Origin of the sequence: Citrobacter sp. wls714, from assembly GCF_005281025.1 — a bacterium.
Classification (GTDB): Bacteria; Pseudomonadota; Gammaproteobacteria; order Enterobacterales; family Enterobacteriaceae; genus Citrobacter; species Citrobacter werkmanii.
On the sequence record NZ_SZWZ01000027.1, the window covers coordinates 1 to 88,601 of the forward strand.

Annotated in this window: 82 protein-coding genes and 6 tRNA genes; 67 read left to right on the top strand and 21 right to left on the bottom strand. The window is 53.3% G+C overall.

The genetic code is table 11. The features are described 5' to 3' along the window. The first annotated feature begins 75 nt into the window (after positions 1–75). Together FDX11_RS04495 and FDX11_RS04500 are read left to right on the top strand one after the other, a co-directional pair. A tRNA-Asp gene (locus FDX11_RS04495) sits at positions 76–152 on the top strand. A 52-nt stretch (positions 153–204) separates the two neighbouring features. After that, positions 205–280 (top strand) — tRNA-Trp (locus FDX11_RS04500). A gap of 97 nt (positions 281–377) precedes the next feature. Here the strand turns inward: FDX11_RS04500 and hdfR are convergent. Next, a complete protein-coding gene (gene hdfR, locus FDX11_RS04505) occupies positions 378–1,223 on the bottom strand; it encodes an HTH-type transcriptional regulator HdfR (protein WP_137365762.1) in 846 nt (281 codons plus the stop codon). Between the two features lie 106 nt (positions 1,224–1,329). Here hdfR and maoP point away from each other — a divergent pair, with 106 nt between their 5' ends. Beyond that, on the top strand, positions 1,330–1,668 hold the full coding sequence (gene maoP / locus FDX11_RS04510; protein WP_003018025.1) for a macrodomain Ori organization protein MaoP: 339 nt from the start codon (positions 1,330–1,332) through the stop codon (positions 1,666–1,668). A 25-nt stretch (positions 1,669–1,693) separates the two neighbouring features. On the opposite strand, the gene FDX11_RS04515 is transcribed toward maoP, so the two are convergent. Further along, positions 1,694–3,214, bottom strand: a complete 1,521-nt coding sequence (locus tag FDX11_RS04515; protein WP_137397560.1) for a YifB family Mg chelatase-like AAA ATPase — start codon at positions 3,212–3,214, stop codon at positions 1,694–1,696. 353 nt (positions 3,215–3,567) lie between these two features. On the opposite strand from FDX11_RS04515, the gene ilvL reads away from it, so the two are divergent. From ilvL to ilvA, 6 genes are all read left to right on the top strand, one after another. Then, positions 3,568–3,666 (top strand): ilv operon leader peptide, encoded by a 99-nt coding sequence (ilvL, locus tag FDX11_RS04520; protein ID WP_001311244.1) that lies wholly within the window; start codon positions 3,568–3,570, stop codon positions 3,664–3,666. A 139-nt stretch (positions 3,667–3,805) separates the two neighbouring features. Further along, positions 3,806–5,452, top strand: a complete 1,647-nt coding sequence (gene ilvG, locus FDX11_RS04525; protein WP_042314090.1) for an acetolactate synthase 2 catalytic subunit — start codon at positions 3,806–3,808, stop codon at positions 5,450–5,452. Further along, on the top strand, positions 5,449–5,712 hold the full coding sequence (gene ilvM, locus FDX11_RS04530) for an acetolactate synthase 2 small subunit (protein WP_006686038.1): 264 nt from the start codon (positions 5,449–5,451) through the stop codon (positions 5,710–5,712). Before ilvG ends, ilvM begins: the two co-directional genes overlap by 4 nt. A gap of 17 nt (positions 5,713–5,729) precedes the next feature. Further along, complete coding sequence (locus tag FDX11_RS04535) at positions 5,730–6,659, top strand: branched-chain amino acid transaminase (RefSeq protein WP_003829030.1); 930 nt, start codon at positions 5,730–5,732, stop codon at positions 6,657–6,659. 158 nt (positions 6,660–6,817) lie between these two features. Then, entirely contained in the window at positions 6,818–8,668 is a 1,851-nt protein-coding gene (ilvD, locus tag FDX11_RS04540) for a dihydroxy-acid dehydratase (protein ID WP_042314084.1), read from the top strand. Positions 8,669–8,673: 5 nt separating this feature from the next. Continuing rightward, on the top strand, positions 8,674–10,218 hold the full coding sequence (gene ilvA / locus FDX11_RS04545; RefSeq protein ID WP_137361413.1) for a threonine ammonia-lyase, biosynthetic: 1,545 nt from the start codon (positions 8,674–8,676) through the stop codon (positions 10,216–10,218). A gap of 62 nt (positions 10,219–10,280) precedes the next feature. On the opposite strand, the gene fabV is transcribed toward ilvA, so the two are convergent. Together fabV and ilvY are read right to left on the bottom strand one after the other, a co-directional pair. Then, positions 10,281–11,474, bottom strand: a complete 1,194-nt coding sequence (gene fabV, locus FDX11_RS04550; RefSeq protein WP_042314082.1) for an enoyl-ACP reductase FabV — start codon at positions 11,472–11,474, stop codon at positions 10,281–10,283. A 175-nt stretch (positions 11,475–11,649) separates the two neighbouring features. Continuing rightward, entirely contained in the window at positions 11,650–12,552 is a 903-nt protein-coding gene (gene ilvY, locus FDX11_RS04555) for an HTH-type transcriptional activator IlvY (RefSeq protein ID WP_038634600.1), read from the bottom strand. A gap of 165 nt (positions 12,553–12,717) precedes the next feature. Here ilvY and ilvC point away from each other — a divergent pair, with 165 nt between their 5' ends. Beyond that, positions 12,718–14,193 carry a ketol-acid reductoisomerase gene (gene ilvC, locus FDX11_RS04560; protein WP_001726996.1) on the top strand — a complete coding sequence of 492 codons (1,476 nt, stop codon included), beginning with the start codon at positions 12,718–12,720 and terminating at the stop codon, positions 14,191–14,193. 51 nt (positions 14,194–14,244) lie between these two features. Here ilvC and ppiC (FDX11_RS04565) read toward each other — a convergent pair whose 3' ends face one another. Both ppiC (FDX11_RS04565) and ppiC (FDX11_RS04570) read right to left on the bottom strand, forming a co-directional pair. After that, positions 14,245–14,526 carry a peptidylprolyl isomerase PpiC gene (gene ppiC, locus FDX11_RS04565; protein WP_003017999.1) on the bottom strand — a complete coding sequence of 94 codons (282 nt, stop codon included), beginning with the start codon at positions 14,524–14,526 and terminating at the stop codon, positions 14,245–14,247. A gap of 49 nt (positions 14,527–14,575) precedes the next feature. Beyond that, positions 14,576–14,857 carry a peptidylprolyl isomerase PpiC gene (gene ppiC / locus FDX11_RS04570; RefSeq protein ID WP_061381061.1) on the bottom strand — a complete coding sequence of 94 codons (282 nt, stop codon included), beginning with the start codon at positions 14,855–14,857 and terminating at the stop codon, positions 14,576–14,578. A gap of 194 nt (positions 14,858–15,051) precedes the next feature. Here ppiC (FDX11_RS04570) and FDX11_RS04575 point away from each other — a divergent pair, with 194 nt between their 5' ends. The 4 genes from FDX11_RS04575 to rep all read left to right on the top strand — a co-directional run bounded on the left by FDX11_RS04575 (position 15,052) and on the right by rep (position 19,387). After that, positions 15,052–15,756, top strand: a complete 705-nt coding sequence (locus tag FDX11_RS04575) for a Crp/Fnr family transcriptional regulator (RefSeq protein ID WP_137350204.1) — start codon at positions 15,052–15,054, stop codon at positions 15,754–15,756. Between the two features lie 25 nt (positions 15,757–15,781). After that, entirely contained in the window at positions 15,782–16,531 is a 750-nt protein-coding gene (locus tag FDX11_RS04580; protein ID WP_170975594.1) for a nucleoside phosphorylase, read from the top strand. Next, positions 16,531–17,259, top strand: coding sequence for a nicotinamide riboside transporter PnuC (gene pnuC / locus FDX11_RS04585; protein ID WP_042314067.1), 729 nt, complete (start codon positions 16,531–16,533; stop codon positions 17,257–17,259). The genes FDX11_RS04580 and pnuC overlap by 1 nt, the downstream gene beginning before the upstream one ends. Before the next feature lie 103 nt (positions 17,260–17,362). Continuing rightward, positions 17,363–19,387, top strand: coding sequence for a DNA helicase Rep (gene rep / locus FDX11_RS04590; protein ID WP_061381060.1), 2,025 nt, complete (start codon positions 17,363–17,365; stop codon positions 19,385–19,387). A 37-nt stretch (positions 19,388–19,424) separates the two neighbouring features. Here rep and gppA read toward each other — a convergent pair whose 3' ends face one another. Together gppA and rhlB are read right to left on the bottom strand one after the other, a co-directional pair. Continuing rightward, entirely contained in the window at positions 19,425–20,906 is a 1,482-nt protein-coding gene (gene gppA / locus FDX11_RS04595) for a guanosine-5'-triphosphate,3'-diphosphate diphosphatase (RefSeq protein WP_042314061.1), read from the bottom strand. Between the two features lie 136 nt (positions 20,907–21,042). Continuing rightward, a complete protein-coding gene (gene rhlB, locus FDX11_RS04600; RefSeq protein WP_003829013.1) occupies positions 21,043–22,311 on the bottom strand; it encodes an ATP-dependent RNA helicase RhlB in 1,269 nt (422 codons plus the stop codon). A 131-nt stretch (positions 22,312–22,442) separates the two neighbouring features. Between rhlB and trxA the strand changes: the two genes are divergently transcribed. The 20 genes from trxA to FDX11_RS04700 all read left to right on the top strand — a co-directional run bounded on the left by trxA (position 22,443) and on the right by FDX11_RS04700 (position 39,604). Beyond that, on the top strand, positions 22,443–22,772 hold the full coding sequence (trxA, locus tag FDX11_RS04605; RefSeq protein ID WP_001280776.1) for a thioredoxin TrxA: 330 nt from the start codon (positions 22,443–22,445) through the stop codon (positions 22,770–22,772). A 158-nt stretch (positions 22,773–22,930) separates the two neighbouring features. Continuing rightward, complete coding sequence (locus FDX11_RS04610; protein WP_110496374.1) at positions 22,931–23,032, top strand: rho operon leader peptide; 102 nt, start codon at positions 22,931–22,933, stop codon at positions 23,030–23,032. Between the two features lie 78 nt (positions 23,033–23,110). Continuing rightward, complete coding sequence (rho, locus tag FDX11_RS04615) at positions 23,111–24,370, top strand: transcription termination factor Rho (protein ID WP_002437993.1); 1,260 nt, start codon at positions 23,111–23,113, stop codon at positions 24,368–24,370. 238 nt (positions 24,371–24,608) lie between these two features. After that, positions 24,609–25,712 carry a UDP-N-acetylglucosamine--undecaprenyl-phosphate N-acetylglucosaminephosphotransferase gene (gene wecA / locus FDX11_RS04620; RefSeq protein WP_042314058.1) on the top strand — a complete coding sequence of 368 codons (1,104 nt, stop codon included), beginning with the start codon at positions 24,609–24,611 and terminating at the stop codon, positions 25,710–25,712. 12 nt (positions 25,713–25,724) lie between these two features. Continuing rightward, on the top strand, positions 25,725–26,771 hold the full coding sequence (wzzE, locus tag FDX11_RS04625; RefSeq protein ID WP_061381059.1) for an ECA polysaccharide chain length modulation protein: 1,047 nt from the start codon (positions 25,725–25,727) through the stop codon (positions 26,769–26,771). A 55-nt stretch (positions 26,772–26,826) separates the two neighbouring features. After that, a complete protein-coding gene (wecB, locus tag FDX11_RS04630) occupies positions 26,827–27,957 on the top strand; it encodes a non-hydrolyzing UDP-N-acetylglucosamine 2-epimerase (RefSeq protein WP_079225755.1) in 1,131 nt (376 codons plus the stop codon). After that, positions 27,954–29,216 (top strand): UDP-N-acetyl-D-mannosamine dehydrogenase, encoded by a 1,263-nt coding sequence (wecC, locus tag FDX11_RS04635; RefSeq protein WP_079225754.1) that lies wholly within the window; start codon positions 27,954–27,956, stop codon positions 29,214–29,216. Before wecB ends, wecC begins: the two co-directional genes overlap by 4 nt. After that, a complete protein-coding gene (rffG, locus tag FDX11_RS04640) occupies positions 29,216–30,283 on the top strand; it encodes a dTDP-glucose 4,6-dehydratase (RefSeq protein ID WP_079225753.1) in 1,068 nt (355 codons plus the stop codon). Before wecC ends, rffG begins: the two co-directional genes overlap by 1 nt. 33 nt (positions 30,284–30,316) lie before the next feature. Then, positions 30,317–31,198 (top strand): glucose-1-phosphate thymidylyltransferase RfbA, encoded by an 882-nt coding sequence (gene rfbA, locus FDX11_RS04645; protein WP_042314045.1) that lies wholly within the window; start codon positions 30,317–30,319, stop codon positions 31,196–31,198. After that, positions 31,176–31,853, top strand: a complete 678-nt coding sequence (gene rffC / locus FDX11_RS04650) for a dTDP-4-amino-4,6-dideoxy-D-galactose acyltransferase (RefSeq protein WP_079225752.1) — start codon at positions 31,176–31,178, stop codon at positions 31,851–31,853. Before rfbA ends, rffC begins: the two co-directional genes overlap by 23 nt. 4 nt (positions 31,854–31,857) lie before the next feature. After that, positions 31,858–32,988, top strand: coding sequence for a dTDP-4-amino-4,6-dideoxygalactose transaminase (gene rffA, locus FDX11_RS04655; protein WP_137397561.1), 1,131 nt, complete (start codon positions 31,858–31,860; stop codon positions 32,986–32,988). A gap of 1 nt (position 32,989) precedes the next feature. Then, entirely contained in the window at positions 32,990–34,240 is a 1,251-nt protein-coding gene (wzxE, locus tag FDX11_RS04660; protein WP_137397562.1) for a lipid III flippase WzxE, read from the top strand. Then, the gene (locus FDX11_RS04665; RefSeq protein WP_137397563.1) at positions 34,237–35,316 is read left to right on the top strand and encodes a TDP-N-acetylfucosamine:lipid II N-acetylfucosaminyltransferase; all 1,080 of its coding nucleotides are present in this window, start codon (positions 34,237–34,239) and stop codon (positions 35,314–35,316) included. The genes wzxE and FDX11_RS04665 overlap by 4 nt, the downstream gene beginning before the upstream one ends. Then, positions 35,313–36,668 carry an ECA oligosaccharide polymerase gene (gene wzyE, locus FDX11_RS04670; protein WP_137361405.1) on the top strand — a complete coding sequence of 452 codons (1,356 nt, stop codon included), beginning with the start codon at positions 35,313–35,315 and terminating at the stop codon, positions 36,666–36,668. Before FDX11_RS04665 ends, wzyE begins: the two co-directional genes overlap by 4 nt. Beyond that, entirely contained in the window at positions 36,668–37,408 is a 741-nt protein-coding gene (wecG, locus tag FDX11_RS04675; RefSeq protein WP_137348862.1) for a lipopolysaccharide N-acetylmannosaminouronosyltransferase, read from the top strand. The genes wzyE and wecG overlap by 1 nt, the downstream gene beginning before the upstream one ends. Positions 37,409–37,683: 275 nt before the next feature. Next, entirely contained in the window at positions 37,684–39,069 is a 1,386-nt protein-coding gene (locus FDX11_RS04680; RefSeq protein ID WP_061381052.1) for an amino acid permease, read from the top strand. A 102-nt stretch (positions 39,070–39,171) separates the two neighbouring features. Next, positions 39,172–39,248, top strand: a tRNA-Arg gene (locus FDX11_RS04685). Between the two features lie 56 nt (positions 39,249–39,304). After that, positions 39,305–39,380, top strand: a tRNA-His gene (locus FDX11_RS04690). Positions 39,381–39,400: 20 nt separating this feature from the next. Beyond that, positions 39,401–39,486 (top strand) — tRNA-Leu (locus FDX11_RS04695). Between the two features lie 41 nt (positions 39,487–39,527). Beyond that, positions 39,528–39,604: transfer RNA gene (locus FDX11_RS04700), tRNA-Pro, on the top strand. Positions 39,605–40,021: 417 nt separating this feature from the next. On the opposite strand, the gene hemY is transcribed toward FDX11_RS04700, so the two are convergent. Genes hemY through hemC form a run of 4 tightly spaced genes read right to left on the bottom strand, consistent with a single transcriptional unit; the run spans position 40,022 to position 44,099 of the window. Next, on the bottom strand, positions 40,022–41,221 hold the full coding sequence (gene hemY, locus FDX11_RS04705) for a protoheme IX biogenesis protein HemY (RefSeq protein ID WP_137348875.1): 1,200 nt from the start codon (positions 41,219–41,221) through the stop codon (positions 40,022–40,024). A gap of 2 nt (positions 41,222–41,223) precedes the next feature. Beyond that, positions 41,224–42,399, bottom strand: a complete 1,176-nt coding sequence (hemX, locus tag FDX11_RS04710; RefSeq protein WP_137397564.1) for a uroporphyrinogen-III C-methyltransferase — start codon at positions 42,397–42,399, stop codon at positions 41,224–41,226. A 21-nt stretch (positions 42,400–42,420) separates the two neighbouring features. Continuing rightward, positions 42,421–43,161 (bottom strand): uroporphyrinogen-III synthase, encoded by a 741-nt coding sequence (gene hemD / locus FDX11_RS04715; protein WP_042314019.1) that lies wholly within the window; start codon positions 43,159–43,161, stop codon positions 42,421–42,423. Then, complete coding sequence (hemC, locus tag FDX11_RS04720) at positions 43,158–44,099, bottom strand: hydroxymethylbilane synthase (RefSeq protein WP_042314016.1); 942 nt, start codon at positions 44,097–44,099, stop codon at positions 43,158–43,160. Before hemC ends, hemD begins: the two co-directional genes overlap by 4 nt. 395 nt (positions 44,100–44,494) lie before the next feature. Here hemC and cyaA point away from each other — a divergent pair, with 395 nt between their 5' ends. Then, a complete protein-coding gene (gene cyaA / locus FDX11_RS04725; RefSeq protein ID WP_079225747.1) occupies positions 44,495–47,041 on the top strand; it encodes a class I adenylate cyclase in 2,547 nt (848 codons plus the stop codon). 77 nt (positions 47,042–47,118) lie between these two features. On the opposite strand, the gene cyaY is transcribed toward cyaA, so the two are convergent. Further along, positions 47,119–47,439, bottom strand: a complete 321-nt coding sequence (cyaY, locus tag FDX11_RS04730) for an iron donor protein CyaY (protein WP_061381051.1) — start codon at positions 47,437–47,439, stop codon at positions 47,119–47,121. 138 nt (positions 47,440–47,577) lie between these two features. On the opposite strand from cyaY, the gene FDX11_RS04735 reads away from it, so the two are divergent. From FDX11_RS04735 to corA, 8 genes are all read left to right on the top strand, one after another. Continuing rightward, entirely contained in the window at positions 47,578–47,781 is a 204-nt protein-coding gene (locus tag FDX11_RS04735) for a lipoprotein (protein ID WP_032940199.1), read from the top strand. Positions 47,782–47,829: 48 nt separating this feature from the next. Continuing rightward, entirely contained in the window at positions 47,830–48,654 is an 825-nt protein-coding gene (gene dapF / locus FDX11_RS04740; protein ID WP_042314013.1) for a diaminopimelate epimerase, read from the top strand. Beyond that, positions 48,651–49,358, top strand: coding sequence for a DUF484 domain-containing protein (locus FDX11_RS04745; RefSeq protein WP_038634510.1), 708 nt, complete (start codon positions 48,651–48,653; stop codon positions 49,356–49,358). The genes dapF and FDX11_RS04745 overlap by 4 nt, the downstream gene beginning before the upstream one ends. Next, positions 49,355–50,257, top strand: a complete 903-nt coding sequence (gene xerC / locus FDX11_RS04750; protein WP_006686068.1) for a tyrosine recombinase XerC — start codon at positions 49,355–49,357, stop codon at positions 50,255–50,257. Before FDX11_RS04745 ends, xerC begins: the two co-directional genes overlap by 4 nt. After that, positions 50,257–50,973 (top strand): 5-amino-6-(5-phospho-D-ribitylamino)uracil phosphatase YigB, encoded by a 717-nt coding sequence (gene yigB, locus FDX11_RS04755; RefSeq protein WP_137361400.1) that lies wholly within the window; start codon positions 50,257–50,259, stop codon positions 50,971–50,973. The genes xerC and yigB overlap by 1 nt, the downstream gene beginning before the upstream one ends. 88 nt (positions 50,974–51,061) lie before the next feature. Then, positions 51,062–53,224: a DNA helicase II gene (gene uvrD, locus FDX11_RS04760; RefSeq protein ID WP_038634502.1), complete on the top strand. Its 2,163-nt coding sequence runs from the start codon at positions 51,062–51,064 to the stop codon at positions 53,222–53,224. 247 nt (positions 53,225–53,471) lie between these two features. Further along, entirely contained in the window at positions 53,472–53,528 is a 57-nt protein-coding gene (gene ysgD / locus FDX11_RS25225) for a YsgD/CorL family protein (RefSeq protein ID WP_212723238.1), read from the top strand. Positions 53,529–53,683: 155 nt separating this feature from the next. Next, positions 53,684–54,634, top strand: coding sequence for a magnesium/cobalt transporter CorA (gene corA / locus FDX11_RS04765; protein ID WP_038634499.1), 951 nt, complete (start codon positions 53,684–53,686; stop codon positions 54,632–54,634). Between the two features lie 69 nt (positions 54,635–54,703). Here corA and rarD read toward each other — a convergent pair whose 3' ends face one another. Continuing rightward, the gene (rarD, locus tag FDX11_RS04770) at positions 54,704–55,600 is read right to left on the bottom strand and encodes an EamA family transporter RarD (RefSeq protein ID WP_061381049.1); all 897 of its coding nucleotides are present in this window, start codon (positions 55,598–55,600) and stop codon (positions 54,704–54,706) included. Between the two features lie 51 nt (positions 55,601–55,651). Then, positions 55,652–56,119 carry an acyl-CoA thioesterase YigI gene (gene yigI / locus FDX11_RS04775; protein ID WP_042314003.1) on the bottom strand — a complete coding sequence of 156 codons (468 nt, stop codon included), beginning with the start codon at positions 56,117–56,119 and terminating at the stop codon, positions 55,652–55,654. A gap of 165 nt (positions 56,120–56,284) precedes the next feature. On the opposite strand from yigI, the gene pldA reads away from it, so the two are divergent. The 3 genes from pldA to rhtC all read left to right on the top strand — a co-directional run bounded on the left by pldA (position 56,285) and on the right by rhtC (position 59,756). Next, positions 56,285–57,154 carry a phospholipase A gene (gene pldA / locus FDX11_RS04780; RefSeq protein ID WP_042314001.1) on the top strand — a complete coding sequence of 290 codons (870 nt, stop codon included), beginning with the start codon at positions 56,285–56,287 and terminating at the stop codon, positions 57,152–57,154. A gap of 88 nt (positions 57,155–57,242) precedes the next feature. Further along, on the top strand, positions 57,243–59,072 hold the full coding sequence (gene recQ / locus FDX11_RS04785) for an ATP-dependent DNA helicase RecQ (RefSeq protein WP_038634489.1): 1,830 nt from the start codon (positions 57,243–57,245) through the stop codon (positions 59,070–59,072). A gap of 63 nt (positions 59,073–59,135) precedes the next feature. Next, entirely contained in the window at positions 59,136–59,756 is a 621-nt protein-coding gene (rhtC, locus tag FDX11_RS04790) for a threonine export protein RhtC (RefSeq protein ID WP_038634488.1), read from the top strand. A 45-nt stretch (positions 59,757–59,801) separates the two neighbouring features. Here the strand turns inward: rhtC and rhtB are convergent, their stop codons facing one another. Continuing rightward, a complete protein-coding gene (rhtB, locus tag FDX11_RS04795) occupies positions 59,802–60,422 on the bottom strand; it encodes a homoserine/homoserine lactone efflux protein (RefSeq protein WP_042313996.1) in 621 nt (206 codons plus the stop codon). Positions 60,423–60,532: 110 nt separating this feature from the next. Between rhtB and pldB the strand changes: the two genes are divergently transcribed. The 3 genes from pldB (at position 60,533) to FDX11_RS04810 (ending at position 63,345) form a co-directional block, all read left to right on the top strand. Then, entirely contained in the window at positions 60,533–61,549 is a 1,017-nt protein-coding gene (gene pldB, locus FDX11_RS04800) for a lysophospholipase L2 (RefSeq protein ID WP_137397565.1), read from the top strand. A gap of 15 nt (positions 61,550–61,564) precedes the next feature. After that, positions 61,565–62,365, top strand: coding sequence for a sugar/pyridoxal phosphate phosphatase YigL (yigL, locus tag FDX11_RS04805; protein WP_137397566.1), 801 nt, complete (start codon positions 61,565–61,567; stop codon positions 62,363–62,365). 80 nt (positions 62,366–62,445) lie between these two features. Beyond that, complete coding sequence (locus tag FDX11_RS04810) at positions 62,446–63,345, top strand: carboxylate/amino acid/amine transporter (RefSeq protein ID WP_042313989.1); 900 nt, start codon at positions 62,446–62,448, stop codon at positions 63,343–63,345. Here FDX11_RS04810 and metR read toward each other — a convergent pair. After that, a complete protein-coding gene (gene metR, locus FDX11_RS04815; protein ID WP_038634477.1) occupies positions 63,233–64,186 on the bottom strand; it encodes an HTH-type transcriptional regulator MetR in 954 nt (317 codons plus the stop codon). The genes FDX11_RS04810 and metR overlap by 113 nt on opposite strands. A gap of 235 nt (positions 64,187–64,421) precedes the next feature. Here metR and metE point away from each other — a divergent pair, with 235 nt between their 5' ends. Next, positions 64,422–66,683, top strand: coding sequence for a 5-methyltetrahydropteroyltriglutamate--homocysteine S-methyltransferase (gene metE / locus FDX11_RS04820; RefSeq protein ID WP_137397567.1), 2,262 nt, complete (start codon positions 64,422–64,424; stop codon positions 66,681–66,683). Positions 66,684–66,737: 54 nt separating this feature from the next. Here metE and FDX11_RS04825 read toward each other — a convergent pair whose 3' ends face one another. Further along, complete coding sequence (locus tag FDX11_RS04825; protein ID WP_137397568.1) at positions 66,738–67,544, bottom strand: dienelactone hydrolase family protein; 807 nt, start codon at positions 67,542–67,544, stop codon at positions 66,738–66,740. 265 nt (positions 67,545–67,809) lie between these two features. Here FDX11_RS04825 and udp point away from each other — a divergent pair, with 265 nt between their 5' ends. The 9 genes from udp to tatD all read left to right on the top strand — a co-directional run bounded on the left by udp (position 67,810) and on the right by tatD (position 75,751). Further along, positions 67,810–68,571, top strand: coding sequence for a uridine phosphorylase (gene udp / locus FDX11_RS04830; protein ID WP_003828923.1), 762 nt, complete (start codon positions 67,810–67,812; stop codon positions 68,569–68,571). Positions 68,572–68,711: 140 nt separating this feature from the next. Continuing rightward, positions 68,712–70,142 carry a DNA recombination protein RmuC gene (gene rmuC / locus FDX11_RS04835; protein WP_137365750.1) on the top strand — a complete coding sequence of 477 codons (1,431 nt, stop codon included), beginning with the start codon at positions 68,712–68,714 and terminating at the stop codon, positions 70,140–70,142. A gap of 94 nt (positions 70,143–70,236) precedes the next feature. Beyond that, positions 70,237–70,992, top strand: a complete 756-nt coding sequence (gene ubiE / locus FDX11_RS04840) for a bifunctional demethylmenaquinone methyltransferase/2-methoxy-6-polyprenyl-1,4-benzoquinol methylase UbiE (RefSeq protein ID WP_003017897.1) — start codon at positions 70,237–70,239, stop codon at positions 70,990–70,992. A 13-nt stretch (positions 70,993–71,005) separates the two neighbouring features. Next, the gene (ubiJ, locus tag FDX11_RS04845; protein ID WP_137397569.1) at positions 71,006–71,611 is read left to right on the top strand and encodes a ubiquinone biosynthesis protein UbiJ; all 606 of its coding nucleotides are present in this window, start codon (positions 71,006–71,008) and stop codon (positions 71,609–71,611) included. Further along, positions 71,608–73,248: a ubiquinone biosynthesis regulatory protein kinase UbiB gene (ubiB, locus tag FDX11_RS04850; RefSeq protein WP_006686088.1), complete on the top strand. Its 1,641-nt coding sequence runs from the start codon at positions 71,608–71,610 to the stop codon at positions 73,246–73,248. The genes ubiJ and ubiB overlap by 4 nt, the downstream gene beginning before the upstream one ends. 78 nt (positions 73,249–73,326) lie before the next feature. Further along, positions 73,327–73,581, top strand: a complete 255-nt coding sequence (gene tatA, locus FDX11_RS04855) for a Sec-independent protein translocase subunit TatA (protein WP_003017888.1) — start codon at positions 73,327–73,329, stop codon at positions 73,579–73,581. Between the two features lie 3 nt (positions 73,582–73,584). After that, positions 73,585–74,133, top strand: a complete 549-nt coding sequence (gene tatB, locus FDX11_RS04860; protein WP_042313975.1) for a Sec-independent protein translocase protein TatB — start codon at positions 73,585–73,587, stop codon at positions 74,131–74,133. A gap of 2 nt (positions 74,134–74,135) precedes the next feature. Continuing rightward, positions 74,136–74,927 carry a Sec-independent protein translocase subunit TatC gene (tatC, locus tag FDX11_RS04865; protein WP_042313973.1) on the top strand — a complete coding sequence of 264 codons (792 nt, stop codon included), beginning with the start codon at positions 74,136–74,138 and terminating at the stop codon, positions 74,925–74,927. A 41-nt stretch (positions 74,928–74,968) separates the two neighbouring features. Beyond that, positions 74,969–75,751 (top strand): 3'-5' ssDNA/RNA exonuclease TatD, encoded by a 783-nt coding sequence (gene tatD, locus FDX11_RS04870; RefSeq protein ID WP_137397570.1) that lies wholly within the window; start codon positions 74,969–74,971, stop codon positions 75,749–75,751. Positions 75,752–75,757: 6 nt separating this feature from the next. On the opposite strand, the gene rfaH is transcribed toward tatD, so the two are convergent. Then, positions 75,758–76,246 carry a transcription/translation regulatory transformer protein RfaH gene (rfaH, locus tag FDX11_RS04875; RefSeq protein ID WP_042313969.1) on the bottom strand — a complete coding sequence of 163 codons (489 nt, stop codon included), beginning with the start codon at positions 76,244–76,246 and terminating at the stop codon, positions 75,758–75,760. A 204-nt stretch (positions 76,247–76,450) separates the two neighbouring features. Here rfaH and ubiD point away from each other — a divergent pair, with 204 nt between their 5' ends. From ubiD to FDX11_RS04895, 4 genes are all read left to right on the top strand, one after another. Continuing rightward, on the top strand, positions 76,451–77,944 hold the full coding sequence (gene ubiD / locus FDX11_RS04880) for a 4-hydroxy-3-polyprenylbenzoate decarboxylase (RefSeq protein WP_042313967.1): 1,494 nt from the start codon (positions 76,451–76,453) through the stop codon (positions 77,942–77,944). Between the two features lie 40 nt (positions 77,945–77,984). Continuing rightward, positions 77,985–78,686: an NAD(P)H-flavin reductase gene (gene fre / locus FDX11_RS04885; RefSeq protein WP_042313965.1), complete on the top strand. Its 702-nt coding sequence runs from the start codon at positions 77,985–77,987 to the stop codon at positions 78,684–78,686. Between the two features lie 226 nt (positions 78,687–78,912). Continuing rightward, positions 78,913–79,839: an ROK family protein gene (locus FDX11_RS04890; RefSeq protein WP_079225738.1), complete on the top strand. Its 927-nt coding sequence runs from the start codon at positions 78,913–78,915 to the stop codon at positions 79,837–79,839. Further along, the gene (locus tag FDX11_RS04895; protein WP_137397571.1) at positions 79,836–80,816 is read left to right on the top strand and encodes a LacI family DNA-binding transcriptional regulator; all 981 of its coding nucleotides are present in this window, start codon (positions 79,836–79,838) and stop codon (positions 80,814–80,816) included. The genes FDX11_RS04890 and FDX11_RS04895 overlap by 4 nt, the downstream gene beginning before the upstream one ends. Positions 80,817–80,994: 178 nt before the next feature. Here the strand turns inward: FDX11_RS04895 and fadA are convergent, their stop codons facing one another. Together fadA and fadB are read right to left on the bottom strand one after the other, a co-directional pair. Continuing rightward, complete coding sequence (fadA, locus tag FDX11_RS04900) at positions 80,995–82,158, bottom strand: acetyl-CoA C-acyltransferase FadA (RefSeq protein WP_038634440.1); 1,164 nt, start codon at positions 82,156–82,158, stop codon at positions 80,995–80,997. A gap of 9 nt (positions 82,159–82,167) precedes the next feature. Next, positions 82,168–84,360 (bottom strand): fatty acid oxidation complex subunit alpha FadB, encoded by a 2,193-nt coding sequence (gene fadB / locus FDX11_RS04905; RefSeq protein ID WP_137397572.1) that lies wholly within the window; start codon positions 84,358–84,360, stop codon positions 82,168–82,170. A 187-nt stretch (positions 84,361–84,547) separates the two neighbouring features. Here fadB and pepQ point away from each other — a divergent pair, with 187 nt between their 5' ends. The 4 genes from pepQ to hemG are packed head-to-tail and all read left to right on the top strand — an operon-like array spanning position 84,548 to position 88,540. After that, entirely contained in the window at positions 84,548–85,879 is a 1,332-nt protein-coding gene (gene pepQ, locus FDX11_RS04910) for a Xaa-Pro dipeptidase (protein WP_042313952.1), read from the top strand. Next, complete coding sequence (locus FDX11_RS04915) at positions 85,879–86,493, top strand: IMPACT family protein (protein ID WP_137397573.1); 615 nt, start codon at positions 85,879–85,881, stop codon at positions 86,491–86,493. The genes pepQ and FDX11_RS04915 overlap by 1 nt, the downstream gene beginning before the upstream one ends. Before the next feature lie 38 nt (positions 86,494–86,531). Then, entirely contained in the window at positions 86,532–87,983 is a 1,452-nt protein-coding gene (gene trkH, locus FDX11_RS04920) for a Trk system potassium transporter TrkH (protein ID WP_137397574.1), read from the top strand. Between the two features lie 11 nt (positions 87,984–87,994). Continuing rightward, complete coding sequence (gene hemG / locus FDX11_RS04925) at positions 87,995–88,540, top strand: menaquinone-dependent protoporphyrinogen IX dehydrogenase (protein WP_079225735.1); 546 nt, start codon at positions 87,995–87,997, stop codon at positions 88,538–88,540. The last annotated feature ends 61 nt before the right edge of the window (positions 88,541–88,601 follow it).

The window sequence follows — 88,601 nt, forward strand, 5'->3', positions numbered from 1 at the left end:
GAGAGTAGGGAACTGCCAGGCATCAAATTGCAGTAAACCGGGATGAAGATCCGGGTGGTGACAAAGAAATTCGGTGGAGCGGTAGTTCAGTTGGTTAGAATACCTGCCTGTCACGCAGGGGGTCGCGGGTTCGAGTCCCGTCCGTTCCGCCACTTATTAGAAAATTAAGCCTGCTACTAAGCAGGCTTAATGATAAAAAAATTTAGGGGCGTAGCTCAGTTGGTAGAGCACCGGTCTCCAAAACCGGGTGTCGCGAGTTCGAGTCTCTCCGCCCCTGCCAGAAACAATCCTTAGCATTCTTGCTAAGGATTTTTTTTATCTGCAATTTGAGCTATTCCTTTCTGCTGTATTACTTCTGGCATCCTTGCCAGTGCTTTCTAATCTTCCAGAATACTTGTTCTTAGCAGATCGCAAATAAGTGCATGCTTGTCGCTGTTTTGCAGCCAGACTGCATATAAAGGGCGTGACAGTGTTGTGCTGTCGGTAACCGTGTGTAGATCGTTTTTTGTTTTAGCCCAGTTAACGGGCAACCAACTAAAGCCCTTAAGGACAGAAAGTTGCTGCCTGGCCAGTTCTGCTGAACTGGTGGTCAGAACCGGCACTTCATCTCCCGCGATCAGTCCCGCTTCGTGTTGTTGAAAATCGGGTCCCCATTCCAGGCGTAGGTAATTCAGTTCATCTTTGGTTTGCGAAGGTGAACTGCAATAGAGCGCCAGCGTGAAATATCCCAACAGTTGGCTGCTAAATTCGTCCATTTTGGGCGTTTCGGTGGTGATCAGTAGATCAAGCTGTCGTTCATGTAGCTGCTTTACTAACGACTGTCGTTGAGCGATTCTCGCTTCAAACTGCAGGCTGGTTTGTGGCTCCTGTGACTGATACAAACGCCTCAACCAGTCATTAAGCATACATTCCCAAAGGGATGCGCTGGCACCAATTGAAAACTCGTTATGTCGCGAGGTATTCGCGACCTCCTTGCGTGCTGCTTGCCACGTATTCATCAGCGTTTCAGCGTAAGGTAATAATTTCTCACCCGCCGCGGTTAAACGGATATTGTTTCTGTGTCGGGTGAACAGATTTACACCCAATTGATTTTCCAGTTGTCTGATCCGAAAACTAACCGCTGATTGGGTCAGATAGAGCGCTTCAGCAGCCCTGCCAAAGTGGCGTGTCCGGCTAACCTCCAGGAAAGTTTTTAACAATTCCGTATCCACAACTCGCTCCATAAAATTATTTGTCGTGATGATTTAAATCTTTTGTTTGACGCTCTGTCAAGCGTAACTAATACTCCGCGCCATAAATAGCTCGGCCAAAGAATTAGGAGCGTGCAGGATGGCGGAAAGCTTTACGACGACTAATCGATATTTCGACAATAAATATTATCCCCGTGGATTCTCCCGTCATGGTGATTTCACCATTAAAGAAGCACAACTGCTTGAGCGTCACGGTTATGCTTTCAACGAGCTGGATCTGGGCAAACGTGAGCCGGTAACGGAAGAAGAAAAACTGTTTGTTGCGGTATGCCGTGGTGAACGTGAACCGGTTACCGAAGCTGAACGCGTGTGGTCTAAGTATATGACGCGTATTAAGCGTCCAAAACGTTTCCACACGCTGTCTGGTGGGAAACCTCAGGTGGAAGGTGCAGAAGACTACACCGAATCTGATGATTAATAAAAAAGGGCGAAAGCCCTTTTTTTTATGTCAGTAGTTTCTGCAAATGAATGAGTAACCTGTCGATCGCCCTATACCCAATGGCCTCCTGCAAATGCTGACGGGTAATATGGTCACATTGCTCGAGATCCGCAATGGTTCGGGCGACCTTTATCAATCGCAGCCACGCGCGGATAGATAATCCGAGATGTGCCAATGCCTCTTCAAGCCACTGCGCATCATCACTGCGAAGTTGGCAATATTCATGTATATCCTGACTGCCCAGATGCGCGTTTAACTTATTTTGTCGCCGATACTGACGCTCTTGTGCGGCGATAACGCGTTGCTTCACCGTGGCGCTATCTTCCCCTTTCACTGCGCTCTGGCTGAGTATGCCGGGCGGAGGCAAAGGGATTTCGAGGGAGAGATCGAAACGGTCAAGAAACGGTCCTGATAATCGGTTGAGGTAACGCAGCGTTTGTTCTGGGGTGCAGCGGTTATGGTTCCCCTGATAATGACCCGTTGGGCTGGGATTCATTGCAGCAATGAGTTGAAAGCGCGCAGGGTAGGTTATTTTAGCCCGAGTGCGGGATAAATGGATTTGCCCGGACTCGATAGGTTCACGCAGGGCATCCAACGTGCGCCGCTCAAACTCAGGTAATTCGTCCAGAAATAGTATACCGTTATGCGCCAGAGAGATCTCTCCCGGCGCAGGAATAGACCCACCGCCTACCATAGCGGTTAACGAAGCACTGTGATGCGGTGAGCGAAAAGGGCGCTGCTTCCACTGTTTTTGTATCGTAGCGGAATTGACCAGGCTGAGTATCGCCGCACTTTCCAGTGCCTCATCGTTGCTAAGAGGCGGAAGCAGCCCTCTGAGGCGACTGGCCAGCATGGTCTTTCCCGTCCCCGGAGGGCCGATAAGCAGCAGGTTGTGACCGCCAGCCGCAGTGAGCTCCAGTCCGCGTTTGCCTTGTTCCTGACCGATGATATCGCTCAGATCATCAGCTAATGGCTCTGGCGTGAAGTCTGCAGATAACGGTCTGTCTAAATCATGCTTCCCTTCGAGAAATGCGCATACGGACTGTAGGTGATCGGCAATCAGACACCCTTCACCATGTATTAGTCCGACTTCAGCGGCATTCTCTTTTGCGACAATAATTCTCCTGCCTGCACGTATTGCTTCGGTTGCGCTTGAAATCGCTCCTGGAACGCCGCGTAGCGTGCCTGTAAGCGCTAATTCACCTACCAGCTCGTAGGTATCGAGATTATGGGCTGTAAGCTGCTCAGAAGCGGCCAGAAGCGCCACTGCGATAGGTAAATCATATCGTCCTCCTTCTTTGGGAAGATCGGCAGGAGCGAGGTTAATGGTTATCTTCTTGGCCGGGAATTCATAACCACTATTAATAATCGCACTACGAACCCGATCGCGGGCCTCTTTCACCGTAGTTTCTGGCAATCCCACCATGGTTAAACCAGGCAGACCATTGCTGATATGTACCTCAATGGTAATGGCTGGCGCATTCACGCCAAGCGCAGCGCGGGTGTGAACAATCGATAGTGACATAACCCCTCCTGATGAAGGCATTATGCGGCAATGTATCGCGGCAAGATTTAACTTGATTGCGGCTTTTAGATGCTGATTCACGTATTTTTTTGCAAATTAAATCTTTTGCATGAAACCAGGAATAACGCTCGCAAACGTATTTGTAAGGTGTCGCTGGGGGGGGAGTGTGTGCTCAAGAGTGACCTGAAACGTGAAATATTTTCATTTTTTAATTTTTTATATAGAAAACAAGGCGATTTATCAAAACCGTTACCGGAGTCAGAAAAACGAATAAAAAAAATTCTTGTGTTATTTGCAAATTCTATGGTAACTCTTTAGGTATTCCTTCGAACAAGATGCAAGAAAATATAAAAATGACAGCCCTTCTACGAGTGATTAGCCTGGTCGTGATTAGCGTGGTGGTGATTATTATCCCACCGTGCGGGGCTGCACTTGGACGAGGAAAGGCTTAGAAAACAAGCCTTAACGAACTAAGACCCCCGCACCGAAAGGTCCGGGGGTTTTTTTTGACCTTAAAAACATACACGAGGAGCAGAAAGTGAATATCAGCATAAAATTCTGTTTCTCAAGATTTACGGCGGGGATGTAACTATGAATGGGGCACAGTGGGTGGTACATGCGTTGCGTGCACAAGGGGTTCAAACCGTCTTTGGTTATCCCGGTGGCGCAATCATGCCGGTTTATGATGCGTTATATGACGGCGGCGTAGAACACCTGTTGTGCCGACACGAGCAGGGCGCAGCGATGGCGGCGATTGGCTATGCCCGTGCGACCGGTAAAACAGGCGTGTGTATCGCCACTTCAGGCCCTGGTGCTACCAACCTGATCACCGGCCTTGCCGATGCGTTGTTGGATTCTGTCCCCGTTGTGGCGATCACCGGCCAGGTTGCATCACCTTTCATCGGAACGGATGCGTTCCAGGAAGTGGACGTTCTCGGTATGTCTCTGTCTTGCACCAAACACAGTTTCCTGGTGCAGTCACTGGAGGAACTGCCGCGCATCATGGCAGAAGCTTTCGACGTGGCGAACTCTGGTCGTCCGGGCCCCGTTCTGGTCGATATCCCGAAAGACATCCAGTTAGCCAGCGGTACGCTGGAACCGTATTTCACGACCGTCGGAAACGTAGAGACTATCCCGCATGCTGACGTTGAGCAGGCGCGTAAAATGCTGGCTCAGGCGCAAAAACCAATCCTGTACGTAGGTGGTGGCGTGGGTATGGCGCAGGCGGTCTCTGCCCTGCGTGAGTTTATTGCGCTTACCCAAATGCCAGTTGCCTGCACGCTGAAAGGCCTGGGCGCAGTAAACGCTGACTATCCGTACTATTTGGGCATGCTGGGAATGCACGGTACTAAAGCGGCGAATTTCGCGGTGCAAGAAAGTGATTTACTGATCGCAGTGGGCGCACGTTTTGATGACCGGGTAACCGGTAAGCTGAATACTTTCGCTCCTAACGCCAGCGTTATCCATATGGATATCGACCCGGCGGAAATGAACAAACTACGTCAGGCACACGTCGCGTTGCAGGGCGATTTAAATTCGCTGTTGCCGGCATTACAACAACCGCTGAAGATTGACGCATGGCGTCAGTCCTGTGCAGAGCTGCGCGCAGAACATGCCTGGCGTTATGATCATCCGGGTGACGCTATCTACGCGCCGCTGTTGTTAAAACAGCTGTCAGAACGCAAACCTGCAGATAGCGTGGTGACGACGGATGTTGGTCAGCATCAGATGTGGTCAGCACAGCATATGACCTATACCCGCCCGGAAAATTTCATCACCTCCAGCGGTTTGGGTACGATGGGCTTTGGCCTGCCTGCCGCCGTGGGTGCCCAGGTCGCGCGCCCGAACGATACGGTTATCTGTATCTCCGGTGACGGCTCTTTCATGATGAATGTGCAAGAGCTGGGCACCGTGAAGCGTAAGCAGTTACCGCTGAAGATAGTCTTACTCGACAACCAGCGCTTAGGCATGGTGCGACAATGGCAGCAACTGTTTTTCCAGGAACGTTATAGCGAAACCACCCTTACCGATAACCCCGATTTCCTCATGTTGGCCAGCGCCTTCGGCATACCTGGCCAGCACATCACCCGTAAAGACCAGGTTGAAGCGGCACTCGACACCATGCTGAACAGCGAGGGGCCATACCTGCTTCATGTCTCAATCGACGAACTTGAGAATGTCTGGCCTCTGGTGCCGCCTGGCGCCAGCAACTCAGAAATGCTGGAGAAATTATCATGATGCATCATCAGGTCGCCGTTGAGGCTCGTTTCAATCCGGAAACCTTAGAACGTGTTTTACGCGTGGTACGCCATCGTGGTTTTCAGGTGTGCTCCATGAACATGGCAGCCGCCAGCGATGCGCAGAATATAAATATCGAATTGACCGTTGCCAGCCCCCGGTCGGTCGACTTACTGTTTAGTCAGTTAAGTAAGCTGGTAGACGTTGCACATGTTGCTATCTGCCAGAGCACAACCACATCACAACAAATCCGCGCCTGAGCGCAAAAGGAAGAAAAATGACGACGAAAAAAGCTGATTACATTTGGTCTAATGGCGAGATGATTCGTTGGGAAGACGCGAAGGTCCACGTGATGTCCCACGCTCTGCACTACGGTACTTCTGTATTTGAAGGTATCCGTTGCTACGATTCTCACAAAGGGCCGGTGGTGTTCCGTCATCGTGAACATATGCAGCGTCTGCGTGATTCAGCCAAGATCTACCGTTTTCCGGTCTCTCAGAGCGTTGATGAACTGATGGAAGCCTGCCGCGAAGTGATCCGCAAAAACAACCTGACCAGCGCCTATATTCGTCCGCTGGTATTTGTGGGCGATGTCGGGATGGGTGTTAACCCGCCAGCGGGCTACACCACTGATGTGATCATCGCCGCGTTCCCGTGGGGGGCATACCTCGGCGCAGAAGCGCTGGAACAAGGGATCGATGCGATGGTTTCTTCCTGGAACCGCGTGGCGCCGAACACCATCCCTACTGCTGCTAAAGCGGGCGGTAACTATCTGTCTTCGCTGCTGGTGGGTAGCGAAGCGCGTCGTCATGGTTATCAGGAAGGTATTGCGCTGGACGTGAATGGCTACATCTCCGAAGGTGCGGGTGAAAACCTGTTTGAAGTTAAAGATGGCATTCTGTTTACCCCGCCATTTACCTCTTCCGCGCTGCCGGGTATCACCCGTGATGCCATCATTAAACTGGCGAAAGATCTTGATATCGAAGTGCGTGAGCAGGTGCTGTCCCGTGAATCGCTGTACCTGGCCGACGAAGTGTTTATGTCCGGTACCGCGGCGGAAATCACGCCAGTACGCAGCGTCGATGGTATTCAGGTAGGCGAAGGCCGCTGCGGCCCGGTCACCAAACGCATCCAGCAGGCCTTCTTTGGCCTCTTCACCGGTGAAACGGAAGACAAATACGGCTGGTTGGATTCAGTAAACCAATAACAATATTAATATTTCCCTAAAATAATTCACGTTGCAGGAAGACGGCAACGCAGCAAGTCCCAGGAGCTTACTGTAGTAAGTGGCTGGGGTGAGCGAGGCAGCCAACGCACCTGCGGCGTGAAGTATGCAGGGGAAAGACAGACGGGAGTTAATCAAGCATGCCTAAGTATCGTTCAGCCACCACCACCCACGGCCGCAATATGGCGGGCGCCCGCGCACTGTGGCGCGCCACCGGGATGACCGACGCCGATTTCGGCAAGCCGATTATCGCTGTCGTGAACTCCTTTACCCAGTTCGTGCCGGGTCATGTCCACCTGCGCGATCTTGGTAAGCTGGTTGCCGAACAAATCGAAGCCTCAGGCGGCGTGGCGAAAGAGTTCAACACCATCGCGGTGGATGACGGTATCGCTATGGGCCACGGGGGCATGCTTTATTCACTGCCGTCCCGTGAGCTGATCGCCGACTCCGTTGAGTACATGGTTAACGCCCACTGTGCCGACGCGATGGTCTGCATCTCCAACTGTGACAAAATCACCCCCGGGATGTTAATGGCCTCGCTGCGCCTGAATATTCCGGTGATCTTCGTTTCCGGTGGCCCGATGGAAGCCGGGAAAACCAAACTCTCTGACAAAATCATCAAGCTCGACCTGGTTGACGCGATGATTCAGGGCGCGGACCCGAAAGTCTCCGACTCGCAGAGTGAGCAGGTTGAACGTTCCGCCTGCCCAACCTGCGGCTCCTGCTCCGGGATGTTCACCGCCAACTCGATGAACTGTCTGACCGAAGCGCTGGGCCTGTCGCAGCCGGGCAACGGCTCGCTGCTGGCGACCCACGCTGACCGTAAAGAGCTGTTCCTCACCGCTGGTCAACGCATCGTTGAGCTGACCAAACGTTATTACGAGCAGGATGATGCTTCCGCGCTGCCGCGTAACATTGCCAGTAAAGCGGCGTTTGAGAACGCCATGACGCTGGATATCGCCATGGGCGGTTCCACTAACACCGTTCTGCATCTGCTGGCGGCGGCGCAGGAAGCAGAAATCGACTTCACCATGAGTGATATCGACAAGTTGTCCCGCAAGGTGCCGCAGCTGTGTAAAGTGGCGCCAAGCACGCAGAAATACCATATGGAAGACGTTCACCGCGCCGGCGGCGTCTTGGGTATTTTAGGCGAGCTGGATCGTGCTGGGCTGCTGAACCGCAACGTGAAAAACGTCCTTGGTCTCTCTCTGCCGCAGACGCTGGAACAGTACGACATCGCTGTCACCCAGGATGAAGCGGTCAAAAAAATGTTCCGTGCTGGTCCGGCGGGCATCCGCACCACCCAGGCGTTCTCGCAGGATTGTCGTTGGGATACGCTGGATGACGATCGCGCCGAAGGCTGTATTCGCTCGCTGGAGCACGCTTACAGCAAGGATGGCGGTCTGGCGGTACTGTACGGCAACTTCGCGGAAAACGGCTGCATCGTGAAAACCGCCGGCGTTGACGACAGCATTCTCAAATTTACCGGCCCGGCGAAAGTCTACGAAAGCCAGGACGAAGCGGTTGAAGCGATCCTCGGCGGTAAAGTGGTCGAAGGCGACGTGGTGGTGATTCGCTACGAAGGGCCGAAAGGCGGGCCGGGCATGCAGGAAATGCTCTACCCAACCACCTTCCTGAAATCGATGGGGCTGGGTAAAGCCTGTGCGCTGATCACCGATGGTCGCTTCTCCGGCGGTACCTCCGGCCTGTCTATCGGCCACGTTTCCCCGGAAGCGGCGAGCGGCGGCAACATCGCGATCATCGAAGACGGCGACATGATCGCTATCGATATCCCGAATCGCGGTATTCAGCTTCAGCTGAGCGAGGCGGAAATCGCCGCCCGTCGTGAAGCCCAGGAAGCCCGCGGCGACCAGGCGTGGACGCCGAAGAACCGTGAGCGTCAGGTCTCCTTTGCCCTTCGCGCTTATGCCAGCCTGGCCACCAGCGCCGACAAAGGCGCGGTGCGCGATAAATCGAAACTGGGGGGTTAATGACCATGGCGGATTCACAACCCTTGTCCGGCGCCCCTGAGGGAGCCGAGTATCTCAGAGCGGTGCTGCGTGCGCCGGTTTACGAAGCGGCGCAGGTAACGCCGCTACAAAAAATGGAAAAACTCTCTTCGCGCCTCGACAACGTGATTCTGGTAAAGCGCGAAGACAGGCAACCTGTTCACAGCTTTAAGCTGCGCGGGGCCTACGCGATGATGGCGGGCCTGACCGAAGAGCAAAAAGCGCATGGCGTCATTACCGCATCTGCAGGTAATCACGCCCAGGGGGTCGCGTTCTCTTCTGCGCGATTAGGTGTGAAGGCACTGATTGTCATGCCAACGGCGACCGCTGATATCAAAGTCGACGCCGTTCGCGGTTTCGGCGGTGAAGTGCTGTTGCACGGCGCGAATTTTGATGAAGCCAAAGCCAAAGCGATTGAGCTTTCCCAGCAGCAGGGCTTTACCTGGGTACCGCCGTTTGATCATCCGATGGTGATTGCCGGGCAGGGCACGCTGGCGCTGGAGTTACTTCAGCAGGACGCCCACCTCGACCGCGTGTTTGTGCCGGTGGGTGGTGGCGGGTTAGCGGCGGGCGTGGCGGTGCTGATTAAACAGCTGATGCCGCAGATCAAAGTGATCGCCGTCGAAGCCGAAGATTCAGCCTGCCTGAAAGCGGCGCTGGATGCCGGTCATCCGGTGGATCTGCCACGCGTCGGTCTCTTTGCTGAAGGTGTCGCGGTAAAACGCATCGGCGATGAAACCTTCCGCCTGTGCCAGGAATATCTCGATGACATTATTACCGTCGATAGCGACGCTATCTGTGCGGCGATGAAAGACCTGTTTGAAGATGTACGCGCGGTGGCGGAGCCTTCCGGGGCGCTGGCGCTGGCGGGGATGAAAAAATATATCGCCCAGCACAACATTCGCGGCGAACGTCTGGCGCATGTGCTGTCCGGTGCTAACGTGAACTTCCACGGCCTGCGCTACGTTTCCGAACGCTGCGAGCTGGGCGAACAACGCGAAGCGTTGCTGGCGGTGACGATCCCGGAAGAGAAGGGCAGCTTCCTGAAGTTCTGCCAGCTGCTGGGCGGGCGTTCGGTGACAGAGTTCAACTATCGCTTTGCTGACGCCAAAGATGCCTGCATCTTCGTGGGCGTGCGGCTGAGCCGCGGCGTTGAGGAGCGTAAGGAAATCCTTAGCCTACTCAAAGACGGCGGTTACAGCGTGGTGGATCTGTCAGACGATGAAATGGCCAAGCTGCACGTGCGCTATATGGTCGGCGGCCGTCCGTCTAAGCCGTTGCAAGAGCGCCTCTACAGCTTTGAGTTCCCGGAATCGCCGGGTGCGCTGCTGAAGTTCCTCTACACCCTGGGTACGCACTGGAATATTTCCCTGTTCCACTACCGTAGCCACGGTACCGACTATGGCCGTGTACTGGCGGCGTTTGAGCTGGGCGATAACGAACCGGACTTCGAAACCCGGCTCAACGAATTGGGGTATGAGTGCCACGACGAGACCAATAACCCGGCGTTCAGGTTCTTCCTTGCGGGCTAACGGCGGCTATAAAAAAAGGGTTCATGGAAACATGAACCCTTTTTTACATCTGAATCAGAGAATTACAGCGTGATGACTTCGAATTCGACTTCGGTGTTCACGTCCGCGTCGTAATCCACACCGTCGAGGGCAAAACCGAACAGGTTCAGGAATTCCTGCTTGTAACCTGCATAGTCAGTTTCTTGCGCCAGGTTTTCGGTGGTGATCAGCGGCCACAGGTCACGGCACGCCTGCTGAATATCGTCACGCAGTTCCCAGTCATCCATACGGATACGCTGGTTGTCATCCAGCGCCACTTTATCGCCGTACAGGCTGGTGGTCATCAGACGGTTGATCTGCTCGATACAACCTTCGTGAATCCCCTGTTCTTTCATCAGCTTGAAGACCATGGAAATGTACAGCGGCATCACAGGAATAGCAGAAGAGGCCTGGGTGATAACGGATTTCAGGACGGCAACGTTCGCGGAACCGTTGAGCGGTGCCAGCTGCTTACGTAGTTCGCCCGCCGCGCGGTCGAGGTCTTCTTTCGCTTTGCCCAGCGCGCCGTGCCAGTAGATTGGCCAGGTCAGGTCGGTACCGATGTAGGAGTAAGCCACGGTTTTCACGCCGTCAGCCAGCACGCCCGCTTCGCTCAGCGCGCCCATCCACAGTTCCCAGTCTTCGCCGCCCATGACGGTAACGGTGTTCTGAACTTCTTCTTCGGTGGCCGGCTCAATGCTGGCGGTGATGATCTGATCTTTGTTGGTATCAATCGCTTTAGAGGTATAAACCTCGCCGATTGGCTTCAGCGCAGAACGGACGATTTCGCCGGTTTTCGGCATTTTACGCACCGGGGACGCCAGTGAGTAAACCACTAAATCAATCTGACCCAGGTCTTCTTTGATCAGTTTGATCACTTCGTCGCGGCACTCATCGGAGAACGCGTCGCCGTTGATGCTTTTGGAGTACAGGCCTTCACGCTTAGCAGCTTCATCGAAGGCGGCAGAGTTATACCAGCCCGCGGAACCAGGTTTGGTTTCCGTGCCCGGTTTTTCGAAAAATACGCCGATAGTGGCGGCACCGCTGCCAAAGGCGGCGGAAATTCTGGATGCCAGGCCGTAACCGGTGGAAGCACCGATCACCAGCACGCGGGAAGGGCCGTTCTCAATTTTCCCGTTTTGCTTAACGTACTCGATCTGTTTTTCCACATTGACTTTGCAGCCAGTCGGATGGGTCGTTGTACAGATGAATCCACGAATTTTTGGTTTGATTATCATAATGATGGCTAATTAAGTTTGTATTTTCGCTGTCAAGTGCGCAATGACACCGTCTGTTCTGGCTTGCTTAACGGCATGGTTAACAAGCCCCCCACATCTATTATGGCACGGGACATTATACAGAAAAGGAGTGCCAATACTGAATCTACCACTGATTTTAGGCCAGACGCTGGCGCTACTCGGCGATTTTGCGTTCCAGCACAATCTTCCAGAAGGCATCAATCAGCGGCTCATGCAGCCGCTTTTTCGGCGCGCAGACACCCAGTTCAAATGGCGTTTTTTCGTCGCTGCGCTCTAAAATCATCACGCGATTGCGCACCGGTTCCGGGCTGTTTTCCAGCACAACTTCCGGCAGCAGCGCCACGCCGCAGCCGAGCGCCACCATTGAGACCATCGCCTCATGACCGCCGACGGTGGCGTAAATCTGCGGGTTACTGATTTTGTGGCGACGGAACCACAGCTCAATGCGACGGCGTACCGGCCCCTGGTCGGCCATGATAAACGGCACCGTCGACCAGTCGGGCTTATCGACCGACACCTGATTGCGCACCGGGCAGGGCAGCGCCGGGGCGATCAGCACCACTGCCAGATTCTCCAGCATGGAAAACGCCACCGCACCGGGCAGCGTTTCCGGCTTACCGGCAATCGCCAGATCGGCCTCGCCGGTGACCACTTTGTCCATCGCATCGGCGGCGTCGCCGGTGGTGAGCTTAATTTCGACGGACGGATGCTCGGCGCGGAAGCGGTCGAGGATCGGCGGCAGGTGGCTGTACGCCGCGGTCACCGAGCAGAAAATGTGCAGTTCACCAGAAAGTGATGGTCCTTGCTGATCGAGGGTGTGGCGCAGTTGCTGATACTGCAACAACGTTTGCTGGGCAAATACCCGCAGTTCTTCCCCTGCTTCGGTCAGTGTGACCGTGCGGTTATCACGCACAAACAGCGCCTGACCGAGGTCCTCTTCCAGCCGCTGAATTTGCCGGGAAAGCGTGGAGGGGCTGACGTGCATCGCCCGCGCGCTGCGGCCAAAGTGGCGGCTTTCTGCCAGATGCAGGAAGGTTTTCAGATCGCGTAAATCCACCGATTTCACCTCACGGTTTTATGTTGCAGAAATTGCAACGTGACGTTGTGAATATATCAATTTCCGCAATAAATTTCCTGTTGTAATGTGAGTCTATTCTCGCAAACAGAATGTCTGCGAACCGAACAATAAGCACGACAACACAACATCACGGAGTACACCATCATGGCTAACTACTTTAATACACTGAATCTGCGCCAGCAGCTGGCGCAGCTGGGTAAATGCCGCTTTATGGGCCGCGACGAATTCGCCGACGGCGCGAGCTACCTGCAGGGTAAAAAAGTGGTCATCGTCGGCTGTGGCGCTCAGGGTCTGAACCAGGGCCTGAACATGCGTGACTCCGGTCTGGATATTTCCTACGCCCTGCGTAAAGAAGCGATTGCTGAGAAGCGTGCTTCTTGGCGTAAAGCGACCGAAAACGGCTTCAAAGTAGGTACCTACGAAGAGCTGATCCCGCAGGCTGACCTGGTGGTTAACTTGACGCCGGACAAACAGCACTCTGACGTGGTGCGTTCCGTACAGCCGCTGATGAAAGATGGCGCGGCGCTGGGCTACTCCCACGGCTTCAACATCGTCGAAGTGGGCGAGCAGATCCGTAAAGACATCACCGTGGTGATGGTGGCGCCGAAATGCCCGGGTACCGAAGTGCGTGAAGAGTACAAACGTGGTTTCGGTGTTCCGACGCTGATCGCCGTTCACCCGGAAAACGACCCGAAAGGCGAAGGCATGGCGATTGCTAAAGCCTGGGCAGCGGCCACCGGCGGTCACCGTGCGGGCGTACTGGAATCATCTTTCGTGGCGGAAGTGAAATCTGACCTGATGGGCGAGCAGACTATTCTGTGCGGTATGCTGCAGGCCGGTTCTCTTCTGTGCTTCGACAAGCTGGTGGCAGAAGGCACCGACCCGGCATACGCGGAAAAACTGATTCAGTTCGGCTGGGAAACCATCACCGAAGCGCTGAAGCAGGGCGGCATCACCCTGATGATGGACCGTCTGTCTAACCCGGCGAAGCTGCGTGCTTACGCGCTGTCCGAACAGCTGAAAGAGATTATGGCGCCGCTGTTCCAGAAACACATGGATGACATCATCTCCGGCGAATTCTCTTCCGGCATGATGGCAGACTGGGCCAACGACGATAAGAAACTGCTGACCTGGCGTGAAGAGACCGGTAAAACCGCGTTCGAAACCGCGCCGCAGTTTGAAGGTAAAATCGGCGAGCAGGAGTACTTCGATAAAGGCGTGCTGATGATTGCGATGGTGAAAGCGGGTGTTGAGCTGGCGTTCGAAACCATGGTCGATTCCGGCATCATCGAAGAGTCCGCTTACTATGAATCACTGCACGAACTGCCGCTGATCGCGAACACCATCGCCCGTAAGCGTCTGTACGAAATGAACGTGGTTATCTCCGATACCGCAGAATACGGTAACTACCTGTTCTCTTACGCTTGCGTACCGCTGCTGAAAGAGTTCATGACTACCCTGCAGACTGGCGACCTGGGCAAAGCGATTGCCGAAGGCGCGGTAGATAACGCGCAACTGCGCGACGTTAACGACGCCATTCGCGGTCATGCTATCGAGAAAGTGGGCCAGAAACTGCGTGGCTATATGACTGATATGAAACGTATTGCAGTCGCCGGATAAGCGTAGCGCCATCCGATAAAAAAGCCCGGTGTTTAAACACCGGGCTTTTTATTAGTTGCGGTACAGCACTTTAATTATGTGGTAACCGAACTGGGTGTGCAGCGGGCCGGTTGGCTCCAGCACCGGGCAAGAGAAGACCACTTTGTCGAACGCCGGCACCATCTGGCCCTGACGGAATTCACCTAAATCGCCGCCGCGTTTGCCCGATGGGCAGATGGAATGCTTCTTAGCCAGTTTGCCGAAGTCGGCACCGTTTTTAATCTGCTCCAGAAGATCCAGTGCCAGTTTCTCTTCTTTTACAAGGATATGCACTGCTGCTGCTGTTTTTGCCATGATCGTGCCTTCAAAAGGGAATATATAAGGCTGGCGATTTTAGCATGGCTTATCGGCGATACAGCACCTTGATGATGTGATAGCCGAATTTGGTTTTGACCGGCCCGTAAGGTTTAAGCAATGGACAGCTAAACACGGCGGCATCAAATGGCCCCACCATCATCCCCTGTTTGAATTCACCCAAATCGCCGCCGTTGCGCCCGGATGGACAGCGAGAGTAGCGTTTTGCCAGGTGATCGAAGCTAATACCGCGCTCCAGCTTGCTGAGGATCTCCAGCGCCAGTTTTTCTTCTTTTACCAGGATGTGCAGGGCTGCCGCGCTCTTAGCCATTATTTTGTTCTCATGTCTCAAAGATATCTCGTTACTTTATCACCCACCTTCGCCGTGAACATATACTCTTCGCCATCACGGGACAGATGTCTCGCCTGATGTATGGAAGCGAGAGATGAGCGACATTTTTATCTGCCCTATTCCTTCTTGTCGGGGACAGCCGTCCTGTCCCTACCGCTGTGGAGCGAGATAACATGGATACAATGAAAAAACCTGAATTTTCAGTCGGCTGGCTTTCCGGGCTTAGTGATATTGTTCGCGATCCACAGCTTTACGAATTACTGAAATATTGCCCTCTGGAAATCATGCAGCAATGGTGTTTTGAAGAGATCCCGCGCGGAGACTTTATTTGCCGGCAGGGGGAAATATGTCAGCGCTTTTCACTAATTATTGCCGGTGAAGTGGATGTGTTCTATGAGGCTGAAGATGGACGTCGTTATCGTCAGGCCCGCTACCGGAAAAGCGACATGCTGGGTGAACTTGAGATCTTTGAGTCGCGTCATTACATCTGTTCGGTGGTGGCAGTAGGGCATGTGCAGCTCCTGAGTTTGTCGCAGGAATATTTTTGCCGCTGGCTGGCCTTAGATAACCATTTTAACCAGCGGATGCTGCGCTTCTTTAGTCAGCAATATTATCAGCTGTCAAAAAAGGCCAGCAGCGACAATCTTTACTCGCTGCATCAGCGAGTGTGTCAGGCGTTATGGCTGCGTTATCAACAAGATGGCACCAACGCAATTTTGCTGGATAAGCTAAACCTCAGCGAGGAGCTGGCGGCGACGACCCGTAGTATTAATCGTATTTTACATGATCTGAAAGCGTTACAGATTATTGATACCGATGGTGAAAGCATTGTGTTGTTAGTCCCTGAAAAGTTAAAGCAGGAGGCTGATATCGGATAACCGTAAGAGTGAAGGAGGCGCGAGAATGTCGCTGCAACCCCATATCCAGTTAAGCAAGGAGATGACCGGCGCACGCTATGCGCTGCTGCCGGGCGACCCGTTGCGGGTCGACCGCATTGTCAATTTTCTTGATAACCCAGAACATCTTGGTCAAAACCGGGAGTTTCGCGCCGCGCGAGGTTGGTATCAGGGCGTCGAGATTTTGGTGCTCTCTACCGGGATCGGTGGGCCGTCTACGGCGATTGCCATTGAAGAACTGCGCCAGATCGGCATAACAACCCTGATTCGTATCGGTAGCTGTGGGGCGTTGCAGGATAATCTTGAGCTCGGTGACGTGATTATTGCCCATGCCGCAGTAACGGATGACGGGACCAGCCGTACCTATGCGCCAACGGGCTATCCGGCCTGCGCCGACCCGCAGTTAACCTGGGAACTGATGGCGCAGGCGCGCCAGATGAATATCCCCGCCGCGTGTGGCCTGGTGCGTAGCCACGACAGTTTTTATACCGATCGGGAAGCAGAACTGGATGCGCGGTGGTCGGCGCTCGGCGTTCTGGGCGCGGATATGGAGAGCGCCGCTCTGATGACTATCGGCGCGCTGCGAGGGTTACGTACGGCGTCATTACTCAACGTGGTGGTTGCCCACAACGGTTGTCTGGATAGCAGCATCAATGATTATGTCCAGCAGGACGCGTTGTGCCAGCAGGGTGAAGAACGGCAAATTGCCCTGGCGCTCCGCGCCATTTATTCCGTCAGCCAGTCAGGAGGTCAGTAATGGACTTTTTTAGCATTAACAATGTGATGGTCAACATTCCTCTCGGCGAAGGCGGATATGCGCTATCGTGGATTGAAGCCATTGGTACCGTATTTGGTCTGTTATGTATCTGGTGTGCCAGCCGGGAAAAAATCATCAATTACCTGTTTGGCTTGATTAACGTCACGCTGTTTGCAGCAATTTTTTTCCAGATTCAGCTTTATGCCAGTCTGTTGCTGCAGGTGTTTTTCTTCGCCGCTAACATTTACGGTTGGTATGCGTGGAGCCGGCAAAATGAGGCGCAGGAAGCAGCGCTCAAAGTACGTTGGCTTTCACGCCAGCAAACCCTGGCATTAGGCGGCGTTTGTGCGGTGGCGATAGTTCTGATGACGCTATTTATCGACCCGGTGTTTGCGGCGCTCACCCGCATCATGATTGCCCTGCTGCAAACATTTGGTATGCAGGTCGCTATGCCTGACCTCCAGCCCGATGCCTTCCCGTTCTGGGATTCCACCATGCTGGTATTGTCGATTGCGGCCATGGTACTGATGACGCGCAAGTTCGTCGAAAACTGGCTGCTGTGGGTACTTATCGACGTGATTAGCGTGGTTATTTACGCGGTGCAGGGCGTTTACGCCATGTCGCTTGAGTATGTCCTGCTGACGGCAATCGCGGTGATGGGATCCTACAGCTGGATCAAGAGCGCGCAGCGCAACGGCTATACGCCACTAGCCGCGACTGCTTCCTGATTGACCCGATTTTCTGGCTACCCGCAGAGGTAGCCAGTTACTCTTTCTCCCCCTCTTTCTGCTACAATCCACCTCCCCGTGTTTACAGATTGAGCAATCCTCTATGCGTTTGAACCCCGGACAACAACAAGCCGTCGAATTCGTCACCGGACCTTGCCTGGTGCTGGCGGGCGCAGGTTCCGGTAAGACGCGTGTTATCACCAATAAAATCGCGCATCTGATTCGTGAATGCGGCTACCAGGCTCGACATATTGCGGCCGTGACCTTTACCAACAAGGCTGCGCGCGAGATGAAAGAGCGCGTGGCGCAAACGCTGGGGCGTAAAGAAGCACGCGGGTTGATGATCTCCACTTTCCACACTCTGGGACTGGATGTCATTAAGCGTGAATATGCGGCGCTGGGGATGAAGTCGAACTTCTCGCTGTTTGACGATACCGACCAGGTGGCCCTGCTTAAGGAGCTGACCGAAGGGCTAATTGAAGACGATAAGCTTATTCTCCAACAGCTGATCTCGACGATCTCCAACTGGAAAAACGATCTGATGACCCCGGCGCAGGCGGCAGCCAGCGCAAAGGGCGAGCGCGATCGTATTTTTGCTCACTGCTACGGTTTGTATGATGCCCATATGAAGGCGTGTAACGTTCTCGATTTTGACGATCTGATCCTGCTCCCCACGCTGCTGCTTCAGCGCAATGAAGAAGTGCGCGAGCGCTGGCAGAACAAAATTCGTTACCTGCTGGTGGATGAATATCAGGATACCAACACCAGCCAGTACGAGCTGGTGAAGTTGCTGGTGGGGAAACGGGCGCGTTTCACCGTCGTGGGCGATGACGATCAGTCGATCTACTCCTGGCGCGGCGCGCGTCCGCAGAACCTGGTGCTGTTGAGCAAAGATTTCCCGGCCTTGCAGGTGGTTAAACTGGAGCAAAACTACCGCTCCTCCGGGCGCATCCTGAAGGCGGCGAATATTCTCATCGCTAATAACCCACATGTGTTTGAAAAGCGGCTTTTTTCCGAGCTGGGCTATGGTGCGGAGCTTAAAGTATTGAGCGCCAATAACGAAGAGCATGAAGCGGAGCGCGTCACCGGTGAACTGATCGCCCATCACTTCGTCAATAAGACGCAGTATAAGGACTACGCGATTCTGTATCGCGGCAACCACCAGTCGCGGGTGTTCGAAAAATTCCTGATGCAGAACCGTATCCCGTACAAGATTTCTGGTGGGACATCGTTCTTCTCCCGTCCGGAGATTAAAGACTTGCTGGCCTATCTACGCGTACTCAGCAACCCGGATGACGACAGCGCGTTCCTGCGCATCGTTAATACACCGAAGCGCGAGATTGGCCCAGCGACGCTGCAGAAATTGGGTGAATGGGCGATGACGCGTAATAAAAGCCTGTTTACCGCCAGCTTTGACATGGGGCTGAGCCAGACGTTGACCGGACGCGGATATGATTCACTGACCCGCTTTACGCACTGGTTGGGTGAAATTCAGCGCCTGGCAGAGCGTGAACCCGTTGCGGCCGTACGCGATCTTATCCATGGCATTGATTACGAGTCCTGGCTGTATGAAACCTCGCCGAGTCCGAAAGCGGCAGAAATGCGCATGAAGAACGTCAACACGCTGTTTAGCTGGATGACAGAGATGCTGGAAGGCAGCGAGCTGGAAGAGCCAATGACCCTGACCCAGGTGGTTACTCGTTTTACCCTGCGTGACATGATGGAACGTGGAGAGAGCGAAGAAGAACTGGATCAGGTGCAGTTGATGACATTGCACGCTTCAAAAGGGCTGGAGTTTCCTTACGTATTTATGGTGGGAATGGAAGAAGGATTTTTGCCGCACCAGAGTAGCATTGATGAAGACAATATCGATGAAGAGCGTCGTCTGGCTTATGTAGGGATTACCCGCGCACAGAAAGAACTCATCTTTACACTGTGCAAAGAACGCCGTCAGTACGGTGAGCTGATACGCCCGGAACCGAGCCGTTTCCTGTTAGAACTGCCGCAGGATGACGTTATCTGGGAACAGGAGCGTAAAGTGGTAAGCGCTGAGGAACGGATGCAAAAAGGGCAGGCCAGTATTGCCAATATTCGGGCAATGATGGCAAAGGCAAAAGCGAAGCCGTAGGCCGGATAAGCGCGAGCACCTTCCGGCAAATCAACGATTAACGTACTTCCAGCGGCCAGTGGACATAGCTTTGCCACTCACTTTCCTGATCGATGAGCTCTTTACCTAGCGGGTGATGTTCCAGCCAGCCTTCAGGTAGTATGACCGTCAGGTGCTCATCTCTTGCATCCAGCTGAATTTCCGGCACCAAATCATCGCGACGACGGCTGGCGAAAATGATCGCCAGTCGTAGCAAACGGCAAAGGTGCTCCGCGATGCGGGGTGGCACGGCGTTTTGCTGATGGAGCGAAGAGAGATCGACCGGATTGGTCTGGTTGAGTAACAGCGTGGCTAACAGTTTTTTCTGCGCCGGCGTAAAACCCGGAAGATCGAGATTGCGCACCAGATAAGCCGCATGCTGTGGCGCCTGTTTAAAATCAACGCTCAGCCCAATTTCATGCAGCTGGCAGGCGCTAATCAGCAGTTCGCGACTAATTGCTTCCAGATGCCACTTATTTTCCACTTGATCGAGGAATTTAGTTGCTAACATGGCAACGCGATGCGCTTGCTCTGTATCGACCATAAATCGACGCTGAATATTACGTAACGTGCGGCTGCGAATATCCTGATCCACTGCCAGATGTAGCATGCCATAGACCAGCCCTTCGCGTAATGCGCCGCCAGCAAGGGTCATGCACTGAATATTCAGTTCGGTGAAAATGGCAATCAGGATCGCCAGCCCGCTGGGGAAAACCAGCGCACGTTCCAGCGTTAAGCCTTCAATTTCCAGCTCTTCCAGACGACCACAATGAATGGCTCGCTGCTTTAGCTGCTGAAGTTTCGCCAGCGTGATACGCTCATCCATGCCTTGCGCCATCATGATTTCCTGCAGCGCCTGGACGGTACCAGAAGCACCAACGCAGACTTTCCAGCCATGAAAACGCAGTTTGTCAGCGACCGGACGCAGTACTTCGCGTGCAGCCTTCTCGGCCTGGTCGAAGTTTTCCTGCGCCAGATTACGATCGGTAAAATACCGTTCGAGCCAGGTGACGCAGCCCATTGACAGGCTAAACAAGGAAGTCGTTTGTGCGCCGGAGCCGGTAACCAGTTCAGTGCTGGCGCCGCCAATATCAACGACCAGACGCTGATCGGCCCCGCCGGTAGTGTGGGCAACACCCTGATAAATCAGTCGTGCTTCTTCTTCGCCGCTAATGACCTGGACAGGACAGCCAAGGATTTCTTGCGCTTTGGCGATAAACACATCGGCATTTACGGCGATGCGTAATGTTGCCGTGGCGACCACGCGGATTTGTGGTTGAGGAATATCCTGCAGGCGTTCAGCAAACAGGCGCAGACATTGCCAACCGCGCTCCATCGCCTCTGTGGAGAGAACGTAGTCGCTATTGAGTCCAGCGGCCAGACGCACTTTGCGTTTTATACGCGTGAGCGTCTGGATGCTTCCCGCCACCTCGCGTACGACCAGCATATGAAAACTATTGGAGCCGAGATCGATTGCTGCATACAACGAGGTAGAGTTCATACACTTCATCCTTCAACCTGTATCTGTGTTGGCTGCGTTCTCTCACCCGAATCACTTACTTTTGTAAGCTCATCGGGATTCGTTTTCTTGCCGCCTTGATAAAGGCTGAATGATTTTGTGTATGGCATAGCTTTTCTTAACCTGAACGACGACGATTACGCGGAGCGCCACCGGTACGACGCGGGCCATTACCTGTGCGCGGGCGCGTCAGGCGCAGCGGCTTCGGCAGATCGGTCATTAACGCATCCGGGTTGTACTTGCTGACCGGAATTGAGTGGCCGATATAGGTCTCGATTGCAGGTAAATTCAGTGCGTATTCTTCGCAGGCCAGGCTGATAGAGTGACCGCTTGCGCCAGCACGACCCGTACGACCGATACGGTGAACGTAATCTTCACAGTCATCCGGCAGGTCATAGTTAAAGACGTGCGTTACGGCTGGGATATGCAGGCCACGCGCGGCAACGTCAGTCGCAACAAGAATGTCGAGATCGCCACGGGTGAACTCATCCAGGATACGCAGGCGTTTTTTCTGCGCCACGTCACCGGTCAACAGGCCGACGCGATGACCGTCCGCAGCGAGGCTGCCCCAGATATCTTCACAACGGTGCTTGGTGTTAGCAAAGACAATGGCGCGATCTGGCCACTCTTCTTCAATCAGCGTTTGCAATAAACGCATTTTTTCTTCGTTGGAAGGGTAGAAGAGTTCTTCTTTAATGCGGTGGCCTGTTTTCTGCTCCGGTTCGACTTCAACGTACTCAGCGTTATTCATCTGTTCGAACGCCAGTTCGCGAACGCGATAAGAGAGGGTTGCAGAAAACAGCATGTTCAGACGTTGGGTGGTTGGCGGCATACGACGGAACAGCCAACGGATATCTTTAATAAAGCCCAGATCGTACATACGATCGGCTTCATCCAGCACCACGACCTGAATCGCGCCCAGGTTAATGTGGTTCTGCTTTGCATAGTCAATGAGACGACCGGTCGTGCCGATAAGAATATCGACGCCGCTTTCCAGCACTTTCAGCTGTTTGTCGTAACCGTCGCCGCCATAAGCCAGGCCTAATTTCAGACCGGTGGTCTGTGCCAGCGGCTCGGCATCGGCGTGGATCTGCACGGCTAACTCACGCGTTGGCGCCATAATTAACGCACGCGGTTGGTTCACCTTGCGATCGGCAATCGCGGGATGAGAGAGAAGATAATGAAACGTTGACGTCAGGAACGCCATCGTTTTTCCGGTACCGGTTTGCGCCTGCCCTGCAACATCACGACCTGCCAGCGTTAGCGGCAGCGCGAGGGCCTGAATGGGCGTGCAGTTATGAAACCCTTTATTTTCAAGGGCTTCTATCACCTTTGGGTGCAGGGCGAAGTCGGAAAACTTCTGTTCTGTTAAATGTGTTTTGCTCATAGTGAGGTAGAATATCAGCTTACTATTGCTTTACGAAAGCGTATCCGGTGAAATAAAGTCAACCTTTAGTTGGTTAATGCTACACCAACAGCCTACACCAACACGCCAGGCTTATTCCTGTGGAGTTATATATGAGCGATAAAATTATTCACCTGACTGACGACAGTTTTGACACGGATGTACTCAAAGCGGACGGAGCGATCCTTGTTGATTTCTGGGCAGAGTGGTGCGGTCCGTGCAAAATGATCGCTCCGATTCTGGATGAAATCGCTGACGAATATCAGGGCAAACTGACGGTTGCTAAACTGAACATTGACCAAAACCCAGGCACCGCGCCGAAGTATGGTATTCGTGGTATCCCGACCCTGCTGCTGTTTAAAAACGGCGAAGTAGCGGCGACTAAAGTCGGCGCACTGTCCAAAGGTCAGTTGAAAGAATTCCTCGACGCGAATTTGGCGTAAGGAAGTCTCATGATCGGGCGACCATACTTCGAATTGATTCGGATGACTGGACGCCCGACTTGAGTCGTGCTAAGTTAGTGTTGACTTCGTATTAAACATACCTTATTAAGTTTGAATCTGGTTACATCCCATACTTCCCGTTGTTTCTCGCGCGAGAAGTGGACAGATTCAGGGCCTTATCACTCAATCCGTCTTGTCGTTTCAGTTCTGCGTACTTTCCTGTGACCAGACAGCGAACAGACATGAGTCGATGGCCGTAAACAGGCATGGATGACCCTGCCATACCATTCACAACATTAAGTTCGAGATTTACCCCAAGTTTAAGAACTCACACCATTATGAATCTTACCGAATTAAAGAATACGCCGGTTTCTGAGCTGATCACTCTCGGCGAAAATATGGGCCTTGAAAACCTGGCTCGTATGCGCAAGCAGGACATTATTTTTGCCATCCTGAAGCAGCACGCAAAGAGTGGCGAGGATATCTTTGGTGACGGTGTGCTGGAGATATTGCAGGACGGATTTGGTTTCCTCCGCTCTGCAGACAGCTCCTACCTCGCCGGTCCTGATGACATCTACGTTTCTCCCAGCCAAATCCGCCGTTTCAACCTCCGCACTGGTGATACCATTTCTGGTAAGATTCGCCCGCCGAAAGAAGGTGAACGCTACTTTGCGCTGTTGAAAGTTAATGAAGTCAACTACGACAAACCGGAAAACGCCCGTAACAAAATCCTCTTTGAGAACTTAACCCCGCTGCACGCAAACTCTCGTCTGCGTATGGAACGTGGTAACGGTTCTACTGAAGACTTAACGGCGCGCGTACTGGATCTGGCATCGCCGATCGGTCGTGGCCAGCGTGGTCTGATTGTTGCTCCGCCGAAAGCGGGTAAAACCATGCTGCTGCAGAATATCGCGCAGAGCATTGCATACAACCATCCAGACTGTGTGCTGATGGTGCTGCTGATTGACGAACGTCCGGAAGAAGTAACCGAGATGCAGCGTCTGGTGAAAGGTGAAGTGGTTGCGTCTACTTTTGACGAACCAGCATCCCGTCACGTTCAGGTTGCGGAAATGGTCATCGAGAAGGCAAAACGCCTGGTTGAACACAAGAAAGACGTTATCATTCTGCTCGACTCCATCACCCGTCTGGCGCGTGCTTATAACACAGTGGTTCCGGCTTCCGGTAAAGTGCTGACCGGTGGTGTGGACGCTAACGCCCTGCACCGTCCGAAGCGTTTCTTTGGTGCTGCGCGTAACGTGGAAGAGGGCGGCAGCCTGACCATCATCGCAACTGCGCTGATCGATACCGGCTCTAAAATGGATGAAGTTATCTACGAAGAGTTTAAAGGTACCGGCAACATGGAACTGCACCTCTCTCGTAAGATTGCGGAAAAACGCGTCTTCCCGGCTATCGACTACAATCGTTCCGGTACCCGTAAAGAAGAGCTGCTCACCACCCAGGAAGAGCTGCAGAAAATGTGGATCCTGCGCAAAATCATCCATCCGATGGGTGAAATCGACGCCATGGAATTCCTCATTAATAAGCTGGCGATGACCAAGACCAACGACGACTTCTTCGACATGATGAAGCGTTCCTGATCCTGGCATCATCTGAAAACGCCACGTTTTTACGTGGCGTTTTGCTTTTGTAGATGTAATCTTAACGACACAATAACAATAATCCGGTATGACATACCGCCAGGCGAAGAAGTGTTATAATTCGTATTTTGTGGTTAATAATCATACAGAACCACCTGATATGGAATCGGGTTTCTCTTCTGAATATGCGCCTCGATGGTTATACTTCATATATTGATATTCTTTGAGAGCATGTATAGTGAATTTACTGACAGCAAGTACTGATCTCATCAGTATTTTTTTATTCACAACGCTGTTTCTTTTCTTTGCCCGCAAGGTTGCGAAAAAGATAGGATTGGTGGATAAACCCAACTTCCGCAAACGTCATCAGGGACTGATTCCGCTGGTTGGAGGGATCTCGGTTTACGCAGGCATTTGCTTTACATTCCTCATCGCCGATTATTACATCCCGCATGCTACTCTCTACCTGGCCTGTGCCGGGGTACTGGTATTTATCGGTGCCCTGGATGACCGTTTTGATATCAGTGTAAAAATTCGCGCGACCGTCCAGGCCATTATCGGCATCATTATGATGGCGGTTGGTAAGCTCTATCTTTTAAGCCTGGGGTATATTTTTGGTCCCTGGGAGATGGTGCTCGGTCCTTTTGGTTATTTCCTTACCCTTTTTGCCGTCTGGGCGGCGATTAACGCCTTTAATATGGTGGATGGCATTGATGGCCTGTTAGGCGGGTTATCCAGCGTTTCATTTGCCGCGATGGGACTTATCCTGTGGTTTGATGGCCAGACGAGCCTGGCTATCTGGTGTTTTGCCATGATCGCCGCCATTTTGCCTTATATCATGCTGAACCTGGGGATACTCGGACGTCGCTATAAAGTCTTTATGGGCGATGCAGGCAGTACACTGATTGGCTTCACGGTAATTTGGATCCTGCTGGAGACCACACAAGGGAAAACGCATCCTATTAGCCCTGTCACCGCACTGTGGATTATCGCCATTCCGCTAATGGATATGGTGGCGATTATGTATCGTCGCTTACGTAAAGGTATGAGTCCTTTCTCCCCGGATCGCCAACATATTCATCACTTAATTATGCGCGCTGGGTTTACCTCCCGACAGGCTTTTGTCCTGATTACGTTGGCTGCAGCGATTCTGGCTGCTATCGGCGTACTGGCCGAATATTCCCGAGTTGTTCCGGAATGGGTGATGCTGGTGCTCTTTTTACTGGCATTTGTTTTATACGACTTTTGTATTAAACGTGCCTGGAAGGTAGCGAGATTTATCAAACGCTTGAAGCGCAAGCTGCGTAGAAACCGTGAAAGTAAACCAAACTTAACCAAATAAATTGAGGGTACGATGACACAACCATTACCGGGAGAACACGCCGTGAGCGCTGAAAATGAACTGGATATCCGTGGGTTGTTTCGTACCTTGTGGGCAGGGAAGGCGTGGATCGTCGGTATAGCGTTCGCCTTTGCGCTAGCCGCTCTTGCCTATACGTTTTTTGCTCGTCAGGAGTGGAGTGCTACGGCGATTTCAGATAGGCCAACGGTCAATATGTTGGGGGGTTACTATTCTCAACAGCAGTTTTTGCGTAACCTGGATATTAAGGCCAGTCTCGCATCTGCGGACCAGCCGTCGGTGATGGACGAAGCCTACAAAGAATTCATCATGCAGCTTGCCTCCTGGGATACGCGCCGTGAATTCTGGCAGCAGACTGATTACTATAAGCAGCGTATGGTGGGTAACAGTAAAGCCGATGCGGCGATGCTGGACGAACTGATCAATAACATTCAGTTTATGCCTGGCGATGCGATGCGTAATACCAATGACAGTGTGAAACTGATTGCGGAGACGGCTCCTGATGCCAACAATCTGCTGCGTCAGTACGTCGCCTTTGCCAGCCAGCGTGCGGCGCGTCATCTGAACGAAGAGTTAAAAGGGGCCTGGGCTGCACGCACCGTGCAGATGAAGGCGCAGGTTAAGCGCCAGGAAGAAGTGGCGAAATCGATATTCTCCCGCCGTGTTCACAATATTGAGCAGGCACTCAAAATTGCCGAACAGCATAACATTTCTCGTACTTCTACCGATGTTCCTGCTGATGAGTTGCCGGATTCTGAACTGTTCTTGCTTGGACGCCCTATGCTGCAGGCGCGACTCGAAAACCTACAGTCCGTTGGTCCGGACTTTGATCTGGACTACTTCCAAAACCGAGCCATGCTTAACACACTGAACGTTGGGCCAACTCTGGATCCTCGCTTTCAGACATATCGTTATTTGCGTACGCCGGAAGAGCCAGTAAAACGTGACAGCCCTCGCCGTGCCTTCCTGATGATTATGTGGGGCATCGTTGGGGCTCTGATTGGTGCTGGTGTCGCATTAACCCGTCGCCGCACGATTTAGCAATACCGTTGCAGTGAGGGGCTGGGCCCTCACTGCCAATCCGAAGAGAATCGATGTGAAAGTACTGACTGTATTTGGCACGCGACCGGAGGCTATAAAAATGGCTCCTCTGGTTCATGCGTTGGCAAAAGATCCTGATTTTGATGCGAAAGTTTGCGTCACGGCGCAGCATCGGGAGATGCTCGATCAGGTGTTGAACCTCTTTTCCATAGTACCTGATTACGATCTCAATATTATGCAGCCAGGTCAGGGGCTAACAGAAATTACCTGCCGAATCCTTGAAGGATTAAAGCCAATTCTGGCTGATTTCAAACCTGATGTGGTGCTGGTTCACGGTGATACCACGACTACGATTGCCACCAGTTTGGCTGCGTTTTATCAGCGCATCCCGGTGGGGCATGTTGAGGCGGGTTTACGTACCGGCGATCTTTACTCTCCCTGGCCGGAAGAGGCGAACCGTACGCTGACCGGGCGTCTGGCTATGTATCATTTTGCGCCAACAGAAAACTCGCGCCAAAATTTGTTACGGGAAGCTATTCCTGATAATCGTATTTTCGTCACTGGCAATACGGTTATTGATGCGTTGATCTGGGTACGCGACCGCGTACTGGCGAGTGATGCATTGCGGGCGGAACTGGCAGAAAATTACCCTTTCCTGAGCGCTGACAAAAAGATGATCCTGGTGACCGGTCATCGTCGGGAAAGCTTCGGTCGCGGCTTTGAGCAAATTTGCCACGCGCTGGCGGAAATTGCCGCGGCTAATCAGAATGTGCAGATTGTCTACCCGGTACACCTGAATCCTAACGTCAGCGAGCCGGTCAACCGCATCCTGGGTCACGTTGAAAACGTGATTCTGATTGAACCGCAGGACTACATGCCGTTTGTCTGGCTGATGAATCACGCCTGGCTGATCCTGACCGATTCTGGCGGAATTCAGGAGGAAGCTCCGTCTCTGGGGAAACCTGTGCTGGTGATGCGCGAAACAACGGAACGGCCTGAAGCCATTACCGCAGGCACTGTACGTCTGGTGGGAACTGACCCACAGCGTATCGTAGAAGAAGTCACGCGTTTGCTGCATGACGACAATGAATATCAGACCATGAGCCGTGCCCATAACCCATATGGTGACGGGCAGGCGTGTGGCCGTATTTTACACGCGTTAAAAAATAATCGGGTATCGCTATGAGTTTTACGACCATTTCTGTCATTGGGCTGGGTTATATCGGACTGCCAACGGCGGCTGCCTTTGCTTCCCGTCAAAAACATGTAATTGGCGTAGATGTAAATCAACATGCGGTGGATACCATTAATCGCGGCGAAATTCACATTGTTGAGCCCGATCTGGGCGCCGTGGTGAAAACGGCGGTCGAAAACGGATTTCTTCGTGCAACCATCACTCCCGTAGAAGCTGATGCATATCTGATTGCTGTGCCTACCCCATTCAAGGGAGAGCATGAACCCGATATGGTCTACGTTGAAGCTGCGGCTAAGTCTGTCGCGCCGGTGCTGAAAAAAGGCGCATTAGTGATACTTGAATCGACGTCACCTGTCGGGGCAACTGAACAGATGGCCGCATGGCTTGCAGAAATGCGGCCTGACCTGACGTTTCCGCAGCAGGTCGGTGAACAGGCCGATGTGAATATTGCTTATTGCCCGGAGCGCGTGTTGCCAGGCCAGGTCATGGTTGAACTGATTAAAAACGACCGCGTGATCGGAGGGATGACTTCTGTCTGTTCCGCGCGCGCCAGTGAGCTGTATAACATCTTCCTTGAGGGCGAATGTGTCGTAACCAACGCCCGCACCGCGGAAATGTGCAAGCTGACTGAGAATAGCTTCCGCGACGTCAATATCGCCTTCGCTAATGAATTATCGTTAATTTGCGCCGATCAGGGGATTAATGTCTGGGAACTGATTCGCCTGGCAAACCGTCATCCGCGTGTAAATATTCTGCAACCAGGACCGGGCGTTGGTGGGCACTGTATCGCGGTCGATCCGTGGTTTATTGTGGCGCAGAACCCGCAGCAGGCGAAACTGATCCGTACCGCACGCGAGGTTAATGATGGTAAGCCTCATTGGGTCGTTGATCGGGTAAAAGCAGCTGTAGCCGACTGTCTGGCAGATACCAACAAACGGGCCAGCGAAGTGAAAATCGCCTGCTTTGGTTTGGCTTTTAAACCGAATATTGATGATTTGCGTGAAAGTCCGGCGATGGGAATTGCGCAAAGCATCGCGCATTGGCACAAAGGCGAAACATTGGTGGTGGAACCGAATATCCATCAATTGCCGAAAAAACTGGACGGCATTTGCCAACTGGCGACGCTGAACGATGCGCTGGCAAGCGCCGATGTGCTGGTCATGCTGGTCGACCATAATGAATTTAAAGCCATTAAAGGCGATGCGGTTCTTCAGCAGTACATCGTTGATACCAAAGGGGTCTGGCGCTAATGAAACGAATTCTGGTTACCGGTGGCGCGGGGTTTATCGGCTCGGCGGTTGTACGGCATATTATTCATGAGACCCAGGATGCGGTGGTTGTGGTCGATAAGCTGACCTATGCCGGGAATCTGATGTCGCTGGCGCCGGTTGCACAGAATGACCGTTTTGCCTTTGAGAAAGTTGATATCTGCGATCGGGCATCGCTCGACAAGGTGTTTCAACAATACCAGCCAGACTGCGTGATGCATCTGGCGGCAGAAAGCCATGTCGATCGCTCCATTGATGGTCCGACTGCCTTTATCGAAACCAACATTGTGGGAACCTACACGCTGTTGGAAGCGGCGCGCGCTTACTGGAGTGCATTGGCCAGCGAGAAAAAATCGGCGTTTCGCTTCCACCATATCTCAACTGATGAGGTGTATGGCGATCTCCATTCGACGGATGATTTCTTTACTGAAAGCACACCGTATGCGCCGAGTAGTCCTTATTCCGCGTCGAAAGCCAGCAGCGATCATCTGGTACGCGCGTGGTTGCGAACCTATGGCCTGCCAACGCTCATTACCAACTGCTCTAACAACTATGGCCCCTATCATTTCCCGGAAAAACTCATCCCGCTGATGATCCTCAATGCATTGGCTGGGAAACCGCTGCCGGTATACGGCAATGGGCAACAGGTCCGCGACTGGTTGTACGTAGAAGATCATGCCAGGGCGCTCTATTGCGTGGCGACAACGGGCGCGATTGGGGAAACCTATAATATTGGTGGCCACAATGAGCGTAAAAACCTGGACGTTGTCGAAACGGTTTGTAGCCTTTTGGAAGAGCTGGCGCCGCAAAAACCGCAGGGTATTGCACAGTACCGAGACTTGATCACTTTTGTTGACGATCGCCCGGGTCATGATGTGCGGTATGCCATTGACGCGTCGAAAATTTCGCGTGAATTAGGCTGGATACCGCAGGAAACGTTTGAAAGCGGAATGCGCAAAACCGTGCAGTGGTATCTGGATAATCAGGCATGGTGGAAACCCGTGCAGGATGGCAGCTATCAGGGCGAACGTTTAGGTCTGAAGGGCTAACAGCCTGGTTTTGGCTCCCGGAGGAGACAACGCATGAAAGGTATCATTCTGGCGGGGGGCTCAGGTACTCGCCTGTATCCCATTACGCGTGGCGTATCGAAGCAGCTATTGCCCATTTACGATAAGCCGATGATTTACTACCCGCTTTCAGTGCTAATGCTGGCGGGAATTCGCGAAATTCTGATTATTACCACGCCGGAAGATAAAGGTTATTTCCAGCGTTTGTTAGGCGATGGCTCTGAGTTCGGCATTGAACTGCACTATGCCGAGCAACCCAGCCCGGATGGATTAGCGCAGGCATTTATCATTGGTGAAACGTTCCTTAACGGTGAACCGTCATGTCTGGTATTAGGAGATAATATCTTCTTTGGTCAGGGCTTCAGTCCAAAACTACGTCATGTAGCCGCCCGCACAGAAGGTGCGACGGTGTTTGGTTACCAGGTGATGGATCCTGAACGTTTTGGTGTTGTGGAGTTTGACGACAGTTTTCGCGCTATCTCTCTGGAAGAGAAGCCGAAAGCACCGAAATCTAACTGGGCGGTAACCGGCCTTTATTTCTATGACAGTAAAGTGGTGGAATACGCAAAACGCGTGAAACCTTCTGAGCGTGGAGAACTGGAGATTACGTCAATCAATCAGATGTATCTTGATGACGGGCATCTGACGGTAGAATTGCTTGGACGTGGCTTTGCCTGGCTGGATACCGGGACGCATGACAGTTTGATCGAAGCGAGCACGTTTGTGCAGACGGTAGAAAAACGTCAGGGCTTTAAAATAGCCTGTCTGGAAGAGATCGCCTGGCGTAACGGTTGGCTGGATGATGAAGGCGTGAAACGTGCCGCCAGTTCGCTGGCTAAAACGGGGTACGGCCAATATTTGCTGGAGCTGCTTCGTGCTCGTCCGCGCCAGTATTGAGCCGCTTAGCTGGGAAAATACGTTTTTTGGCGTGAATAGCGCCATTATACGTTTTGACCAACACGCGCCGGTTCTGACGGAGGATGCGTTACGTCCCTGGTCGCGGGTACAGGCAAAAATTCCTGCCGCAAATATCCATGAATTAGATGCTTTGCAGCAGTTAGGTTTCTCACTGGTCGAAGGCGAAGTGGATTTTGTGCTGCCAGTGGCATCTACCAGTGGCAACACTGACGCGCAGATTGCTCAAATTACGGATATTCCGGCGTTACGCCGCCTGGCGGAACAAGCGTTCGCGCAAAGCCGTTTTCGCGCCCCGTGGTATGCCGCAGATGCCAGTTCGCGTTTTTATGCACAGTGGATTGAAAATGCGGTGCTAGGGACGTTCGATCATCAATGCCTCGTTTTACGCACGCCGACAGGTGAAATTCGTGGTTATGTCTCGCTGCGCGAACTGAATGCGACCGAGGCGCGAATTGGCCTACTGGCTGGGCGTGGCGCGGGTGAAGAACTAATGCTGGCTGCGCTTTGCTGGGCGCAGGCCCGCGGTAAAACAACATTGCGCGTGGCAACCCAAATGGGTAACACCGCCGCGCTTAAACGTTACATACACAGTGGTGCGAATGTGGAAAGCACCGCGTATTGGTTATACAGGTGACACGATGATTCCATTTAATGCACCGCCGGTGGTGGGTACTGAACTCGATTACATGCAGTCTGCGATGAACAGCGGCAAACTGTGTGGCGACGGCGGCTTTACCCGCCGCTGTCAGCAGTGGCTGGAGCAGCATTTTGGCAGCGAGAAAGTTCTGTTGACGCCATCTTGTACCGCATCGCTTGAGATGGCGGCATTGCTGTTGGACATTCAGCCTGGCGATGAAGTCATCATGCCGAGCTACACATTTGTTTCCACGGCTAACGCATTCGTTTTGCGCGGGGCGAAAATCGTCTTTGTTGATATCCGTCCGGATACCATGAACATTGACGAAACGCTGATTGAAGCGGCTATTACCGACAAAACCCGCGCTATTGTGCCAGTACATTACGCGGGCGTGGCCTGTGAAATGGATACCATTATGGCGCTGGCCGCTAAATATAACCTGTATGTGGTCGAAGATGCGGCTCAGGGCGTGATGTCGACTTATAAAGGTCGGGCGCTGGGGACGATTGGTCACATCGGCTGCTTTAGCTTCCATGAGACTAAAAACTACACCGCAGGCGGTGAAGGTGGCGCGACGCTGATCAATGATAAAAAATTAGTCGAACGTGCCGAGATTATTCGGGAAAAAGGGACGAACCGTAGCCAGTTTTTCCGTGGTCAGGTAGACAAGTATACCTGGCGCGATATCGGCTCCAGCTATCTGATGTCCGATCTGCAGGCTGCCTATCTGTGGGCGCAACTGGAAGCGGCCGACCGTATTAACCAGCAACGTCTGGCGCTGTGGCAAAATTACTATGATGCCCTCGAACCGCTGGCGCGTGCCGGATGTATTGACCTGCCCTCTATACCGGAGGGTTGTGTGCAGAACGCGCATATGTTTTATATCAAGCTGCGCGATATCGACGATCGCACTGCATTAATTAACTTCCTCAAAGAAGCCGAAATTATGGCGGTGTTCCACTATATTCCGCTGCATGATTGCCCGGCTGGCGATAAATTTGGCGTGTTTGCCGGTGTGGATCGTTACACCACCAAAGAGAGCGAGCGTCTGCTACGTTTACCGCTGTTCTATAACCTGTCGCCGGTTAACCAGCGAACGGTAATTTCGACATTACTCAATTACTTCGCCTGATATGTCGCTTGCTAAAGCGTCCTTATGGACGGCGGCCAGTACGCTGGTAAAAATTGGTGCGGGTTTGCTGGTGGTGAAGTTATTGGCCGTCTCCTTTGGCCCGGCAGGTGTGGGTCAGGCGGGTAATTTTCGCCAAATGGTCACTGTGCTGGGCGTATTGGCGGGGGCCGGCATTTTCAACGGCGTCACGAAATACGTTGCGCAGCACCATGACGATCCGGCCCGGCTCCGTAAGGTGGTCGGTACATCTTCCGCAATGGTAATGGGATTTTCTACGCTGATGGCGGCGGTTTTTCTGCTGGCGGCCGCGCCGATCAGTCAGGGGTTGTTTGGCCATACGCATTATCAGGGGCTGGTTCGACTGGTTGCGCTGGTGCAGATGGGCATCGCCTGGGCTAACCTGCTGCTGGCGCTGATGAAAGGCTTCCGCGATGCGGCAGGCAACGCGCTGTCGCTGATTGTGGGTAGCCTGGTGGGCGTAGTAGCTTACTATGGCTGCTATCGCCTGGGGGGCTATGAAGGCGCCTTGCTGGGGCTGGCTCTGGTGCCAGCGCTGGTCGTTATCCCTGCCATCATTATGCTGCTTAAGCGTGGAACTATTCCGCTGCATTACCTGAAGCCCTCGTGGGACCATGGTCTGGCCGGGCAGCTAAGCAAGTTTACGCTGATGGCACTGATTACATCCGTGACGCTGCCTGTGGCATACGTGATGATGCGAAACCTGCTGGCGGCGCAGTACAGTTGGGATGATGTGGGGATCTGGCAGGGAGTCAGCAGTATCTCCGATGCCTATCTGCAATTTATTACCGCCTCATTCAGCGTTTACTTGCTGCCGACGTTGTCGCGGCTGACCGAAAAGCGTGACATTACCCGCGAGGTCATTAAGTCGTTGAAGTTTGTGCTGCCGGCGGTTGCCGCCGCGAGCTTTACCGTTTGGCTATTGCGTGATTTTGCGATCTGGCTGCTCTTTTCCGCAAAATTCACCGCCATGCGCGACCTGTTTGCCTGGCAACTGGTCGGCGATGTACTGAAAGTTGGCGCTTACGTTTTTGGTTATCTGGTGATCGCGAAAGCGTCGTTGCGGTTTTATATTTTGGCTGAAATTAGCCAGTTCATGTTATTGACGGCGTTTGCCCACTGGCTGATCCCGGCACACGGTGCTCTGGGAGCAGCGCAGGCGTATATGGCAACATACATCGTCTATTTTTCTCTTTGTTGTGGCGTGTTTTTACTCTGGCGTAGGCGGGCATGACTGTACTGATTCACGTTCTGGGATCGGATATCCCTCACCATAACCAAACCGTGCTGCGGTTTTTTAACGATTCGCTGGCTGCGACGAGCGAGCACGCGCGCACGTTTATGGTTGCAGGCCAGGATGCTGGATTCAGTGAGAGCTGCCCGGCGTTATCGCTGAGTTTCTACGACGGGAAAAAGGCGCTAGCCCAGGCGGTTATTGCGAAGGCGAAAGCGAATCGCCAGCAGCGCTTCTTCTTTCATGGTCAGTTCAACACCAGCCTGTGGCTGGCGCTGCTGAGCGGGGGAATTAAACCGGAGCAGTTTTACTGGCACATCTGGGGCGCGGATTTATATGAAGTTTCCAGTGGGCTGAAATTCCGCCTGTTTTACCCGATTCGTCGCATGGCGCAGAATCGCGTGGGCTGCGTGTTTGCTACGCGCGGCGATTTACGTTATTTCGCTGGGCAGCATCCGCACGTTCGTGGCGAGCTGCTCTATTTCCCAACGCGGATGGATCCCTCGCTCAATAATCTGAGCAGTGAAAGTCAGCGCAGCGGTAAGATGACGGTGTTGGTTGGCAACTCTGGCGATCGCAGCAATGAGCATATTGCCGCGCTACATGCTGTTCACCAGCAGTTTGGTGATACGGTGAATGTGATAGTGCCGATGGGGTATCCTGCGAATAATACGACCTATATCGATGAGGTTCGTCAGGCGGGTCTGGCACTATTTAGCGCTGATAATTTGCAAATATTGAGCGAAAAACTGGAGTTTGATGCCTATCTGGCACTACTGCGTCAGTGCGATCTGGGCTACTTTATTTTTGCCCGTCAGCAAGGGATCGGCACCCTGTGTTTGTTAATCCAGGCCGGTATCCCGTGCGTGCTCAACCGTGAAAATCCTTTCTGGCAGGATATGGCAGAGCAAAATATCCCGGTCCTGTTTACGACAGATCAACTCAATGAAGGTCTTGTACGCGAAGCGCAGCGCCAACTGGCGTTGGTAGATAAAAATACGATCACCTTCTTTAGCCCGAATTATCTGCAGCCGTGGCATCACGCGCTGCGCATTGCTTCAGGAGAAATCAAATGAGCCTGATGCAATTCAGCGGTCTGCTGGTGGTCTGGCTGCTCTCCACTTTGTTTATCGCCACGCTGACCTGGTTTGAATTCCGCCGCGTGCGTTTTAACTTCAACGTCTTTTTCTCGTTGCTGTTTTTGCTGACGTTCTTCTTCGGATTCCCGCTGACCAGCATCCTGGTGTTCCGTTTTGATGTGGCGGTAGCACCACCGGAGATCCTGCTGCAGGCTTTGCTGTCAGCCGCCTGTTTCTATGCCGTTTACTACGTGACGTATAAAACGCGCTTACGTAAGCGCGTAGAGAATAAGCCGCGCAGGCCGCTATTTACTATCAATCGCGTGGAGGCCCATTTGACCTGGGTTATCCTGATGGCGATTGCGTTGGTGAGCGTGGGCGTCTTCTTTATGCACAATGGGTTCCTGCTGTTCAGACTGCAATCCTACAGCCAGATTTTTTCCAGCGAAGTCTCTGGAGTGGCGTTGAAGCGCTTCTTCTACTTCTTCATTCCGGCAATGTTGGTGGTCTACTTCCTGCGCCAGGACAGCAAAGCGTGGCTGTTCTTCCTGGTAAGCACCGTCGCGTTTGGCTTGTTGACCTATATGATTGTGGGGGGAACGCGCGCCAATATTATTATTGCGTTTGCCATCTTCCTGTTTATCGGCATTATTCGTGGTTGGATTTCGCTGTGGATGCTGGCCGCCGCAGGCGTGTTGGGCATCGTCGGTATGTTCTGGCTGGCGCTGAAACGCTACGGGATGAACGTGAGCGGTGACGAGGCGTTCTATACGTTCCTGTACCTGACTCGTGATACCTTCTCGCCATGGGAAAATCTGGCGCTGTTGCTGCAGAACTACCACAATATTGAGTTCCAGGGGTTGGCGCCGATCGTCCGTGATTTCTATGTCTTTATCCCCTCCTGGCTGTGGCCTGGGCGCCCGAGTATCGTACTCAACTCCGCGAACTACTTTACCTGGGAGGTGTTGAACAACCACTCGGGGCTGGCGATTTCGCCAACGTTAATTGGTTCGCTGGTGGTGATGGGCGGGGCGCTGTTTATACCGTTAGGTGCGATTGTCGTCGGGTTAATCATTAAATGGTTCGACTGGCTATATGAATTAGGTAACCGCGAAACCAATCGCTACAAGGCGGCCATTTTGCACAGTTTCTGTTTTGGCGCCATTTTCAATATGATCGTTTTGGCACGTGAAGGACTGGATTCGTTTGTCTCGCGAGTGGTCTTTTTCCTCGTGATTTTCGGCGTTTGTCTGCTGGTGGCAAAATTGCTGTTCTGGTTATTCGATAGCGCGGGACTTATCCATAAACGAATTAAATCGCTGCCCCGGACACAGATTGAAGGATCGTAATGACAGATAACACAACTGCGCCACTCTATTCGCTGCGCGGGTTACAACTGATTGGCTGGCGCGATATGCAACACGCGCTAAATTACCTGTTTGCCGAAGGACGCCTCAGGCCTGGGACGCTGGTGGCTATCAATGCCGAGAAAATGCTGACGGCAGAAGATAACCCTGAAGTGTGGGATCTGATTAACGCCGCTGAGTTCAAATATGCGGATGGCATTAGCGTGGTGCGTTCGGTGCGTAAAAAATTCCCGCAGGCGCAGGTTTCACGCGTAGCGGGGGCCGATCTCTGGGAAGCGCTAATGGCGAGAGCCGGGCAGGAGGGAACGCCTGTTTTCCTGATTGGCGGCAAGCCTGAGGTTCTGGCGCAAACCGAAGCCAAATTGCGTGCGCAGTGGCATGTGAACATTGTGGGTAGCCAGGACGGTTATTTTACGCCGGAGCAGCGTCAGGAATTGTTTGAGCGTATCCACGCCAGCGGTGCGCAAATTGTGACGGTGGCGATGGGGTCGCCGAAACAAGAAATTTTTATGCGTGATTGCCGGAAGATCCACCCTGAAGCGCTGTATATGGGGGTGGGTGGTACCTACGACGTCTTTACCGGTCACGTTAAGCGGGCGCCTAAACTCTGGCAAAATCTGGGGCTGGAGTGGCTGTATCGCTTACTGTCACAGCCGAGCCGTATCACCCGTCAACTTCGTTTGTTGCGCTATCTCCGTTGGCACTATACCGGCAACCTCTGACGCTCTCTCCTCTGATAAGTAGCGTGATCTGCTAATCACGCTACTTATTCACAACATAATCGCTGCTTTCTCGCACAATCTATTCATTTTTTGAATGCTTTAATTGCCATTTAAGCGATTTTAGGAAACCATTCGCAACAATCATTACAGTGCCGTGGTGTTTTGGCGCCAACCGTTAAGCGGTCGGTGCCGTATGGCCTGTTATGGAATAACAAGATGTACCCATAACGAGAACCGGTAATACCGGACAGCATGCAAACACATCAAGAGGATTTATGGCCGAGAACAAACCTGAGCTACAGCGTGGGCTGGAGGCTCGTCACATCGAATTAATTGCCCTTGGAGGCACTATTGGCGTCGGACTGTTTATGGGCGCCGCCAGTACCCTGAAATGGGCGGGACCTTCGGTCCTGCTGGCGTATATCGTCGCAGGGCTGTTTGTTTTTTTCATTATGCGTTCCATGGGGGAGATGTTATTCCTCGAGCCGGTTGCCGGTTCATTCGCTGTTTACGCGCACCGTTACATGAGTCCTTTCTTTGGCTATCTCACCGCCTGGTCATACTGGTTTATGTGGATGGCGGTAGGGATATCAGAGATTACCGCTATCGGGGTGTACGTACAGTTCTGGTTCCCGGAAATGGCTCAATGGATACCCGCCCTGATTGCTGTCGGGCTGGTTGCGCTGGCAAACCTCGCCGCGGTTCGCCTGTATGGTGAAATTGAATTCTGGTTTGCCATGATCAAAGTGACCACCATCATTGTGATGATCGTCATTGGGTTAGGAGTGATTTTCTTCGGCTTTGGCAATGGCGGCCAGGCGATTGGCTTTGGCAACCTGACCGAGCATGGCGGCTTCTTTGCCGGCGGCTGGAAGGGCTTCCTGACGGCATTGTGTATTGTTGTGGCGTCCTACCAGGGCGTGGAGCTGATCGGCATTACTGCGGGTGAGGCGAAGAACCCCCAGGTCACGCTGCGTAGCGCGGTGGGGAAGGTGCTGTGGCGTATCCTGATTTTCTACGTCGGCGCGATCTTTGTTATCGTCACTATTTTCCCGTGGAACGAGATTGGCAGCAACGGCAGCCCATTTGTGCTCACTTTTGCCAAGATTGGTATTACCGCCGCGGCAGGGATTATTAACTTTGTGGTCCTGACGGCGGCGCTGTCAGGCTGTAACAGCGGCATGTACAGCTGTGGGCGTATGCTCTACGCGTTGGCAAAGAATCGCCAGCTACCTGCTGTTGTTGGAAAAGTATCTCGCCATGGCGTGCCAGTTGCTGGTGTGGCGATTTCTATCGCGATCCTGCTGATTGGTTCGTGCCTGAACTACATCATTCCCAACCCGCAGCGTGTGTTCGTGTATGTTTATAGCGCCAGCGTGCTGCCGGGGATGGTGCCGTGGTTTGTGATCCTGATAAGCCAGCTGCGTTTCCGTCAGGCGCATAAAGCGGCGATCGCCAGTCATCCTTTCCGCTCGATTTTGTTCCCGTGGGCAAATTATTTGACGATGGCGTTCCTGATTTGCGTATTAATCGGCATGTACTTCAATGAAGATACCCGAATGTCGCTGTTTGTTGGCATTATCTTCTTACTGGGCGTGACGCTCATTTATAAGGTTTTTGGCCTGAATCGTCATGGCACAGCCCATAAATTGCGGGAATAAGCGACAAAACGCACAAACCATGACCAAACGATAATTTATTTTAAAAAAGCACTAGACAGAAGACCGAGACCTCCGTAATATCCAGCCCCGCAACGGCGCTAAGCGCCCGTAGCTCAGCTGGATAGAGCGCTGCCCTCCGGAGGCAGAGGTCTCAGGTTCGAATCCTGTCGGGCGCACCATTTAGTTAGGTGCCGGAGCTGCGGTGGTTTTAATACCGCGTAAAAGATTTGCAGTGGTGGCTATAGCTCAGTTGGTAGAGCCCTGGATTGTGATTCCAGTTGTCGTGGGTTCGAATCCCATTAGCCACCCCATTAATTTAAAGTTGTGAAATGCGAAGGTGGCGGAATTGGTAGACGCGCTAGCTTCAGGTGTTAGTGTCCTTAGGATGTGGGGGTTCGAGTCCCCCCCCTCGCACCACGACTTAAAGAATTGAACTAAAAATTCAAAAAGCAGTAAAACGGCGAGTAGCGCAGCTTGGTAGCGCAACTGGTTTGGGACCAGTGGGTCGGAGGTTCGAATCCTCTCTCGCCGACCAATTTTGAACCCCGCTTCGGCGGGGTTTTTTGTTTTCTGATTTCCCTTCACAGCCCTTATTCCCGCGAATTACCTGATGTCTTAAAAAGTTCAAATACCTGGTTTTTGCAGTGCAATCGTGGCATGCGTTGTGCAATAATATACGGGTAGATGCTCATTCCATCTCTTATGTTCGCAATCAGGCCTCATAAACTCAGGAATGATGCAGAGCCGTTTACGGTGCTTATCGTCCACAGACAGATGTCGCTCAGGCCTCATCAAACACCATGGACATAACGTTGAGTGAAGCACCCATTATGTTGTCATACAGACCTGTTTAACGCCTGCTCCTTACCGAGCGGGCGTTTTTTTATGCATCTTGAATGATTTTGTGTAGACGGTAGGCCCGGTAAGCGAAGCGCCACCGGGCAAGAGGGAATTACTGCGGGGGATTGTTGTTCTGCAGCGTCAACATCAGGCCATCACGGCGCATGGTGGCGGCTTCTTCCGGCTGATGCAGTCTGTCCAGCGCGTCAGCAAGCCAGGCGTAGTCGTAGGCGTCCGGGCGCTGTTTGAGCGCAGCACGGAAGGCGAGCGTGGCTTCCTGCCATTCGCCATGCTTCATTAACGATTGCCCCAGCGTGCTCCACAGCAACGGGCGATCGCCAACGGCCTTAATCTGCTGGCGCAACACTTTTTCTATCTGTTCCGGGTTGTTGGTTTTCAGGCGCGGGATCGGCAGCACCAGACGGTCGTCATACTGACGTTTCAGACCATCAATGATGACCTGCTGCGCCGTATCATGATCGTCGCACTCAATCAGATGTTCAGCCATCGCTACCTGCAGGGCAACCTGATGACGGGTTTTACGGTTCTGGTTTTTCCACCAGGCACGTAGTCCCTCACTGCCCTGATCGGCGCGGACCTGATCCATCAAGCCAACCCATGCCTGTTGTTCCAGCATAGCGCGATGCTCTTCATCACCCACATGCGCTTTAGCCATAGATGGAATGATATCCAGTAACGAACTCCATGCGCCGGTGCGAATGTAGGCCTGCTCAGCCAGACGCAGCACTTCCGGATGACGTGGCGTCACCTCCAGCAGCTTGTCTACGCTGTGGCGTGCGGCGTGATTTTCATTACGCGCCAGTTGCAGGCGAACGCGAGCGATTTCTACCGGGATCGTATCATTCCCGGCCAGTTCAGCTGCACGCTCAAGGTGTTGATTCGCGCGCGCTTCATCGCCACGTTGCTGGGCCGCTTCTGCCGCCAGCAGATAATTCACTACCGGTTGTTCAGCATGATCGGCGTTTTTCGACATCAGCTTTTCAACCTGCTGATAATCGCCTTCTGCCAGCTTGAGCAGCGCTTGTTCGGTCTGTTTGCGGGCGCGGCGACGCTTACGGCCGACAAACCATCCGCGGGTATGCGCACCTGTGCGGAAAATTCGGCGCAGCAACCATTCAATCGCAAACAGAACGACCATCGCGACGATCAGGATGATCACCAGGCCCGTCACGCTGGTTTCAATGTTGTAATTATCGGTTTGGATCAGCACGTAGCCCTGATGACCGGCAATCATTGGACCAACGACGATCCCGGCGATCAACAGTACAAAGAGCAATAATACTTTTAGCATCATTATTCTCCTTGCGGCGCGGTTGCCGGATTGTCTGCCGAAGGAGCAGGAGCGGCGGCAACCGGCGCTGTGACAGGCTGCGCCAGTAAATTACGAACACGGGTCTGCATTAATTTGTCGAGAATAGCCTGGCTCTGCAGCGTTTCTGGCACATCCATACTGATGCTTTGTTGGCTCAGCTGGTCTACCTCTTCCAGGAAAGCTTTGGTGGTTGCATCGTCGGTGTCGTAGTAGGCGCGTACCCAGGTGGAGACATTTTCCAGCGCCTGGCGGTATGTCTCTTCCTGATGACGCGGTACGGCCTGGGCGGCTACTAACAGGCGAGAACGAATGTTCTCACGTAAGTAAACGTCCTGGTTCGGTGCCAGCAGCGGGACGGCGGTTTCATCTCGACGGCGAACAGTGATAAAGCTGTCCATAAAACTCTGCCAACTTTTTTGCAGGTTGACGCGCCATTCACTAATTGAGCTGGACAGCTCACTGCTGTCGGAGTCCATCGGTGAATCGTCGGTGTCGTTGTCGGCCAGACGCAGGTTATCTATCTGGTTAGCGAGCTGATTCACTTTCAGGATAATGCCGTCATAGTCGACCTGAGTTACCGCCGAGAGGCTCGCGATATCGTCAGTAATCGCACGACGGGCGGAAATTAAGCTCGGGTCGTTCATATCAGCCAGACTGGCGTCGGCGCTTTTCAGCAACGCCGCTGCGGTGGTAACGTCCTGATCGCTCCATAATTTACGACCGGCCAGTTTTACCAGAAAATCAGCCTGCGCCAGCAGCCATGTCCCGGCATCGCTGCCGGAGATAGTGGCGACTTTTTGCTGAACTTCATCAAGCTGTTTGACCAGTGCGGCCTGCTGGCGAGTGGCTTCATCAAGCTGCGTTGCCTGCTGTTTAATAATGCCTTCCAGCTCAGCTTTTTGGTTTTCTTGCGCTTTTTGCAGCGCCGTCAGCTGGTTCGCCAACGCATCGCTGGTTGCCGTCTGCGTTGTTGCCTGCTGTTTCCCCCAGCCATACAGCCCCACACCTGCTGCCAGCGCAATAGCAATCGCCACCGCGCTCAGAATCAGCGCCGTGCTGTTGTTAGCCTTTTTTTCAGTATTGACTGGCTGTGCTGTGGTTTCCACGGCCTCCCTGGTCTCTTCAACCACGGCGGAGGATTTTTCTTGTTCCGTCATTATGGCATCCCATTATGAGAGTTATTGTAATGCGCGTAGTAGCGCATCGTTGTCGGCGTTATCAGCGACCTTAATATCTTGCCAGCCCAGTTCCCGGGCGAGGTGCGCCAGACGCTCACTGACGACCAGCAGCCGACAGCGTAGTAACCAGTGCTCACGATACCACTGCGGAATGAGCGACCAGAGCTGTTGTAACATCTCTCCGCTGGTGACCACCACCGTGGTCACGCCGCGAGATTGCCAGCGCATTGCTTCTTCCGCACCATCGTAATTTTTTGCACTGCGTTGATAACATTCACAAAAATCAACATCGGCTCCGCGCGCCGTCAGGGTTTCACCTATCAGTTCCCGACCGCCGTTGCCGCGTAAAATAAGCGCGCGTTTTCCCGCAATATTTTGTAATTCAGGTAATTGTAGCAAGACTTCGCTGATTTCCCGATCCAGAGGATAGTGAATATTGCAGCCGCTAACAGTATGCAGCGCCAGCGCCGTTGTGCGGCCAATGGCAAAATAATGCGGAAGGGAAGGCCAGCTTTTCCCTTGTTGCTGAAGTTCGGCATCGGCAAAGGTGACAGCGTGCTGCGAGAGGGCAAAAACCAGATCGTTATCCGTCAACGCCGACAGTCGGGAGGCGAGTGTTGCCAGTTCCCGACCCGGGGAAAACTCGATGAGCGGAAAACTCCAGGCCACCTGCCCCAGTGTGCGCAGACGGCTCACTAACTCTTCCCCTGCGGGAGACGGGCGGGTGACCAGAATACTCATGCGGGTGCTTCTCCGTTATAAACTTCAGCCAGAATGGCGCGCGCACCGTTTTCCAGTAGCTCTTCTGCCAGAGAGATGCCCATCTTTTCTGCATCCTGCGGGGCGCCGCGACGTTCTCCGCATACCATCTGCGATCCGTCAGGCGCGCCGACCAGCGCGCGTAGCCAAATCTCACCGTTGATGAGTTCGGCATAGCTGCCGATAGGTACCTGACATCCCCCTTCGAGGCGGGTGTTCATGGCGCGTTCGGCTGTTACGCGTAGTGCGGTCTCTTCATGATTGAGCGGCGCTAACAGCGCCTGAGTGCGCATATCGTCCAGTCGGCACTCTATGCCAACAGCGCCTTGCCCGACTGCGGGCAAGGAGACTTCCGGCGGCAGTGCGGTACGGACTCGCGACTCAAGCCCTAAACGTTTTAACCCGGCCACCGCCAGGATAATGGCGTCATAATCGCCGTTATCGAGTTTGCCGAGGCGCGTACCAACGTTACCGCGCAGCGAACGGATGACGAGATCCGGGCGACGCTTTGCCAACTGGCACTGGCGACGCAAACTGGATGTCCCGACAATACTACCCGCGGGAAGGTCATCCAACGTGTTGTACTTATTTGAGACGAAAGCATCACGCGGATCCTCTCGCTCGCAAATGGTGACCAGTCCAAGACCGTCAGGGAATTCAACCGGCACATCCTTCATGGAATGCACGGCGATATCGGCGCGTTTTTCCAGCAGCGCGACTTCCAGCTCTTTAACAAACAACCCTTTCCCTCCGACCTTCGCCAGCGGGGTATCAAGGATCACATCGCCACGGGTTACCATAGGAACCAGTTCCACGATCAGACCGGGGTGATTTGCCATTAAAGCGTCTTTGACATAATGTGCCTGCCAGAGCGCAAGGGGGCTTTGGCGTGTGGCAATTCTCAAAACATTGTCTAACATGCTTGTTACCGTCATTATCAATCATTGACCATCCTAACATCCTTATCAAAGGGATGTCAGCGTTACGCTCAAACGTAAGTGAGAGGAAAAGCTGCTGCATCATCAGTGGCAGTGAATAATGACGAGAAACCTTCCGACCGTATGAAGGAATTTACACGTAACGAACGGTGCTACACTTGTATGTAGCGCATCTTTCTTTACGGTCAATGAGCAAGGTGTTAAATTGATCACGTTTTAGACCATTTTTTCGGCTGTACCGCACAAAAAAATACGGGCGAAAAACAGGTAACGGTTATTTTTGACATACGGTTTATCCGAATTGATGACGATTAATTGTGAGCGCTTGCGCCGCAGCAATCGACAACATGACGGATAGCAACATCAGGCGATACGTCTTGTACCTCTATATTGAGACTCTGAAACAGAGACTGGATGCCATAAATCAACTGCGTGTGGATCGCGCGCTTGCTGCCATGGGACCTGCTTTCCAGCAGGTATACAGTCTGCTGCCGACATTATTGCACTACCACCACCCTCTGATGCCGGGTTACCTCGATGGTAACGTTCCCAAAGGCATATGCTTTTACACGCCTGATGAAACCCAACGCCACTACCTCAACGAACTGGAACTGTACCGCGGCATGTCACCGCAGGAACCTCCCAAGGGCGAACTGCCGATCACTGGCGTTTACTCAATGGGCAGTACCTCTTCGGTAGGGCAAAGCTGTTCTTCCGACCTTGATATCTGGGTCTGCCACCAATCCTGGCTGGATAGCGAAGAGCGCCAGCTGTTGCAGCGTAAATGTAGCCTGCTCGAAAGCTGGGCCGCTTCGCTGGGCGTGGAAGTCAGTTTCTTCCTGATTGATGAAAACCGTTTCCGTCACAATGAAAGCGGCAGTCTCGGTGGTGAAGACTGTGGCTCGACGCAGCATATCCTGTTGCTTGATGAATTCTATCGCACCGCTGTGCGCCTCGCGGGCAAACGTATTCTGTGGAATATGGTGCCGGGCGACGAAGAAGAGCATTACGACGATTACGTCATGAAGCTCTACGCACAGGGGGTGTTAACGCCAAACGAATGGCTGGATCTCGGCGGACTCAGTTCGCTCTCCGCCGAAGAGTACTTTGGCGCCAGCCTCTGGCAGCTGTACAAAAGTATCGATTCCCCGTACAAAGCAGTGCTAAAGACGCTGCTGCTGGAAGCCTATTCCTGGGAATATCCCAATCCTCGCCTGTTGGCGAAAGACATTAAACAGCGCCTGCACGATGGCGAGATCGTCTCTTTTGGTCTCGATCCCTACTGCATGATGCTGGAGCGCGTTACCGAATATCTTACGGCGATCGAAGACCCGACGCGTCTGGATTTAGTGCGTCGATGTTTCTACTTAAAAGTATGTGAGAAACTGAGCCGCGAGCGCGCCTGCGTGGGCTGGCGTCGTGAAGTATTAAGTCAGTTAGTGCAGGAATGGGGCTGGGACGAAGCTCGTCTGACAATGCTGGATAACCGCGCTAACTGGAAGATTGATCAGGTACGTGAAGCGCATAACGAACTGCTTGATGCGATGATGCAGAGCTATCGTAATCTGATCCGCTTTGCGCGGCGCAATAACCTCAGCGTTAGCGCCAGTCCGCAGGATATCGGTGTGCTGACCCGTAAGCTGTATGCCGCGTTTGAAGCGTTGCCGGGCAAGGTAACGCTGGTGAACCCGCAAATATCTCCGGACCTCTCAGAACCGAACCTGACCTTTATCCATGTGCCGCCGGGCCGCGCCAACCGTTCGGGTTGGTATCTCTACAACCGTGCGCCGAATATGGATTCGATCATCAGCCATCAGCCGCTGGAATATAACCGCTATCTCAATAAACTGGTGGCGTGGGCCTGGTTCAACGGTCTGCTGACATCGCGTACGCATTTGTTTATTAAAGGCAACGGCATTGTCGATTTGCCGAAGTTGCAGGAGATGGTCGCCGATGTATCGCACCACTTCCCGCTGCGCCTGCCGGCACCCACGCCGAAAGCGCTCTACAGCCCGTGTGAAATTCGCCATCTGGCGATTATCGTTAACCTTGAATATGACCCAACGGCCGCATTCCGTAATCAGGTGGTGCATTTTGATTTCCGCAAGCTGGACGTCTTCAGCTTTGGCGAAGAGCAAAATTGCCTGGTAGGAAGCGTCGACCTGCTGTATCGCAACTCGTGGAATGAAGTCCGTACGCTGCACTTCAACGGCGAGCAGGCAATGATTGAAGCGTTAAAAACAATTCTGGGCAAAATGCACCAGGATGCCGCGCCGCCGGATAGCGTCGAAGTGTTCTGCTATAGCCAGCATCTGCGTGGATTAATCCGTACCCGCGTGCAGCAACTGGTCTCTGAGTGTATCGAGCTGCGCCTTTCCAGCACCCGCCAGGAAACCGGGCGCTTCAAAGCGCTGCGCGTGTCTGGTCAGACGTGGGGACTGTTCTTCGAGCGTCTGAACGTATCGGTACAGAAACTGGAAAACGCCATCGAATTCTACGGTGCGATTTCACACAACAAACTGCACGGCCTTTCCGTCCAGGTTGAAACGAACCATGTGAAACTCCCTTCTGTGGTGGACGGCTTTGCCAGTGAAGGGATCATTCAGTTCTTTTTCGAAGAAACGGGCGATGAGCAGGGCTTTAATATTTATATACTGGATGAGAGTAACCGTGCGGAGGTGTATCACCACTGCGAGGGAAGCAAAGAAGAGCTGGTACGTGATGTCAGCCGCTTCTATTCATCGTCGCACGATCGCTTTACCTACGGCTCCAGCTTCATCAACTTTAACCTGCCGCAGTTCTATCAGATTGTGAAAACCGACGGACGTGCGCAGGTGATTCCGTTCCGTACCCAGCCGCTCAACCCAGTCCCGCCAGCTAATCAGGATAACGACACGCCGATGTTGCAGCAGTATTTCTCCTGAGGCTTTTCGCCCGGTGGCGGCTACGCCTTACCGGGCCTACAGTAGGCCGGATAAGCACATCTCATCCGGCAAATAAATCAACGGAAGCTCACCTTTTCTCCCGACTGCTGCGTTGCTGCCTGCTCCAGCAAATCCCAGAACGTTTCGCCGCTACGGTCGCAGATCCACTCGTCGCCTTTCAGGTCAAAGTGGTAGCCGCCCTGTTTGGTCGCCAGCCACACCTGGTGCAGCGGCTCCTGACGGTTAATAATGATTTTGCTGCCGTTTTCGAAGCTGATGGTCAGCACGCCGCCATTGATCTCACAATCGATATCGCTGTCGCCATCCCAGTCGTCCAGACGCTCCTCAATGGTCATCCACAGGGTGTCAGCAAGGCGATGAAATTCACTGTCGTTCATTTTCTTATCCTGTTTTTCGTGATGAGGGCAGTATAACCTGAAACAAAACGCGTTGCAGATTACAGGCTAACTCTTGCTTTTACGCCTTCTCCTGCGATGATAGAAAACAGAAAGCATGAACTTTACAGGCAATCCATAATGAAAAACGTGTTAAAGCCACTCGCTGTCATTTTAACTCTGTTCAGCCTGACGGGCTGTGGGCTAAAAGGCCCGCTCTATTTCCCGCCAGCAGATAAAACCGCGCCGCCTCCGACCAAGAGCGTTCAGCCGCAATCGCAATCCACCACGCCCGAGAAAAACGATCGTGGGATTAGCGACGGCCCTTCTCAGGTGAATTACTGACGGCAGGAATAGATTTACATTTCTGTACCCGCGTGAACGGAGTGAATGATGCAATTCTCTAAAATGCATGGCCTTGGCAACGATTTTATGGTCGTCGACGCGGTAACGCAGAATGTCTTTTTCTCACCAGAGCTGATCCGCCGCCTGTCCGACAGGCATCTCGGCGTTGGGTTTGATCAGTTGCTGGTGGTTGAACCTCCGTATGATCCGGAGCTGGATTTCCACTACCGTATTTTTAATGCCGACGGCAGTGAAGTGTCACAGTGTGGCAATGGCGCCCGTTGTTTTGCCCGTTTTGTTCGCCTGAAAGGGCTGACCAATAAGCGTGATATTCGCGTCAGTACCGCGAATGGTCGTATGGTATTAACCGTAACCGACGACGAGCTGGTACGGGTGAATATGGGGGAACCCAACTTTGAGCCTTCGCAGGTTCCGTTTCGCGCCAACAAAGCAGAGAAGACCTATATTATGCGCGCGGCCGAACAGACAGTATTGTGCGGCGTGGTTTCAATGGGGAATCCGCACTGCGTAATTCAGGTTGATGATGTTGATACGGCCACTGTGGAAACGCTGGGACCGGTGCTGGAAAACCACGAACGCTTTCCAGAACGTGCCAACATCGGCTTTATGCAGGTGGTAAAGCGCGAGCATATCCGGCTGCGCGTCTACGAGCGCGGGGCGGGCGAAACGCAGGCCTGCGGCAGCGGTGCGTGCGCCGCTGTTGCGGTAGGTATTCAGCAGGGCCTGCTGGCAGAAGAGGTGAGGGTGGAGTTACCTGGCGGTCGACTTGATATCGCCTGGAAAGGTCCGGGTCATCCGCTGTATATGACTGGCCCGGCGGCACATGTCTACGACGGATTTATTCACTTATGAAGCAACCAGGGGAAGAACTACAGGAAACGCTCATGGAGCTCGACGATCGGGCGGTCGTCGATTACCTGCAACGTAATCCTGAGTTTTTTATCCGTAATGCCCGGGCAGTTGAAGCGATGCGCGTCCCACACCCGGTGCGGGGCACGATCTCTTTAGTTGAATGGCATATGGCGCGGGCACGTAATCATATTAATGTGCTTGAAGAGAACATGGCGTTATTGATGGAACAAGCCAACGCCAATGAAAGCCTGTTCTATCGTCTGCTAAATCTGCAAAGCCGCCTGGTGTCGGCCAGCAGTCTTGACGATATGCTGATGCGATTTCATCGCTGGGCGCGTGAACTAGGGCTGGCCGGCGCGACGGTTCGTCTGTTTCCGGACCGGTGGCGACTCGGTGCGCCATCAAAATTTACGCATCTGGCATTAAGCCGCCAGGCCTTTGAACCGTTGCGTATTCAGCGTCTGGGCCAGTCGCAGCACTATCTTGGACCGCTCAATGGACCGGAACTGTTGGTCATGATGCCGGAGGCGAAAGCGATAGGTTCGGTGGCGATGTCGATGCTGGGGCAAGATGGTTCCCTGGGCGTGATGTTATTCAGCAGTCGTGACGTTAATCATTATCAGCAGGGACAGGGTACGCAGCTATTGCAGGAAATCTCGCTGATGTTGCCGGAGCTGCTGGAGCGCTGGATTGAACGCGTATGACCGATTCACCCCTTTCTCAGGATGTGGCGCGCTTTTTGCGCTATCTGGGCGTTGAGCGCCAGCTTAGCCCGATCACATTGCTTAATTATCAGCGTCAGCTTGATGCCATCATTGCGCTAGCCGGAGAAACCGGTCTGCAAAGCTGGCAACAATGTGATGCTGCAATGGTACGCAGTTTTGCCGTGCGCAGCCGTCGTAAAGGGTTGGGACCGGCGAGCCTGGCATTGCGTCTCTCCGCACTACGCAGTTTCTTCGACTGGCTGGTCAATCAGGGCGAGCTGAAAGCCAATCCGGCAAAAAGCGTTTCCGCGCCGAAAGCGCCACGTCACTTACCTAAAAATATCGACGTCGATGACGTTAATCGTCTGCTGGATATCGATCTCAACGATCCCCTTGCCGTGCGCGACCGGGCGATGCTGGAAGTGATGTACGGCGCGGGGCTGCGTTTATCTGAACTGGTTGGGCTGGATATTAAACATCTCGATCTCGACACCGGCGAAGTGTGGGTGATGGGCAAGGGTAGTAAAGAACGTCGTCTGCCGATTGGCCGCAATGCGGTGGCGTGGATTGAGCACTGGCTGGATCTGCGCGGCTTATTTGGCGGGGATGACGATGCGTTGTTCCTGTCAAAACTAGGCAAGCGCATCTCTGCGCGTAACGTGCAGAAACGCTTTGCGGAATGGGGTATCAAACAGGGGCTGAACAGCCACGTCCATCCCCACAAATTGCGCCACTCTTTTGCGACGCATATGCTGGAGTCTAGCGGCGATCTGCGCGGGGTGCAGGAGTTATTGGGGCATGCCAATCTTTCGACCACCCAAATCTATACCCATCTTGATTTTCAACACCTGGCTTCAGTGTACGATGCGGCGCATCCGCGCGCCAAACGGGGGAAATAATGCGTTTTTACCGGCCTTTGGGGCGTATTTCTGCGCTCACCTTTGACCTTGATGACACCCTTTACGATAACCGTCCTGTTATCACACGCACCGAGCAGGAAGCGCTCGCGTTTGTACAGAATTACCATCCGGCGTTGAATTCGCTGCAAAATAGCGACCTACAGCGCTTACGTCAGGCCGTTCGCGACGCTGAGCCGGAAATCTATCACGACGTTACCCAATGGCGTCACCGCGCCGTAGAGCGCGCTATGCTGGAGGCAGGTCTGTCAGCGGCAGAAGCCTTGATGGGGGCGAATGCGGCGATGATGAATTTTGCCAAATGGCGTAGCCGCATTGATGTTCCGCAATCGACGCATGACACGCTGAAGGCGCTGGCCCGCAAATGGCCGCTGGTGGCGATCACCAACGGTAACGCGCAGCCGGAGCTGTTTGGTCTGGGCGATTACTTTGAATTTGTGCTGCGCGCCGGTCCCGATGGGCGATCAAAACCGTTCAGCGACATGTACGCGCTGGCGGCGGATAAACTGAAAATGCCAGTGGGTGAGATTCTGCATGTGGGCGATGACCTGACGACAGACGTTGCAGGCGCTATTCGTTGTGGTATGCAGGCTTGCTGGATCAAACCGGAAAATGCCGACCTGATGCAAACTGCAGACAGCCGTTTGCTGCCGCATATCGAAATTTCACAGTTGGCATCTCTGACCTCGCTGATATAATCACCAGCAGAACTCTGTATATATACCCAGCTTTTTGGCGGATGGCGCTACGCTTCTCCGCCTTACCTACTTTTACGCGGCGGTGCCAATGGACGTTTCTTACCTGCTCGACAGCCTTAATGATAAACAGCGTGAAGCGGTGGCCGCGCCACGCAGCAACATGCTGGTTCTGGCAGGCGCGGGGAGTGGTAAAACTCGCGTACTGGTGCACCGTATCGCCTGGTTACTGACGGTAGAGAACAACTCGCCGTACTCTATTATGGCGGTGACCTTTACCAACAAAGCGGCAGCGGAAATGCGCCACCGTATTGGTCAGATCATGGGAACCAGCCAGGGCGGAATGTGGGTGGGGACCTTCCACGGTCTGGCGCACCGTCTGTTACGCGCGCACCATATGGATGCCAACCTGCCGCAGGACTTCCAGATCCTCGACAGCGAGGACCAACTGCGTCTGCTCAAGCGCCTGATCAAGGCGATGAACCTGGACGAAAAGCAGTGGCCGCCGCGTCAGGCTATGTGGTTTATCAACAGCCAGAAAGACGAAGGGCTGCGCCCGCACCATCTGCAAAGCTACGGCAACCCGGTCGAACAGACCTGGCAGAAGGTCTATCAGGCTTATCAGGAAGCGTGCGATCGCGCGGGGCTGGTGGATTTCGCCGAACTGCTGCTGCGCGCCCATGAACTGTGGCTCAACAAGCCGCACATTCTGCAGCACTACCGCGAACGCTTTACCAATATCCTGGTGGACGAATTCCAGGATACTAACAACATTCAGTACGCCTGGATCCGCCTGCTGGCGGGCGACACCGGCAAGGTGATGATCGTGGGCGATGATGATCAGTCGATCTACGGCTGGCGTGGGGCGCAGGTGGAGAACATTCAGCGCTTCCTCAACGATTTCCCGGGCGCAGAAACCATTCGTCTGGAGCAGAACTATCGCTCGACCAATAATATTCTGAGCGCAGCTAACGCCCTGATTGAAAATAACAACGGGCGCCTGGGTAAAAAACTGTGGACCGACGGCGTCGACGGCGAGCCGATCTCGCTGTATTGCGCGTTCAATGAACTTGATGAAGCGCGCTTTGTGGTCAATCGCATCAAAACCTGGCAGGACAACGGCGGCGCGCTGGAACAATGCGCCATTCTGTATCGCAGCAACGCCCAGTCGCGCGTGCTGGAAGAAGCCTTACTACAGGCTAGCATGCCGTATCGTATCTATGGCGGGATGCGCTTCTTCGAACGCCAGGAAATCAAAGACGCGCTCTCCTACCTGCGCCTGATCGCTAACCGCAATGACGACGCCGCGTTTGAGCGTGTGGTGAATACGCCAACCCGCGGGATTGGCGATCGTACTTTAGATGTGGTGCGCCAGACCTCGCGTGACCGCCAGCTAACGCTGTGGCAGGCCTGTCGTGAACTGCTGCAGGAAAAAGCCCTGGCCGGTCGCGCCGCCAGCGCCTTACAGCGCTTTATGGAATTGATTGACGCGCTGGCACAAGAGACTGCCGATATGCCGCTGCACGTGCAGACTGACCGGGTGATTAAAGATTCCGGCCTGCGCATGATGTACGAACAGGAAAAAGGCGAGAAGGGTCAGACGCGTATCGAAAACTTAGATGAACTGGTGACGGCAACGCGCCAGTTCAGCTACAACGAAGAAGACGAAGACTTAATGCCGCTGCAGGCGTTCCTGTCTCATGCTGCGCTGGAAGCGGGCGAAGGACAGGCGGATACCTGGCAGGACGCGGTACAGCTGATGACCCTGCACTCGGCGAAAGGGCTTGAGTTTCCGCAGGTGTTTATCGTGGGGATGGAAGAAGGCATGTTCCCGAGCCAGATGTCGCTGGATGAAGGCGGACGTCTCGAAGAAGAACGTCGCCTGGCCTATGTCGGCGTGACCCGCGCGATGCAAAAGCTGACGCTTACCTACGCCGAAACGCGCCGTCTGTACGGCAAAGAGGTTTACCATCGTCCGTCGCGCTTTATTGGCGAACTGCCGGAAGCGTGCGTTGAAGAGGTGCGTCTGCGCGCCACGGTTAGCCGTCCGGTGAGCCATCAGCGGATGGGCACGCCAATGGCGGAAAACGATACCGGCTACAAACTTGGCCAGCGGGTACGCCACGCGAAGTTCGGCGAGGGCACCATCGTCAACCTCGAAGGAAGCGGCGAGCACAGTCGTTTGCAGGTCGCGTTCCAGGGGCAGGGGATCAAATGGCTGGTGGCGGCTTACGCAAGACTGGAAACGGTGTGATCGCCTGATGTCGCTGCGCTTATCGGGCCTGGTGACCAGGTAACATTTTGATTTGTAGGCCGGATAAGGCGAAGCCGCCATTCGGCTATCTGCCGGTTAATATTCTGAAATCATAGATAAATAATTCCCCTCTGCTAACCTTTCTGTATAAGGGGAAATTATTACTTTTTCGCCATCCGTTGCGTGTTGACGTCAAAATTTTGCTGGCGTAACATGCGCGCACGATTACGCTAAGAGGACATTCGCCTTGGACACACCCAGTAGATACTGGCTCATTATCCTGTCATCCAGGATCAACTCCTAAGGCTATCCCTTTTTGCTGATAGCCTTCGCGGTTGTCAGCGACCTTCTGTTTTTTTCCCGTCGCGCTGAGTCAGGCTGTTTAATGGTCTGAAACCCAATTTGTTTCTGTGTGCCCTCCGAACTGTCCGATAATTTTTTGCATTGGGAGTCCCGGTCATGCTGAGCGCATTTCAACTGGAAAACAATCGGTTAACTCGCCTTGAGGCAGACGAGATCGAGCACCTGGCCAGTTCGGTTTGGGTCGATTTAGTCGAGCCGGATGACGAAGAACGAAACCGTGTGCAAAAGGACTTGGGCCAGAACCTGGCCACGCGCCCTGAACTGGAAGATATCGAAGCATCCGCACGTTTTTTTGAAGACGAAGATGGCCTGCACATTCACTCCTTCTTCTTCTATGAAGACGCCGACGATCACGCGGGTAACTCAACCGTTGCATTTACCATTCGTGAAGGTCGCTTGTTTACCCTGCGCGAACGCGAACTGCCGGCGTTTCGTCTGTATCGCATGCGCGCACGTAACCAGGCGATGGTGGATGGCAACGCTTACGAGCTGCTGCTCGACCTGTTCGAAACCAAAATTGAACAGCTGGCGGATGAGATTGAAAATATCTATAGCGACCTGGAAAAACTCAGCCGTGTGATCATGGAAGGGCGTCAGGGCGATGAGTATGACGAAGCGCTTTCCACGCTGGCGGAACAGGAAGATATCGGCTGGAAGGTACGCCTGTGTCTGATGGATACCCAGCGCGCACTGAATTTCCTGGTGCGTAAAGCGCGTCTGCCAGGTGGTCAACTGGAGCAGGCGCGTGAGATCCTGCGCGATATCGAGTCTCTGCTGCCGCATAACGAATCGCTGTTCCAGAAAGTTAACTTCCTGATGCAGGCGGCGATGGGCTTTATCAATATCGAGCAGAACCGCATTATCAAGATCTTCTCGGTGGTCTCGGTGGTGTTTCTGCCGCCGACGCTGGTGGCTTCCAGCTACGGGATGAACTTTGAATTTATGCCGGAACTGCACTGGAGCTTCGGTTATCCTGGCGCGATTGTCTTCATGATGCTCGCAGGTCTGGCGCCGTATCTGTACTTCAAACGTAAGAACTGGCTTTAATGGCGGTGTCTTACCAGGCCTACAGAACCCGTAGGCCTGATAAGCGTAGCGCCATCAGGCAAAAAGCATTCACATCCCCATACGCGTTCTGCGTTGGGTATAAATCGCATCCATCACGAAAATCGCCAGCGCCACCCAGATAAACGCAAACGTGACCATTTTATCCGCTCCCGGCACTTCACCGTAAAAGGTGATCGCCAGCAGGAACATCAACGTGGGTCCGATATACTGGAAGAAGCCCAGCGTGGAAAGACGCAGGCGGGTCGCTGCGCCGGTAAAGCACAGCAGCGGAATAGTGGTCACGACACCCGCGGCAATCAGCAGCAGATTGAGCGACATCGGGTTTTGCCCGATATGGCTGGTTGGGCTATCCGCAATGCCAAACAGATAGATTGCAGCCACGGGTAAGAGCCACAGGGTTTCAATCAACATACCGGTTTGCGCTTCAACGGCAATCTTCTTACGCACCAGACCATAAAAAGCAAAGCTGAACGCCAGTCCCAGCGCGATTATCGGCAACGAGCCGAAGGTCCACAGCTGTACCAGTACGCCGCAGGCGGCTAACAGTACCGCCAGCCACTGCATGCGACGAAAGCGCTCGCCGAGGAAAAGCATCCCCAGCACGATATTCACCAGCGGGTTAATAAAATAGCCGAGACTGGCTTCCAGCATATGGTGATTATTGACCGCCCAAATGAACAGCAGCCAGTTTCCGCCAATGAGCACCGCAGAGAGCGCCAGCAGGAAGATCTTCTTTGGCGTTTGTAGCAGCGTTTTAACACCCGACCACTGGCGGCTGATGCTCATCAGCACCACCATAAAGAAAAATGACCAGATGACGCGGTGCGTCAGGATCTCATCTGCCGGGACATAGTAAATCAGCTTGAAGTAGGCGGGAGCGATACCCCAAATAAAATAGGCAGCAAGAGCGAGTAACACGCCCTGCCGCGTTTGTTTAGCATCCATCGGGAAAACTCATTGCAGAAATGTAACAGCAGTTTACCTTTTTTTAAGCGCTTACCCCACCATATAAGTGGCGGTTGCGCTGGCGATATAGCGCTGTTCTTCGTTATGCAGTTCCACGCGCGCAACGGCTACTTTATTACCCGCCCGCAGCAGGCTGCTGGTAGCGGTAAAGCGATTCCCTCTCCCCGGGCGCAGATAATCAACGCGTAAATCGATGGTGCCCATACGTGACATGCGCTGACGCAGTTCGTCCTCACTGATCGTTTCGTGACGGGTCAACGTGCTGCCTACACACACCAGTCCGGCAGCAACGTCGAGTGCTGAGGCGATCACCCCGCCATGCAGAATGCTTTGCGCCCAGTTCCCGACCATCATCGGTTGATTATTAAACGCTAATTGCGCAAATTCTTTTTCATAGCGTTCCAGTTCCAGCCCCAGCGCACGGTTAAACGGCATATGATAAACAAACATTTCACCCACTAACTTCAGGGCTTCTTCAGCGGTCAGTACAGCAGACATACGATCTTAATACCTTATTGGTTAATGAAATGTTGATATTATGCTTATTATTTGTTGTTTTCTACTTTAGGACGGGATAACTAACGAGGAGCGAGCTAAGTATGTAGAATGCTTGTCAGAAAATTATACAATTCATCAATATTTTGGTTCAGGAGAACATTACCGATGCGGGCGATTCTGGGATGGTTACTACCAGCAGTCATGCTGCCGTTGACCGCGTATGCGCAGGAAGCGACAGTAAAAGAGATTCATGATGCACCAGCAGTTCGGGGTAGTATTATCGCTAATATGCTGCAAGAGCATGACAACCCTTTCACGCTTTACCCTTATGACACCAACTACCTTATCTACACCAATACCAGCGACATGAACAAAGAGGCGATCAGCAGCTATAGCTGGTCGGACAATGCGCGCAAAGATGAGGTGAAGTTTCAGCTAAGCCTGGCATTTCCACTTTGGCGCGGAATATTTGGTCCGAACTCGGTGCTCGGCGGCTCCTATACGCAGAAATCCTGGTGGCAGCTTTCTAACAGTGAAGAATCTTCACCGTTTCGCGAAACCAACTACGAGCCGCAGCTGTTCCTTGGTTTCGCCACCGACTATCGTTTTGCCGGGTGGACGTTACGTGATGTCGAAATGGGTTATAACCATGATTCCAATGGTCGCTCCGACCCCACTTCGCGAAGCTGGAACCGTCTTTACACCCGCCTGATGGCTGAAAACGGCAACTGGCTGGTGGAAGTAAAGCCGTGGTACGTCATTGGCAGTACCGATGATAACCCCGACATCACCAAATACATGGGCTATTATCAGCTGAAAATGGGGTATCACCTGGGCGACGCCGTTATCAGCGTGAAAGGGCAGTACAACTGGAACACCGGCTACGGCGGCGCAGAGTTAGGGGCAAGCTATCCTATTACGAAGCATGTTCGTCTCTACACCCAGGTCTACAGTGGTTACGGCGAATCGCTGATTGACTACAACTTCAATCAAACCCGTGTTGGCGTCGGCGTAATGCTTAACGATATCTTCTAACGGATATTGAGAGTATTTTAATCATTGCAGTTTCTCTCTCAGGCGCTGAAAATAGCGCCTGTTTTTATTTCAGGTTAATGGGGTTAATGTGGCGCAGGCGGAAGTGTTGAATCTGGAAATGGGCGCTAAACAGGTTTTACAGGAAACCTTTGGCTACCAACAGTTTCGCCCAGGCCAGGAAGAAATCATCGACACCGTGCTCTCTGGTCGCGACTGTCTGGTCGTTATGCCCACCGGTGGCGGCAAATCCCTGTGCTATCAAATTCCCGCATTATTACTCAACGGACTCACCGTTGTTGTTTCGCCGCTGATTTCCCTGATGAAAGACCAGGTCGATCAACTGCTGGCCAACGGCGTGGCGGCGGCGTGCCTGAACTCCACCCAAAGTCGTGAACAGCAGCTTGAGGTGATGGCCGGCTGTCGCAGCGGGCAGGTTCGCTTGCTTTATATTGCCCCTGAGCGCCTGATGCTGGATAACTTCCTTGAGCATCTTGGACACTGGAATCCGGTGCTGCTGGCAGTTGATGAAGCGCACTGTATTTCGCAGTGGGGACATGACTTCCGTCCGGAATACGCTGCGCTGGGCCAGTTGCGTCAGCGTTTCCCAACCCTGCCGTTTGTGGCACTGACCGCGACCGCGGATGAAACCACCCGGCTGGACATTGTGCGTCTGCTGGGCCTCAACGATCCGTTAATTCAGATCAGCAGCTTTGACCGCCCGAATATTCGCTACATGCTGATGGAGAAATTTAAGCCGCTCGATCAGCTGATGCGCTATGTGCAGGAACAGCGTGGTAAGTCCGGCATTATTTACTGTAACAGCCGCGCCAAAGTCGAAGACACCGCCGCGCGCCTGCAAAGTCGTGGCATCAGCGCGGGAGCCTATCATGCCGGGCTGGAAAACAGCGTGCGCGCCGAGGTGCAGGAAAAGTTCCAGCGCGATGACCTGCAAATTGTGGTGGCGACCGTGGCGTTCGGCATGGGGATCAACAAACCCAACGTGCGCTTCGTGGTGCATTTTGATATCCCGCGTAACATTGAGTCCTACTATCAGGAAACCGGCCGTGCCGGACGTGACGGCCTGCCGGCGGAAGCGATGCTGTTTTACGATCCGGCTGATATGGCGTGGCTCCGCCGTTGCCTCGAAGAGAAACCTGCCGGACAGCTGCTGGATATCGAACGCCATAAGCTCAATGCGATGGGGGCGTTTGCCGAGGCGCAAACCTGTCGTCGTCTGGTTCTGCTGAATTATTTTGGCGAAGGGCGTCAGGAGCCGTGTGGTAACTGCGATATCTGTCTCGATCCGCCAAAACAGTACGACGGCTTAAACGATGCGCAGATTGCGCTTTCCACGATTGGCCGGGTCAATCAGCGCTTTGGTATGGGATATGTGGTGGAGGTTTTGCGCGGAGCGAATAATCAGCGTATCCGCGAGTTGGGACACGATAAACTCAAGGTTTATGGCATGGGGCGCGATAAAAGCCATGAACACTGGGTGAGCGTAATTCGCCAGCTTATCCATCTTGGGCTGGTGACGCAAAATATCGCGCAGCATTCCGCACTGCAGATGACCGATGCCGCGCGTCCGGTTCTGCGCGGCGAAGTCCCGTTGCAGCTTGCGGTACCGCGAATCGTGGCGCTGAAACCGCGCGCTATGCAGAAATCCTTCGGCGGCAATTACGATCGCAAACTGTTTGCCAAATTGCGTAAGCTGCGTAAAGCCATTGCCGATGAAGAGAATATCCCGCCGTATGTGGTGTTCAACGACGCCACGTTGATTGAAATGGCCGAGCAGATGCCGGTTTCGCCGAGCGAAATGCTGAGCGTCAACGGCGTGGGAATGCGTAAACTTGAACGTTTTGGCAAAGAGTTTATGGCACTTATTCGCGCCCACGTCGATGGTGACGACGAAGAGTAGTCAGCCAGGCAAAAAAGTGCCAGGATGGTGACTCACTGAACTATTTCCCCGCGAGTCATTTTTATGTTAACGCTATTTTTTACCGTTGCGTTGGTGCATATCGTTGCGCTGATGAGTCCCGGTCCCGATTTCTTCTTTGTTTCTCAAACGGCCGTTAGCCGTTCGCGCAAAGAAGCCATGATGGGCGTGCTGGGTATTACCTGTGGCGTCATGGTCTGGGCTGGCGTGGCGCTGCTTGGCCTGCATCTGATTATCGAAAAAATGGCCTGGCTGCACACCATTATCATGGTGGGCGGCGGCCTGTATCTGTGCTGGATGGGTTACCAGATGCTGCGCGGCGCGTTTAAAAAACAGGACGTAGCGGCCCCTGCCCCACAGGTTGAGCTGGCACAGAGCGGACGCAGCTTTTTAAAAGGTCTGTTGACCAACCTCGCCAACCCGAAAGCCATTATCTATTTTGGCTCCGTGTTTTCATTGTTTGTTGGCGATAGCGTAGGAACAGGCGCGCGATGGGGCATTTTCGCGCTGATTATCGTGGAAACGCTGGCGTGGTTCACCGTGGTCGCCAGCCTGTTTGCACTTCCGAAGATGCGTCGCGGCTATCAGCGTCTGGCGAAGTGGATTGATGGCTTTGCCGGCGCGCTGTTCGCGGGCTTCGGTATCCACCTGATTATTTCGCGCTAAGCTCCCTTCATGCCGGATAAGCGCTAACGCCATCCGGCACCGTTATCAGGCATGCCTTGCCGACGCCAGCAGGGCGCCTATCAGCATAAACAGTGAACCAAACACTTTGTTCAGCGCTTTCATTTGCTTTGGCCCCTTAATCCAGCCAGCAATGCGCGTAGCCAGCGTCGCGTAACCGATCATCACAATAATATCGACCACGATGGTCGTGACGCCAAGCACCACATACTGCATCACCTGCGGTTCCTGTGGCAAGATAAACTGCGGGAACAGGGCGGCAAGAAAAACAATGCTCTTGGGGTTGGTCAGATTTACAAAGACCGCGCGTTTGAACAGTCGGCTGCGCGATTGCGTATTCGCCATGGTGTTCAGATCGATAGCGCCCGCTGCGCGCCATTGTTGGATCCCCAGCCAAATCAGGTACGCCGCACCCGCCCACTTCAGCACTTCAAACGCGATCGCTGAACGTGAAAATAGCGTTCCCAGCCCTACGCCAACCAAAACGATATGAATGCCCAGCCCGGTCTGTAGACCTGCAATCGACGCGCTGGCACCACGATAACCGTGGCTGATGGCGGTGGTCATGGTGTTGATTGCGCCAGAGCCTGGAGACAAGCTCAAAATAATAGAGGTCAACAGGTAGGCGAACCACCATTCAAAGGTCATGAGAAACTCCCGGATTGTCTATTTTTATGCCACAATACGCTACTGTCGGTACGTTGTATCTGACATGGCAAAAAAAACGATTTTACTTGGTCAACGAGGCTGGATACCCGATGTTTCAGCAGCAAAAAGACTGGGAAACAAGAGAAAACGCGTTTGCTGCTTTTTCCATGGGACCACTGACAGACTTCTGGCGTCAGCGGGAAGAGGCGGAATTTACGGGCGTAGATAATGTTCCCGTACGCTTTGTTCGTTTTCACGCAGAGAAAAACGATCGTGTCATCGTCGTCTGTCCTGGACGCATTGAAAGCTATGTGAAATACGCTGAACTGGCGTATGACCTGTTTCATTCTGGTTTTGACGTTCTCATTATCGATCACCGTGGCCAGGGGCGTTCCGGGCGTATGCTTTCGGACCCGCATCGCGGTCATGTGAATAACTTTAATGACTATGTCGACGATTTAACCGCTTTCTGGCAGCAGGAAGTGTTACCCGGTCCGTGGAGAAAACGCTATATACTGGCGCATTCTATGGGCGGGGCGATTGCCACGTTGTTCCTGCAGCGTCATCCGAATCAGTGTGATGCCATTGCGCTTTGCGCGCCGATGTTTGGTATTGTGATGCGCTTTCCCGACTGGATGGTGCGTCAAATTCTGGACTGGGCTGAAGGGCATCCACGGATCCGCGAGGGCTATGCAATGGGGACCGGACGCTGGCGGGCGCTGCCATTCGGGATGAATGCGGTAACCCACAGTCGACAGCGCTATCGGCGCAATCTACGCTTCTATGCCGATGAACCTCGGCTGCGCGTGGGCGGTCCCACCTACCACTGGGTACGTGAAGGGATTCTGGCGGGTGAACAGGTCCTGGCCGGGGCGGGGGATGACGCGACGCCAACATTACTGATTCAGGCTGAAGAAGAGCGTTTGGTGGATAACCGTATGCACGATCGCTTTTGTGAACTCCGCGCCGCAGCGGGCCATCCTGTAGAGGGAGGTCAGCCGCTTGTCATTAAAGGCGCGTACCATGAGATCCTTTTTGAAAAGGACGCAATGCGCTCAGTCGCGCTTAACGCTATTGTCGAATTTTTCGACAAGCATAACTCATCCAGCGGAACCCGCTTTGCCTAGAGGTTTAATTTTCTTATGTATCAGGTTGTTGCGTCTGATTTAGACGGTACGCTGCTTTCCCCCGACCATACGTTGTCCCCTTATGCCAAAGAGACACTGAAATTATTGACCGCACGTGGCGTTAATTTCGTCTTTGCGACTGGCCGTCATCATGTTGATGTGGGGCAAATTCGCGATAACCTCGGCATTAAAACCTACATGATCACATCCAACGGTGCGCGTGTGCACGATTCTGCCGGGAACCTGGTGTTTACCCATAACCTGGATCGCGACATTGCCAGCGACCTGTTTGGTGTGGTGAATGCAAACCCGGACATCGTGACCAACGTTTATCGTGATGATGAATGGTTTATGAATCGTCATCGTCCGGACGAAATGCGCTTCTTTAAAGAAGCGGTATTTAACTATTCTCTGTTTGAACCTGCGCTACTGGAGCCTGAAGGCGTCAGCAAAGTGTTTTTTACCACCGATTCTCATGAAAGGCTACTGCCGCTGGAGCAGGCGATTAACGCTCGCTGGGGCGATCGCGTCAACGTCAGCTTCTCTACGCTTACCTGTCTGGAAGTGATGGCTGGCGGCGTGTCGAAAGGTCATGCGCTGGAAGCGGTGGCGAAAGCGATGGGCTACAGCCTGAAAGACTGTATCGCTTTCGGTGACGGGATGAACGATGCGGAAATGCTCTCCATGGCTGGCAAAGGCTGCATCATGGGCAACGCGCACCAGCGCCTGAAAGATCTTCATCCGGAACTGGACGTGATTGGACTCAACGCCGATGATGCCGTGCCGCACTATCTGCGTAAGCTCTTTTTGCAGTAACGCCATCGTTCGTTAGTTGACCAGTTGTCAACTAAAAACTTCGCTACAATGGGTGTACCTTTTGTTAAGAGACATCCATTGTGGCGTTACTCATCATTACCACAATTCTGTGGGCCTTTTCCTTTAGCCTGTTTGGCGAGTACCTTGCCGGTCATGTCGATAGCTATTTTGCGGTGCTGGTGCGCGTTGGGTTGGCGGCGCTGGTGTTCCTACCATTTTTACGTACCCGTGGGCACAGCGTAAAAACGATCGCGCTGTATATGCTGGTAGGGGCCATGCAGCTTGGCATTATGTATATGCTGAGTTTTCACGCCTATCTGTACCTGACGGTTTCAGAGCTGCTGCTCTTTACCGTACTAACGCCGCTCTACATTACGCTAATTTATGACCTGATGAGCGGACGTCGTCTGCGCTGGAGCTACGCCTTCAGTGCATTGCTGGCGGTGATCGGTGCGGGGATCATTCGTTACGACCAGGTGACCAGCCACTTCTGGACCGGCCTGCTGTTGGTACAGCTATCCAATATCAGCTTTGCCATTGGTATGGTGGGCTACAAGCGTCTGATGGAAACACGGCCAATGCCGCAGCACAACGCCTTTGCCTGGTTTTACATGGGGGCATTTATGGTGGCGATAGTGGCCTGGTTCATGCTGGGTAATGCGCAGAAAATACCTGCAACCACGCTACAGTGGGGCATCCTGGTGTTTCTTGGCGTGGCGGCGTCCGGCATTGGTTACTTTATGTGGAACTACGGCGCGACTCAGGTGGATGCGGGTACGCTGGGCATCATGAACAATATGCATGTGCCGGCCGGGCTGTTGGTTAACCTGGCTATCTGGCATCAACAGCCTCACTGGCCGAGCTTCATCATTGGTGCGGCTGTGATAGTGGCCTCACTGTGGGTACATCGAAAGTGGGTCGTTCCGCACTCCGTACAAACGGCAGGTGATCGCAGGCGTGATTCCGCGCTGAGCGAATAAACGCTTCCGTGACCGGTTGTCGCTGCTCGCCATCGCGCACGGCGGCGTACAGTCGGCTCCACAATCCATCACCCAGGGTTTTGGTTACCACCAGGCCCTGGCGCTCAAAACTCTCCACTACCCAGTGTGGTAAAGCCGCGATACCCATTTTAGCTGCAACCATCTGAATCAGCAGCAAGGTGTTATCCACACTCTTCAGCGACGGGCTAACGCCCGCAGGTTGCAGGAAATGCCGCCAGACATCCAGCCGACTCCGTTGTACCGGATAAATAAGCAGCGTCTCGCTGGCTAAATCCTCCGGGGTGATTTGGGTTTTGCTGGCCAGCGGATGGTCCGGCGCCAGGACCAGGCGTACTTCAAAATCAAACATCGGCGAGTAGTGCAATCCGCTGCGCGGCAGAATGTCGGAGGTCAGCACCAGATCCAATTCATCCTGCTGTAGCGCAGGTTGCGGATCGAACGTCACGCCGGATTTAAAGTCCATTTCCACCTGCGGCCAGTTGGCACGAAAATTCTCCAGCGCGGGCGTCAGCCATTGGATACAGCTGTGGCATTCAATCGCGATGCGTAGCCGGGTTTGCTGCGGTTCGTTGCAGGCCTGTAGCGCGCGACCGATTTGCGGCAACACCTGGTTTGCCAGCTGCAGCAAAATTTCGCCCTGCGGCGTAAAGCGCAGAGGCTGACTTTTACGGATAAAAAGACGAAAGCCGAGGCGTTGCTCCAGATCGCTGAACTGGTGAGAAAGGGCGGATTGGGTCTGATGCAACGTCGCCGCTGCGGCTGCCAGCGAACCACTATTCCGCAACGCCTGGAGCGTTTTCAGGTGTTTAATCTCGATCATGAAAGTCCTTCACTTCGGCATGAACAAATTGCGCTTGAGGAATATACAGTAACCGCCAATTATGGATGTGTAAACATCTGGATGGCTAAAATCCTTCGTCTTTTAAATTTATGGTGCGTTGGCTTCGTTTCCTCACCCCAGTCACTTACTTCAGTAAGCTCCTGGGGATGAGCAAACTTGCCGCCTTCCCTAAATTCAAAATCCATAGGATTTACATATAATTAGAGGAAGAAAAATGACAATATTGAATCACACCCTCGGTTTCCCTCGCGTTGGCCTGCGTCGCGAGTTGAAGAAAGCGCAAGAAAGCTACTGGGCGGGAAATTCTTCCCGTGAAGAATTGCTGGCCGTTGGCCGCGAGCTGCGCGCCCGCCACTGGGATCAGCAGAAGCAGGCGGGCATTGACCTGCTGCCGGTGGGCGATTTTGCCTGGTACGATCACGTGCTAACCACCAGCCTGCTGCTCGGCAACGTTCCGGCGCGTCATCAAAATAAAGACGGCTCGGTTGATATCGATACTTTATTCCGTATTGGCCGTGGTCGCGCCCCGACGGGTGAGCCAGCGGCGGCGGCAGAAATGACCAAATGGTTTAATACCAACTATCACTACATGGTGCCGGAATTCACCAAAGGTAAGCAGTTCAAACTGACCTGGACCCAACTGCTGGATGAAGTGGACGAAGCGCTGGCGCTCGGCCACAAGGTGAAGCCTGTGCTGCTTGGGCCGGTAACTTACCTGTGGCTGGGTAAAGTGAAGGGCGAACAGTTTGACCGCCTGAGCCTGTTGAACGATATTCTGCCGGTTTACCAGCAGGTGCTGGCTGAGTTGGCGAAACGCGGTATTGAGTGGGTACAGATTGATGAACCCGCGCTGGTACTGGAGCTGCCGCAGGTTTGGCTGAACGCCTTCAAACCCGCGTATGATGCGCTGGCAGGGCAGGTAAAATTACTGCTGACCACCTACTTCGAAGGCGTAACGCCAAACCTGGATACCATTACCGCGCTGCCGGTGCAGGGTCTGCATGTTGATTTTGTTCATGGCAAAGATGACGTTGCCGAGCTGCACCAACGTCTGCCTGCCGACTGGCTGCTGTCAGCCGGTTTGGTAAACGGTCGTAACGTCTGGCGCGCCGATCTCAGCGAAAAATATGCGCAAATCAAAGATATCGTCGGCAAACGTGATCTGTGGGTGGCTTCTTCCTGCTCTCTGCTGCACAGCCCAATCGATCTCAGCGTGGAAACCCGCCTTGATGTGGAAGTGAAGAGCTGGTTTGCCTTCGCGCTGCAAAAATGCGGCGAGCTGGCGCTGCTGCGCGATGCGTTGAACAGCGGCGATACGGCGGCAATTGTGGAATGGAGCGCACCGATCCAGGCGCGTCGTCACTCTACCCGCGTACACAACGCCACAGTGGAAAAACGTCTGGCGGCGATCACCGCCCAGGACAGCCAACGCGCCAACGCTTACCCGGTTCGCGCTGAAGCACAGCGTGCCCGTTTTAATCTGCCGGCATGGCCGACCACGACTATCGGATCATTCCCGCAAACCACCGAAATTCGCGGCCTGCGTCTGGACTTCAAAAAAGGCAATCTTGATGCTGCCCACTATCGCACTGGTATTGCGGAGCATATCAAACAGGCGATTGTTGAGCAGGAACGTCTGGGGCTCGATGTACTGGTGCACGGTGAAGCCGAGCGTAACGACATGGTCGAGTACTTTGGCGAACACCTGGACGGTTTCGTCTTTACCCAAAACGGTTGGGTGCAGAGTTACGGCTCTCGCTGCGTGAAGCCGCCGGTGGTGATTGGCGATGTCAGCCGCCCGGAAGCGATCACCGTGGAGTGGGCGAAGTACGCGCAGTCGCTGACCGACAAACCGGTAAAAGGCATGCTGACGGGTCCGGTGACCATTCTCTGCTGGTCATTCCCGCGTGAAGACGTGACGCGTGAAACCATCGCGAAGCAGATTGCGTTGGCGTTGCGTGATGAAGTGGCGGATCTGGAAGCGGCGGGCATCGGTATTATTCAGATTGATGAGCCGGCGCTGCGCGAAGGTCTGCCGCTACGTCGCAGTGATTGGGCGGCGTATCTGGCGTGGGGGGTAGAAGCCTTCCGCATTAACGCGGCAGTGGCGAAGGATGAAACCCAGATCCATACCCACATGTGTTACTGCGAGTTCAATGACATCATGGACTCCATTGCGGCGCTGGACGCGGACGTGATCACCATTGAGACCTCACGCTCGGATATGGAGCTGCTGGAATCGTTTGAGGAGTTCGACTATCCGAACGAAATCGGGCCGGGCGTATACGATATTCACTCGCCGAACGTCCCAAGCGTGGAGTGGATTGAGGCTCTGCTGAAGAAGGCCGAGCAGCGTATTCCGGCTGAGCGTCTGTGGGTGAACCCGGACTGCGGCCTGAAAACCCGCGGCTGGCCGGAAACCCGTGCCGCGCTGGCTAACATGGTCAAAGCAGCGCAGAATCTGCGTCAGGCGTAAAAATAAAACGGAGGCGTTAGCCTCCGTTTTGATGATCGGTTTGCCTGGCGATACTTACTTCTTCTCGCCGTATTGCGCGAACCACTCCAGCATTCTCTGCCAGCCGTCTTTGGCCGACTCTTCGTGGTAGCTCGGGCGGTAATCGGCATTAAATGCATGCCCGGCATCGGGATAAACCACAATTTCCGCTTTAGCATTGGCGGCGCGTAGCGCCTGACGCATCGTTTCGACGGTATCCTGTGGGATACTGGTGTCCTGACCACCATAAAGTCCCAGGACGGGGGCGTTAAGATCGGTGGCGATATCAACGGGATGTTTCGGCGAGTTGAGGGTCTTATCACCCACCAGTTTGCCATACCACGCTACCGCTGCTTTTAACTGCGGATTGTGTGCGGCATACAGCCAGGTGATGCGTCCACCCCAGCAAAAACCTGTGATCATTAATCGGTGAGCGTCACCGCCGTTGCGGGAGGCCCAACTGGCGACGTGGTCCAGGTCGGCCAGTACCTGAGAGTCAGGCACTTTGGCGACAAGGCCGCTGAGCAGCGTGGGGATATCGGCAAAGTCATTGGGATCGCCTTCGCGGAAGTAGAGCTCTGGTGCAATAGCCAGATATCCTTCCAGGGCCAGACGGCGGCAAACATCACGAATGTGTTCATGAATGCCAAAAATCTCCTGCACGACAATAACCACGGGCAGGGGGCCATCGGTCTGTTTTGGTCGCGCGTGATACGCTGGCATATCATCGCCCTGTGAAGGTATGGACGTTACACCGGCGATAATTGCGTTATCCGGTGTGTGAACCGTGGTAGACGTCGGTGGAGATACAGCAGGTGCAAAGCCAGATTGTTGTGTCGTCATGGTATTCTCCGTACCCTTAAATATTCAGCCAAAAAGCGCATTATTAACTATAGACATATGCAACGTACCACATTGCCTTAAACGGTCTATCTTTTGTGCAAGGTGTCCTTACATCACGCCGTTTATGTGATATTCGTCACTGTTTCATGGTAATCGAATGCAATTGATTTACATCATGGTGATGTCTGTCACGAAAATTTGTTTATGCCTTCGGTAAAGTGTGTTTTTGCTTCTTCTGACAAAACCGATTCACAGAGGAGTTTTTATGTCTAAGTCTGATGTTTTTCATCTCGGCCTCACTAAGAACGATTTACAAGGGGCTACGCTTGCCATCGTCCCTGGCGACCCGGAGCGTGTGGAAAAGATCGCCGCGCTGATGGATAAGCCGGTTAAGCTGGCATCCCATCGCGAGTTCACGACCTGGCGTGCTGAGCTGGATGGTAAAGCCGTGATCGTTTGCTCTACCGGTATCGGCGGCCCGTCCACCTCTATTGCTGTAGAAGAACTGGCGCAACTGGGCATTCGTACCTTCCTGCGTATCGGTACGACTGGCGCAATTCAGCCGCATATCAATGTGGGTGATGTGCTGGTCACCACTGCGTCTGTCCGTTTGGATGGCGCAAGCCTGCACTTCGCGCCAATGGAATTCCCGGCCGTTGCTGACTTCGAGTGCACCACTGCGCTGGTGGAAGCGGCGAAATCTATCGGTGCGACTACCCACGTGGGCGTCACCGCGTCTTCTGACACCTTCTACCCGGGCCAGGAGCGTTATGACACCTTCTCTGGTCGCGTAGTGAGCCGTTTCAAAGGCTCAATGGAAGAGTGGCAGTCCATGGGCGTCATGAACTACGAAATGGAATCCGCAACGTTGCTGACCATGTGCGCAAGCCAGGGCCTGCGTGCCGGTATGGTTGCTGGCGTTATCGTGAACCGTACTCAGCAAGAGATTCCTAATGCGGAAACGATGAAACAAACGGAAAGCCACGCGGTGAAAATCGTGGTGGAAGCTGCCCGCCGTTTACTGTAATTCTCCCGTCTGTTCAAAAAGGCCGACGCGTTCGGCCTTTTTATTTTGCGTAGTGCCTCGCAGGAAATTCCTTTTAAACTGGACGTTTATACAGCACAATTCTATTTTGTGCGGGTAAGCCGTTGCTGTAAGGGGGCGTTGTGGATATTACAATTATGATGAGTGCCGTGTTGGCATTAGCCGCAGGGCTGCTGGTGGGGTGGCTGGCGACAAAAGCGCGGGCCGATCAGATCCGTGCCGACCTCATCGAAGAGCGACGTGAACTGGATATTGCGTTAAGCGCTGCCCGCCAACAACTCGCACAGGAAGCCCACTGGCGCGACGAGTGCGAACTACTCAATAACGAATTACGCAGCCTGCACAGCATCAACACCTCTCTGGAAGCCGATCTCCGTGAAGTCACTACCCGGCTGGAAGCGACGCAGCAGCATGCGGAAGATAAAATCCGCCAGATGATCAACAGCGAACAACGCCTGAGTGAACAGTTTGAAAACCTGGCGAATCGCATTTTTGAGCACAGCAACCGCCGCGTAGATGAGCAAAACCGTCAAAGTCTGAACAGCCTGCTGACACCGCTTCGCGAACAACTGGACGGTTTTCGACGTCAGGTTCAGGATAGCTTCGGTAAAGAGGCGCAAGAGCGCCATACCCTGGCGCACGAAATTCGTAATCTCCAGCAACTTAACGCGCAGATGGCGCAGGAAGCGGTAAACCTGACGCGGGCCTTAAAAGGCGATAATAAAACGCAGGGTAACTGGGGTGAGGTGGTACTGACGCGGGTACTTGAAGCCTCCGGTCTGCGTGAAGGTTATGAATACGAAACCCAGGTTAGCATTGAAAACGATGCCCGTTCGCGAATGCAACCCGATGTCATTGTCCGGCTACCGCAGGGTAAAGATGTGGTAATCGACGCAAAAATGACGTTGGTTGCCTATGAGCGCTATTTTAACGCGGAAGATGAATATACCCGCGAGACTGCGTTGCAGGAACATATCGCCTCGGTGCGAAACCATATTCGTCTGTTGGGTCGTAAAGATTATCAACAGCTTCCCGGGCTGCGTTCGCTTGACTATGTGCTGATGTTTATTCCCGTCGAGCCCGCTTTTTTGCTGGCGCTGGACAGACAACCCGAACTGATAACCGAGGCGCTTAAAAATAACATTATGCTGGTCAGTCCTACCACGTTGTTAGTGGCATTGCGCACGATCGCCAACCTGTGGCGCTACGAGCATCAGAGCCGTAATGCGCAACAAATTGCCGATCGGGCCAGCAAACTTTATGACAAGATGCGCTTGTTTGTGGATGATATGTCGGCGATTGGCCAAAGTCTGGATAAAGCCCAGGACAACTACCGACAAGCGATGAAAAAGCTCTCTTCGGGCCGTGGGAACGTCCTGTCACAGGCAGAAGCGTTTCGCAGTTTAGGTGTGGAAATTAAGCGTGAGATAAATCCTGAGCTGGCTGAACAAGCCACTACGCAGGATGAAGAGTACCGCTTGCGCGCGGTCCCTGAGACGCAACAGGATGAGCCTTACCCTGATGATGAAGCAGTAAATCAGCAATCAAACTAGTCCGTTTGGGGTAGTTGAACCCAGTAGAAGGGTAGGGCAAATTGGCCCAATCTGTTACACTTCTTGAACATTTTTTGAATGAGCAGGCACTGAGATGGTGGATAATTCACAAGAAACGACGCACTTTGGCTTTCAGACCGTCGCTAAAGAGCAGAAAGCTGACATGGTGGCCCACGTTTTTCATTCTGTGGCCTCGAAATATGACGTTATGAATGACTTAATGTCATTTGGCATTCATCGTTTGTGGAAGCGCTTCACCATTGATTGCAGTGGCGTGCGTCGCGGTCAAACCGTTCTGGATTTGGCAGGCGGTACGGGCGACCTGACGGCGAAATTCTCTCGCATGGTGGGTGAAACCGGTAAAGTCGTACTGGCGGATATCAATGACTCAATGCTCAAAATGGGTCGCGAAAAGCTGCGTAATATCGGCGTAGTGGGTAACGTTGAGTACGTTCAGGCGAACGCGGAAGCACTGCCTTTCCCTGACAACACGTTTGACTGCATTACCATTTCTTTCGGTCTGCGCAACGTAACGGATAAAGACAAAGCTTTACGATCCATGTATCGCGTGTTGAAGCCGGGCGGACGTTTACTGGTGCTGGAGTTCTCCAAACCGATTATCGAACCGCTGAGCAAGGCCTACGATGCTTATTCTTTCCATGTTCTGCCGCGCATAGGTTCCATGGTCGCAAGCGATGCGGACAGTTACCGCTATTTGGCGGAGTCCATTCGCATGCATCCCGATCAGGACACGCTAAAAGCAATGATGCAAGATGCCGGGTTCGAAAGCGTTGATTACTACAACCTGACGGCTGGTGTCGTTGCGCTGCATCGTGGTTACAAGTTCTGACAGGAGATTGGGGATGCCTTTAAAACCCTTAGTGACCGCAGGCGTTGAAAATCTGCTCAATACCTTTCTGTATCGTTCTCCTGCGCTGAAGTCAGCCAGAACACGTTTACAGAGCAAGGTGCTGCGTGTTGATCTTAAAGGATTTTCAACACCTTTAGTCCTGGTGTTTAGTGAGCGCCAGGTCGATGTGCTGGGGGCATGGGAAGGCGAAGCCGATTGCACAGTAATCACACATGCCAGCGTGTTGCCGAAATTACGCGACCGCCAGCAACTTACCACGCTTATTCGCAGCGGTGAGCTGGAAGTTCAGGGTGATATCCAGGTGGTGCAGAATTTTGTGGCTCTGGCCGATCTGGCTGAGTTTGATCCCGCAGAATTGTTAGCGCCCTATACCGGCGATATCGTCGCGGAGGGGGTCAGCAAAGTCTTGCGTGGTGGCGCGAAGTTCTTGCGCCATAACATTCAGCGCCAGCAGCGCTATGTAGCCGAAGCGATCACCGAAGAGTGGCGTATGGCTCCCGGTCCGCTTGAGGTTGCATGGTTTGCAGAAGAAACGGCAGCCATTGAACGCGCGGTCGAATCTCTGGCCAAACGGCTGGAAAAACTGGAGGCCCAATGACGCCAGGTGAAGTACGGCGCCTTTATTTCATCATTCGCACTTTTTTAAGCTACGGTCTTGATGAACTCATCCCCAAAATGCGTATTACGCTGCCGCTTCGGTTGTGGCGTTACTCGTTGTTCTGGATGCCCAATCAGCATAAAGACAAACCGCTGGGAGAAAGGCTGAGACTGGCTTTACAGGAACTCGGCCCGGTGTGGATTAAATTTGGGCAAATGCTCTCCACTCGCCGTGACCTTTTCCCACCGCACATCGCCGATCAGCTTGCGCTATTGCAGGATCGCGTTGCCCCATTCGATGGGCAGCGAGCGAAAGAACAAATCGAAGAAGCCATGGGCGGGCTGCCCGTCGAGGAGTGGTTTGATGATTTTGAGATCACGCCGCTGGCATCTGCGTCTATTGCCCAGGTCCATACCGCGCGATTGAAATCCAATGGTAAAGAGGTGGTGATCAAAGTTATCCGCCCGGACATACTTCCGGTGATTAAAGCGGATTTAAAACTGATCTACCGCCTTGCGCGCTGGGTTCCTCGCCTGCTGCCGGATGGCCGTCGCCTGCGACCAACAGAAGTGGTCCGCGAGTATGAAAAAACGTTGATTGATGAGCTGAACCTGCTTCGCGAATCGGCGAACGCAATTCAGCTGCGACGTAATTTTGAAGATAGCCCGATGCTGTACATCCCGGAAGTGTATTCCGACTATTGCAGTCAGAACATGATGGTGATGGAGCGCATATATGGTATCCCCGTATCGGATGTCGCAACGCTTGAGAAGAATGGCACCAACATGAAGTTGTTGGCTGAACGCGGTGTGCAGGTCTTCTTTACTCAGGTCTTTCGCGATAGTTTTTTCCATGCGGACATGCATCCTGGGAATATTTTCGTCAGTTATGAGCACCCTGAAAACCCGAAGTACATTGGTATTGATTGCGGGATTGTGGGTTCTTTAAATAAAGAAGATAAGCGCTATCTGGCTGAAAACTTCATCGCGTTCTTTAACCGAGACTACCGCAAAGTTGCCGAATTGCACGTGGATTCAGGTTGGGTTCCGCCCGATACCAACGTTGAAGAGTTTGAATTCGCCATTCGTACCGTGTGCGAACCGATATTCGAAAAACCGCTGGCGGAGATTTCCTTTGGTCACGTGCTGTTGAATCTGTTTAACACCGCGCGTCGATTCAACATGGAAGTCCAGCCCCAACTGGTTTTGCTCCAGAAGACGCTGCTGTATGTTGAAGGTGTCGGACGACAGCTCTACCCACAGTTAGATTTGTGGAAAACGGCTAAGCCGTTTCTCGAATCCTGGATTAAAGATCAGGTCGGTATTCCGGCGCTCGTCAGGGCATTTAAAGAAAAAGCCCCGTTCTGGGTCGAAAAAATGCCAGAAATACCTGAACTGGTGTATGACAGTTTGCGCCAGGGCAAATATTTACAGCACAGTGTTGATAAGATTGCCCGCGAGCTTCACGCTAATCATGTGCGTCAGGGACAATCCCGTTATTTATTGGGCATTGGCGCAACATTGTTGCTAAGTGGAACATTCCTGCTGGTAAGCCGTCCTGAGTGGGGGCTTATGCCAGGCTGGTTAATGGCGGGAGGCGTCATAGCCTGGCTAATCGGCTGGCGCAAAATGCGCTGAATTTTTCATCGCCCAAGGCAGGCCGTGTAACGTATACTACGGCCTTATTAATTCATCATCTATGACAGAGGAACATGTATGGGTGGTATCAGTATTTGGCAGTTGTTGATCATTGCCGTCATCGTTGTACTGCTATTTGGCACCAAGAAACTCGGCTCCATCGGTTCCGATCTTGGCGCGTCTATTAAAGGCTTCAAAAAAGCGATGGGTGATGATGAACCTAAGCAAGATAAAACCAGCCAGGATGCTGATTTTACTGCTAAATCCATCACCGATAAGCAGGGCGAAGTGAAAAAGGAAGACGCCAAAAGCCAAGATAAAGAGCAGGTATAATCCGTGTTTGATATCGGTTTTAGCGAGCTGTTATTGGTGTTCGTTATCGGCCTCATTGTCCTGGGGCCGCAGCGTTTACCCGTAGCGGTAAAAACGGTTGCTGGCTGGGTTCGCGCTTTGCGTTCCCTTGCGACTACTGTTCAGAACGAACTGACCCAGGAGCTTAAGCTTCAGGAATTCCAGGACAGCCTGAAGAAAGTAGAAAAAGCGAGCCTGACAAATCTGACCCCGGAGCTGAAAGCATCAATGGATGAGCTGCGTGAAGCGGCGGAGTCGATGAAGCGTTCTTATAGCGTGCACGATCCTGAGAAAGCTAGCGATGAAGCGCACACTATCCATAATCCGGTGGTGAAAGACGGTGAAGCACAGCGAGAAGGGGTCACCCCAGCTGCCGCTGAAAACCAGGCCAGTTCGCCGGAGCAAAAACCGGAATCCACGGGTGCTAAAAAGCCAGAGCCGACGGAAAACGCTTCCGCCACGTTGATGGATGCAGAAAAGAAAGCTGCCGCACCTGTTGTCGAATCCTCCCCCTCGTCGAGTGATAAACCGTAAACATGGCTGTAGAAGATACCCAACCGCTCATCACGCATCTTATTGAGCTGCGTAAGCGACTCCTGAACTGCATTATTGCGGTATTCGTGATCTTTCTGGCATTGGTGTACTTTGCCAACGACATTTACCATATGGTTGCGGCGCCGTTGATCAAACAGATGCCGCAGGGTGCAACGATGATCGCCACCGATGTGGCCTCGCCGTTCTTTACCCCGATAAAGTTAACCTTCATGGTGTCGCTGATTCTGTCAGCGCCAGTGATCCTCTACCAGGTCTGGGCATTCATTGCGCCTGCTTTGTACAAACATGAACGTCGCCTGGTTGTGCCGCTGCTGGTCTCCAGTTCGTTATTGTTCTACATCGGTATGGCATTCGCCTATTTTGTCGTCTTCCCGCTGGCGTTTGGTTTCCTTGCCAACACGGCTCCGCAAGGCGTACAGGTATCGACAGACATTGCCAGCTATCTCAGCTTCGTAATGGCGTTGTTTATGGCTTTCGGTGTCTCTTTTGAGGTTCCTGTCGCCATTGTGCTGCTATGCTGGATGGGCATTACGACGCCTGAAGACTTACGCAAGAAACGTCCTTACGTTGTAGTGGGCGCATTTGTCGTCGGGATGCTATTGACCCCGCCAGATGTCTTCTCGCAAACGCTATTGGCGATACCGATGTACTGCCTGTTCGAGGTGGGTGTGTTCTTCTCTCGATTCTATGTCGGTAAGCGACGTACGCGAGATGAGGATAACGAGGCTGAAGAAGCAAAAGAAGCCGAAGCCGCCGAGAAAACTGAAGAATAAACGCAACCGCCCGTCAGGGCGGTTGTCATATGGGAGGAAGCATGTTTGATATTGGCGTTAATTTAACCAGTTCACAATTTGCGAAAGACCGGGATGAGGTCGTGGCGCGCGCCTTTGCTGCGGGCGTAAACGGTATGCTTCTGACCGGAACAAACCTGCACGAAAGCCAGCAGGCTTTAACGTTGGCGCAGCATTATCCGCATTGCTGGTCCACGGCTGGCGTGCACCCGCATGACAGCAGCCAATGGCAGTCCTCAACAGAAGCAGAGATTATCGCACTGGCAAACCATTCGCAGGTGGTCGCTATTGGTGAGTGCGGCCTGGATTTCAATCGCAATTTCTCCACGCCGCAGGAGCAGGAGCGTGCTTTTGAGGCGCAACTGCGCATTGCTGCTGAACTGCAGATGCCGGTTTTCATGCATTGTCGGGATGCCCATGAGCGTTTTCTGACGTTGCTGGAGCCGTGGCTGGACAGCCTGCCTGGTGCGGTGCTGCACTGCTTTACTGGCTCGCGGCAGGAGATGCAGGACTGTGTAGACCGCGGGCTTTATATTGGTATCACCGGGTGGGTCTGTGATGAGCGCCGGGGCATGGAACTGCGTGAGCTGCTGCCCTTTATCCCGGTTGAGAGATTGCTGATCGAAACCGATGCGCCTTACTTACTTCCCCGGGATTTAACGCCTAAACCAGCGTCACGGCGCAATGAACCTGCGCACCTCCCCCATATTCTTGAGCGTATTGCCCACTGGCGCGGCGAGGATCCTCAATGGTTGTCAGCAACCATTGATACTAACGTCAGAACGCTGTTTGAAGTGACCTTCTAAGGCTATTTAAATTTTTCGAAAGCCGGTATTTTTCACGCTCTGCTTAACCTCTTTATTCAACAGGTTAAGCAGCAGCATGGAACGCGCTTCGCCATCGGGTTCGGTAAAGATCGCTTTCAACCCCTCAAACGCACCTTCAGTAATAATTACACTGTCCCCCGGATGAGGGGTTTCAGGGTCAACAATACCTTCAGGTTTGTAGACAGAAAGTTGATGAATGACGGGAGAAGGAACGGTCGCCGGCGTCGCACCGAAACGGACGAAATGGCTGACACCACGCGTGGCATTGATGGTGGTGGTGTGGATCACTTCCGGGTCGAACTCGACAAACATGTAATTAGGGAATAGGGGTTCACTGACTGTGGTACGTTTACCGCGCACCATTTTTTCCAGGGTGATCATAGGCGTCAGGCAGTTCACCGCCTGTCTTTCCAGGTGTTCCTGGGCTCGCTGAAGTTGCCCACGTTTGCAGTACAGTAAATACCAGGCTTGCATAATAACTCTTATCCGCTTGTTCTGAGCGTCAGCATAGCAAAAGCCATGAGTTAAGTTAATTATACCCGCCGCAAAGCAGGCTGAAACCCAATGGGTATATACTCCCGGGGCTTATATGTATCGCCAGAGTTCACGCTAATTTAACAAAAATACAGCATCACAATGATGAACGCCGTATAATGAAGCGCTTACGAAGAGGCCACAATGGACGCCATGAAATATCACGATTTACGCGACTTCCTGACGCTGCTTGAACAGCAAGGCGAGCTCAAACGCATTTCGCTTGAGGTAGATCCCCACCTGGAGATCACTGAAATTGCCGATCGCACTCTGCGTGCTGGTGGGCCTGCGTTACTGTTTGAAAATCCTAAAGGCTATTCAATGCCGGTGCTGTGTAACCTGTTTGGCACACCGAAGCGTGTGGCGATGGGGATGGGGCAAGAAGATGTCTCGGCGCTACGGGAAGTCGGTAAGCTATTGGCGTTTTTGAAAGAGCCTGAGCCACCGAAAGGATTTCGCGATCTGTTCGATAAGCTGCCGCAGTTTAAGCAGGTGTTGAACATGCCGACTAAGCGGTTACGCGGTGCACCTTGCCAGCAAAAAATCTATTCAGGCGATGAAGTCGACTTAAACCGTATTCCGATTATGACCTGCTGGCCAGAGGATGCTGCGCCGCTGATTACCTGGGGGCTGACCGTTACGCGCGGCCCGCACAAAGAGCGGCAGAATCTCGGTATCTATCGTCAGCAACTGATTGGCAAAAACAAGCTTATTATGCGCTGGCTTTCCCATCGAGGCGGCGCGCTTGATTACCAGGAGTGGCGCGCGGCGCATCCTGGTGAACGGTTCCCGGTTTCTGTGGCCTTGGGAGCAGACCCGGCGACAATTCTGGGTGCTGTTACCCCTGTCCCGGATACGTTATCTGAATACGCATTTGCCGGGCTGTTGCGTGGCACCAAAACTGAAGTGGTCAAATGTATTTCCAACGATCTGGAAGTGCCTGCCAGTGCTGAAATTGTGCTGGAAGGCTATATCGAACCGGGTGAAATGGCCCCGGAAGGACCGTATGGCGATCATACCGGTTATTACAATGAAGTAGATAGCTTCCCGGTCTTTACCGTCACGCACATTACCCAGCGCGAAGATGCAATTTATCACTCTACTTATACCGGACGCCCGCCAGATGAGCCCGCAGTGCTTGGCGTAGCGCTGAATGAAGTCTTCGTGCCTATTCTGCAAAAGCAGTTTCCGGAAATCGTCGACTTTTACCTGCCGCCGGAAGGCTGTTCATATCGTCTGGCCGTAGTGACGATAAAAAAACAGTACGCCGGTCATGCCAAACGCGTCATGATGGGTGTCTGGTCGTTTTTGCGTCAGTTTATGTACACCAAATTTGTTATTGTCTGTGATGATGACGTCAACGCACGCGACTGGAATGATGTGATTTGGGCGATTACGACTCGTATGGACCCGGCCCGGGATACTGTACTGGTAGAGAATACACCCATTGATTACCTGGACTTTGCCTCGCCGGTTTCCGGTCTTGGTTCAAAAATGGGGCTGGATGCCACCAATAAATGGCCGGGCGAAACCCAACGTGAATGGGGCCGTCCGATAAAAAAAGATCCTGAAGTCACTGCGCGCATTGACGCAATTTGGGATGAACTGGCCATCTTTAATGACGGCAAAAGCGCCTGAGGCGCGATCGTTTTGCCTATTGATCCGACAGAGAGAGCGCATGACAACCTTAAGCTGTAAAGTGACCTCGGTAGAAGCTATCACTGACACCGTATATCGCGTTCGTTTAGTGCCAGACGCGGCGTTTTCCTTTCGTGCCGGCCAGTATTTAATGGTCGTAATGGACGAACGAGATAAGCGTCCGTTCTCCATGGCATCTACGCCGGACGAGCAGGGGTTCATTGAACTGCACGTTGGCGCTTCTGAGCTAAATCTGTATGCCATGGCCGTAATGGACCGCATTCTGAAAGACCGGGAAATTAAGGTCGACATTCCGCATGGCGAAGCCTGGCTGCGTGATGAGGACGATCGCCCGCTGATCCTGATTGCCGGCGGGACGGGATTCTCTTATGCGCGTTCCATTCTGCTTACCGCGCTGGCGCGTAATCCAAACCGCGATATCACCATTTACTGGGGCGGGCGCGAAGAGAAGCATCTCTACGATCTCTCTGAGCTGGAAGCACTGTCAGTAAATCACCCGAACCTGCGCGTTGAGCCAGTGGTGGAACAGCCTGAAGAAGGCTGGCGTGGCCGTACGGGCACCGTATTAACGGCAGTATTACAGGATTACGGTACCCTGGCGGAACACGATATCTACATTGCCGGACGTTTTGAAATGGCTAAAATCGCGCGCGATCTGTTCTGCAATGAACGCAGTGCGCGTGAAGATCGCCTGTTTGGTGACGCGTTCGCATTTATTTAAGCGCTGTGCGCCGGAGCCTTTCCGGCGCATCCATCACTCACTTTACTTCTACTAACAGGGTGCAAGCCCGGTCTCGTCGCCTCTCTTTTCTCACTGTTTTTTAGTAAACATTTCTCGCTATCTATTAATCATAAAAATAAGCTTTTGTGACGGAACTCTTTTTGTTTAGTAAACAAAATGGGCAAGCTATGCAGTATCACATTACAAGGCGCAAACGAGGGAAACCATGAGGCTTGGATTGGATATTGGCGGGACTAAAATCGAAGCGGTAGTGATTGATAATACGGGTGAAATTGTTTATCGCAAGCGATGCGCAACCCCAAAGCAGAGCTATGGCGATTTTTTCCAGGCCGTAACGGAGATGATTGCCAAGGCCAGGCAGGCCGTTAATCAGCCTTTCTCGGTTGGCGTTGGGGTGCCCGGTGCGGTGGATGGCGAAGGGTTAATCAAAAACTCCAACATTCTGGTGCTGAATCAGCAGACCTTTGCGCAAGATCTTGAGCAAGCGTTAGGGATGGCTGTGCCCGTCACCAACGATGCTAACTGCTTTACGCTGTCAGAGGCGATGGACGGCAGCGGGCGTGGGCATAGCGTGGTATTTGGCGTAATCCTCGGTACCGGTTGTGGCGGCGGTGTGTGTATCGATAACCGTCTGATTTCCGGTCCTAACGCCTGTGCAGGCGAGTGGGGGCATAATGCCTTGCCGCGTTATCATGAATCCCGGGATGGGGCCGCAGTGACATGCTATTGTGGGCAGTTGAACTGCATCGAGAGCTTTATTTCCGGCAGCGGCCTGGAACGCCAGTATTTGAATCACACCGCGCAACATGCGGGTGTGCCACAAATTATGCGACAGGTAGAATCGGGTGATGCAGATGCCTGTTTGTTATGGGAACGCTATTGCGATCAACTGGCGCGTGCGTTGGCAAGCGTGGTGAATACGCTCGATCCCGATGTCATTGTGTTGGGGGGCGGGGTATCTAATATCGATTTACTGTATTCTGGCTTGCAGGCGCGAGTAGCACAGTACGTATTTGGTAAACAGTGCCGTACACCGATCGTTCAGGCCCGACACGGTGACAGTAGCGGCGTCCGCGGTGCCGCCTGGCTGGGGGCACAACAAGCCAGCGTAGAATCAATGAGAGTGAAATGACGAAACCTGTACGTATCAGAGACATTGCCGAAGCGTGTGGGGTCTCAGTTGGCGCTGTTTCCCGTGCGTTAAAAGGGCAGCCGGGGCTGCGTGAAGATACCCGGTTGCGCATTATTTCTGTGGCGCAGCAGCAAGGTTATGATTTTTCCCGCCTGCGCAGCGACAAGATCAAACGAGTCCTGTTTTTGCTGCATCGTCAGCACAATATCAGCCACGCATTGCCGTTTTACTCTCAGTTGCTGTTAGGCATAGAAGATCTTTGTCGTGAGAACGGCATTGCGCTGAGCTTTCTGTCTATTGGTCCGGGTGATGCAGTGAGTGAGCAGGTGCTGCTGCACCAGCCGGATGCGCTGATCTGCGCCGGATTTTTTGAGCCTGAATTGCTTGGGCTGCTGCAACAGATGAAACTGCCGTTGGTGCTGGTGGATCTCTGGGCGTCTGGCCTGCCCTGCGTCAATCCGGACAACACCCAGGGCGGCTATCTGGCCACGCAACACCTGATTGCACAAGGTCGCAACCGCATCGCTTTTCTTGCCAGTACACTTTCTCACTACAGTATTCGCCAGCGTGAGAAGGGCTATCGTCAGGCATTGTATGAAGCCCGGTTGCTGATGCCACCAGAGTACGAAGCCATCGCGCCGCCGTTGCTGGATACCGAGCAATCTTTGGTAGAGGCGGTTAATGAGCTGCTCAAGTTGCCGGAGCCACCCGACGCCATTTTTGCCTATAACGATGCGGCAGCGATGGTTGTTCAAAGAGTGTGTGCGCAGCAGGGTATACGTATCCCGGAAGATCTTGCGCTGGTAGGGTTTGATGATATCGATGCCGCAGCCTGGTCACATCCGCCGCTGAGCACTATCGCGGTTGATAAGCAACAACTGGGTCGGGAAGCGCTGCGTTTACTGCTGGAAGAGAAGCAGGAAGAGAATCTGCTGCTGCCGGTGCAGTTAGTGGTACGAGGTAGTTCAGGGAAATAAAAAACCCGCCCCTGACAGGCGGGAAGAACGGCAACTAAACCTTTCCCCGTCATAATTCACACTGCTTCTTTGTTGGCTGCCTTTGCTCACCCCGGTCACATAGTTATCTATGCTCCCGGGGATTCGCTCAGTTGCCGCCGCGATGCAGCGCGAATTATTTAGGGGAATTTATCTTTGATTAAACTCGCTCAAATACCGTCGCGATACCCTGACCTAACCCGATACACATCGTCGCCAGACCAAACTGTACGTCTTTGCGTTCCATCAGGTTGAGCAGGGTAGTGCTGATACGCGCACCGGAACAGCCCAGCGGGTGACCCAATGCGATCGCCCCGCCGTTGAGGTTGATCTTCTCGTCGATCTGCTCCATCAGCCCCAGATCTTTAATACACGGCAGGATCTGGGCGGCAAAAGCTTCATTCATTTCAAACAAGCCGATGTCGCTGGTGGAGAGTCCCGCTTTTTTTAGTGCCAGCTTTGAAGCCGGAACCGGACCGTAGCCCATGATGGAAGGGTCACAGCCGACAACGGCCATTGAACGAATTCGGGCACGCGGCGTCAGACCCAGCTCACGGGCACGGCTTTCGCTCATGACCAGCATCGCGGCAGCACCATCGGAAAGCGCGGAGGAGGTACCGGCCGTCACTGTGCCACTAACTGGATCGAATGCCGGGCGCAGAGTAGAAAGCGCTTCAACCGTGGTCTCCGGGCGGATAACTTCATCGTAGTTAAACTGCTTCAGCACGCCGTCTGCATCATGACCCCCAGTCGGGATGATTTCATTTTTAAATGCGCCAGACTGGGTCGCGGCCCAGGCGCGAGCGTGTGAACGTGCGGCGAAGGCGTCCTGCATTTCACGGCTAATACCGTGCATGCGGGAGAGCATTTCCGCCGTCAGGCCCATCATCCCCGCGGCTTTCGCCACGTTGCGGCTCATACCCGGGTGGAAATCAACGCCGTGACTCATCGGCACATGGCCCATATGTTCTACGCCGCCAATCAGGCACGCCTGAGCATCACCGGTCATAATCATCCGTGCTGCATCATGCAGCGCCTGCATGGATGAACCACACAGACGGTTAACGGTCACTGCCGGTACTGAATGCGGGATTTCCGCCAGTAGTGACGCGTTACGAGCGATGTTGAAGCCCTGCTCCAGCGTTTGCTGCACACAGCCCCAGTAAATATCATCAAGTGCGGATGGCTCCAGCGCTGGATTACGCGCCAGCAGGCTACGCATTAAATGTGCGGAGAGATCTTCTGCCCGCACGTTACGAAACGCGCCCCCTTTCGAACGGCCCATCGGGGTACGGATCGCATCAACAATTACAACCTGTTCCATTGTGACTCCTTAAGCCGTTTTCAGGCTGCCAACCGGGCGGGCAGGCTCAACCTGGGGATAATACGGTTCGTTATGGCGCGCTTTATCACGCAGACCGGCCGGAACTTCATACAGTGGGCCAAGGTGCTGGTACTGCTGAGCCATATCGAGATACTTCGCGCTGCCGAGCGTATCCAGCCAGCGGAACGCGCCGCCGTGGAACGGAGGGAAGCCCAGGCCATACACCAGCGCCATATCGGCTTCTGCCGGGCTGGCGATAATGCCTTCTTCCAGACAACGCACTACTTCGTTGACCATTGGGATCATCATGCGGGCGATAATCTCTTCATCGCTGAAGTCACGTTTCGGCTGGCTGACCTCTGCCAGCAGACCATCAACGGCGGCATCTTCTTCTTTCTTCGGCTTGCCCTTGTTATCTTCTTTATAGCGCCAGAACCCGAGACCATTTTTCTGTCCGAAACGGTTAGCATCAAACAGAGCGTCTATCGCATCGCGATAATCTTTCTGCATACGCTGTGGGAAGCCCGCAGACATCACCGCCTGTGCGTGATGCGCGGTATCAATCCCCACCACGTCCAGCAGATAAGCCGGGCCCATCGGCCAGCCAAACTGTTTTTCCATCACTTTGTCGACTTTGCGGAAATCCGCTCCGTCGCGCAGCAACTGGCTGAAACCGGCAAAATAGGGGAACAGCACGCGGTTGACGAAGAAACCAGGGCAGTCGTTGACCACAATTGGCGTTTTGCCCATCTGGCTTGCCCAGGCGACAACCTTAGCGATGGTTTCATCTGAGCTTTTCTCGCCGCGAATGATCTCAACCAACGGCATACGGTGCACCGGGTTAAAGAAGTGCATACCACAGAAATTTTCCGGGCGTTTAAGCACGCTGGCCAGTTCGTTGATTGGAATGGTAGAGGTATTCGAAGCCAGTACGGTGTCCGGGCGTACCTTATCTTCGGTTTCCGCCAGTACCGCTTTTTTCACTTTCGGGTTTTCCACGACCGCTTCGACTACCACGTCCACACGCTCGAAACCGCTATAGTCGAGGCTTGGATGAATAGTGGAAATCACTCCCGCCATTTTCAGACCGTCAATTTTGCCGCGCTCAAGCTGTTTGTTCAGCAGCTTGGCGGCTTCGGTCATGCCCAGCGTTAATGATTTGTCGTTGATATCTTTCATGACAACCGGCACGCCTTTCCAGGCCGACTGGTAAGCGATACCGCCGCCCATAATGCCCGCGCCCAGCACCGCCGCTTGCTTTGGCGTCTCAATATTTTTGGTGAGCTTTTTGGCTTTGGCTTTCACGAACTGATCGTTAAGGAAGATCCCAACCAATGCGCGAGCTTCACTGGTGTGCGCCAGTGGAACAAAACTTTTGTTTTCCAGGTTCAGCGCTTCTTCACGGCCAAAGCGGGCTGCCGCCTCAATCGTTTTCACGGCAGTCATTGGTGCGGGATAATGCTTCTTCCCGGCCGTCTGCGCCACCATTCCTTTGGCGATAGTAAAGCTCATCGCCGCTTCAATTTTGCTGAGTTTCAACGGTTCCAGTTTCGGCTGGCGTTTGGCTCTCCAGTCGAGATCGCCGTTAATCGCCTGACGTAATATCGCGATTGCGCCATCAAGCAGTTTCTCGTGTTTCACGACGCCATCGACCAGGCCGATTTTCAGCGCCTGCTCAGCACCAACATCTTTACCTGCAGCAATGATTTCCAGCGCGCTGTCCGCACCCAGCATACGTGGCATACGCACGGATCCGCCAAAGCCTGGCATAATGCCCAGCTTAGTTTCCGGCAGACCGATGCGCAGGTCCGGCGTTGCCAGACGGTAATCGGTCGCCAGCACACACTCGCAGCCGCCGCCCAGCGCATAGCCATTTACCGCTGAGAGGGTCGGAACAGGCAGATCTTCCAGACGATTAAAGACGCTATTGGCAAAGTGCAGCCACTGGCTCAACTGTTCTTCAGGCACGAGGAACAGTGAAAGGAATTCGGTGATATCGGCACCGACAATAAAGGCTGCTTTGTTAGAGCGCAGCAGCAACCCTTTTAAATTCGGTTGTTTTTCCAGCACGTCAAGCGCATGGCCCAGGCTGGCAACGGTGGCCGTGTCGAGTTTATTGACCGAACCAGGGGCATCGAACACCAGTTCGGCGATGCCATCTTCCAGCCAGTCGAGGTACAGGGTGTCGCCTTTGTAAAGCATGTCAGTCTCCTGAATCCGCAAGGTGATCTGGTCATACCAGATGAATCGAAGTGTGTGTTTTATGTTAAAAAAATGCAAATGAATGATTAAAGAAATGACGATTCGATCACGCTCGGCAGAAATCACGCACTCACAAAGCGATGTGCTAAGATGCGAAGTCTTGAGGTCAAAAACAGAAGGATAGAAAATGGAATCACTGGCCGCACTCTATAAAAATCATATTGTTACCTTACAAGAGCGGGCGCGCGACGCGCTGGAACGCTTCAAGCTGGATGCGTTACTTATTCACTCTGGCGAACTTGTTAACGTCTTTCTTGACGACCATCCGTACCCGTTTAAGGTCAATCCGCAATTCAAAGCCTGGGTACCTGTGACGCAGGTTCCTAACTGTTGGTTGCTGGTGGATGGTGTGAATAAGCCAAAATTGTGGTTCTATCTGCCGGTCGATTACTGGCATAACGTTGAGCCGCTGCCGACCTCATTCTGGACGGAAGAAATCGAGATCATCGCGCTGCCAAAAGCGGACGGTATCGGTAGCCAGCTGCCTGCTGCTCGCAGCAATATCGGTTATATCGGTCCGGTTCCGGAACGTGCGCTGCAACTGGACATCGCGGCCAGCAACATCAACCCGAAAGGGGTGATTGACTACCTGCATTATTACCGCGCCTTTAAAACGGATTACGAACTGGCCTGTATGCGCGAAGCGCAGAAAATGGCGGTGAATGGACACCGTGCCGCGGAAGAAGCATTCCGTTCCGGGATGAGCGAGTTTGACATCAACCTGGCATATCTGACCGCAACCGGTCACCGCGATACCGACGTGCCATACAGCAACATTGTTGCGCTTAATGAGCATGCGTCGGTTCTTCATTACACCAAACTGGATCATCAGGCCCCGTCTGAAATCCGTAGCTTCCTGCTGGACGCTGGTGCGGAATATAACGGCTATGCGGCAGATCTGACGCGTACCTGGTCGGCGAAAAGCGACAATGACTATGCGCATCTGGTGAAAGATGTTAACGACGAAGAGCTGGCGCTTATCGCTACCATGAAAGCGGGCACCAGCTACGTGGATTACCACATTCAGTTCCATCAGCGCATCGCGAAGCTGCTGCGTAAGCATCAAATCATCACCGATATGAGTGAAGAGGCGATGGTGGAAAACGATCTTACTGGACCGTTTATGCCGCATGGTATTGGTCACCCGTTGGGTCTGCAGGTGCATGATGTCGCTGGCTTTATGCAGGATGACAGCGGTACCCACCTTGCTGCCCCGTCGAAGTATCCTTACCTGCGCTGCACCCGTGTTCTGCAGCCGGGTATGGTTCTGACCATCGAACCGGGCATCTACTTTATTGAATCACTGCTGGCGCCGTGGCGTGAAGGGCAGTTCAGCAAACACTTCAACTGGCAGAAAATTGAAGCTCTGAAACCGTTCGGCGGTATTCGTATTGAAGACAATGTGGTGGTCCACGAGAACAATATCGAGAACATGACGCGGGATTTAAAACTGGCGTAATGGACAGTTGGTTAATCCCTGCGGCGCCGGTTAGCGTCGTTGAAGAGATCAAAAAAAGCCGCTTCATTACGCTGCTCGCTCATACGGACGGCGTAGAAGCGGCGAAAGCATTCGTTGAGTCCGTCAAAGCGGAATCCCCGGACGCCCGCCACCATTGTGTGGCATGGGTGGCGGGTGCGCCGAATGACTCGCAGCAGTTGGGCTTGTCAGACGATGGTGAACCGGCGGGAACGGCAGGCAAACCGATGCTCGCGCAGTTGATGGGCAGCGGTGTCGGTGAGATTACCGCGGTGGTGGTGCGCTACTACGGCGGTATCCTTCTCGGTACGGGTGGGCTGGTAAAAGCCTACGGTGGCGGTGTAAATCAGGCGTTGCGTCAGTTAACGACACAGCGCAAGACGCCATTAACCGAATATACTTTGCAGTGTGAGTACGGTCAGCTGGCAGGCATAGAAGCTTTGCTGGGTCAGTTTGACGGTAAAGTCGTTGCCAGTGATTACCAGGCTTTTGTTCGGCTCAGGGTGGCGCTTCCTTATGCCAAAGTGGATGAATTTTCGGCAAAACTGGCGGATTTTAGTCGTGGTTCATTGCAATTGTTAGCGATTGAAGAATAATCCCCACCTCATTTTAAAGAACTAAGGAAGCGGTAGAGATGCATTTTCGCGCCATTACCCGAATCGTTGGACTACTGGTCATCTTATTCTCGGGGACAATGATTATCCCCGGACTGGTGGCGCTCATCTATCGCGATGGGGCAGGGCGTGCATTTACCCAAACTTTCTTTGTTGCTCTGGCGATCGGCTCCATACTGTGGTGGCCGAACCGCAAAGAGAAAGGCGAGCTGAAATCTCGCGAAGGTTTTCTGATTGTCGTCTTGTTCTGGACCGTGCTGGGTAGCGTGGGTGCGCTGCCGTTCATCTTTGCGGAAAGCCCTAACCTGACGATTACCGATGCATTTTTTGAATCCTTTTCCGGATTGACCACCACCGGGGCAACAACGCTGGTGGGGCTGGATTCATTGCCACACGCTATCCTCTTTTATCGACAGATGCTGCAATGGTTCGGCGGGATGGGGATCATCGTGCTGGCGGTGGCTATTCTGCCTATTCTTGGCGTCGGCGGGATGCAGCTCTACCGGGCAGAAATGCCGGGGCCGCTGAAAGATAATAAAATGCGCCCGCGTATTGCCGAAACGGCGAAAACCCTGTGGCTTATCTATGTATTGCTGACGGTGGCATGTGCACTGGCGCTATGGTTTGCCGGGATGCCAGCGTTTGACGCCATTGGGCACAGCTTTGCCACGATTGCGATTGGCGGCTTTTCCACGCACGATGCCAGCGTGGGATATTTCGACAGTTCCACGATCAACACCATCATTGCTATCTTCTTACTGATCTCCGGCTGTAACTATGGCCTGCACTTCTCTTTATTAAGCGGCCGTAGTCTGAAGGTCTACTGGCGAGATCCGGAATTTCGCATGTTCATCGGTGTGCAGTTGACGCTGGTGGCTGTCTGTACGCTGGTGCTGTGGATACACAATACCTACGGTTCAGCGCTCACGACCATCAACCAGGCCTTTTTCCAGGTGGTATCAATGGCGACGACCGCCGGATTTACCACCGACAGCATTGCCCGCTGGCCGCTGTTCCTGCCAGTGCTGTTGTTGTGTTCTGCCTTTATCGGCGGCTGTGCTGGGTCTACGGGCGGTGGCTTGAAGGTGATTCGTATCCTGTTGCTGTTTAAGCAGGGTAACCGCGAGTTGAAACGTCTGGTTCACCCGAATGCGGTTTACAGTATCAAGCTGGGGAACCGTGCGCTGCCGGAGCGAATTCTTGAAGCCGTATGGGGATTCTTTTCTGCCTATGCGCTGGTCTTTATTATCAGTATGCTGGCGATTATTGCGACCGGTGTTGATGACTTCTCCGCGTTTGCTTCCGTGGTGGCGACGCTGAATAACCTCGGGCCAGGGCTGGGTGTTGTCGCCGACAACTTTGCCAGTATGAACCCTGTGGCGAAGTGGATCCTGATTGCCAATATGCTGTTTGGTCGTCTGGAGGTCTTTACTCTGCTGGTACTCTTTACCCCTACTTTCTGGCGTGAATAATGGAGTAACACGTGAAAACACTGATTCTTTTTTCTTCCCGGGACGGACAAACGCGTGAAATCGCTGAGTATCTGGCTTCTGAACTCAAAGAGCTGGGTGTTTGGACGGATGTCGTTAATTTGCATCGTACCGTGGAGCCTGACTGGCAAAATTATGACAGCGTGGTGATTGGCGCCTCGATTCGCTATGGTCATTACCATGCCGCTTTTCAGGAGTTTGTGAAAAAGCATGCCACGCGGCTGAACGCGATGCCGAGTGCGTTCTACTCCGTTAACCTGGTTGCCCGTAAACCGGAGAAGCGTACGCCGCAAACCAACAGCTATGCGCGTAAGTTCCTGATGAGTTCGCCGTGGCGGCCGGATCGCAGTGCGGTTATTGCCGGCGCTTTGCTGTATCCCCGCTATCGCTGGTATGACCGCGTGATGATCCAACTGATAATGAAGATGTCTGGCGGTGAAACGGATACGCATAAAGAAGTGGTGTATACCGATTGGGAGCAGGTCGCGGGTTTTGCGCGGGAAATTGCCCAATTAACCCACAAAACGTTGCCAAAATAAGCGCAAAGAATAAAAAATAATCACTCGGAAAATTATTTTAAATTTCCCCTTGTCAGCCTGA

Excerpts from the sequence above, each read along its gene's own strand:
- hdfR (WP_137365762.1), bottom strand. The coding sequence starts at position 1,223 with ATGGAGCGAGTTGTGGATACGGAATTGTTAAAAACTTTCCTGGAGGTT.
- maoP (WP_003018025.1), top strand. The coding sequence starts at position 1,330 with ATGGCGGAAAGCTTTACGACGACTAATCGATATTTCGACAATAAATAT.
- FDX11_RS04515 (WP_137397560.1), bottom strand. The coding sequence starts at position 3,214 with ATGTCACTATCGATTGTTCACACCCGCGCTGCGCTTGGCGTGAATGCG.
- ilvL (WP_001311244.1), top strand. The coding sequence starts at position 3,568 with ATGACAGCCCTTCTACGAGTGATTAGCCTGGTCGTGATTAGCGTGGTG.
- ilvG (WP_042314090.1), top strand. The coding sequence starts at position 3,806 with ATGAATGGGGCACAGTGGGTGGTACATGCGTTGCGTGCACAAGGGGTT.
- ilvM (WP_006686038.1), top strand. The coding sequence starts at position 5,449 with ATGATGCATCATCAGGTCGCCGTTGAGGCTCGTTTCAATCCGGAAACC.
- FDX11_RS04535 (WP_003829030.1), top strand. The coding sequence starts at position 5,730 with ATGACGACGAAAAAAGCTGATTACATTTGGTCTAATGGCGAGATGATT.
- ilvD (WP_042314084.1), top strand. The coding sequence starts at position 6,818 with ATGCCTAAGTATCGTTCAGCCACCACCACCCACGGCCGCAATATGGCG.
- ilvA (WP_137361413.1), top strand. The coding sequence starts at position 8,674 with ATGGCGGATTCACAACCCTTGTCCGGCGCCCCTGAGGGAGCCGAGTAT.
- fabV (WP_042314082.1), bottom strand. The coding sequence starts at position 11,474 with ATGATAATCAAACCAAAAATTCGTGGATTCATCTGTACAACGACCCAT.
- ilvC (WP_001726996.1), top strand. The coding sequence starts at position 12,718 with ATGGCTAACTACTTTAATACACTGAATCTGCGCCAGCAGCTGGCGCAG.
- ppiC (WP_003017999.1), bottom strand. The coding sequence starts at position 14,526 with ATGGCAAAAACAGCAGCAGCAGTGCATATCCTTGTAAAAGAAGAGAAA.
- ppiC (WP_061381061.1), bottom strand. The coding sequence starts at position 14,857 with ATGGCTAAGAGCGCGGCAGCCCTGCACATCCTGGTAAAAGAAGAAAAA.
- FDX11_RS04575 (WP_137350204.1), top strand. The coding sequence starts at position 15,052 with ATGGATACAATGAAAAAACCTGAATTTTCAGTCGGCTGGCTTTCCGGG.
- FDX11_RS04580 (WP_170975594.1), top strand. The coding sequence starts at position 15,782 with ATGTCGCTGCAACCCCATATCCAGTTAAGCAAGGAGATGACCGGCGCA.
- pnuC (WP_042314067.1), top strand. The coding sequence starts at position 16,531 with ATGGACTTTTTTAGCATTAACAATGTGATGGTCAACATTCCTCTCGGC.
- rep (WP_061381060.1), top strand. The coding sequence starts at position 17,363 with ATGCGTTTGAACCCCGGACAACAACAAGCCGTCGAATTCGTCACCGGA.
- gppA (WP_042314061.1), bottom strand. The coding sequence starts at position 20,906 with ATGAACTCTACCTCGTTGTATGCAGCAATCGATCTCGGCTCCAATAGT.
- rhlB (WP_003829013.1), bottom strand. The coding sequence starts at position 22,311 with ATGAGCAAAACACATTTAACAGAACAGAAGTTTTCCGACTTCGCCCTG.
- trxA (WP_001280776.1), top strand. The coding sequence starts at position 22,443 with ATGAGCGATAAAATTATTCACCTGACTGACGACAGTTTTGACACGGAT.
- rho (WP_002437993.1), top strand. The coding sequence starts at position 23,111 with ATGAATCTTACCGAATTAAAGAATACGCCGGTTTCTGAGCTGATCACT.
- wzzE (WP_061381059.1), top strand. The coding sequence starts at position 25,725 with ATGACACAACCATTACCGGGAGAACACGCCGTGAGCGCTGAAAATGAA.
- wecC (WP_079225754.1), top strand. The coding sequence starts at position 27,954 with ATGAGTTTTACGACCATTTCTGTCATTGGGCTGGGTTATATCGGACTG.
- rffG (WP_079225753.1), top strand. The coding sequence starts at position 29,216 with ATGAAACGAATTCTGGTTACCGGTGGCGCGGGGTTTATCGGCTCGGCG.
- rfbA (WP_042314045.1), top strand. The coding sequence starts at position 30,317 with ATGAAAGGTATCATTCTGGCGGGGGGCTCAGGTACTCGCCTGTATCCC.
- rffA (WP_137397561.1), top strand. The coding sequence starts at position 31,858 with ATGATTCCATTTAATGCACCGCCGGTGGTGGGTACTGAACTCGATTAC.
- wzxE (WP_137397562.1), top strand. The coding sequence starts at position 32,990 with ATGTCGCTTGCTAAAGCGTCCTTATGGACGGCGGCCAGTACGCTGGTA.
- FDX11_RS04665 (WP_137397563.1), top strand. The coding sequence starts at position 34,237 with ATGACTGTACTGATTCACGTTCTGGGATCGGATATCCCTCACCATAAC.
- wzyE (WP_137361405.1), top strand. The coding sequence starts at position 35,313 with ATGAGCCTGATGCAATTCAGCGGTCTGCTGGTGGTCTGGCTGCTCTCC.
- wecG (WP_137348862.1), top strand. The coding sequence starts at position 36,668 with ATGACAGATAACACAACTGCGCCACTCTATTCGCTGCGCGGGTTACAA.
- FDX11_RS04680 (WP_061381052.1), top strand. The coding sequence starts at position 37,684 with ATGGCCGAGAACAAACCTGAGCTACAGCGTGGGCTGGAGGCTCGTCAC.
- hemY (WP_137348875.1), bottom strand. The coding sequence starts at position 41,221 with ATGCTAAAAGTATTATTGCTCTTTGTACTGTTGATCGCCGGGATCGTC.
- hemX (WP_137397564.1), bottom strand. The coding sequence starts at position 42,399 with ATGACGGAACAAGAAAAATCCTCCGCCGTGGTTGAAGAGACCAGGGAG.
- hemD (WP_042314019.1), bottom strand. The coding sequence starts at position 43,161 with ATGAGTATTCTGGTCACCCGCCCGTCTCCCGCAGGGGAAGAGTTAGTG.
- hemC (WP_042314016.1), bottom strand. The coding sequence starts at position 44,099 with ATGTTAGACAATGTTTTGAGAATTGCCACACGCCAAAGCCCCCTTGCG.
- cyaY (WP_061381051.1), bottom strand. The coding sequence starts at position 47,439 with ATGAACGACAGTGAATTTCATCGCCTTGCTGACACCCTGTGGATGACC.
- FDX11_RS04735 (WP_032940199.1), top strand. The coding sequence starts at position 47,578 with ATGAAAAACGTGTTAAAGCCACTCGCTGTCATTTTAACTCTGTTCAGC.
- dapF (WP_042314013.1), top strand. The coding sequence starts at position 47,830 with ATGCAATTCTCTAAAATGCATGGCCTTGGCAACGATTTTATGGTCGTC.
- FDX11_RS04745 (WP_038634510.1), top strand. The coding sequence starts at position 48,651 with ATGAAGCAACCAGGGGAAGAACTACAGGAAACGCTCATGGAGCTCGAC.
- xerC (WP_006686068.1), top strand. The coding sequence starts at position 49,355 with ATGACCGATTCACCCCTTTCTCAGGATGTGGCGCGCTTTTTGCGCTAT.
- yigB (WP_137361400.1), top strand. The coding sequence starts at position 50,257 with ATGCGTTTTTACCGGCCTTTGGGGCGTATTTCTGCGCTCACCTTTGAC.
- uvrD (WP_038634502.1), top strand. The coding sequence starts at position 51,062 with ATGGACGTTTCTTACCTGCTCGACAGCCTTAATGATAAACAGCGTGAA.
- corA (WP_038634499.1), top strand. The coding sequence starts at position 53,684 with ATGCTGAGCGCATTTCAACTGGAAAACAATCGGTTAACTCGCCTTGAG.
- rarD (WP_061381049.1), bottom strand. The coding sequence starts at position 55,600 with ATGGATGCTAAACAAACGCGGCAGGGCGTGTTACTCGCTCTTGCTGCC.
- yigI (WP_042314003.1), bottom strand. The coding sequence starts at position 56,119 with ATGTCTGCTGTACTGACCGCTGAAGAAGCCCTGAAGTTAGTGGGTGAA.
- pldA (WP_042314001.1), top strand. The coding sequence starts at position 56,285 with ATGCGGGCGATTCTGGGATGGTTACTACCAGCAGTCATGCTGCCGTTG.
- rhtC (WP_038634488.1), top strand. The coding sequence starts at position 59,136 with ATGTTAACGCTATTTTTTACCGTTGCGTTGGTGCATATCGTTGCGCTG.
- rhtB (WP_042313996.1), bottom strand. The coding sequence starts at position 60,422 with ATGACCTTTGAATGGTGGTTCGCCTACCTGTTGACCTCTATTATTTTG.
- pldB (WP_137397565.1), top strand. The coding sequence starts at position 60,533 with ATGTTTCAGCAGCAAAAAGACTGGGAAACAAGAGAAAACGCGTTTGCT.
- yigL (WP_137397566.1), top strand. The coding sequence starts at position 61,565 with ATGTATCAGGTTGTTGCGTCTGATTTAGACGGTACGCTGCTTTCCCCC.
- metR (WP_038634477.1), bottom strand. The coding sequence starts at position 64,186 with ATGATCGAGATTAAACACCTGAAAACGCTCCAGGCGTTGCGGAATAGT.
- metE (WP_137397567.1), top strand. The coding sequence starts at position 64,422 with ATGACAATATTGAATCACACCCTCGGTTTCCCTCGCGTTGGCCTGCGT.
- FDX11_RS04825 (WP_137397568.1), bottom strand. The coding sequence starts at position 67,544 with ATGACGACACAACAATCTGGCTTTGCACCTGCTGTATCTCCACCGACG.
- udp (WP_003828923.1), top strand. The coding sequence starts at position 67,810 with ATGTCTAAGTCTGATGTTTTTCATCTCGGCCTCACTAAGAACGATTTA.
- ubiE (WP_003017897.1), top strand. The coding sequence starts at position 70,237 with ATGGTGGATAATTCACAAGAAACGACGCACTTTGGCTTTCAGACCGTC.
- ubiJ (WP_137397569.1), top strand. The coding sequence starts at position 71,006 with ATGCCTTTAAAACCCTTAGTGACCGCAGGCGTTGAAAATCTGCTCAAT.
- ubiB (WP_006686088.1), top strand. The coding sequence starts at position 71,608 with ATGACGCCAGGTGAAGTACGGCGCCTTTATTTCATCATTCGCACTTTT.
- tatA (WP_003017888.1), top strand. The coding sequence starts at position 73,327 with ATGGGTGGTATCAGTATTTGGCAGTTGTTGATCATTGCCGTCATCGTT.
- tatC (WP_042313973.1), top strand. The coding sequence starts at position 74,136 with ATGGCTGTAGAAGATACCCAACCGCTCATCACGCATCTTATTGAGCTG.
- tatD (WP_137397570.1), top strand. The coding sequence starts at position 74,969 with ATGTTTGATATTGGCGTTAATTTAACCAGTTCACAATTTGCGAAAGAC.
- rfaH (WP_042313969.1), bottom strand. The coding sequence starts at position 76,246 with ATGCAAGCCTGGTATTTACTGTACTGCAAACGTGGGCAACTTCAGCGA.
- ubiD (WP_042313967.1), top strand. The coding sequence starts at position 76,451 with ATGGACGCCATGAAATATCACGATTTACGCGACTTCCTGACGCTGCTT.
- fre (WP_042313965.1), top strand. The coding sequence starts at position 77,985 with ATGACAACCTTAAGCTGTAAAGTGACCTCGGTAGAAGCTATCACTGAC.
- FDX11_RS04890 (WP_079225738.1), top strand. The coding sequence starts at position 78,913 with ATGAGGCTTGGATTGGATATTGGCGGGACTAAAATCGAAGCGGTAGTG.
- FDX11_RS04895 (WP_137397571.1), top strand. The coding sequence starts at position 79,836 with ATGACGAAACCTGTACGTATCAGAGACATTGCCGAAGCGTGTGGGGTC.
- fadA (WP_038634440.1), bottom strand. The coding sequence starts at position 82,158 with ATGGAACAGGTTGTAATTGTTGATGCGATCCGTACCCCGATGGGCCGT.
- fadB (WP_137397572.1), bottom strand. The coding sequence starts at position 84,360 with ATGCTTTACAAAGGCGACACCCTGTACCTCGACTGGCTGGAAGATGGC.
- pepQ (WP_042313952.1), top strand. The coding sequence starts at position 84,548 with ATGGAATCACTGGCCGCACTCTATAAAAATCATATTGTTACCTTACAA.
- FDX11_RS04915 (WP_137397573.1), top strand. The coding sequence starts at position 85,879 with ATGGACAGTTGGTTAATCCCTGCGGCGCCGGTTAGCGTCGTTGAAGAG.
- trkH (WP_137397574.1), top strand. The coding sequence starts at position 86,532 with ATGCATTTTCGCGCCATTACCCGAATCGTTGGACTACTGGTCATCTTA.